The 115,343-nt window shown below is 40.6% G+C and carries 67 protein-coding genes (1 of these 67 running past the window's edge); 40 read left to right on the forward strand and 27 right to left on the reverse strand.

The genetic code is table 11. The features are described 5' to 3' along the window. The first annotated feature begins 1,350 nt into the window (after positions 1–1,350). From HMPREF9455_RS01430 to HMPREF9455_RS01500, 15 genes are all read left to right on the forward strand, one after another. The gene (locus tag HMPREF9455_RS01430; protein ID WP_006797782.1) at positions 1,351–2,454 is read left to right on the forward strand and encodes a DUF4434 domain-containing protein; all 1,104 of its coding nucleotides are present in this window, start codon (positions 1,351–1,353) and stop codon (positions 2,452–2,454) included. A 10-nt stretch (positions 2,455–2,464) separates the two neighbouring features. Next, complete coding sequence (locus HMPREF9455_RS01435) at positions 2,465–3,865, forward strand: sugar porter family MFS transporter (RefSeq protein ID WP_006797783.1); 1,401 nt, start codon at positions 2,465–2,467, stop codon at positions 3,863–3,865. Positions 3,866–3,897: 32 nt separating this feature from the next. Continuing rightward, positions 3,898–5,073, forward strand: coding sequence for a n-acyl-d-glucosamine 2-epimerase (locus HMPREF9455_RS01440; protein ID WP_006797784.1), 1,176 nt, complete (start codon positions 3,898–3,900; stop codon positions 5,071–5,073). Positions 5,074–5,137: 64 nt separating this feature from the next. After that, on the forward strand, positions 5,138–8,284 hold the full coding sequence (locus HMPREF9455_RS01445; protein ID WP_006797785.1) for a SusC/RagA family TonB-linked outer membrane protein: 3,147 nt from the start codon (positions 5,138–5,140) through the stop codon (positions 8,282–8,284). A 19-nt stretch (positions 8,285–8,303) separates the two neighbouring features. Beyond that, positions 8,304–10,019, forward strand: a complete 1,716-nt coding sequence (locus tag HMPREF9455_RS01450; RefSeq protein ID WP_006797786.1) for a RagB/SusD family nutrient uptake outer membrane protein — start codon at positions 8,304–8,306, stop codon at positions 10,017–10,019. A gap of 19 nt (positions 10,020–10,038) precedes the next feature. Continuing rightward, a complete protein-coding gene (locus HMPREF9455_RS01455) occupies positions 10,039–10,479 on the forward strand; it encodes a hypothetical protein (RefSeq protein WP_006797787.1) in 441 nt (146 codons plus the stop codon). 31 nt (positions 10,480–10,510) lie between these two features. Continuing rightward, complete coding sequence (locus HMPREF9455_RS01460) at positions 10,511–11,977, forward strand: DUF5018 domain-containing protein (RefSeq protein WP_006797788.1); 1,467 nt, start codon at positions 10,511–10,513, stop codon at positions 11,975–11,977. 85 nt (positions 11,978–12,062) lie between these two features. Then, complete coding sequence (locus HMPREF9455_RS01465; protein WP_083820934.1) at positions 12,063–13,316, forward strand: family 10 glycosylhydrolase; 1,254 nt, start codon at positions 12,063–12,065, stop codon at positions 13,314–13,316. A gap of 36 nt (positions 13,317–13,352) precedes the next feature. Continuing rightward, entirely contained in the window at positions 13,353–14,651 is a 1,299-nt protein-coding gene (locus tag HMPREF9455_RS01470; protein ID WP_006797790.1) for a family 10 glycosylhydrolase, read from the forward strand. Positions 14,652–14,671: 20 nt separating this feature from the next. Then, positions 14,672–16,645: a glycoside hydrolase family 97 protein gene (locus HMPREF9455_RS01475; RefSeq protein ID WP_006797791.1), complete on the forward strand. Its 1,974-nt coding sequence runs from the start codon at positions 14,672–14,674 to the stop codon at positions 16,643–16,645. Positions 16,646–16,721: 76 nt separating this feature from the next. Further along, complete coding sequence (locus HMPREF9455_RS01480; RefSeq protein ID WP_006797792.1) at positions 16,722–18,191, forward strand: calcineurin-like phosphoesterase C-terminal domain-containing protein; 1,470 nt, start codon at positions 16,722–16,724, stop codon at positions 18,189–18,191. A 9-nt stretch (positions 18,192–18,200) separates the two neighbouring features. Then, entirely contained in the window at positions 18,201–19,676 is a 1,476-nt protein-coding gene (locus HMPREF9455_RS01485) for a calcineurin-like phosphoesterase C-terminal domain-containing protein (RefSeq protein WP_006797793.1), read from the forward strand. Between the two features lie 39 nt (positions 19,677–19,715). Then, entirely contained in the window at positions 19,716–20,381 is a 666-nt protein-coding gene (locus HMPREF9455_RS01490) for a GDSL-type esterase/lipase family protein (protein ID WP_006797794.1), read from the forward strand. Next, positions 20,374–22,194: an FAD-dependent oxidoreductase gene (locus tag HMPREF9455_RS01495; RefSeq protein ID WP_006797795.1), complete on the forward strand. Its 1,821-nt coding sequence runs from the start codon at positions 20,374–20,376 to the stop codon at positions 22,192–22,194. Before HMPREF9455_RS01490 ends, HMPREF9455_RS01495 begins: the two co-directional genes overlap by 8 nt. A 66-nt stretch (positions 22,195–22,260) precedes the next feature. Next, positions 22,261–23,670: a DUF5009 domain-containing protein gene (locus HMPREF9455_RS01500; RefSeq protein ID WP_006797796.1), complete on the forward strand. Its 1,410-nt coding sequence runs from the start codon at positions 22,261–22,263 to the stop codon at positions 23,668–23,670. Positions 23,671–23,764: 94 nt separating this feature from the next. Here HMPREF9455_RS01500 and HMPREF9455_RS01505 read toward each other — a convergent pair whose 3' ends face one another. The 6 genes from HMPREF9455_RS01505 to HMPREF9455_RS01530 form a co-directional block, all read right to left on the reverse strand. Beyond that, entirely contained in the window at positions 23,765–26,266 is a 2,502-nt protein-coding gene (locus HMPREF9455_RS01505; protein WP_006797797.1) for a glycoside hydrolase family 2 TIM barrel-domain containing protein, read from the reverse strand. Between the two features lie 135 nt (positions 26,267–26,401). After that, positions 26,402–27,874 (reverse strand): cellulase family glycosylhydrolase, encoded by a 1,473-nt coding sequence (locus HMPREF9455_RS01510; protein WP_006797798.1) that lies wholly within the window; start codon positions 27,872–27,874, stop codon positions 26,402–26,404. A gap of 87 nt (positions 27,875–27,961) precedes the next feature. Continuing rightward, a complete protein-coding gene (locus HMPREF9455_RS01515; RefSeq protein ID WP_006797799.1) occupies positions 27,962–29,773 on the reverse strand; it encodes a hypothetical protein in 1,812 nt (603 codons plus the stop codon). 56 nt (positions 29,774–29,829) lie between these two features. Then, complete coding sequence (locus HMPREF9455_RS01520) at positions 29,830–31,473, reverse strand: RagB/SusD family nutrient uptake outer membrane protein (RefSeq protein WP_006797800.1); 1,644 nt, start codon at positions 31,471–31,473, stop codon at positions 29,830–29,832. 12 nt (positions 31,474–31,485) lie between these two features. Further along, on the reverse strand, positions 31,486–34,605 hold the full coding sequence (locus HMPREF9455_RS01525; protein WP_006797801.1) for a SusC/RagA family TonB-linked outer membrane protein: 3,120 nt from the start codon (positions 34,603–34,605) through the stop codon (positions 31,486–31,488). Between the two features lie 55 nt (positions 34,606–34,660). Beyond that, positions 34,661–37,495 (reverse strand): TIM-barrel domain-containing protein, encoded by a 2,835-nt coding sequence (locus tag HMPREF9455_RS01530; protein ID WP_006797802.1) that lies wholly within the window; start codon positions 37,493–37,495, stop codon positions 34,661–34,663. A gap of 210 nt (positions 37,496–37,705) precedes the next feature. Here HMPREF9455_RS01530 and HMPREF9455_RS01535 point away from each other — a divergent pair, with 210 nt between their 5' ends. The 4 genes from HMPREF9455_RS01535 to HMPREF9455_RS01550 all read left to right on the forward strand — a co-directional run bounded on the left by HMPREF9455_RS01535 (position 37,706) and on the right by HMPREF9455_RS01550 (position 49,521). Next, positions 37,706–41,821 carry a hybrid sensor histidine kinase/response regulator gene (locus HMPREF9455_RS01535; RefSeq protein WP_006797803.1) on the forward strand — a complete coding sequence of 1,372 codons (4,116 nt, stop codon included), beginning with the start codon at positions 37,706–37,708 and terminating at the stop codon, positions 41,819–41,821. Between the two features lie 148 nt (positions 41,822–41,969). After that, positions 41,970–44,330, forward strand: coding sequence for a glycoside hydrolase family 95 protein (locus HMPREF9455_RS01540; protein ID WP_006797804.1), 2,361 nt, complete (start codon positions 41,970–41,972; stop codon positions 44,328–44,330). A gap of 825 nt (positions 44,331–45,155) precedes the next feature. Then, positions 45,156–47,360, forward strand: coding sequence for a beta-glucosidase family protein (locus HMPREF9455_RS01545; RefSeq protein WP_006797806.1), 2,205 nt, complete (start codon positions 45,156–45,158; stop codon positions 47,358–47,360). Between the two features lie 568 nt (positions 47,361–47,928). Next, a complete protein-coding gene (locus HMPREF9455_RS01550) occupies positions 47,929–49,521 on the forward strand; it encodes a glycoside hydrolase family 43 protein (protein ID WP_006797807.1) in 1,593 nt (530 codons plus the stop codon). A 60-nt stretch (positions 49,522–49,581) separates the two neighbouring features. Here the strand turns inward: HMPREF9455_RS01550 and HMPREF9455_RS01555 are convergent, their stop codons facing one another. Together HMPREF9455_RS01555 and HMPREF9455_RS01560 are read right to left on the reverse strand one after the other, a co-directional pair. Beyond that, positions 49,582–50,343, reverse strand: a complete 762-nt coding sequence (locus tag HMPREF9455_RS01555) for an SGNH/GDSL hydrolase family protein (RefSeq protein ID WP_006797808.1) — start codon at positions 50,341–50,343, stop codon at positions 49,582–49,584. Between the two features lie 166 nt (positions 50,344–50,509). After that, complete coding sequence (locus HMPREF9455_RS01560; RefSeq protein WP_006797809.1) at positions 50,510–50,785, reverse strand: hypothetical protein; 276 nt, start codon at positions 50,783–50,785, stop codon at positions 50,510–50,512. Between the two features lie 543 nt (positions 50,786–51,328). Between HMPREF9455_RS01560 and ilvD the strand changes: the two genes are divergently transcribed. The 6 genes from ilvD to ilvC all read left to right on the forward strand — a co-directional run bounded on the left by ilvD (position 51,329) and on the right by ilvC (position 58,471). Then, the gene (ilvD, locus tag HMPREF9455_RS01565; protein ID WP_006797810.1) at positions 51,329–53,161 is read left to right on the forward strand and encodes a dihydroxy-acid dehydratase; all 1,833 of its coding nucleotides are present in this window, start codon (positions 51,329–51,331) and stop codon (positions 53,159–53,161) included. A gap of 23 nt (positions 53,162–53,184) precedes the next feature. Beyond that, a complete protein-coding gene (locus tag HMPREF9455_RS01570) occupies positions 53,185–54,159 on the forward strand; it encodes a glycosyltransferase family 8 protein (protein WP_006797811.1) in 975 nt (324 codons plus the stop codon). A gap of 50 nt (positions 54,160–54,209) precedes the next feature. Beyond that, positions 54,210–55,916, forward strand: coding sequence for a biosynthetic-type acetolactate synthase large subunit (ilvB, locus tag HMPREF9455_RS01575; RefSeq protein ID WP_395858083.1), 1,707 nt, complete (start codon positions 54,210–54,212; stop codon positions 55,914–55,916). A 95-nt stretch (positions 55,917–56,011) separates the two neighbouring features. Next, entirely contained in the window at positions 56,012–56,563 is a 552-nt protein-coding gene (ilvN, locus tag HMPREF9455_RS01580) for an acetolactate synthase small subunit (protein WP_006797813.1), read from the forward strand. 70 nt (positions 56,564–56,633) lie between these two features. Continuing rightward, positions 56,634–57,368, forward strand: a complete 735-nt coding sequence (locus HMPREF9455_RS01585; protein ID WP_148401818.1) for an acyl-[acyl-carrier-protein] thioesterase — start codon at positions 56,634–56,636, stop codon at positions 57,366–57,368. A 56-nt stretch (positions 57,369–57,424) separates the two neighbouring features. Continuing rightward, positions 57,425–58,471: a ketol-acid reductoisomerase gene (gene ilvC, locus HMPREF9455_RS01590; RefSeq protein ID WP_006797815.1), complete on the forward strand. Its 1,047-nt coding sequence runs from the start codon at positions 57,425–57,427 to the stop codon at positions 58,469–58,471. A gap of 73 nt (positions 58,472–58,544) precedes the next feature. Here ilvC and HMPREF9455_RS01595 read toward each other — a convergent pair whose 3' ends face one another. Then, positions 58,545–59,117, reverse strand: a complete 573-nt coding sequence (locus HMPREF9455_RS01595; protein ID WP_044215319.1) for a hypothetical protein — start codon at positions 59,115–59,117, stop codon at positions 58,545–58,547. Between the two features lie 398 nt (positions 59,118–59,515). Continuing rightward, the gene (mdh, locus tag HMPREF9455_RS01600) at positions 59,516–60,457 is read right to left on the reverse strand and encodes a malate dehydrogenase (RefSeq protein WP_006797817.1); all 942 of its coding nucleotides are present in this window, start codon (positions 60,455–60,457) and stop codon (positions 59,516–59,518) included. Between the two features lie 242 nt (positions 60,458–60,699). Between mdh and HMPREF9455_RS01605 the strand changes: the two genes are divergently transcribed. From HMPREF9455_RS01605 to HMPREF9455_RS01620, 3 genes are all read left to right on the forward strand, one after another. Then, positions 60,700–61,590, forward strand: coding sequence for a hypothetical protein (locus HMPREF9455_RS01605; RefSeq protein WP_006797818.1), 891 nt, complete (start codon positions 60,700–60,702; stop codon positions 61,588–61,590). Further along, positions 61,590–62,084: a GNAT family N-acetyltransferase gene (locus HMPREF9455_RS01610; RefSeq protein ID WP_006797819.1), complete on the forward strand. Its 495-nt coding sequence runs from the start codon at positions 61,590–61,592 to the stop codon at positions 62,082–62,084. Before HMPREF9455_RS01605 ends, HMPREF9455_RS01610 begins: the two co-directional genes overlap by 1 nt. Before the next feature lie 400 nt (positions 62,085–62,484). Then, positions 62,485–64,839, forward strand: coding sequence for a sodium-translocating pyrophosphatase (locus HMPREF9455_RS01620; RefSeq protein WP_006797821.1), 2,355 nt, complete (start codon positions 62,485–62,487; stop codon positions 64,837–64,839). A 58-nt stretch (positions 64,840–64,897) separates the two neighbouring features. On the opposite strand, the gene HMPREF9455_RS01625 is transcribed toward HMPREF9455_RS01620, so the two are convergent. The 12 genes from HMPREF9455_RS01625 to HMPREF9455_RS01680 all read right to left on the reverse strand — a co-directional run bounded on the left by HMPREF9455_RS01625 (position 64,898) and on the right by HMPREF9455_RS01680 (position 87,940). After that, positions 64,898–67,270, reverse strand: a complete 2,373-nt coding sequence (locus HMPREF9455_RS01625) for a glycoside hydrolase family 127 protein (RefSeq protein ID WP_006797822.1) — start codon at positions 67,268–67,270, stop codon at positions 64,898–64,900. 587 nt (positions 67,271–67,857) lie between these two features. After that, positions 67,858–70,440 (reverse strand): alpha-L-arabinofuranosidase C-terminal domain-containing protein, encoded by a 2,583-nt coding sequence (locus tag HMPREF9455_RS01630; RefSeq protein WP_006797824.1) that lies wholly within the window; start codon positions 70,438–70,440, stop codon positions 67,858–67,860. Positions 70,441–70,477: 37 nt separating this feature from the next. Next, entirely contained in the window at positions 70,478–71,866 is a 1,389-nt protein-coding gene (locus HMPREF9455_RS01635) for a family 43 glycosylhydrolase (RefSeq protein WP_006797825.1), read from the reverse strand. Positions 71,867–72,014: 148 nt separating this feature from the next. Beyond that, positions 72,015–74,429 carry a glycoside hydrolase family 31 protein gene (locus HMPREF9455_RS01640; protein ID WP_006797826.1) on the reverse strand — a complete coding sequence of 805 codons (2,415 nt, stop codon included), beginning with the start codon at positions 74,427–74,429 and terminating at the stop codon, positions 72,015–72,017. 38 nt (positions 74,430–74,467) lie between these two features. Then, entirely contained in the window at positions 74,468–75,028 is a 561-nt protein-coding gene (locus HMPREF9455_RS01645) for a hypothetical protein (RefSeq protein WP_006797827.1), read from the reverse strand. Between the two features lie 7 nt (positions 75,029–75,035). Continuing rightward, entirely contained in the window at positions 75,036–76,577 is a 1,542-nt protein-coding gene (locus HMPREF9455_RS01650) for an alpha-N-arabinofuranosidase (protein WP_006797828.1), read from the reverse strand. Between the two features lie 161 nt (positions 76,578–76,738). After that, entirely contained in the window at positions 76,739–78,376 is a 1,638-nt protein-coding gene (locus HMPREF9455_RS01655; RefSeq protein ID WP_006797829.1) for a RagB/SusD family nutrient uptake outer membrane protein, read from the reverse strand. 19 nt (positions 78,377–78,395) lie between these two features. Further along, complete coding sequence (locus HMPREF9455_RS01660) at positions 78,396–81,665, reverse strand: TonB-dependent receptor (protein ID WP_006797831.1); 3,270 nt, start codon at positions 81,663–81,665, stop codon at positions 78,396–78,398. A 191-nt stretch (positions 81,666–81,856) separates the two neighbouring features. After that, complete coding sequence (locus HMPREF9455_RS01665) at positions 81,857–82,870, reverse strand: FecR family protein (protein ID WP_006797832.1); 1,014 nt, start codon at positions 82,868–82,870, stop codon at positions 81,857–81,859. A gap of 84 nt (positions 82,871–82,954) precedes the next feature. Then, positions 82,955–83,536: an RNA polymerase sigma-70 factor gene (locus HMPREF9455_RS01670; protein ID WP_006797834.1), complete on the reverse strand. Its 582-nt coding sequence runs from the start codon at positions 83,534–83,536 to the stop codon at positions 82,955–82,957. A 184-nt stretch (positions 83,537–83,720) separates the two neighbouring features. Then, positions 83,721–84,575, reverse strand: coding sequence for a KPN_02809 family neutral zinc metallopeptidase (gene ypfJ / locus HMPREF9455_RS01675; RefSeq protein ID WP_006797835.1), 855 nt, complete (start codon positions 84,573–84,575; stop codon positions 83,721–83,723). Between the two features lie 179 nt (positions 84,576–84,754). Continuing rightward, positions 84,755–87,940, reverse strand: a complete 3,186-nt coding sequence (locus tag HMPREF9455_RS01680; protein WP_006797836.1) for a GH92 family glycosyl hydrolase — start codon at positions 87,938–87,940, stop codon at positions 84,755–84,757. Positions 87,941–88,838: 898 nt separating this feature from the next. Here HMPREF9455_RS01680 and HMPREF9455_RS01685 point away from each other — a divergent pair. From HMPREF9455_RS01685 to HMPREF9455_RS01705, 5 genes are all read left to right on the forward strand, one after another. Continuing rightward, positions 88,839–92,318 (forward strand): glycoside hydrolase family 38 N-terminal domain-containing protein, encoded by a 3,480-nt coding sequence (locus HMPREF9455_RS01685; RefSeq protein WP_006797837.1) that lies wholly within the window; start codon positions 88,839–88,841, stop codon positions 92,316–92,318. A gap of 21 nt (positions 92,319–92,339) precedes the next feature. Beyond that, positions 92,340–94,688, forward strand: coding sequence for a GH92 family glycosyl hydrolase (locus tag HMPREF9455_RS01690; protein ID WP_006797838.1), 2,349 nt, complete (start codon positions 92,340–92,342; stop codon positions 94,686–94,688). 223 nt (positions 94,689–94,911) lie between these two features. After that, positions 94,912–98,082, forward strand: coding sequence for a SusC/RagA family TonB-linked outer membrane protein (locus HMPREF9455_RS01695; protein WP_006797839.1), 3,171 nt, complete (start codon positions 94,912–94,914; stop codon positions 98,080–98,082). 11 nt (positions 98,083–98,093) lie between these two features. Then, on the forward strand, positions 98,094–100,061 hold the full coding sequence (locus HMPREF9455_RS01700) for a RagB/SusD family nutrient uptake outer membrane protein (protein WP_006797840.1): 1,968 nt from the start codon (positions 98,094–98,096) through the stop codon (positions 100,059–100,061). A 19-nt stretch (positions 100,062–100,080) separates the two neighbouring features. Beyond that, on the forward strand, positions 100,081–100,842 hold the full coding sequence (locus HMPREF9455_RS01705; protein WP_006797841.1) for a DUF3823 domain-containing protein: 762 nt from the start codon (positions 100,081–100,083) through the stop codon (positions 100,840–100,842). A 72-nt stretch (positions 100,843–100,914) separates the two neighbouring features. Here the strand turns inward: HMPREF9455_RS01705 and HMPREF9455_RS01710 are convergent, their stop codons facing one another. Together HMPREF9455_RS01710 and HMPREF9455_RS01715 are read right to left on the reverse strand one after the other, a co-directional pair. Beyond that, positions 100,915–102,486 (reverse strand): sulfatase family protein, encoded by a 1,572-nt coding sequence (locus HMPREF9455_RS01710; RefSeq protein WP_006797842.1) that lies wholly within the window; start codon positions 102,484–102,486, stop codon positions 100,915–100,917. Between the two features lie 149 nt (positions 102,487–102,635). Next, the gene (locus HMPREF9455_RS01715) at positions 102,636–103,364 is read right to left on the reverse strand and encodes a GntR family transcriptional regulator (RefSeq protein ID WP_006797843.1); all 729 of its coding nucleotides are present in this window, start codon (positions 103,362–103,364) and stop codon (positions 102,636–102,638) included. 148 nt (positions 103,365–103,512) lie between these two features. Here HMPREF9455_RS01715 and HMPREF9455_RS01720 point away from each other — a divergent pair, with 148 nt between their 5' ends. The 7 genes from HMPREF9455_RS01720 (at position 103,513) to HMPREF9455_RS01750 (ending at position 112,195) form a co-directional block, all read left to right on the forward strand. After that, positions 103,513–105,243, forward strand: coding sequence for a class I mannose-6-phosphate isomerase (locus HMPREF9455_RS01720; protein ID WP_006797844.1), 1,731 nt, complete (start codon positions 103,513–103,515; stop codon positions 105,241–105,243). Positions 105,244–105,261: 18 nt separating this feature from the next. Continuing rightward, on the forward strand, positions 105,262–106,422 hold the full coding sequence (locus HMPREF9455_RS01725) for an MFS transporter (protein ID WP_006797845.1): 1,161 nt from the start codon (positions 105,262–105,264) through the stop codon (positions 106,420–106,422). A gap of 2 nt (positions 106,423–106,424) precedes the next feature. Further along, positions 106,425–107,522, forward strand: a complete 1,098-nt coding sequence (locus tag HMPREF9455_RS01730) for an ROK family protein (protein WP_006797846.1) — start codon at positions 106,425–106,427, stop codon at positions 107,520–107,522. A gap of 295 nt (positions 107,523–107,817) precedes the next feature. Continuing rightward, positions 107,818–108,186 carry a nuclear transport factor 2 family protein gene (locus HMPREF9455_RS01735; RefSeq protein WP_006797847.1) on the forward strand — a complete coding sequence of 123 codons (369 nt, stop codon included), beginning with the start codon at positions 107,818–107,820 and terminating at the stop codon, positions 108,184–108,186. Between the two features lie 132 nt (positions 108,187–108,318). After that, a complete protein-coding gene (locus HMPREF9455_RS01740) occupies positions 108,319–110,667 on the forward strand; it encodes a TonB-dependent receptor (RefSeq protein WP_006797848.1) in 2,349 nt (782 codons plus the stop codon). 19 nt (positions 110,668–110,686) lie between these two features. Continuing rightward, positions 110,687–111,496, forward strand: coding sequence for a DUF4249 domain-containing protein (locus HMPREF9455_RS01745; RefSeq protein ID WP_006797849.1), 810 nt, complete (start codon positions 110,687–110,689; stop codon positions 111,494–111,496). Between the two features lie 102 nt (positions 111,497–111,598). Beyond that, entirely contained in the window at positions 111,599–112,195 is a 597-nt protein-coding gene (locus tag HMPREF9455_RS01750) for a nitroreductase family protein (RefSeq protein WP_006797850.1), read from the forward strand. Between the two features lie 76 nt (positions 112,196–112,271). Here HMPREF9455_RS01750 and HMPREF9455_RS01755 read toward each other — a convergent pair whose 3' ends face one another. The 3 genes from HMPREF9455_RS01755 to HMPREF9455_RS01765 all read right to left on the reverse strand — a co-directional run. After that, a complete protein-coding gene (locus HMPREF9455_RS01755) occupies positions 112,272–114,563 on the reverse strand; it encodes a tetratricopeptide repeat protein (RefSeq protein WP_006797851.1) in 2,292 nt (763 codons plus the stop codon). Between the two features lie 12 nt (positions 114,564–114,575). Further along, positions 114,576–115,151: a DUF3575 domain-containing protein gene (locus HMPREF9455_RS01760; protein WP_006797852.1), complete on the reverse strand. Its 576-nt coding sequence runs from the start codon at positions 115,149–115,151 to the stop codon at positions 114,576–114,578. A 63-nt stretch (positions 115,152–115,214) separates the two neighbouring features. Then, positions 115,215–115,343, reverse strand: partial view of a clostripain-related cysteine peptidase gene (locus tag HMPREF9455_RS01765; RefSeq protein WP_006797853.1) — the 3' end only. It continues 996 nt past the right edge of the window; the window shows 129 of its 1,125 coding nt (coding positions 997–1,125); the start codon falls outside the window, past its right edge; it ends in the stop codon at positions 115,215–115,217.

Genomic DNA, 115,343 nt, shown 5'->3' on the forward strand with positions numbered 1-115,343 from the left:
ACTCATTTGCTAATATGCTAATATACAAATCTGCTAATTAATTCTTTCAAAGAACTCTTTTTCTTGTAAACCAGTAAACTGATAACTAGTATACTTCAAAATACATAGATAAACTTTCGGAGCAAAAACACATATTTCGCGCGTTTGCCCTGCCAACGGTCAGGAGCGGAGCGTATGTAAAAGTAACACCTTTTCCACTACTTTTTATCTGTCTTTTATTCTTCATGTAAATCCCCTCTAAAGAACGATCTAAGGGGCTGCCAATATTTCAAAGAACTCTTCTTTATTATGCTTGCTGCGATAATCATTGTATAGATAAAATAAATAATAATGCGAATCAGTAGTTGGATTTTAATGTTCAATTTTTTTAACGTGCCTGCCAGCTTGTATTTGGCTCCGCCGATTTCCGCTTCGCTCCAATTCATTTTGCCTTGATGCAAAACGAAACAAAAAATCAAGGCTGCATCCCTCCGGCGACCCAAAACCGCAGCTCCGGTGGGGCAAAATAATACGGAATCATTTTTAGTTGGATTATCAGCCGTGTATAGCAGCTACCCTATTTTGCCCTACACCTCCGCTTTACGGATTGGGTGCCCCGCCTGCGGAATGAGGCCGTTATCGCGATGCGGCGACAGGACAGAGGCTTCTCATGCTTTAGCTCCACGTGCGTCAGCCCTTGCGCATTAGTGACGCAGGCGGGGTACCCAATCCGTTACAGGCGGCGTAGAATCAAACGGGGCGATAGCCCGTGTGTTTGATTCAGCCGACGAAACGGTTTTGGGTCGCCGAGGAACGAAGCGCTAGCCTTTTGGTTCGTTTTGGGCAATGCCAAAATGAACGTTTAAGCGGAACAAAGTGAAGCAGAAAATAATAGAACAATTTTATCCTACAATAATTGCTTTAACTACTGATTGGCATTAATAATATATGTGGATTAATGATTGAGATCCTTTAATCAAATTCTACCCTTATTTGTATAATTCATTAAAAGTTTCGATATATTGTTAAATATATTTCGAACTATTTTTTTTAATGTATCGAATAATCTATATTAATGAATATTTTTTTAATGATATGCTCTTGTATTTAATTATAATGTTAAAAATGACCGTATATAATTAATTATTTTATTAAATGCTTTGCTTATAAAAAATATTTTATCATATTTGTCGTAGAAATGAATACTTGACGTAACTCCTTAATAAGCCTGACGCTCTGATACCCGAATTATATGTTTGATAATTAATGTATTATTATCGAAAGAGAAGCTTGATTGTTTTATTTTATTATCATAATATAGCATATAAGCGGAATAAATTGTAATTGTAAGCAAATAATAACCAATACTATATGGAAACAAATAATCGCAGAGATTTCCTCAAAAAAGCGGCAATAGCCGGAGTTTCAGCTGTAGCAATACCTGCTGTGGCGGCCTGCGGAGGAAAAACTTCGGATAACAGTAAAACCTTAAAAGCGGACGAGTCTATCCAGAGTAGTCTGATAGTACCAAAAGCAAACGGACTCCATATTTCGGGTACGTTTCTGGATGAAATATCACATGATATACCCCATCAGAACTGGGGCGAAAAAGAGTGGGATCTCGATTTTCGTCATATGAAGAATATTGGGATCGATACAGTCATAATGATCCGTTCCGGATACCGCAAGTTTATTACATATCCTTCCCAATATTTATTGAAAAAAGGTTGTTACATGCCTTCGGTCGATTTGGTTGATATGTACTTGCGCCTTGCACAGAAATATAACATGAAGTTTTATTTCGGGCTTTATGATTCGGGTGAATATTGGGATACTGGCGATCTGTCTTCCGAAATAGAGCATAATAAATATGTAATAGATGAAGTATGGAAAAAATACGGTGAAAAATATAAAAGTTTCGGCGGATGGTATATTAGTGGAGAGATCAGCAGAAAAACCAAAGGAGCAATAAATGCTTTTTATTCGATGGGGAAACAATGTAAAGATGTATCGAACGGGCTACCTACATTTATATCACCATGGATCGATGGCAAAAAGGCTGTAATGGCCGCATCGAGCCAGCTGTCGAAAACTGAATCGGTTTCAGTTCAGGAACACGAAAAAGAATGGGGCGAAATATTTGATGGCATAAAAGGAGCGGTAGATGCATGTGCCTTTCAGGATGGGCACATAGATTATGACGAACTGGACGCTTTCTTCGAAGTGAATAAAAAACTAGCAGATAAATATGGCCTTCAATGCTGGACAAATGCAGAGACTTTCGATCGTGACATGCCTATAAAGTTTCTTCCTATCAAGTTTGATAAATTGCGGATGAAGCTTGAAGCCGCTAAGCGGGCGGGATACGATAAGGCCATAACATTTGAATTTTCACACTTTATGAGCCCTCAGTCGGCCTATTTACAAGCAGGGCATTTATACGACAGATATAAAGAATATTTCGAAATAAAATAAAAGTACATATATGAATTCTTCTATAAATATAAGATATATAAGCTTTTTGTCTGTTGTTGCAGCTTTGGGTGGATTTCTTTTCGGATATGATACCGCTGTGATTTCGGGAACTATAGCACAGGTTTCAGCTCAATTCTCTCTCGACGCCTTGTCTCAGGGATGGTATGTGGGATGTGCCCTTATAGGTTCCATATTCGGCGTTATGTGTGCCGGAGTACTAAGCGATAATTTTGGACGGAAAAAGACATTACTGGTAGCAGCCATACTCTTCTCTATATCTGCTGTCGGTTGTGCTATATCCTCTGATTTCAATCACTTGGTGATAGCACGCGTTGTCGGAGGTATTGGTATTGGTGTAGTCTCTATAATATCGCCGCTTTATATTTCAGAGATATCAGTTGCCGAATACCGTGGACGTTTGGTATCTCTTTACCAGCTTGCTGTTACGGTAGGCTTTCTGGGGGCTTACCTTGTAAATTATGCTTTGTTGAATTATTCTGCAAACGGCGCGGAACAATTGTCGAATCCTACATTATATCATATTTTCCATAGCGAAGTATGGCGGAGCATGCTGGGAATGGCAGTGATACCGGCTTTGTTGTTCTTTGTTGTTATATTCTTCATACCCGAAAGCCCTAGATGGTTGATATTGAAGAATCGTGATGCGAAAGCCGGATCAATACTGAAACATATATATGGTTCGGTAGAGTCAGCTGCATATGAGATGAACGAAACTAAAAGAGTAATAGGAAGTGAAACCAGGTCAAACTGGCGTATCCTGCTAAAACCGGGTATAACGAAAGCCGTTATTATCGGGGTGGCAATTGCTATGCTGGGGCAGTTTATGGGAGTGAATGCCGTACTTTATTACGGGCCGTCCATTTTCGAAAGCAGTGGCCTGTCGGGCGACGATTCACTTTTCTATCAGGTGATTGTGGGCTTGGTAAATATGCTGACCACCATTCTGGCAATCTTTATTATCGATAAGATAGGACGAAAGAAACTTGTATACTATGGCGTTTCGGGTATGATAGTTTCACTCCTTCTCATTGCATTCTATTTTGTAAAAGGAAACGATTTGGGCATACCTAATGTGTTATTACTCATATTCTTTCTTGCCTACATCTTTTTCTGTGCGGTATCCATCTGTGCTGTAATCTGGGTTTTGTTGTCGGAGATGTATCCGATCAAAGTGCGTGGGCTGGCTATGTCTATTGCCGGATTCTCCCTTTGGATAGGAACATACCTGATCGGACAGCTTACCCCATGGTTGTTACAGAACCTGCGGCCCGAAGGCACGTTTATTCTCTTTGCGGTTATGTGTATCCCGTATATACTTATTGTGTGGAAATTAGTCCCTGAAACAACAGGTAAATCGTTAGAAGAAATAGAAAAATTCTGGGAAACATAAATCAGAAAAGTACTATATAAAAATACAATCTTATGGATTTTAAAAAATTAGAGAAGCAGTACAAATCGGAGCTGCTAGACAATGTATTGCCTTTTTGGCTCAAAAACTCTCAGGATAAAGAGTATGGCGGATATTTTTCTTGCCTCGACAGGGATGGGACAGTATTCGATACTGATAAGTTTATTTGGCTGCAAGGGCGCGAGGTATGGATGTTTTCCATGTTGTACAATAATGTGGAAAAACGTCAGGATTGGTTGGATTGTGCCGTTCAGGGCGGGGAATTCCTCAAGAAGTACGGACACGATGGTAATTACAACTGGTATTTCTCTCTCGACCGGGAGGGTAACCCTTTGATAGAGCCTTACAATATATTTTCATATACGTTTGCCACGATGGCGTTCGGGCAATTGAACAAGGCTACAGGCAATGAGGAATATGCAGAAATAGCACGTAAGACTTTCGATATTATTTTATCAAAAGTGGATAATCCGAAAGGAAAGTGGAATAAGGCATATCCGGGAACACGGAACCTGAAAAATTTCGCGTTGCCGATGATCCTTTGCAATCTGGCTTTGGAGATAGAGCATCTGTTGCCGGAAGCGTTCCTGAATAAAGTGATGGATGACTGCATCCATGAAGTGATGGAAGTATTTCTACGGCCCGAATTAGGAGGATTGATAGTAGAGAACGTGACTGTGAATGGTGAATTGTCAGATACCTTCGACGGTCGCCTGATGAATCCCGGACATGCAATAGAAGCTATGTGGTTTATCATGGACCTGGGACATCGTCTCAACAGGCCCGAATTGATAAACAAGGCTGTAGAGACAACTTTGAAAATGATTGATTACGGCTGGGATAAGGAATACGGAGGCATTTTCTATTATATGGACCGTTTGGGACGCCCGCCGCAACAATTGGAATGGGATCAGAAACTATGGTGGGTGCATATCGAAACGCTGATAGCATTAATAAAAGGATATTACCTGACAGGAAATCAGGAATGCGCGGAATGGTTTGAATCAATACATAATTATACATGGCAACACTTTAAAGATAACGAATACCCCGAATGGTACGGATACCTTAACAGGCAAGGTGACGTCTTATTGAGCCTTAAAGGAGGAAAATGGAAAGGATGTTTCCACATTCCTCGCGGACTATATCAGATATATAAGACAATATCTGAAAACCAGAATGATCTATGACTATTATAATTATTAAATTCAATGAAAAAACAAAAGAAATTGCTAACATTTTAACATCGACACTATGAAGATTAATTACGATGAAAAAAGAAAGCGCAGATATCCTAAATTTATATGGATATTATTATGTGCTTTTATGTGTCTGTCCAATGCTTATTCCCAAAAAACAATAACAGGGAAAGTTACTGACTCTCATCAGGAAGCGTTGGCTGGTGTTTCTGTCGTGTTGAAAGGCGCGACAGTGGGTACGTTTACGGATATAGACGGTGCGTATAAAATCACGGTGCCTTCCGGTGATGCGTCGCTTGAGTTCTCGTTTCTGGGTTTTAAGCCTCAAACTGTGATAGTAGGAAACCGCTCTGAGATAAATATCACATTGGTCGAAAATCTGAAGGAACTCGACGAAGTGGTGGTTGTGGGATACGGTGTCCAAAAACGCGCGCACCTGACAGGCTCTGTTTCGCAGATTACATCTGAGGATATAGTAAAAGCACCAATGCAGAATGTCTCGAATATGCTTACCGGTAAACTGCCCGGATTGACTAGCCTTCAGCGGTCGGGCAAACCCGGCGATGACGGGGCAACGTTCTATGTACGCGGATTGAATTCGTTTGCCGGCGGTAATGGCCCGATGATAGTTGTTGACGGAGTACCCCGTACAATAGATAATCTGAATCCGAATGATATCGAAAGCGTATCCGTGCTAAAAGATGCGGCGGCATCCGTGTATGGTATTCAGGGTGCAAATGGGGTTATCCTGATTACTACGAAATCGGGAAGCGAAGGTCCTGCCAAAATCTTTTATGATGGTTCTATGACATGGACGGCAAATACGGCGATGCCCGAGTACCTGAACGCGAGGGACTATATGTACTGGCATAACAAAGCCCGCCAGATGGATGGGCTTGATCCTCTGTGGACGGCCGGTATTCAGAATAAAGTGATGAGCGATGACCCGAACAGTATATTTGGTCAGACCGACTGGCTGGATAAAATCTTCAGAACCGGAATAACCCAGCAACATAATATCTCAGCTTCGGGCGCCACCGAAAGAGTAAAATATTATGCGAGCATAGGTTTCATGAATCAGGAAGGAACATTGATTAATACAGATTTAAAGCGTTATAATGTACGCACTAACCTTGATATTCAGGTAGCTAAAAATTTGAAATTCAGCATAGGACTGTCAGGGGACCGTAGGGATCGGCATTGGCCGGGTACGGCTATTGGTAACCAAACCGAATTCAGCCCGATCAGGCAGGCTATAGCAGCCATACCTATCTTCAAGTCCGAATATGACGGTATGAATGTGGCATGGAATAACGGGACGTACAACAATAACGGTTATGCCGCCCTGACAGAATCGGGTTGGAAGAATAATACCCAATGGCAGCTCAACTCCAATTATAAGCTGGAATACGACCTTTCCGGTCTGACGGATGTATTGAAGGGATTGAAAGCATCAGTATTCGCCGCTTATAATTACAGCAATACAACCGATGATAATTACGACCGTTACTATGAGGTATACTCCATTAACGGAAATTTTGATCAGGGAGTTTCCGGAGCCAGTGGATACACAAAAGGTAATTCATATTCCAAATCAGCGTCGTGGGGCGATACATGGATGTTGCGCCCGCAATTTGATTATTCCCGCGAATTTGGTAAACATTCTATAAGCGCTACGCTGTTATTTGAAACTAAAAAGAGTTATTCGAATACGATGACCGGAGCGGCCCGGGGATTTTACAGTGACGTAGCTGTCGATATAAGCATGGGATTACTCTCCCTTCCAAAAGGTTGGCAGGCAGTGACGGGATCTCATAAGTATTCTGATGGAACGGCCTCTTACGTGGGACGGCTCAACTATGTGTTCGATAAAAAATATTTGGCGGAAGTAGTGGTTCGTCGTGATGGATCATATGTATTCGCACCTGAGAACCGTTGGGGTACTTTTCCTATGGCTTCGGCGGGTTGGGTGGTTTCGGAAGAAGAGTTTTTCTCTAATGCATTCCCCAATGTTGACTTTTTCAAAATCAGGGCCAGCGTCGGAACTGCGGGTAATATGGTTAATAATATGCCTTACTTATATCAATCGGAATTTGAGGTTGCAAAAAACAGTATGGTGCTTGGAGATAATCCTATTACCCAGCTTTATACCAAAAACGCATACCTTTACCGCGATGTGACATGGGCTTCCACCATTTTGTATAATCTGGGTTTTGACTATACTATGTGGAAGGGTAAACTAGGTGTGGAACTGGATTTATTCTATAAACGCACTTATGATATTATACAAACTCAGTCTGGAGCTTATCCTCCTTCATTAGGTGGACTTTTCCCTGCGATCAGGAATTCAGGGGAAGTTGAGAATAAAGGCTTTGAACTCACACTGAAACACGATAATCGTATCGACCGCGATTGGAGTTATGGGTTGAAAGGCAATTTCTCATTTGCCCGTAACCGCGTACTGAAGATAATCAATCCGGACGATCATCCCCTCTACCGCAGTCAGCTGGGACAATCCATGAATGCAAGATATGGCTTTAAGGCTCTCGGATTGTTTCAGAGTCAGGAAGAAATAGACAACTATCCGATAGCGCCGTCAGGAAACCTGCGTCCGGGGGACATAAAATATGAAGATGTGAATGGAGACGGGATTATCAGTTCAATGTATGATTATGTAAAAATCGGATACGGAGATGTTCCCGAAATTACTTTCTCGCTTGATATGAACCTGTCATACAAAAACTTTTATGCCACATTATTATGGCAGGGTGTTACGAATACCGACTATACACTGTCCGGTACATATGATACGGGAGTACTCTCGTCCACGAATTATACAGCTTCGTTCGCCGAGAACGGCAATTCGCCTTATTACCGTATCGAAGGAGCATGGACGCCTGAAAATCCGAATGCCAAATATCCGAGATTGACTACCGTAAATAGCGGCAACAATGCATGGCATTCCACATGGTGGCTTGTAAACGGTGAGTACCTGCGCCTGAAAAACGCGAATATCGGATATAATGTTCCTTCTAAAGTATTGAAAAGCACTCCGTTTAGCTCGGTGAATATCTATCTGGCAGGGACCAACCTGCTTACGTTCAGTCATTTCAAATATGTTGATCCCGAAAGCCCGTCGGTAAGTAACGGATATTATCCGCAACAAAAAACCTATAGTTTGGGACTTAAAGTAACATTCTAATAATGTGAGGAGGAAAAAAATGAAAAAGAGAACAATTATAAAATTATTAAGTGCCGTCGCCTTAACTCTGTGTATGCCTTCCTGCCATGACGCTTTGGATTTGGAGAATACGGGGGTATTGTCGAGCGATGCAGTCTGGGGTTCGTCAGATGCGGCCGACTTGTATATCACAGCATCTTATAAAACCTTTACTGATATTTCGCAGGTGAGCAACAGTCGCAGTGTATTCTATGACAGCTATTCCGATCTGATGAAATCTACATCATGGGATTTGTATAACCATTCATATAATAAGGTTTTATTGCAAGCCAGCTCGTTTTCAACCGGCAGTGCGGGTGCATTTGATTGTTGGGGGTTATATAATGACCGTATTCGCCGTGCCAATGTATTGTTGGACGAAATGAGGCGTTACGACGCTGACAACAGGTTTGGAGAAGACTGGTGTAATGTACGCCGCGCGGAGGTACGACTTTGCCGTGCTTTCACATATTATCGCTTGATCCGTGTCTATGGAGGAGTGGTGCTTCGCACAGATGTTTCCGGTATAAACGGCGGCGTAGACGATGGTGCCTATCAGGAAGATGTGCATAGGGCCCGCCTTACTGAAGCCGAAAGTTGGGACTTTGTAATAAGTGAATTGCAATGGGCTGCCGAACGCTTGCCTGATTCATGGCCTGCCGAATGGGAAGGGCGTGCAACAAAGAAAACCGCTTACGGATTCCTTTCAAGAATGGCTTTATATGCAGGTAAATGGCAGATAGCCGTAGACGCCGCTGAAAAAGTGAAGGAGTTAGGTGGAGATCTCGCTCCTGACTATGCGAAAGTGTTTCAGGTAGATGGGAAACAGGATAACTCGAAGGAAATCTTATTCGCATTATATTACAAGCCAAGTGCCTCGGACACAGATCCCGGTGTGCCTCACAGTTTCGACCAGTACAACCGTCCTTTCGGTGACAGGGCCGTTTATAAAACGGACGCTATATATGCAGAACATGTACCGACGGCTGAACTGGCGGATATGTATGAGTTCAGCGACGGAACCGATTTCAGCTGGAGTACTTATACTCTTAATCATACAGATCCTTATACAGATAGGGAACCCCGTTTTCATGCTACTATATTGTTTAACGGCGCTGAATGGGAAGGCCGCCAGATACAGACATGGGAAGGTGGAGCCGATGAATTTAAAGATTTCACCATGTCCGCGAGTACCGGCGGACATACTTGCACTGGCTATTATCTGCGTAAATATTTACAGGAGAATTACACCCGCTTTGTAGAGCAGGGAAGCTACCAGTACGATGCGGTACTCCGTTATGCCGAGGTATTGCTTAATAAAGCTGAGGCGTATGCTGAACTGGATTATATCCGTTACAAGACTCAGGCTTTAGGCGCACTGAATGAAGTACGGGCCAGAGTAGGATTACCTGCGAAAGATGCCGCGACCAAAGAAGCGTTTATGACACTGTTGCGTAAAGAACGCTGCGTAGAGTTGGCTGGCGAAGGTTTCCGCTATTGGGATTTGCGTCGTTGGAAACTGGCTGAAAACGTTATTAATGGACAAAATGCGCATGGAGTGAAAGTAACAAATGATAATGGATCTTACACTTATGCCAGAGTAAATTGTGATGCGGGAGCTCCTCGTATATTCCTCGAAAAATATTACTATTTTTCACTGCCTACGGCAGAACTTGCCAACAATAACAAGTTAGGTGACAATAATCCATATTGGTAAACTATAAAAAATATCGGAAATGAAGAAAATAACTAAAATAGGAGCACTGGCTCTGAGTATCTTATTGACAGTCTTGTTATGGAGGTGTACCGATGCCGATGAAGATCATGTGCATAATACTAATACAATCTCGCAAATGATTTGTAAAGCGCAGCATGGTGCCAGCGAATTTCGTGGAGAGATTATGGAGTATGACAAAAATGGCAACCTTGTAAGCGGTGATTTCACACAGGAAGAAGTTGAGGGCGGTTATGGACTGGTTTTATTTGCAATATCCAAATCACTTGAAAATGACGTGGATCTGACAAATATCTACCTGACGGCGACAGTAACGTATGATGAAATTATCACACCATCTTTATCCGGAAGGCATAACATTACAGGTGATGGTATTATAATGACTGTGAAGTCGGGGGTAGGAACAACACGCCAATACCGTGTGAGAGGTTACTATGAATAACTTTTATTATTTATATAAAAATTATTTCGTTATGAAAAACTTAATCTTTAATATATATTCAATATTAGCTCTTTGCTGCATCGTTTCGCTTGGTGCCTGTAAAGACGACGACCTGAACAGTGAAGCAGAAATAACCCTCTCTTTTTCGGTTGAGGGGACAGTCGGGGATAAGCCTGCTGTCTTTAGAGGAGTAATAAATAGCGACAATACAGTCACCATTAAGGTTTCTCCTTACATCGATGCGGAAGAAGCGCTTAGCGCTGCCGTACCTACCTTTTATTTGTCAAAAGGGGCAACTGTGGTACCTGATCCGGCTATTCCTCAAAACTTTGCACAAGACGGTGGCGTGAAATATACCGTTACCTCGGAAGATGGGAAAAACAAACGTGATTATACTGTAAGTTGGGGTATTTCCGACCAGTTGCCATATGGCGAAGGATTCAGCTATGCGGAAATAGGAACAGCTAAAAAATTCGATCAGATGGGCTATCCGGGTCAACAAGGTAATTTTGATCTACCTGATTCGAAGCAGTATGGCGACCTGAATATGTACCATGCCTATTGCGGCGACTACATCGTGTTGCTTTCACGTGCATACATCGATGCCAACCCTGCTTCTCCGTATTGTATAAAAGTAGTGGATAAAAACACGCTCAACGATGCCGGTTCATTCAATTTGGGTTCCATCTCTGTAGCTAATCTGAAGATGATTACATCCGACTATAAAGGTAGGCTTGTAGGGGCTGTAGTTACCGGAAACGAAACCGAAATATTCTACTGGGTTCAGCCAACAGACGCTCCTAAATCGGTGGGTAAAATAGCCGTGAATATGGCTTCGTCTACTGATGGGTCGGCTAATTTCCAGGTAGCAGGCGATATTACAGGTAATGCTTGGATTACGGCTTTAGCCCCTCGTGGACCAAAAGGCGAACATTACCGCGTCAAGGTTACGGGAGGACAACTCGCGTCGAGCTATTCCACAATAGAAACCGGCTTTTCAAGTGGAGACAGTGCCGGCTTCCAGATGATTTCCCCGCTTGACGACTCCGACTCTCCAAGCTATGTAGTGGGTGACACCGAAGGCACAGCGGGTGCAGCCAATTCGATTCATTGTTATATTAATACGTTTTCCGGGTTGACCACTTCGACTATGCCTCCGCTTTGGCAGAATACGCTCCAGGCATGGTGGGTAGGAACCGGATTCGCCACAGCCCGTACAGGCGGCCGTGCTCCGGTCGTATGTGGAATGGTTGTCAATGGGAAAAGTTATGTGGTGGTAACCAGTGGAACAGCATGGTGGCACGCGGCCGCAGTGTTGACATCCGATTTGCAAACACTGGCCCATCAAAATCTTAATATCGCCGAAAGTGTAAACCGTAACTGGAGCTATGGTTCATATGTGGACTGGTACTGGAGCGAGGAAAACAATGAAGCTTATCTGGCTGTCTGGTTTGGCCGGCTCGGATTGTACACTTATAAATTGACTTGTTTCGAATAATTACCCGATTATAGGGAAGCCTCTTTCAAAAAACAGGGGCTTTCCTTTTTCATCCGGAAACACCGGATATTTATTGTTAATTAATATGAGAAATATTCTAATCTTATTTTTTATAGTGTTTGTATGCACTGCTTGTTCCAACAAGGAGAAAGAGACCGATACCGGAAAACCTAAAATACTCTGGCTCGACGCAGAGGCCAATTTCAAACGTTTTTCGGATCAGGATAGCATACGTTTCTATTTAGATCTTGCCAAAAATACAGGGTTTAATGGGATTGTGGTGGATGTGCGCCCGATGGAGGGAGATGTATTATACAAAAGTAAAATATTGAAGCCTTTGACGACGTTCGGAGACGGCTATGTGTACGAACGGAACTGGGATTACCTGCAATTCTTTATAGACGAGGCCCGTAAGCGAAATATGAAAGTAACTGTTTCGGCCGGGATACTTCCAGCCGGACTGGTCAGGCAAAAAACGGGAACAGCCTATGAAGATACTTCGTGGAACGATAAAGTTTGTATAGCTTATACACCCGACGGATTGAAAAGTATGAAAGAAACCAGCGAATATGCTGTTTTCCTGAATCCCGCATTAACGTCTGTGCAAACACTTGTTTCGGAATATGTCTCAGAAATCGTATCTAATTACGACTTTGACGCTTTTACTTTGGATTATTGCCGTTTTTGCAATGCCAATTACGATTTCTCGGATTCGACACGTGTGGCGTTTGAAAAATTTATTGGGAAAAAAGTGGAACGTTTTCCCGAAGATATTTTCACTTATAATGACAAGGCTGAGCGTGTCCCGGGTAAATATTACAAGCAGTGGTGGGAATTCCGCTCCACTACTATCACAAACCTTATTAGTAGTATCCGTAAAACAATCAAAGGCAAGAAACCCGATATGAAATTGAACTACTGGGCAGCTTCGTGGATACATTCCATTTATGGAAACGGACAAAACTGGGGCAGCAAGAAGCATTACGACCCATCAGAAATGTTTCCTGAATGGGCTTCGGAGACCTATAAAAATACGGGTTTTGCCGATCAGCTGGATGTATTCATGCTGGGTTCATACCTGTACGATGTATATGGGCTGGATAATAACGAATCGATAGAATATGCGATAGACCGCGCGTATAAACTTATTGGAGATGACTGTGAAATATACGGGACAGTCTATGGTGAGAATAATATAAAAAATATGGAAGACGCTGTTTACGTGTGTCTCACCCAGAGTGCCGGCCTGATGGTATTTGATATTGTACAGGTGATAAAATATAATATGTGGGACGATATCAAGCGAGGTATCGGACGCGCAGAGGGAAATAATAACTAAGAAGAAAAAACAATGTATCCTAAAATTTATTTACGCATGATAAGATATGTATTATTACTGCTGGCAGTTCTATGTTCAGTGATAAGTTGTTCCGGCGATGATGGCGGTAATGGTGATAATAATAAACCCGAGATTCCTATAGACGTGGATAAACCGCCTATGGCTGATAAACCGATACAGATGTGGATCGATGCTCATGCGAATTTCAGCCGTTTTTCGACTAAAGAAGCTATTAAATCATCTTTGGAAAAAATGAAAGCGACAGGCTTCAATGAAATCTATGTGGATGTGAAGCCGGGAATTGGCTATGCCTTATACGATAGTGATATTCTGCCCCAACTAACCAAATGGGATACTGAAACGGTGACACGCGATTGGGATTATCTTGGATATTGGATTGAAGAAGCCGAACGCCAGGATATTAAAGTCATCGCAAGTATATCCGCTCTTGGATTCGGTTACACGAGAAAAAAAGAGGGGCTGATCTATTATAACCATACATGGGATGGCAAAACACAAATGAGAATGAATAACAACAATCCGAACGATTTAGTGGATATACGCAATGAGGAGAATGTCGATGCCGCGATGCTAAATCCATGCTTGCCTGAAGTACAATCATTCGTCGTTTCCATTATAGAAGAAATAGCTACAAAATACCCTAAGCTAAAAGGAATATGTCTGGATTATTGCCGTTGGTGGTATGATAATTACGGATTCAGCGACGCTACTATCTCGGCTTTTCAGGCATATAGCGGGGAAACAGTGACCGACAAAAACAATATACTTACGGCTACCGGGGCGCCGGGGCCTCAATATCAGAAGTGGATTGAATTCCGTTCGATGACGATAACGAATCTGATAACGAATATCCGTTCGAAAGTAAAATCCGTTAATCCGAAGATGGAGCTTCATTTGTGGGCGTCTGCCGATTGGGGTTCCCGATATGGTGTAGGGCAGAACTGGGCCAGCAAAAATTACAAACTGGATGGTTGGCAGTTTACAAGTAATTATAGCAAAACAGGTTTTGCCGACCAGTTGGATGTGTTTTCGTTAGGTGCGTATGCCGATGCCATTTGGAAATCTGAGGCCCCTAATTCTGTTTGGTCTGTGGAAAATTTTGTGACTACGTACGACAAATTTACAATGGGTGATTGTAAAGTAAATGGTTCGATAAATACCCCTGCATATGGAAGCAATGCTTCCAAAGTTTCGGATGCTGTATATCTATGCCTCAAAAACACAGACGGGCTGATGGTGTTTGAGATATCGCATGTTATTAATTTCAATCAATGGAACGCGATAAAAGACGGGATAAATCGCGTATATAAATAATAAACAGAAATAAAAACAATATGAACAAAGCAATAGCTTCCATTATACTTTTTTGTTTTTCTATAGGTCTTATATATGGGAAAGACTATATCGTATCTTCTCCTGACCATAAAATACAAGTAAAGGTTTCTGATGGAAAAGAACTTAGCTGGAGTGTGAATTTCAATAACGAAACGATACTGAAGCCGAGCAGAATAGCGATGACGGTTAAAGAAAGCAACGAGGTGTTCGGGATAAATGTTTCGGCGCAAAAAGTAAACAGGCGGTCTGTCGATGAGGCTTTTGAAGTTGTAGTTCCCACTAAATTCCGGAAAATGCAGGACAACTTCAATGAAATGACCCTGACCTTCAAAGGTGGTTATGCCGTAACGTTCCGTGTCTATAATAATGGTGCGGCCTACAGATTTGAAACGTCTGTGTCATCACAGAAAATACATATAGAGAACGAAACTGTAGAATTTAATCTGGGAGGTAATTACAGTACCTATTGGCCGAAAGAGAGCAGCCCGAACTTTATCACACACTGCGAAGGTCATTTCGATTATATATCCGTTTCGGATATTCCGAATCAGAAATATGCTTATCTTCCGATTTATTTATCTCCAGCATCAGGCACAAAGATGGTTATAATGGAAGCCGATTTGTTCGACTATCCGAATCTGTTTTTATCAGGAACAGCCACGCAAAAATTAAATGGAGTATTTCCTCCTGTCATTTTAGAAAAAAAAATAAAAGAAGGATCGGACCGTAATGAAGAGATTGTTCTCAATGCCGATTATATTGCAAAAACAGGAGGAAAGAGAAATTTTCCATGGAGATTGCTGATAATCGGCCCTGACGACAAATCCTTGTTGGAAAATAATCTGGTATATCAGTTATCCACTCCGGGCGTAGCCGGAGATAAGAGTTGGATAAAACCCGGTCGCATCTCCTGGGATTGGTGGAGTACACTGAATATATATGACGTAGATTTTGAGGCGGGAGTCAACACCCGGACGTATAAATATTTTATAGATTTTGCCGCAAAATACGGATTGGAATATATATTATTGGATGAGGGCTGGTCTGCTGGGACATGGAATATCCGCGAGCCAAATAAGGATGTCGATGTGCAGGAATTGGTCAGGTACGGAAAGACAAAAAATGTAGGGCTTGTATTATGGGCTTTATGGAATCCACTGCATGAAGATTTAGAAGGAATCCTCGACTTATATAAGCAGTGGGGGATAAAAGGTGTGAAAATTGATTTTATGCAGCGCAACGATCAGGAAATGGTAAATTTCTATGAAAATGTGGGAAAAGCGGCGTTCGATAGGCAATTGCTGGTTGATTTTCATGGTTCGTTCAAACCCTCGGGATTGCATCGCAAGTATCCGAATGTAATGACCTATGAAGGAGTTTACGGGCTGGAGCATAACAAGTCTTCGCATGATATTTCTCCCAACCACGATCTGATATTGCCTTTCACCCGTATGGTAGCAGGTCCGATGGATTATACGCCGGGGGCGACCGTTAATACGACGGAAAACGACTTCCATATGAATTTTATTCATCCGATGAGCCAGGGAACACGAGCGCATCAGGGAGCCTTATTCATTGCGTTTGAGAGTCCCCTACAGATGTTCGCGGACAGTCCGTCCAACTATTATAAGACATCTGATTTTACCTCTTTCATTGCACAGATTCCGACTGTATGGGACGAAACCAGAGCAATCGAAGCCGAAGCGGGAAAGTATCTCACTATCGCCCGCCGCAGCGGAAGTAAATGGTTTATCGCTTCACTTACCAATTGGGATCAGCGCGAACTCAGTGTTAATCTTAATTTTATAGGGGAGGGTAAATATAAAGCGGAAATACTGAGAGACGGAGTAAATGCAAACAGATACGGTTCCGATTTCAAAATAGAAACCAAACACGTTTCCGGAGGCCAGACTTTAGATATAAATATGGCTAAAGGCGGCGGATGGGCTGCTATACTTACGCCTGTGGAATAAATATTTAAGTTTTGTTTATGGCCTGCCGCTTTTATCTGTGCAGGCCATAGAACCTTTGAAAAGATAAAGTACGGATATGTTGAAAAGAAAACTAATTTATATCTTAATCATATTAACCGCCTTGCCTGTAACCAATGGTAAAGCGCAAGCCGATTTGCGGACACGAGAATTTTACGGCAGAGTCAGCGAAAAGGGTAAAGGTATCGCCGGAGTCCCTGTTACTGACGGTATTAATATCGTGATTACAAATGAGAAGGGGGAATATAAATTATTGAGTAACGGAACTTCCGAATACATATATATCACAGTACCATCGGGATATAAAATTCCGATTGAAAATAAAGTGCCTTGCTTTTTCAAAAAAATAGAAAAGAGTGACAAAAAGAAGCAAAAAATAGATTTTGAATTACAGAAATCCAGTGTTGATGATAATAAACACACTTTTATAGTGTGGGCGGACCCTCAGGTAAACTTCATGGACGAATTGTCTTTCGTGGAAAGAGCTGCTTCAGATGTATCGGAACTAATAAGAGATGATTATTCCGACAGGCCTGTTTATGGCATAATATGTGGAGACATTATCCACGATACAGGCAAAGAGCCAAGACTTTATGAACCGATGAAAGATATTGTCAGGCAAATGAATATCCCTTTCTTCTTTGCCGTGGGAAACCATGATATAAATCTCGATGTAAGATCGGATAATTATGCGAAAGAATTATATAAAAAGCATTTTGGTCCAACGTATTATTCGTTCAACAGAGGCAAAATCCATTATGTGGTCTTGGACGATGTTTTTTATGCCGGAAATAGTTTTTACTATATCGGATATCTTCCTGAGAAACAACTCAACTGGCTGGAACAGGACTTGGCATTTGTGCCTGAAGGGTCTACAGTTGTTGTCTCCATGCATATACCCTCTTATTCGGTGGAAGCCCGTAGAGGCGAATATAGTAAAGAACCTCCGACCAAAGTCTTGCAGAACCGCCAATCCCTATATAAAATACTTAAGCCATACAATGCCCATATATTTTCGGGGCATGAACACCAAAACGAAAATTATATCCTTGCCGGTAATATCTTCGAACATAATCATGCAGCGATTTGCGGTCTTTTCTGGCAGGCGCCGTGGTGCCATGATGGAACAGCTTCGGGATACGGAGTCTATGAATTTGACGGAGATAATGTGAAATGGTACTTTAAGACAATCGGGAAAAATCGGAATTACCAGTTCAATTTATATCCACTGGGAGCTAGTCCGGAAAAACCGGATGCGATAACAGCAAATGTTTGGAATTATGATCCTTCATGGAAAATATATTGGTATGAGGATAATGTGAGGATGGGCGAAATGGAACGGTTTACCGGATACGACCCTAATATTCGCGACTATGTAAAAGATAACGGGAAGAATTTCAGATATAACTGGATCTCTGTTAAGCAGACAGATCATTTGTTTTTTGCTATCCCTAAGGATAAGGAGGCCAGAATAAAGGTAGAGGTTATCGACCGTTTTGGAAACTCTTATATTGAAGAACTTAAATAATAAACAAATATGCCGGCCTGCAAATTTTTTTATCTGGTAGTTATATTTATTTCATCGGTAAATATAAATGCTCAGGTAGATTTACGAAATATAGAATTGTTAGGGAAAGTCCTTGATAGTAAGGGATCTGCCATTTCTGGGGTTGCCGTGACCGATGGCTATAATATTGTTACCACTGATAATAGGGGTGAATATAAGTTGTTGAGCAATGCCACTGCCGACTTTGTGTATATATCTGTACCACCGGGCTATATTATTCCGGTGAAGGATAATGCCCCTCACTATTTCCAGCGGATAACCGACAAATCCGGATTGAAACAAAAATTTAATTTTATACTGGAAAAATCCGGACAAAATGAAGATAAGCATGTCCTGATTGCCTGTGCCGACCCTCAGGTCGGATTCGATGAGGAAATACCCATGCTGGGAGGAGCGTTAAAAGATATGGAATTGCTGGTTAACCAATATTATAAGCATCTGCCCGTGCATGGTATGATTTGCGGTGATATAATAGCGGAGATAAGCAGGGAGCCAAAGTTTTTGGAACCGATAAAACAGATGTTTGCCAAAACAAATATCCCATTCTTCTATGCTGCCGGGAACCATGATATGGATGTGGACGGAAGATCGAACCATTATTCGAAGGAAACTTTCAAAAAAGCGCTAGGGCCGGCATACTATTCATTCAACAGAGGTAAAGTTCACTATATTGTCCTTGATGATGTATTCTTTACGGCCCGGGGATATTCCTCCATCGGCTATCTTGATGAAAAGCAGTTATGCTGGCTCGAACAGGATTTGGCTCTTATTCCCGAAGGTTCCACTGTAGTTGTTGCCTTCCATATACCAACTTATTCACCCGAAGCCCGGAAAGGAGAATATGTAAAGGAAGAAATGAACAAAGTGCTTCAAAACAGGAATAGCCTTTACAAAATGCTAAAACCATACAACGCTTTAATTCTTTCGGGGCATGAACATTATAACGAAAATTATCAGTTGGCAGATAATCTCTTCGAGCATGTTCATGCTGCCCTCTGTGGTATTTTCTGGCAAGCTCCCTATAATAGTGACGGTACCCCTTTAGGATATGCTGTTTATGAGTTTGACGGAAACCGTGTGAAATGGTATTATAAACCGATAGGAAAAGATAAGGATTATCAGTTTGATTCATATCTGCCGGAAGCCGATAAACATAAACCAGACGCCATTATAGCAAACGTATGGAATTATGATCCTCAATGGAAAGTATATTGGTACGAAAACGGAGCTAAAATGGGCGAGATGAAGCAGTACAGGGGCTGGGATCCCGGCGTTGTGGATTATGTAGAGAAAAACCGGGAAAACTTCCGGTATAAATATATCGGGGCGGGACCGACAGAACATTTATTCTATGCCGAACCGATAGATAAAAACGCTGAGATAAAAATAGAGGTGATAGACCGGTTTGATAATGTATATACCGGAATACCGAAGAAAATAAAATAATAAAGAAGAATATTAAGTGTAAATCATAAAATATTAATTATGAAATATTTTGTATATATAATCTTGTACTTGGTTGCAGTAAATACTTTTGCACAGCAAAAGCCTGATTTCAGAAATGATTATTATGACAACAAGCGGGCACAACAGGAAAGCATCCCAAAAGTAAACGGAGCAATTGTAATGCTTGGAAACAGCCTTACCGAGCGAGGTTTGTGGTGGGAATATTTTCCCGGAAAGAAGATATTGAACAGAGGAATCGGTGGCGATATTTTATGCGGTATGATTGACCGGTTACCCGATATATTAAAAAACAAGCCCTCTAAAATGTTTATTACAGCCGGAATTAATGATATTCTGTTTCATAATATAACGAAAGAGGAATTTGAAATCCGGTACGATACAATTATAAATTTAATATCGAGGGAGCAACCCCGTTGCCGTATATATCTTGAAAGCTTATTGCCAGTCAACGATATTGTAAATCCCGGTAGTGTATTCTTAAAAGATAAGAACGGTACAATAAAAGAATTTAATGAACTTATTAAAGAAATAGCAAAAAAGCACCGGCTAAAATACATTGATATTCATTCAGGTTTATTAGACGACGGACATCTCAATGCCGGCTACACTGCTGATGGCATTCATCTGAATGAAAAAGGATACTTGATTTGGGCTACATTGCTAAAACCATACATCAATGAATAAAACATCACTTATTTTATTTTTTACCCTGATATTTTCAGTTTCCCTGATATCGTGTAAAAATATACAAAGCACGAAGGAAATCACTACTGATGTTCTGGTTATCGGTGGTACCACCAGTGGCACGTCTGCAGGGATATCTTCTGCCAGAGAAGGTGTTAAAACACTTATAGTAGAAGAAAGCCCGTGGCTCGGGGGTATGTTTACAGCTCAGGGTGTTGGAGCCTGCGACGGGAACCACAATTTACACTCGGGTATATGGAATGAGTTCAGGGAAAAACTTCGCAACAGATATGGAGGTATTGGCGGTGTATGGACAGGCTGGGTGAGCAGTACGTTATTCGAGCCCCATGTAGGTGACAGTATTTTCAAATCGATGGCTGTGGCCGAAAAAGATTTGACGGTACTTCATGGTTATTTTCTTGATGATATACTGAAAGAAGGGAATACGGTCACTGGCGCTGTTTTCTGCAACGATAAGAACGAGAAATTAATTGTTCATGCTAAAATCACAGTAGATGCCACTGATATCGGCGAAAGCCTGAAAATGGCAAAAGCCGGTTACAGGTTGGGAATGGATTCAAAGAATGAAACCGGAGAAAAGGGCGCTCCTGAACAATCAAACGGTATCGTACAGGATCTGACCTGGGTTGCCATACTGAAAGATTACGGAGAAGGAGCAGATAAAACAATCCCTAAGCCTCAGGGTTATAATCCGGAAATTTTTCATGGTTGCTGCAAAGAAACTGTCGATTCGATACAAATCGACTGCCGGCGGATGCTCGATTATGGAAAAATGCCGAATAACAAGTATATGATCAACTGGCCTAAATCCGGTAACGATATTTATCTTAACGTAATAGAACTGCCTCGCAAAGAACAGGAAAAAGAACTCCAAAAAGCGAAAGAACATACGCTCTGTTTTATATATTATATACAGAATGAGTTAGGGTTCAAACATCTGGGATTAGCAGATGATGAATTTGACACACCGGACAAATTAGCATATAAACCATATCATAGGGAAGGGCGCAGACTTAAAGGATTGTCTTTCCTGACTTTCAACCATGTTGAAAATCCATACGGCCAAAAGGAGTTTTTATACAGGACAGGCATATCGGTAGGTAATTATCCGGTCGATCATCATCATGGGAAAAATCCAGAGGCTCCTAAAATAGGCTTTGATCCCGTTCCGTCTTTTAATGTTCCGCTGGGGTCTCTTATTCCTGAAACTGTAGACGGCCTGATAGTGTCGGATAAAGCTATTTCAGTATCGAATCTCATCAATGGGTCTACCCGCCTGCAACCTGTAGTTCTGCTTACCGGGCAGGCTGCCGGAATTCTGGCGGCATTATCAGTAAAAGAGGATAAACAGCCACGCGGGGTATCAGTAAGGGATGTTCAATCTGTCTTGCTGGAGAGAAAGGCATACATTATGCCTTTATACGACATTCTGCCGTCCGACCCCGACTTTGAAGTGATACAGAAAGTCAGCGCGACCGGGATATTAAAAACAACAGGTGAGCCATTTGGTTGGGCAAACCGTACATGGTTCTATCCGGATACAACAATCACAGTTGCTGAATTTACAAAAGGGCTCAATTCTTTCGATCCTGAATCGGAAATTATAGATGATAATAAACTGCTTACCGAAGATGCAGCCGTTAAATATATTTACCGGATTACGGGACAAAGCAAAACCGATGGGAAAGTATATTCGACCAAACCGGTTACAAAACGCGGACTGGCGGTGATACTGGACAGGTTGCTCAATCCTTTCAGTAAAGAAATCGGATTTGACGGACACTATCAATAAAAATATGTGGAAAGAAGTTGAAACAGGTATGCATAACGGTGGCATAATAAAATAAATTCCTGAAGGATGGATGACAGGTCATGTGCACTGGATGCACTTAGAGGATACGCCATTGTGACAATGGTTTTGTCGGGAGCCGTAGTCTACGGCGTCCTGCCCGGATGGATGTATCATGCACAGGTACCTCCTCCCACCCATGTTTTTAACCCCGCAGCACCGGGAATAACATGGGTCGATTTAGTCTTCCCCTTTTTCTTGTTTGCTATGGGTTCAGCATTTCCTTTTTCTATCAGGAAGAGACTGGAGAGAGGGGAGTCTAAATTGAAGCTTATTTACGATGCACTGAAAAGAAGTATCCAATTGACATTCTTTGCCATCTTTATCCGGCATTTCTATCCTTATGTATTGAGTAATCCGGAGGATGCAAGGGCTTGGGGGCTGTCCCTGCTGTGTTTCGTTCTTCTGTTCCCTATGTTTATGCGGATACCGTTAAAGATGCCCGCTTGGGCGCATACGGCAATCAAACTGTCAGCTTATGGCATTGCCCTTGTATTATTGTTGACGGTAGATTATGCCGATGGGCGCAAGTTTGACCCGCATTTTAGTAATATCATCATTCTTATTCTGGCCAATATGGCTTTATTCGGTTCGCTGATCTACATTTTTACGATAAAAAGTAAAGTGTGGCGCATAGCTGTATTGCCTTTCATAATGGCTGTTTTTCTGGGAAAGGATGCGGAAGGTAGTTTTGTCAGCGAGATATATAATTTTACACCTCTGGCATGGATGTACAAATTCGAATATCTGAAATATCTGTTCATCGTATTGCCGGGCAGTATTGCCGGAGAATATCTGATGGAGTGGATGAATGCAAGAAAGCGGATAGAGCAGAAGCCGGATGTAAAGGAACAGAATGTATCGTATCAGATTTTGTTTATTTCTGTAATACTTATTATAGTCAATCTGTGTTGTTTATATAATCGTTGGCTATTGGTAAACCTATTCATAAATGCCGCGCTGATTGCTTATGGCTATTTCATTCTGAGAAAAAACGCGACAGTGAATGAGCAGCTATGGAAGAACCTGTTTACGACAGGCAGTTATCTCGTACTGTTAGGACTGTTTTTCGAAGCCTATCAGGATGGGATAAAGAAAGATCCTTCTACATACAGCTACTATTTCCTTACTTCGGGGCTGGCCTTTATGGCGATGATAGCATTCCATGTTATCTGTGATTATTGTAAATGCCGTCATAGTACAAGTTTTCTCGTCATGTCGGGGCAGAATCCGATGATAGCCTATGTGGCTACAGGCTTGTTCACTGTGCCATTGCTGAGCCTGACTAGTATATATTCCGTCTTCGATTTTTTTCAGCACAATGCGTGGTTGGGATTCTTGCAAGGGGTAATACTGACAGCTATAGCGGTGCTGGTGACAATGTTCTTTACTAAGATAAAATGGTTTTGGCGAACGTAGTTTCACCATATTTTATATAAAGATTATCCCTGTTTATTTACAGATGTTTATTTCTGTAGATAAACAGGATATCTATTTTTTCAATTTACCGTGTTTATTTAGATGTTTTTATCTCGATAGATACGTCCTCAAATCCATCTGACTTAGCCTTCAATATTATCTTTCCACTATTCTTGTTTGATTGGACAACAACGAGTGCTTTGCCGTTGAATAATTTACGCGAAGGCTTTTTCAGAGAATTAGAATCTGTTGGGTCTCCATTATCCGTTCCGGCTATAAATCCATTGCCCTCAATGCTGAAGTCTATCAGGTTATCAGCTACAGGTATTGCATTCCCTTCTGCATCCAGAATTTCGACTGTTACAAATGACAGGTCTTTGCCATCGGCCTTGATTGTTTGCCTGTCGGCAGTGAGTCTGATGCTGACTGCTTCTCCTGTTGTTTTGACTTCTTTTGTCATAACTTCTCGGCCATTTTTATAGGAGATGGCTTTGAGTGTGCCCTTTTTGTATGGTACTCGCCAGAACACATGAAATTGGTCGTCCGTTTTTGACTTTTTGCCCAATGATTTACCATTCAGGAACAGTTCTACTTCATCTGCATTGTTGTAGTATGCCCATACATCTATATCCTGTCCTTCCTGCCAGTTCCAGTGCGGAAATATATGCAACACATCCTTATCTGTCCACTCGCTCTGGTACATATAGTATATATCCTTCGGGAAACCCGCCAGATCCATAATGCCGAAATAAGAGCTACGGGAGGGCCACCAGAAAGGAGTCGGTTCGCCCAGATAATCGAATCCTGTCCATAAATATACACCCGATATATGATCATACTTTTTCACCAGCCGCCATGTGTCTTCGTGTGTTGTACCCCATGGTACATGGCAATTGTCGTATGACGAGCAGTGGTGTACAGGCCTGTCGAATGGCTTATCCCATCGTTCGGGCCAAATGCTCATGCTGTCGGATGGCATTTGATAGTAACCGCGTGACATCAGAGCCGAAGTTGATTCTGTAATAATTAAACTTTGGTTAGGAAACTTCTCATGAAAATCAATCCAATTGTATTCATGGTAATTGAATCCGATTATATCCATTGCCCCTGAACGAAAAATATGGTTCGACGGTTCAGTTTCATTGTTACCGGTAATTATCGGTCGGGTAGGGTCAATTTTCCTTACTATATCGGCTAACTTAACAGTCAATAATGAGTTTATATGTAATTCTTTCGGCTTTACATTTTTCTTGTCTAATGTGTTTGCGAAGTTTAGTACCATATTTGCTTGCTGCAGATCCAATGTATCCGCATCGATATGGGACCATTGCTCCAGCACCTCGTTACCTATACACCACATGAATATAGAAGGGTGATTTCTATCTCGAAGAATAAGATCGGTCAAATCTTTTTCATGCCATTCGGGAAAGTATTGAGAATAATCGTAGGGCGATTTTTTCTTTCGCCACATATCAAACGTTTCGTCCATTACAATAAATCCCATTTTGTCGCATAGGTCAAGTAACTCGGGGGCGGGGGGATTGTGCGCGGTACGAATACCATTACACCCCATTTCTTTCAGCATCTCCAGTTGCCGTTCTATCGCACGAGTATTTACTGCCGCTCCCAGACAGCCAAGATCGTGATGATTACATACACCTTTTATCTTAACCGACTTTCCATTCAGAAAGAAGCCTTTCTCCGCGTCGAATGAAAAATAGCGTATTCCTAGAGGAGTTTCGTATTCATCTACAATTTTGTCATTTTGTTTTATCTGTGTGATGATTTTATATAAATATGGATTTTCTACAGACCAGAGCACAGGTTTCTCAATGCTAATGGACTGTTCTATTTCACCATTGGCCTGTGCATCTATTTTCAGCTTCCCATTTGTTTGGGTAATTTCTCTTCCTTTGGCATCAACCAGTATAGAATAGATATCTGCATTTTGTGATGTTGACTCTGTGTTGCGGATATTGGAGATAATTTTTATTTCAGCTTTTTGCTCAGAAACTACAGGTGTTGTAACATAAGTACCCCAATGATCAACATGTACAGGATTAACTGTTACCAGCCATACATTACGGTATATGCCCGAACCCGAATACCAACGTGAGTTAGGCTGTTGGGAATTATCTACCCGCACGGCAATCACATTCTTTTCTTCGGGTTTGATGTATGGAGTGAGGTCGTAACGGAACGATATATATCCATTAGGCCGTTCACCTAGAAAGTGGCCGTTTATCCATACTTTGCTGTTCCAGTAGATACCGTCGAAGTCGATATAAAAGTTCTTGTCTTCTTTTGATTTACCGACAGTAAATTCTTTTCTGTACCATCCTATACCTCCGGGCAAAGCGCCGCCACCGGGAGTTGCCGGGTTGTCCGAAGAAAAATCAGCTTCTATACTCCAGTCGTGAGGGAGATTTAATGTTCTCCACTTTGAGTCGTCATATTGGATATTGTATGCCAGGGAATCGTCTCCCAGACAGAACTTCCAGTTGTCTGTAAAATCGGCAGTATCCCTCACTTTATCCTGTGTAGTACATGAAAGTAAGATTGTACTTATAAGAAGGAGTATGTAATATCTTTTCATAATGCGTATAATTCAATCCCGACAATCGGGAGTAGAGAGAATAAAGGCCGGACCATATTCCGGCCTTTACCTTTTGTGAACTCTGTGAATTCAAAAAAGCCCTAAAAACCTTTGCCCTAAAAACCTAAAATGTATTTAATTTCCTGCATCTATAATAGCACTGATAGCATCGGCATGCACTTGTTCCCCGGTAGCCCTGTCGAAGAGGCCTGAAGCTTTATCTCCGGTTACACCATTGTCCCAATAAACTGGTACCATTCCGTTTTTTAGTGCTGCTTTTGTTATATAATTCAAATAATAATTGCGTGCTTTTATGTGATTGGCATAATCTGCTGCCGGAAGAGATGTTCTTAGCGAAGCTGCATATTCACCTAATATTACAGGAAAGCCTTTGTCTACGAAATTTGTTTTCATTCTGGCAAACTGAGTATCGGCCCAGTCTTCCTGTCCCCATGAAGCTGTACCTGCACCAGTGAAATCTTTTCCCCACAAGAATACTGAATTATTTTCTTGCAGACAGAATTCGTAAGGGTCGTAGTAATGTACCTCAGCCATCATACGGTTTGCTGTGGCATCTGTCGACATTTTCAGGGAACTTACAGCCAGGTCTATATTTGTGTTGTATGCCTGTACAATCAGATTACGCCAGGCATTTCGTCCGCCTGTGGCACGTACTGCATCTATAAAGGATTGATTATAAGAAAGCTGTACTTCAATATTTTCGGCAGTAGGGGTGCCGTAGTCTTTATGTACTTCATTGGTGCCTGCAAACAATAAGTGTTCGTCATAGTCGCGGAAATAGATTGCTATTTGTTTCCATAATGCTTTCTGTTTCTTGTTCACTTCCTCCTGTTTGTCGTATGTCGGATTTTCTTCGAGCCATCCGCCGTCCCAGTGTATATTGATGATGGCGTACATATCGTTGTCCACGCAGTAGTCTACTACTTCCTTAACACGTGCCAGCCACGAATCTTTTATTTTATATGTAGTTTGATCCTCAAGATAGGCATTCCATGCACACGGTATACGCACGGTATTGAACCCCGCTGCCTTCACTCCGTCTATCAGCTTTTTCGATGTTTTGGCATTTCCCCAAGATGTTTCTCCGGCAGAAGTACCATCGGTTGCCTCAAGCGAGTTCCCCAGATTCCAACCTATTTTCATTTTTGTAGCCAATGCGGGAGCATCGCTGTCCATACCCGTTTTATCGGGGTCGATATAATCCGGTATTACAGGATCAGGTGTTTTTGCAGCCTGTGTTAGTGTAATGGTGATGTTTTCCGCACCTGTGGCAGATAGGGTAAATGTAGCGGAACGAGATTCCTCCAAATCATTCGGGTCTGCGGTTATTGTTACTGAGGCGTTCCCTTTGGCCGTTTGAATCGAAGGTTTTACCCACGAATCGGAGGGGAAATCTATCCGCCAGGTTGTATTCGATGTTATCTCCATTTTGGAAGTGCCACCATCAGCCTCGAAAGGAAAGGTGGTAGGTGTTGCCGAAATGGAAGCCTCTATGGATGGCTCCGTTATCGGATCATCATCGTCGCCGCAGGCCCAGAAGGGTAGCAGTAAGCATAGTAGGGTTAATGTATATTTGAATATTCTCATGTTGTCAGAAATTTCGTTTTATGTTTAATTGAAAAAGACGGTTATCCCGGAATATCTAAAATAAATATCCCGGGATAGCCATGACTGTTATTTTAGAATATAATGATAAATAGTATATTGATCATCTCCTGAAACAACACCAAGCCAGAATCCATCAGTATCTACATTGGTGAAGGTTCCTCTTACCCATTTGTATGTAGGGCCTGTTACAGGTAGCCATGAGCCGGCTCCTTCGAAGGCAGGCAGACCTGTATCTGATATGGTTACTGTCATTTTTTCGGCATCCAGTACACATGGTGAGGTAGTTGTGATACCACCCTGCGTTTTGGAGAAAGTCACGCTGCCATCAGTGTTTTGTGTAAATGTTATTGAGGCGTTTTGTGCAGAAGCAATTGTCGCAGCATCCCAATACCATCCGTCCTGAGTACCTGCAACAGTCCATCCGTTCTCTCCTTTCAGGTTTGTCCAGTCTACAGGCCAGTTTGTATCTATCTTAAATGTTTTTGAAGCAGTGCCACACAGTGCTTTTTTCATAGCCTTGTTCACATCTACTTCATTACCAGTATTACCTACTATAAAGTGATATACCATATACTGAGGTTCGCTGGCATCTCTGTTACCAAACCAGATACCGCTTACACTACCCATCACGTCATGTTCTATTTTCACTATCTTCCATTGGTTGGCAGCAGTAGTAGAAATATTAACCCAGCCTGCAACAGGGAAATTTGGTATTGCATCTTTGAAGGTAATGGTATTTGTACTTTGCTTGTTGGTATATGTACCTTCTGTTTCTGTTCCGTTATTCTCCCTGATTGTTACCTTCCCGTCTTTTGTAAATGTGATGGCACATCCGGCAATGTTGGCCGCCGCAGCAGCATTGTAACCTGTCCAGTCAGGATAATCTTCGATGCTGTTCCAATCGTTCATCAGGTTGCCGTTAAGGTCAGACCAGTTGAAAGGTGTGTTTGTATCCACAACCCATGTTTTAGAAGATGTAACAGATAGTATCTCCGATTGGTCACCAAAATTGAAATTAGGATCAGGAACATCTTCCGGAACATAATTATCGGCATATGTTTTGGATACATAGTTGAAAATATAATACCACGGACCTTCAGAGTTTGTACGCATAATAGCCAGTCTCATCTGGTTTTCATTCAGGCGAAGTATCTTAATGTTTGAAGTCCAGTTAGATGCATTATCGATGAATGATGCCACGCGGATGACTGATGCATTAGATGTTGTCAGGGTATGGGTAGATGCATTCAGGAAGTAGGTGCCACTTTCGTTTCCACCCGATTCGTTAGGTTTCACTGTAGTGATGTATGGCCCGCCTTTGAGACTGAAAGTCATTGTTGCGGCTAAATCTTCAGCCGTTTGTCCCACATCGCCCGGTTCCCAGTTTGGAGTGAAGTTTTCATATTCCTGAGTAGCAGATGGATCGGCATATCCCATAGGGCCCGAAGCTAAACCATATTTCCCTGTATCCAGTATCCATGTTTTCTCATTATCCACACCTCCGCAAAGTGCTGTCCACAGTGGGTCGTCCACATAACTGAGGTTGGTGGTCGTAATAGTAATATTCATAGCGTCAGCCTCTACGATACCTCCACCACTCAGTACTCCATATTGAAATGTGTATGTTCCCGGAAAAGCAATGTATAGGGTATCCTTTACCCGTATCGACTGTCCGTATGGGGTAGCCCATGTCGGGGTAAATCCCGGATTAAGGCTTTCCATGATAATCATATTCGGATCTTCGGGATTTTGTAGGATTGAGTATTTCAGCTCATCCTTCGAGATGCTTGCACCCATCTCGTATTTGTCAGGAGTACAGTCTGCAAATAAGAATACCAGTCCCAACAATGTATATAATAGTTTCAGATTATTTTTCATAATATACTTATTATTTTTTATGTATTAACAAGGTAATGAGTAGGTCTGTGACCTTATTACCATCCTGCATTTTGTACCAGTACACCATTCGACAGGTCTATTTCACTCTGTGGTATTTGTTGTAATCCCTTAGTGGTTCTGATTTTATCGGCAGCGATACTCTTGGTCGTTTTTACTCCTCCGTTTTGTACTTCGGTTGTAGTTGCTATTGTTTGGGCTGCTACGTCAATGCCTTGACGAAGTAGGTCCCAGTAACGGATACCTTCGCCCACAAATTCCAGACGGCGTTGTTCCAGTATATTTGCTTTTGTTGCATATACCTGTGTAAAAGAATCGCCAAATGCACGCTCCATAATCATATCCATATAATTCTGGGCATTCGGACTGCCTAGTTCGGCTGCCATAAGGAGCACATCGGCATAACGGATGGATACATAGTCCTGATACTGCCCTAGCATGTTATTAACAGCACCATTTATGATAGAAGCATCTTGCAGTTCTCCTTTATCATTGTACATCGACATCGGCATATATTTCTTTATATAGTAGCCGGTGTATTCACGTTGATCTTGTATTTGTTTTGCTGAAAGTTTCAGTCCTTCGTCTTTGATAGAAGCTATCGAAACCGCCTGACGTGTATCGCCCGATTTGAATGCACTCCAGAGTTTTGGGTCTACAGGGCATGCGCCCCAGCCTTGTGCATAAGGATAGACGTCGAATGAGCGGATTCCGGTCATTATCATCCAGTGGTTACCATCGGTATTGCCATTATAGTCGCTTGTCCATGTATATTTGATAGCAAAAACAGTTTCTTTGTTATCTTCTCCTACATAATTGATTTTACCATTTACGTTATCTTCTTCTTCATTTTTTACAACTGAAGATACCGGCCACAAGTTGGCAAAGTTTTCAACCAATCCATAATTTCCGTTTGCAATAACGTCTTCAAGATATGCAAGTACAGTCGATTGTTGAACACCAGCCAAATCTGTTTTTCCATAATAGCCTGTATAATACAGGAATACTCTTGCCATCAACGCTTCGGCAGCATATTTGGTTACACGCCCTCCATTGGTGGCAACATCAGATGCACTCCACGGTTTTGCAGGCATATTTTCGCAGGCATACGTCAGGTCTTCCGCTATCAGTTGGTACACATCATCGGCAGCAGCCTGCGGTATGTTGTCGGTAGTAGGTGTTGTGAGTAAAGGAATATTCCCCCAAAGGCGCACCATATCGAAATAAAGATATGCGCGGATGAAACGGGCTTCGGACATATATGTCTTTCTCAATGTTTCGTTGCTGCCCCATTCTATCTGATCTTCTTTGCTGATGAGCATATTGCATCTCAACATGGCGGCGTAGTATGCTTTCCAGTTGGCATCGAATACTTGGGCTGTAGATGGCGAACGAGACTTGTCGAATTCGTCCAGCATCTGGTATTTCAAATCATCAGAAGAGCCTGTCCCACCGAATGCATTGTCAGAAAACACTTCTGAAGCAACAGGGAAGCTGACCCCGTCGGCCCATACAGTTTGCAATCCATCATAACAGCCAACTAAGGCTTTCCATGCGTCATCGGTTGTTTTATAGAAGTTTTCCTCTGTTTGTTTGTTCGGTTCTACATCGAGGAAGCCATCGCCACAAGCATTAAATAGAATGGCGATTCCGGCTAATAAATATATTTTTACTTTTTTCATTGTTTTCCGGTTTTAGAATTTAACATTTACACCAAACAAATAAGTACGGGGACGAGGGTAATATCCAAGGTCGATACCCGATGAGAAGCTGTCTACGCCATATCCAATTTCCGGATCCATGCCATCATAATGGGTAAATGTATACAAGTTTTGTATTTGTCCGTAGAGCCTCAGGGAACTGATATATTTCGATTTTATCAGTTTGGCAAAATCATATCCTAATGTAATATTGCTTATTCTAAGGAAACTGCCGTCGTGTACATACAGGTCGGAGAAATTCGACCAGTTCTTCCCATCTTCTGTTACACGAGGCATTGAGTTGGATGTACCTTCACCATGCCAGCGGTCGAATACAGATGTTGTATAGTTAGAGAAACGATTTGCTATATTCCTGTATGATTGTACGATATCGTTTCCTGCCATTCCACTTGCATTAAGGGCGAAATCGAAATTCTTATAGGCAAGATTGATATTGAACCCGAATGTAAAATCAGGATTCGGATCTCCTACATTTCCTTTATCGTTGGTGTCGATAACGCCGTCACCGTTAACATCGACATACTTTACGTCTCCGGGCTGAGCATCGGGTTGAAGAACTTTACCGTTCGACTTATAGTTTTGTACGTCGGCTTCATTTTGGAAAATTCCGGCTGTTTTGTATCCCCAGAAGAATCCGATCGGCTCACCGTTTTGTGCGCGATAGAATTCGGTAGCATTGTCATAAAGCATATTTGTAAGACCATTAATAATTCCGCCTTCGGTAGGAATCTGGCCTACAGTATTTTTGTTATAAGCACCATTGGCTCCGATTGTATATTCCAATCCACCGATGTTGTCGCTGAATGATACACCCAATTCCACACCTTTGTTGGTAACATCTCCTCCGTTTATATACTTAGAGCTTACACCTGCGGTTGCTAATACAGGAACGCTGATGATCCAGTCTTTGGTCTTTTTATTGTACCAGTCGAAGTTTACATTCATTTTCCCGCTAATAAAACGTGCATCGAATCCGACATTGAATTGCTCTGAAGTTTCCCAACTCAGATCAGGATTGGAGAGATTGTCAGGATTAGCACCCGGGGTAAGTACCCCCTCAGTATTACCGAAAATATAGTTTACATTCTGCTGATTGATCATAGCCAGATATTGGAATGCCGATACATTCTGATTACCTACCTGTCCCCAGCTGGCTCTTAGTTTAAAATAGTCCATCCAGTTTTTGGCTGGTTCCATGAATGACTCATTACTCATAATCCAGCCTGTGGAGATAGACGGAAAGTATCCGAAACGATTGCCACTGGCAAAGTTTGATGAACCATCGGCGCGAAATGTGGCGTTTATCAGATAAGTCTCTTTATAGTTGTAATTCAAACGTCCAAAATATGAAAGTTTTTTGATGTCAGCATCTTTGTTACCTCCAAGGCTCAACAGATTGCTTAATGTATTGGTCGCATTTGACAAATAGGCATGGTTCAGACTGTTGAAGATCAGATCCACATTGCTGCCGTTTAGCCATGTACCCGAATATTGACTCATCGATGAACCTAACATGGCTCCGAAGTCATGGTCTTCATTCAGTTTGAAATTATAGCTTAATAAGTTATCCCAATTGTAAGTCCGGCCTTTATTCATAGATTGAGTGGCTACTGTGTGATCGTTGAAAGCATATAAAGACAGTCTGTAAATGGGTTTGTATGAATTGCTTTCGGAAGCAAAATAATCGATACCCAATGTTGTCCTGAATTTCAGATTTTTGATAGGTTCCAGTTCAAGGTATACATCCCCTACGAGTTTCTGAGTATTGCTTTTGTTTTGGTTGTTGTATACCATCTGTGCATAAGGATTAGCTTCACCATTATACCAGTCGGAATTACTGTTGTTCCAGAAATTTCCGTCTTCGTCATACATCGGTACGAACGGGCTGGTATTGAAGGCTGCTCTTAGTGTATTGTTGTATTGGTTACCTACCTGTATACCATTTTTCTTGCTGTAAGAGAATGTGAGATGCTGGCCTAGTCTTACCTTATTATCATACAGATTGTGTTCTGTATTGACGCGAAAGTTATAACGTTCATAGTTAGACAGGTCTTTTCCACCTACTATACCTTCCTGTCCGGTATAAGACAGTGACATCGACCAGACAGATGCCGCCGAACCGCCTGATGCTCCAAGTGAATAATTTTGGGTGATGGCATCATCTACCAACATTTCATCTATCCAGTTGGTACCTGTTCCCATATTGGCTATTTCATCATTGGTAAAATATGCGCTTTTACCTGAGTTTATAGCCGCTTCATTCATAATAGTTGCATACTGTTGAGAGTTGAGTAGCTTCGCTTTTCTGGCAGCTTGCTGAACACCATAATATGCATCGAAAGTGATTTGTGCTTTTGCTCCGGTTTTACCGGTCTTGGTTGTTATCAGTACAACACCGTTTGCAGCCTGTGAACCGTAGATAGCAGCCGAAGCGGCATCTTTAAGTACATCGATAGACTCTATGTCGCTGTTGTTCAGGTAAGTAATGTCGTTAGTTAATATCCCGTCAACAACAAATAGCGGTGATGCATCGGCAACAGTTCCCAATCCGCGGATACGTACTTTCAGGCTTTCACCGGGTTGTCCCGATGTGGAGGTGATCTGTACACCCGGGGTTTTTCCCTGTAACGCCTGAAGTGCATTTGTCGTATTCATTTTTGCCAGTTCGTCGCCTTTTACCTGTATGGTGGCTCCGGTGTTCAATTTCTTTTTCTGTACACCATAGCCGATGGCCACTACTTCGTTCAGTAAGTTGATTTCTTCTTCCAGTTCGATATTAAATACTGTTTCAGTACCAACTGTGACTGTTTTGGGTTTGAACCCGATGAAAGATATTTCAATCTTCGCGTTATCTTTAACGGTAAGGGAAAACTTACCATCCAAATCGGTCATTGTACCGTTTGTAGTCCCTGCCTCGATTACCGAAGCCCCGGCAAGGGGTTCGCCAAGAGATGTGACCGTTCCGGTTATTTCATGCGCCGATTGAGCATAAATTCCGGTTACTGAGAATAAGCTGATAATTAGTATCAGGCATATTCTCTGCAAGTTAAGGAGACTTGCGTTTTTAGGAGAGGTTGTCATTCTTAGATTCATTGTATTAGTGGTTTAGTAAACATTGAATATTGTTTTGTTTCTCATATCAGAATATTTATTGTGCCATTTTTATTTCATTTGCTTTTCCTGTATATTTCACTTCCGAAACAGATTTTTTACCATCTTTAGTAATCCATTCCACACGGAATATCCTTTCCTTAGGCATACCTTCATATTCACCTTTTGTATCACCTATAGAAAGTGTTTTGGACGCTTCGTCGTATGTGAATTTGATGGTCGAGTATGCGTCTTTTTCATAGTTATAATTTACGCCTTCATCTTCATATAAAGTAAATTCACCGTTTGCTCCCGTATAAACTTTCAGGGTAAGATCTTTCTGTATTTCCTTGGTGGTTTGTATATCTTTACCCATCGGTAGAATAGCCCCTTCTTTTATATATAGAGGGATGCGTTCGTATGGAGCGGAAACATTCAGGGTTTGTCCTCCTGCGATATACTTGTTTGATTCGAAGTCGTACCAATTAGTATTAGCCGGAAAGTATGCATTACGTGATGTCGCTTTATATGTATATACCGGACATACCATTATATCGGGTCCAAACATATACTGGTCGCTTATATTATGGGTCTTAATATCTTTGCCAAAATCCATAACCAAAGCCCGCATGATTGTGTAGTCGTTGAAGTATGTCATTCCCGCCAATGAATAGATATATGGCATCATTTGATAACGGAGTTTAGTATAGTAAACCATACTCTTGTATGCAGGATGGCTTTCCGGTGCGAGGTTGTATATTTCGCGGGTAGGGAACTGTCCATGGCTGCGGAACAACGGGCAGAATGCACCGAACTGGAACCAACGGGTATTCAGTTCTCTCCATTCTTTGAGGTCTTCGGAACCTTCTTTTGCCACTTCGTAACGTTTCTCAACACAGAATCCGCCTATATCCATTGTCCAGTACGGGATACCCGACATGGCAAAATTAAGTCCTGCTGATATCTGAGCTTTCATATCTTCCCAGCGTGTACCTATGTCGCCGCTCCATGTTGCAGTAGAATAACGTTGTGTGCCTGCAAATCCTGAACGGGTAAGAAGGAATACACGGTCGTTCGGTTTTACTGAACGCTGACCGTCGTATATGGCCATTGCATTTGCCAGTGCGTATGCATTGAAATATTCAGTCGATGAGCCCAATGCAGTAGGTGTCATCAGGTCTTTACGGTATTGCATGCTTGCATTGGACAGAATATCCGGTTCGGAAGCATCCATCCACCAGGCATCGATACCTTTCGAATATAGTTTCTCGTTCATCTGATCCCAGAACATTTTACGTGCACCTTCGCTATAGGCATCATAAAATCCGGCAATATAACCTGAGCCTATCCAGTCGCGGATACTGTCTTTTACTGCACGGTTAAACATCCATCCTTTTTCGTCGAAAGCCTTATAATTATCTGTCGTATAATAGAACTTAGGCCATACCGATATCATAATGCGTGCATCCATAGCATGTACGCTGTCTATCATGCCTTTAGGGTCAGGGAAGCGTTCCGGATCAAAATCGTGGCTACCCCATGCATCTTGCGGCCAGTAAGACCAGTCCAATACAATATTATCCAGTGGTATGTTTCTTTTGCGGTATTCGTTTATAGCAGTCAGTAACTCGTCTGAAGTTTTATAACGTTCGCGGCTCTGCCAGAATCCCATCGCCCACTTAGGCATCACCTGCGACTTGCCTGTAATGGTGCGGTATCCTTTTATAACATCATCAGCATCGTTTCCGCGGATGAAATAATAATCTATCTGATCGCCCATTTCCGACCATAGGGATAATTTGCTCTGTTCTTCCTCCGGTCTTGGGCTTAATGCTTTCAGTCCTATATACGATATACCGCCATCAGGTTTCCAGTCCAGTTTCAATTTGCGTTTTTCACCTGCTTTCATATCCACTGTGAATTTGTAACTATTAGGATTCCATGCTGTACGCCACCTTTCGGGTACGATTACTTCATCGTCCATATATATAGTGGTATAACCTGCATAATAGAGTATAAAATGGTATTTGCCTGCTTCTTTGGCTTCTATTTCGCCTTCCCATGTGATACGGGAGTTATAGAAAGGGAAGTCCTGAGGGAATTTCTTCACTGTTTCCAGATTTTCATAATCTATTTGCGATTCGCTCCTTTCAGTAAATACTTGTTTGGTATCCCCGTTTACCATATATGTGGCTGTAAGCCCGCCTTCTTTCCCTGTTTTATCATATAACTTAAACTGGTCTAAATCTGCATAGTCGCGTGGGTCGCCAAACTTGGTAAGAGAATAATTATCCCACAGTATACCGTAATTTTTGCTTGATAAAACAAAAGGCACCGACACCTTTGTATTATATTGGAAAAGAACTTCATTTTTTCCTTTATAATTGTATTCATCAGCCTGATGTTGTCCAAGTCCGTAGAATGCTTCATCGGCAGGCGATTCAAATATCTGCTGCATGGTATAGGCTTTTTTACCTTCCATTTCTATACCGGAGAATATTTTACCTCCACCTTTATTCTCAGAAAGGATTAAATTGCCATTTATGTCGGAGAATGATACTTCACCTGTCGCCAGTGATACGGACGCAATGGTAGTTGCCGTTTTCAAGATGACATTTCCATCCTGTTCCGAAACATCCCAACCTTCGGTTTTTGTTTTATCATAGATTGTAATAAGGCTCTTATTTTCCGGGAAATTATTAGCCGGTGTTGCCGATACCCGAATGATATCATCATTGATAATTTGTAACCTGACATGTTTTGTAGAGTTAGTGTTTTCCGTCTTTAATGTTACTATTACCCCATCGCTTGTTTTCTTGTAAGGTCCGCTCTGGCAGCTGGTGAGTAAAAACACTGACAAAAGGCTCGCAAGTACGAGTTGAATTTTTTTCATGGTAATTATTTTATGTTTAGATTTCTTGTAAACAAAGTTAGGATAAGTGTCTAAAACCGATTTTCTTAAATGTTCTTAAAGAAAGTGTCTAAAAAGATATGTAGGGGGTTAAATGTTTCCAAAGTGGTATTTAAATGGTAACACAGTACATTGTGTCATATAATTTTATATAAATTTGTAAGAGAAGAACCTACCTGATCTTAATTATTCATGAAGAAATCTATATTATTTTCTATACTTATTTGTTTTATATCTGTATATACTATCTACGCTCAACAATTCGAGTTTTCGCACCTCAACAATACAAATGGCTTATCAAATAACCAGGTCGAATCTTTATTCAGGGATAGCCGCGGATTTATGTGGTTTGGCACCAATATGGGGCTGAACAGGTATGATGGTGTAAATTTTAAAGTATATACAAATATTAAAAATGATGCGAATACCCCGTTATACGATAGGATTATAGATATACAGGAAGATATCGACGGCAATCTGTGGCTTAAAGAAAGTACCTATATCGTTTATAATTGGAAAACAGAATCGTTTATCAATAATGTTGATTCTTTATTACATAGAATGGGGCTGGAGGCAGGGCCTTCTATAATTGAAATAGACGATAAGAAAGATTTTTATATTGTTTATCCTGATAGAGGAATTTTCAAATATGATATTGCTACGCAGGAGGTGACGGCTTTTCCGCAATCATCAGATATTAATGCTCTGGATCAATCGGGAATAGCAGACATTAAAATTAAAGGAAGTTACATCTGGGTACTCCACAGTAACGGGCTTGTAGAACGACTGAATATACAAACAGGTAAAGTGGATATCCGTAATACATTCTTCAAAGAGAATTATCAGAACTCTACAATACTGAAATCCATCTATATAGATTCTGACAACGATCTGTGGATATATCCCAGTATAGATGACAGGGGTGTAGCTTATTTCAGCCTGAAAGAAAAGCAATGGACACTGCTTGATACAAAAAGTAAGGTCGCCCTATCGAGCAGTTTTATCAGATGTGTAGGACAGGATGCCGGCGGTTCTATATGGATAGGTACGGATCATGGAGGGGTTAATATTTATGATAAGAAGAAAAAGGATATAACAGTAGTAAAGAATGATATATACAATAACAACTCCATAAGCCAGAATTCTATAATAAGCATTTTTTGTGAAGCAGATGGTACTGTGTGGGTGGGGACGTACAAAAACGGAATATCATACTATCATCCTAACTTATTCAAATTTAAGAAGTCTCCTTTGTTCTATACTTTTAACAAGAATGCCGAAACCTTCGATTGCAACAGTCTGTATAAGAATAAAAATGGGGATTTATGGATAGGTACAAACGGCCGGGGACTTGTAAAATACAACGATGAGACAGGAACTATACAAACATTTCGCTATAATCCCAATGATGCCGGTAGCATATCGTCTGATATAATTACTTCAGTGTTCGAAGATCATGCTCAGATTCTTTGGATAGGTACATTTCTCGGAGGATTGAACGCCTATAACGGTAGAGAATTTAAGAGATACCAGGTGGACGAAGATAATCCTAATTCATTGTCCAGTAAAAGTGTATTTGGGTTAGCCGAAGATGATGAAAATAATCTATGGATAGCTACTTTAGGTGGTGGAACTGATAAACTTGACGCTGATCGCCTTACTTTCACGCATCATAATTTAAGGAACAGTAAGATGCTTTCAGACTATGTTCTGTCCATGTTTACTGATCCCTTGAAGAATATTTATCTGAGTACTGACAGAGGGCTTAATTTTATCGACAAAGATAAGAAAGAGATTACCGCATATTTTCCTGAAAGCAAGCTGTTGGACTCCCTGACCAATATTACAATCAATTATCAGTTTGTCGATTCAAAAGGTTTGGTTTGGATAGCTACCGATAAAGGTATTAATATTTATGACCCCCACAGGCATCAATTCTATTATATAATGGCGAGTGACGGTTTGCCTAGTGATGAAGTGGTATCGCTTATAGAGGACAATGACGGAAATGTCTGGGCTGGTACACGCAATGGATTAGCATGTATATATCGTGATTTTTCTGGTCAGAGATTCAAGTCTACAATTACTTATTTTGATGTGAAGGATGGCTTGCCTAGTTCTGTTTGTAATCGTAATGCCATATTTAAGGACAAAGACGGTATCATATATATAGGGAGTACCAATGGTTATGTCGCTTTTAACCCCAGGGAAATCGTTTTTAACAAGAATGTACCTAAAGCCCGCTTTACGGATTTATTGATTACCAATCAGGTGATAAGGCCCAATGTAAAATATGCCGGACGGGTGATTATTGAAAAGTCGATCACTGATATTAATGAGATAACCCTGCACTACGGTGAAACGAATTTTACAATCCTGTTTTCAGCGCTTAATTTTATTCATCCCGAAAAAAATAAATATAAATACATGCTCGAGGGGCTTGATAATAAGTGGACAGAAATAACAAACGGTATAGGAGCAGCCTCATATTCCAACCTGAATGCAGGGACTTATAAACTTATAGTATACGCGAGCAATGATGACAATGTATGGTCTGCAGAACCCATTGTATTGAAGATAGAGGTACAGCCTCCATTCTGGCTGTCGTGGTGGGCGTATATCATATACATTATTGCGGCAGCAGCTATAATTCGCTTTTTCCTTAAATATAAGCTGAATAAGCAGAGGGAAGAGTATGAGCAGGCACAGAAGATTCTCGAAGCCAATAAAATACATGAGGTGGATGAACTTAAATTCAAATTCTTTACCAATATAAGCCATGAGTTTAAAACCCCGTTGACACTCATTCTCACCCCACTGGAGAAACTGATGAAATCTCCTGCATCGGATGAGCAAAAAGCCACAATGAACATTATGCACAAAAATGCACAGAATTTACTCGAGATGGTAAATGAAATTCTCGATTTCAGAAAGTTCGACCTGAATAAAATGAACCTCAATATATCGCGTGGTAATATTATTGAATTCACAAAAGATATTTGCCAGTCTTTTTCTTCCCTTGCAGCAGAGAAGTCTATAAAATTGACTTTCACAACTTATTTGCAGGAATTACAAATGGAATTTGACAAAGAAAAGATGAATAAGATAATTACTAACCTCATTTCCAATGCTTTTAAATATACAGAAGAAGGACATATAGATGTCAGTATAGGCGTATCCGAATTGATGCAAAGTAATGAATCCTCTACTGCAAAACAGTTGACAATAAGGGTTTCAGATACAGGGGTTGGAATGGAATCGGAATACCTTGATAAAATATTCGACCGTTTTTTCAGAATTGAAAAAGCCGATAAAAATACCCCGTCGGGAACAGGTGTCGGTCTACATCTGGTGAGTGAATATGTGAAATTGCACGGAGGAGAAATAGAAGTGGAAAGTACAGTGGATAAAGGCTCTGTTTTTACAGTCTTGTTGCCTATCAACAATTCTACTTATAAAGAACTGAGCAGTCAGGATGTTATACATTCGGGTGATTCCGGAGATGCGGAAAAAGGTAAAAATGAAACTAAATCTGTTCAGAGGGCGAATTTACCATTATTGCTGATTGTAGATGATAATGAAGATTTTTGTGAGTTTATAACCAGTTTGTTCATTGATAACTACAATATAGTTACGGCCAATGATGGTGAAGAAGGCCTGCGTATCGTACTCGATCAGCTCCCCGAGATTATACTATGCGATGTAATGATGCCGAAGATGGATGGTTACGAATTTTGCAGGCAGGTAAAGGGGGATATACGCACATCCCATATTCCTATTATATTGCTTACGGCCAAGTCATCGGAAGAGAATCGTTATTCGGGTATAGAAGCCGGAGCTGACGACTATATCGCCAAGCCTTTCAATATAGATATGCTGACACTGAAAATAGCCAAGATAATAGAGAAGCAAAAGAAGTTGCAAAGTAGTTTCAGGAAAAAAATTGATGTAGCGCCGAGTGATATTGAGATAACCTCAATGGATGAGAAATTCGTACAAAAGGCGATAGCCATAGTGGAACAGAATATAGGGAATGCCGATTTCCTGGTCGAGGATTTGTGTAAGGAGATGGGTATGAGCCGTGTGTATTTCTATAAGAAGACTCTTGCTCTGACAGACAAAACTCCGTCCGAATTTATTCGTTTCATCCGCTTGAAACGGGCGGCCGATTTGCTCGAAAAGAGCCAGATGTTTGTGAATGAGATTGCTTTCCAGGTGGGATTCAATGATCCGAAGTATTTCCGTAAATATTTTAAGGAGGAGTTTGGGGTAACACCTAATGAGTATAAGAAGAATGAATCCAAGTGATTTAAATAACCTTGTAAACATTTTACCCCCTTTTAGGAGACATTTTGCCCCCTTCGGGAAATGAAGGTATTCCTATAATAGAAACATTGGGAATGGGATAAGATACAATAAAACAATACATTTGTGATATTGTAAAAACACTGATCCCATGAAAAAAGTATTATTGGCTTTAGCCTGTATTTTCTGTTCCTGCATCACTCTTCTTTCGCAAAATAAATGGCAATATTATTTCAACGAGCCGGCTTCTGCATGGGAGGAGTCTATTCCGTTGGGTAATGGGCGTATAGGGATGATGCCTTGGGGAGGAGTAGACAAGGAACGTATCGTATTGAACGAAATATCTCTTTGGGCTGGAAATAAACAGGATGCCGATAATCCGGATGCTTATAAACATCTGGGTGAAATAAGAAAACTCCTTTTCGAAAAGAAAAACCGTGAGGCGCAGGAGTTAATGTACAAAACCTTTACATGTAAAGGTGAAGGAGGGAGTGGCGCAGATTATGGTAAATTTGAAAATTTTGGTAATCTCTATATAGATATTACTTATCCGGATGCATCTGCCGCAGTTTCGGATTACAGACGGACGCTGGATATGAATAATGCCTTATCGGATGTTACTTATACAAAAGGGGGGATTAAATATACAAGGGAATATTTTACCTCCTTTACGGATGATATTGGAATAGCCAGATATACTGCCGACAAATCAAAAGCTCTGAATATGTGTATATCTCTCGACCGTGACGAAAATTATGAGACATATGCGAGTGGTCCGGTTCTTTACATATTTGGCCAATTGCCGGCAGGCGAAGGCAAAGAGGGTATGAAATATCTGGGAATGGTAAAAGCAGAGCATAAGGGAGGGCAACTCTTTACCAATGCCAGGGATATAGAAATTAAAAATGCAGATGAGGTAACTCTTTTCATTTCTCTGGCAACCAACTACAATGGAGTAGAACACGAAAAACTTGCAGGCTATTTATTAAATAAATTAAAAGGTGACTATAAAACCCGGAAACAAAAACATATCGAAAAATATCAAAACCTGTTTAACCGTGTAGACCTTACATTAGGCAAAAATAAAAATTCAGATTTACCTATCAACAAGAGATTAGAGGCTTTTGTAAACGACCGTAGCGATTATGATTTGGCCGCCTTATACATGCAATATGGCCGCTATCTGCTTATCTCATCTACACGTGAAGGAGGACTGCCTCCAAATTTGCAAGGACTATGGGCACCGCAAATACATACGCCCTGGAATGGAGATTATCACCTGAATATAAATCTGCAAATGAATCTTTGGCCTGCCGAAGTTTGTAATCTCTCCGAATTACATCTTCCCACTATCGAATATGTAAAATCATTAACAGAACCCGGGCATAAAACGGCGAAAGTATATTATAACAGCGATGGATGGGTAACTCATATACTGGGTAATGTCTGGGGCTTCACTTCTCCGGGAGAGAGTCCGTCCTGGGGGGCGACCAATACTTCGGGTGCCTGGATGTGCCAGCATTTGTGGGAGCATTACCTCTATTCGCAGGATGTGGAATATCTGAAATCTGTATATCCTACAATGAAAGGCGCGGCTCTATTTTTCGAAAATATGTTGGTTGAAGACCCGAATAACGGCTATCTGGTAACAGCACCTACCACTTCTCCTGAAAATACTTATATAACAGAATCAGGTGATGTCTTAAGCGTTTGTGCAGGTTCTACAATGGATAATCAGATTGTGCGGGAATTGTTTACGAATGTATCCGAAGCCGCGAAAATTCTGAATACAGACGAGCAATGGATAAGAACCATAGAAACCAAAAAACAAAGACTGGCGCCTACTACTATTGGTAAATACGGGCAGATAATGGAGTGGCTCGAGGACTATGAAGAGGCTGAAATACATCACCGCCATGTATCGCAACTCTATGGCTTGCATCCCGGTTATGAACTGACATACGAAAAAACACCGGAATTGATGGAAGCCGCTAAAAAAACACTTGAACGCCGTGGGGACGAGTCTACCGGCTGGTCGATGGCATGGAAAATAAACTTCTGGGCGCGGCTCAAAGATGGTGATCGAACTTATAAGCTGATTGGTGATCTGCTGAAACCCGCGGGTAAAGGGCATGGTACATATCCAAACCTTTTCAGTGCACATCCGCCAATGCAGATAGATGGCAATTTTGGAGGTTGCGCGGGTATAGCCGAGATGCTGGTACAGAGCCATGCCGGATATATTGAGCTGTTGCCTTCCGTTCCGGATGCCTGGAAAGACGGTAGTGTGAAAGGTTTGAAAGTGAGAGGGGGAGGGGAAGTTTCTTTTGCATGGAAAAATGGAAAAGTTACGGATGTTGATTTCATTGCCCGGACAGCAAATACATTTGTTTTTAAACTTGCTGATGATAAAATGGGTATATCAGGAACAAAGAATTATAAAACAGAGAACGGAAAATTATTTCTTAACCTGAAAAAAGGGGAAATAATCAGAATATCAAGATTTCTATAATGAATGAGAATCAGCAGCTGAAAGGACTGTGACTTTTCTATATAATTTTATCTATACAAGGCAGATAGCAAGCGAGTTATCGGCCTGAAAGGTTACAAAAAAGAAAACTACAGAAAGGTGTTACTTTTGTTACCTTTTAACAAGTTGTTGGTTTTTAGTAGTAAGTAGTAAAAGTTGAATTAAGTAATGATTAAAAAATAATATGGTCTATTTGTTCATATAAAGGAAAACTCCGTGTTACTCCTTTTACTATGTGGTTTAAATATTTCAAGATATGCTTGCATATCAAATAAAAAACTAAAAACTCCAAGTTATTTTTTTATTGTTACTAATATTAATTGGAAACTGTGTTACATGTGTTACCTTTTACAAGTAATAAGTATTAAATATAAAGAGGTATTCATTGTTAACTGTTAACTGAAAAGGTTGTAACCTTTGTTACTTTTTGCATTTTATACAGGATAGTCACCCGTATAGTAGCTAGTGGGAGTTACAAGGACATACCTAACAAGAACGGAAAAGGTAACAAGTGGAAAAAATTGTAAAATGTGTAACTTTTGTAACTTTTTGAAGAAAGTTATGAGTAAACAAGATACAAGATACGAGTTGTTAACTGATGACTACTAATTGTAAAGCCATATATGCGATAGCTAAAGCTAACGGCTATCAGCTAAAAGCTGAAATATGTGTAACCTTTGTTACCTTTTGGAAAAGCTACGACTAAACGAGGTATTATTATTGACTGTTATCTATTGACTGAAAACTGTTTTAATCAGTAACTGGCAGAATTAAAAAACATAATTTAATAAAAACATATTACATAACATGAAAAAAACATTTATTTGCGGTTTGTTCAGCCTTTTCTTAATGAATAACGTGCAGGCACAAACAAACGCTACTCCGGTTTATCTGGACGATAGTAAACCTATAGAGACTCGAATAGAGGATGCCTTATCACGCATGACTCTCGAAGAGAAGATCGCTTTTATCCATGCACAGTCTAAGTTCAGTACACCGGGTGTTCCCCGTCTGGGTATTCCCGAATTGTGGATGAGCGACGGCCCTCATGGCGTACGCATGGAAATAGATTGGGATACATGGGCACATGCCGGATGGACAAACGATTCGTGCACGGCCTTTCCTGCACTGACGTGTCTGGCCGCAACTTTCAATCCGGAATTGTCTTCATTATATGGTAATGCTATAGGCGAAGAAGCCCGCTACAGAAAAAAAGATATACTATTGGGCCCGGGGGTAAATATTTACCGGACTCCGATGAACGGACGCAACTTCGAATACTTGGGTGAAGACCCCTATCTGGCATCTAAAATGGTGGTACCTTATATTAAAGGTGTGCAGCAGAATGGAGTGTCGGCATGTCTGAAACATTTTGCACTCAATAATCAGGAAGTATGGCGCAATGTTATTGATGTAGAAGTAAGTGACAGGGCATTGTATGAAATTTATTTGCCTGCATTTAAAGCCGGAGTGCAGGAAGGTGGAGTCTGGTCTGTAATGGGCTCGTACAACAAGTTTAGAGGACAGTATTGCAGTCACCACGAGATATTGATTAATAAGATACTAAAAGGAGAGTGGGGGTACGATGGCATTGTTGTTACAGACTGGGGTAGTGCCCATGATACTAAGGAAGCTGCTCTTTACGGACTGGATGTGGAAATGGGAACATGGACGAACGGCCTGACTTGGGGCGAGAGCTTCGCATACGATAATTATTATCTGGCCCAGCCTTATCTGAAGATGCTGAAAAACGGCGAATTGCCGATGTCTACTCTCGATGATAAAGTACGCCGTGTGCTTCGCCTGACATTCCGGACTAATATGGAAAGGAAACGTCCGTTTGGTAGCTTTGCCACAAAGGAACACGCCGATGTGAGCCGTAAAGTAGCCGAAGAAGGCATTGTTTTGATGAAAAACACCAATAACTTTTTCCCTATTGCAAAAGGCAGATATAATAAAATTGTGGTGATCGGCGAAAACGCTACACGTTCACTTACCGTGGGAGGTGGTTCGTCGGAACTGAAAGTGAAAAAAGAAGTTTCGCCGCTCGAAGGGTTGATAAATAAATATGGTGCAGATAAAGTATTCTATACAATGGGCTACGGTTCCGGCCCAACGGTATATGATAATTTTGTGCCGTCACCATATAATGCTGATTCATTGAAACGTGAGGCTCTGGCATTAGTAAAGGATGCCGATGTTGTTCTTTTCTTCGGCGGGCTGAACAAAAATTATCAGCAGGATTGTGAAGGGGCCGACCGCATCACTTATGATCTTCCTTTCGGACAAAATGAATTGATAGAAGACTTACTGAAAGTGAATAAGAATACGGGTATCGTGATTGTTAGCGGTAATGCCGTGGCAATGCCATGGCTGGATAAAGTATCCGCATTGATGCAGTCTTGGTATCTTGGTTCGGAGGCAGGTAATGCGACAGCGAATATAATAGCAGGTGATATAAATCCGTCGGGTAAACTACCTTTCAGTATTCCAAGAAAATTGGAAGACAACGGAGCAATGTCATTCGGGACTATTTCTTATCCGGGCGACAGCGTCACACAGATATACAAAGAAGATATACTCGTAGGCTATCGCTGGCATGATACGAAGAAGATACCGGCATTATTCCCGTTTGGATACGGATTGTCATATACTACGTTCGAATATGGGAAAGTATCTGCCGACAAGAAAGAATATGAAAAAGATGATGTCATAAAAGTTTCTTTTACGCTGTCCAATAAAGGAAACTTAGCAGGTTCGGAATCAGTACAGATATATGCCTCGCAGGCAAAACCATCCTTGGAACGTCCTGCCAAAGAACTGAAAGCATTCAAAAAAGTATTTCTTAATGCAGGTGAAAGCAAAACCGTAGAATTATCCGTTCCTGTGAAAGATTTGGCTTTCTTCGATGATAAAGCTCACGGTTGGATCGTAGAATCGGATAAATTTACACTACATTGTGCAGCGTCGTCTGCCGATGTGAAAAGTTCGGTAACTGTTCAGGTAAAATAACAGGTAGAGGTTAATGATGCATTAAAATGTTCTATTTTTTCTAACGCGCCTATCGGCTTGTTTTTCATTTTGCCTTGATGCAAAACGAAACAAAAAATCAAGGCTGCATCCCTCCGGCGCCCCAAAACCGCAGCTCCGGTGGGGCAAAATAATACGGAGTCATCTTTTACCGGATTATCAGCCGTGTATAGCAGCTACCCTATTTTGCCCTACACCTCCGCTTTACGGATTGGGTACCCCGCCTGCGGAATGAGGCCGTTATCGCGATGCGGCGACAGGACTGTGTCTTTTCAGGCTTTAGCCCCACGTGCGTCAGCCCTTGCGCATTAGTGACGCAGGCGGGGTACCCAATCCGTTGCAGACGGCGTAGAATCAAACGGGGCGATAGCCCGTTTGTTTGATTCAGCCGACGAAACGGTTTTGGGTCGCCGAGGAGCGGAGCGCTAGCCTTTTGGTTCGTTTTGGGCAATGCCAAAATGAACGTTTAAGCGCAACGAAGTGGAGCATAAGAAAATAGAACATATAAATAAGCCAATACATATTTTATAAAACTTAAATAATTGATGCCATGAAAAACATGTTGAAAATATTTTTTACTTTATGCTTGCTGACCGTCTGTTCTATGCAGATATTCTCTCAGTCAGGCTATAAAAATCCTATCCTAAGGGGATTTAATCCCGATCCCAGTATTTGCCGGGTGAACGATGATTTTTATATGGTTACCTCTTCTTTCGAGTATTTCCCGGGTTTGCCTATTTATCATAGCAAAGACCTTGTTAACTGGCAGCAGATAGGGCATTGCCTTACCCGTGATTCGCAACTTCCGTTATATAAGGCACCAGCTTCGGGAGGGCTGTTTGCCCCGTCTTTGCGTTATCACGATGGGCTGTTCTATGTAATATGCACAAACGTGTCGGGCGGAGGTAATTTCTTTTGTACGGCGACTGATCCTGCCGGCCCGTGGAGCGAGCCTACATGGGTAGATATAAAAAGTATCGACCCCGATATCTTTTGGGACGAAGATGGTAAAACTTATTTCGTCACACAAGGTGATGAAGGTATCAGAGTGACAGAAGTAGACCTGAAAACAGGAAAAGTGATCGGTTCCGAGCATCTTGTGTGGGGAGGTATCGGAGGACGTTTCCCAGAAGCTCCTCATATTTATAAGAAAGATGGGTTTTACTACCTGCTACTGGGCGAAGGCGGTACGGAATATATGCATAGTGCAACGATAGGACGCAGTAAAAATCTTCTTGGCCCTTACGAATCATGCCCACTAAATCCTATACTTACACATGCAAACAGGATAGGGCAGGGGAATCCGATACAGGGTGTAGGACATGCCGACCTGGTGCAAGCCAATGATGGCTCGTGGTGGATGGTATTCCTCGGATTCAGGGTTACGCAGGTATATTCCTATTATCATATACTCGGGCGGGAAACATTCCTTGCTCCTGTAGACTGGCCGAAAGGCGGGTGGCCACAGGTGAACGGGAATGGGACTGTTTCGCTGGGAATGAACGTACCTACATTGCCGTTGCATCCTTTCAAGAAAGCTCCGGTACGAACCAATTTTGATGAGGAAAAATTAGACTTCGACTGGCAGTATCTACGCAATCCTATAAGGGAAAACTATTCTCTTACCGAAAGGAAAGGTCACTTAAGAGTCAGTGCATCACCATATACATTGAATGAAACCGAGGCTGTATCTTTCGTGGCGCGCAGGCAAACAGAACATGACTTCAGAGCAGAGACGCTTCTTGAATTTGAATCTTCTGCCGAAAATGAGGAAGCAGGAATCACACTTATCCAGAACAATACACACCATTACGATTTGTTCCTTAAAAAAGTAAAAGGACAGCATATCGTTCAATTGCGTGTACAGGTAGGTTCACTTTCTTATATAGCAGCCGAAAAAGTGCTTAAAGGCAATAAAGTGAGATTTATAATTGAAGGTGCTCCGCAGCAATATTCATTCTTTTGTTCCGAAACAGAGAATGGAGATTATAATGAATTGGGAAAACTGGATACCCGCTATCTGAGCACCGAGGTTGCGGGAGGTTTCACCGGTGTAATGATAGGATTGTATGCTTCATCGAATGGTAAAGTCAGTAAGGCAAAAGCGTATTACGACTGGTTCGATTACCGGGTGAAAGAATAGACATATTCAAACGAAAAATAAAAGTGAGATTCTGTAATTGTTGAATCTCACCTTTATTTTTCAAAACAAACCGGCTGTTTTCTCTATCCACATATCAGCCATTCGTTTATGGGCGGCGGCAGTAGGATGTATACCGTCCCAAAGCCAATAAGTTGCCGGAACATTCGGATATCTGACTAATAAGTCGCCGTATAATTTATCGAACGGAACAAGGACTGCATTATAGTCCGATGCAATCTTTTCTATAATCTCGCTGCATTCACCAAGTAGTTGATGGCGTAAATTCCACGCCCCCTGTTTATTCAGATTATCAGTTTCATAAGCAAAAGGTGTACATAATACGATTTTAAGATTCGGATTCTTTTCTAAAGATAAATCCAGAAGGTTACGGTATTTCGTATCCCAACCAGCCAGATCGAAGTCTTTATTTGTCCCATTGCTTAGATATCGGGCTATGTCATTAGTACCGATAAGAATGGATAATATATCCGGATTTATTTCCAGAGCATCGTCTTTCCATCGTTTTTCGAGGTCATCTAATGAGTTTCCGCTAATTCCTCTGTTATAAAATACATATCCCTGTTCCGGAAATGTTCCCATAAAGTAAGCTGCACATAAATACATATAGCCACTGCCGAAAATATGGTTTTGATCCCAATGATTACGTTCAGATGAGGGTTTTGCATCACCTCCGCCCCAGTTGCCATCAGTGATGGAGTCACCTATATATAGGAATTTTTTGTCTTTCCTTGCTATATCTTGGGCAGGAGTAGCATTTATTACTGTAAGGATTATAAGAATGGAAAGTATAGTCTTTTTCATAGCTGAATTTTACGGGTCTTGTATATCTGTTTATTTACTATGTAAATATAGTGATTTGTATAAAAAAGTTTGATAGGGAATGTCTGAAATATACTATGAACTTTGTACAGATATTATTGAGATGGTAAATCAAAAGAGATTACTTTGTGGGTAATCTCTTTATAAATTAAATATTAGATAATGTAGGTATCCCTTTTCTGTTATATCTCAACTCTTTCTCTTTCTTTTTATCCAAATATTTTTTTATCCTTGCTTTTCTGATAAGAATATTGACAGAGATGGCTATCGCACAATATATCAGGAATGGAACAACAATAAAATATGGTATATAACTTGTATATTCTCCAAAGTCAAAATCGCCCACAGCCAGAATCAGTAAATAAGAAAAGAAAACGATGTATGAAATCCTGTGTATTACCTTGTATTTCTCATATTTTTGCATAATAATCAAATTTTAATCTGTTATAAACTATAAGAAATTAGATTCTTAAAATAATTAGCAGTGAAGTCTTTTCATACGCACCCTTTCTTCTAAAAATATTTATATAATCTGTTTGGATAAACATAGACCTTAAAAAGCAGATTTCCAAATATTTTACATAATCTTTACAATTTCTGGGACCTTTATTGGATATTTTGATATAAATTGCAACCTGTTTTCGTCCTATTTAAAACAACTTCTTCTCCAAGAAGTAAAAAAACGATGATAAAATTTGTATTTAAAAAAAAGTTTATAACTTTGTGTTCACTTTTTGATATGAAATTATGACAAATTGCTTTTTACATGTCCTCATTCTTGATATTCTCCTCGTCGGCCAGAATAAATGAGAAAGGTGTGTATATTAGCTTGATAATATAAGGAATAAATAAAATATAGCCTTTCTCATTCTTGGGAAAGGCTTTTTTATAATATTCCGGATAATAAATAAACTAAAAAACAACTATAAGCCTGTGGTGATGAGCTAACGGCTAAATTAAGAAAGTTATGGGATTTGAATTAAGAAGTTCGACAAGTACACAAGGTAGACGCATGGCAGGAGCCAGAGCTCTATGGCGGGCAAACGGTATGAAGGAAGAACAGATGGGAAAACCATTAATTGCCATCGTAAATTCATTTACGCAGTTTGTACCGGGACATGTTCATCTACATGAAATAGGACAAAAGGTTAAAGCTGAAATAGAAGCGTTAGGTTGTTTCGCTGCCGAATTTAATACTATTGCTATCGATGATGGTATTGCGATGGGACATGATGGCATGCTCTATTCCCTCCCTTCGCGCGATCTGATAGCTGATAGCGTAGAATATATGGTAAACGCACATAAGGCCGATGCAATGATTTGTATCAGCAACTGCGACAAGATTACCCCCGGAATGCTGATGGCGGCCATGAGACTGAATATTCCTGCAATTTTTGTTTCAGGCGGACCGATGGAAGCAGGAAAGATGGATGGCCAACAGCTCGACCTGATAGATGCCATGATAAAGTCTGCCGATGATTCAGTTTCCGATAGGGAAGTAAGTTTAATAGAAAAAGCTGCTTGCCCTACTTGTGGTTCTTGTTCGGGTATGTTTACGGCAAATTCGATGAACTGCCTGAACGAAGCTATCGGATTAGCACTGCCCGGCAATGGTACTATCGTAGCCACACATGCCAACCGCATGCAATTGTTCAAAAATGCGGCAAAACAAATCGTTACCAATGCCTATCGTTACTACAGAGATGGAGACGAGTCGGTTCTCCCTCGTAAAATTGCAACAAAAACAGCTTTCCTTAATGCTATGACACTCGACATAGCTATGGGAGGTTCTACAAATACTATTCTTCACCTTTTAGCTATTGCTCAGGAAGCCGAAGTGGATTTCACAATGGATGATATTGATAAATTGTCCCGTAAAACACCTTGCCTCTGCAAAGTTGCTCCCAATACACAGAAATATCATATACAGGACGTAAACCGTGCAGGAGGTATTTTGGGCATAATGAAAGAACTGGATAGAGCTAAGTTGATAGATAGTTCTGTTTCAAGGGCAGATGGACTTACACTTGCCCAAGCAATTAGTAAATATGATATTACAAAAAATACAATTATAACCAGAGAGGCGGAGCTTACATACAAATCGGCTCCCGGTAATCGCTTTAATCTTGTAATGGGGTCTCAGGATAATTATTTTCCTACACTCGATATAGACAGGGAAGCGGGATGTATTCGTAATGTAGAACATGCCTATACCAAAGACGGAGGTCTTGCTATACTGAAGGGGAATATTGCACAGAACGGATGTGTAGTGAAAACAGCGGGGGTGGATGAAAGCATTTTCAAATTTAAGGGGACTGCAAAAGTATTTCATTCGCAGGATGCGGCATGTGAAGGTATTCTGAAAGGTGAAGTTGTTGCCGGAGATGTAGTCATCATTACATATGAAGGACCGAAAGGTGGACCTGGTATGCAGGAAATGTTATACCCGACGTCCTATATTAAATCTAAGCATTTGGGTAAAGAATGTGCTTTGATTACAGATGGACGGTTCTCCGGAGGTACATCCGGCTTGTCTATTGGTCACGTTTCACCCGAAGCTGCATCAGGCGGAGCCATAGGGCTGGTTCGTAGTGGCGATATCATAGAAATAGATATTCCTAAACGTTCCATTAATGTGAAGCTTTCTGATGCAGAACTGGAAGCACGACGACAGGAAGAATTGGCAAAAGGAAAGGATGCTTTTAAGCCAAATCGCGAGCGTTATGTATCCAAAGCACTGAAAGCCTATGCGAGCATGGTAAGTTCGGCTGATTTGGGAGCAATAAGAATTATCGAATAAGAGATCCGTAATAAAATATAGGAATGAATATTGTTCTTTGTATCGATAATAATTATATTATGCCTTGTGGTATAACAATGATTTCTATATTGGAGAATAACGGAGATTTACCTGTTACTTTTTATATAATAGGTATGGATCTTAGTGAAAAATCCAAAGATGAATTGTCTTTAGTGCTTTTTCGGTATCCGAATTCCTCGCTTTTCTTCTATGATATAAAGACAGAATTCCTGGAATCATATAATTTTTCGTTGTATGGTTTCGACCATTTGAGTCTTGCTTCATATTCGAGGCTTTTTATCGCTGATATACTTCCCCGGGATATAAATAAAGTACTATACCTGGATAGTGATATTATCGTATCTCAAAGTTTATCCGCACTATGGAATACTGATATAGATAATTATGCTGTTGCCGGAGTTCCCGATATGTATTGCACGTTTTACGCCAATGTTTTTGAGGTCTTTGGATATAGCGATTCATTTAAGTATGTCAATGCAGGCGTACTGTTGATAAATCTGAAATATTGGAGGGAACAAAACCTGATGGAGCATTTTATCAATTTCTATAATGAGAATCATGAACGGTTACTCTACCATGATCAGGATATTATCAATGGAACTTTGTATGACTCTAAACTGGCATTGCCTATAAAATACAATGCTTTGGATTTTTACTTTTTCCGTATGAGGCACGATTTTTATCAATATCAGAACGAGATTGATGAGGCGATGAAAACTCCGGTGATCATTCATTATACATCTCCTGATAAACCATGGATAATGACATGTGAGCATCCTTTGAAAAAGGAGTTTCTGAAGTATAAGAAATTGTCTCCCTGGAGAAAAGTCCCATTAATATGGAACAATAATGAATCGCTATCAAAAAAAATAAAATGTTATAAGAGGGCAGTTTTGTATGCCTTAGGATTGAAAGAGCCGAAAAAGTATTTAAGGGTGGTGAGGAACACCAAAGATTATGGATATGAATTCAAATAACGGCTTATATAATTTTGGATTAATTCAGTAAATGATAGAGTATAATATATATGATTATGGATACAAAAATAACAGGAAGTGAAGCCCTTATCCGTTCTTTGATAAATGAAGGGGTAGATACTATATTCGGATATCCGGGAGGTGCTATTATGCCCGTATTCGATTGCTTATACGATTTCAAAAAAGAGATAAATCATATTCTTGTTCGTCACGAACAGGGGGCAACGCACGCGGCGCAAGGTTATGCACGCACTTCGGGCAAAGTTGGAGTGGCTCTTGTGACATCCGGGCCCGGAGCCACGAACGCAGTTACAGGTATAGCCGATGCTATGCTCGATAGTACGCCTATGGTTGTAATATCCGGTCAGGTTGTTTCTTCCCTTTTGGGTAGTGACGCTTTTCAGGAAGCAGATGTTGTGGGTATCACCCAGCCTATTTCGAAATGGTCGTATCAGATACGCCGCCCCGAAGATATAGCTTGGGCAGTTGCAAGAGCATTTTATATAGCTTCTACAGGTCGCCCGGGTCCGGTAGTACTCGATATTACCAAAGATGCTCAGGCTGGAAAAGTCGAAAATTATGCATATAATAAGGAAATCTTTATTCGTAGTTATCAGCCAAAACCCGATGTTAAAGATGCTGAAATAGAAGCTGCAGTACAAATAATAAACGAAGCAAAGAAGCCTTTGGCTTTGGTAGGTCAGGGTGTTATTTTGGGAAATGCAGAAAAAGAACTCCTTGCTTTTCTTGAAAAATCAGGTGTTCCTGCTGCATCCACAGTATTGGGACTTTCGGCCATACCATCCGATCATCCGCAACATGTAGGAATGTTGGGTATGCATGGTAATATAGGGCCTAATCGTAAGACGAATGAGTGTGATGTGCTGATTGCCATCGGTATGCGTTTCGACGACCGTGTAACCGGAGATTTGAAGACATATGCCAAACAGGCAAAGATTATACACTTCGATATAGATAAGGCAGAAATAAATAAGAATGTGACTGTAACTGCCCGTGTATTGGGTGATGTAAAAGACTCTCTGCCCAAAGTTACAGAGAAACTTAAAGGGAATCGATTTCCGGAATGGCTGGCTGAGTTCAGGGCTTGCGACGATGAGGAATATAACTTTGTTATCAAAGATGAACTACATCCCGAATCAGGAAAACTGAAAATGGGAGAAGTTATAAATAAAGTATCGGAGGCTACGAATAATGATGCGGTACTTGTTACAGATGTAGGCCAGCACCAGATGATGGGTGTTCGCTATTTCAAATACAATCGTAGCCGTAGCGTGGTTACTTCCGGCGGACTGGGTACAATGGGGTTTGGGCTTCCGGCAGCTATCGGAGCTAAATACGGTGCACCGGACCGTACGGTATGTTTGTTCGTGGGCGATGGAGGTATACAAATGACTATACAGGAGCTAGGCACTATCATGCAAACAGGCATCGACGTTAAAATCGTAATTTTGAATAATCACTTTTTGGGAATGGTACGCCAGTGGCAGGAACTTTTCTTTGACGAACGGTATTCCGAAACAGTAATGAAAAATCCTGATTTTGTAAAAATAGCTGAGGCATATAATATTCCGGCTAAAAAGGTGGATACAAGAGAAGAGCTGGATAAAGCTATAGCGGACATGCTGAGCCACAAAGGTTCTTATTTGCTGGATGTACAGGTTGAGGCTAAGGGTATGGTATATCCGATGGTTCCGGCTGGCACATGTGTGACAAATATATTATTGGGAAATGAATAATCAATTAGCAAATTCGGATATTAGCAAATTCGAAAATGAATAAGAGATATAACATTTGCTAATATGCTAATACGCTAATTTTCAAATTAAAAATTATGCAAGATAAAACATTATATACAGTAACCATTTTTTCGGAAAATACAGTCGGGCTGCTCAGTCAGGTAACCAGCGTATTTACCCGTCGCCAGCTGAATATAGAAACTCTTTCTGTATCGCCGTCAGCATTGAAAGGAATACACAAGTTTACGATCACTGTTTTCTGCGATGAAGAGATGATAAAGAAAGTTGTTCTGCAAGTCGATAAACGTGTCGATGTTCTGAAATCGTATTATAATACTAATGATGAGCTGATACATCAGGAGATTGCCCTCTACAAACTTTCCACTCCCGATTTCTTGAAAATAGAGTCGGTGGAAGGTCTTATCAGGAGATACAATGCGCGTATCCTCGATATCAATGAAAATAGTGTGGTTTTGGAGAAAACCGGACATTATCAGGAAACGCAGGATCTGTTTGAGGAATTGAGTAAAACGATAGGGGTATTACAGTTTATCCGTTCAGGGCGAGTGGCGATCACCAAATCCAAAATAGAGCGGCTTAGTGATATGCTGGCCGAACTGGATAAAAAATACGAAGTGGATAAGTAATGAGTTGTTAACAGATTTGAGTATTTTTACAAATCGTTATTAACTTAATACTAACTCATATACTTATAACATGATGACTCCTATTGGCCGATACGAATTCGGAATTGATGCGTACTTAACAGATTTCAGAGGAAAAGCTACATTGCCGATGATCGGCGGATTTATGCTTCAGGCAGCCACAAAGCATGCAGAAGAACGTGGATTCGGCTATTCAGCAATGACATCCCAGCAACGGGTTTGGGTGCTTTCCCGTATAGCAATTGAAGTATTTGAATATCCGAAAAACGATACGGTAATGGTGCTCAAAACATGGGTGGCCAGTGTTAACAGACTGTTTACCGAACGGCATTTCTCATTTGAGGACGAACAGGGTAGGGAGATCGGCTTTGCAAAATCGCTTTGGGCATCTATTGATCTGGAGACCCGCAAACCGACGAATGTTTTGGAATTGGATGGATTGTCCGATTATATCGCCGAAAAGGAAAATCCGATAGAGGGAATGACTAAAATACCGGCATTGAAAGATGATTATGAGGTTGCCACTGATTTTGTCGTTAAATATAGCGATGTCGATATAAACAAACATCTGAATAGCATGAAATATATTGAACACTTTGTAGATGTATTCGATATTGATATGTTCAGGGAAAAAGAAATTCGCCGTATAGAGATAAACTATATTTCGGAAGGCCGTTATGGAACAAAGCTCGATATTCTTAAGCGAACTGAGAAAGATAATATATTTGTACTTGAAATGAAAGACGGAGATATGACGGTCTGTTCTACGAGAATCATTTGGGATTAATGACATAATAATTATAATAAATAACAAGTTCTTTAATTAATTAAACAAAAACAAAAATGGCAGAAATGAATTTTGGCGGCGTTGTAGAACAAGTAGCCACCCGCGATGAATTTCCATTGGAAAAAGCAAGAGAAGTATTGAAAAATGAAACCATCGCAGTTATCGGTTACGGTGTACAAGGTCCGGGACAAGCATTGAATCTTCGCGATAATGGATTCAATGTAATCATTGGTCAACGCAAAGGTGGTAAAACATGGGAAAAAGCTATCGCTGACGGTTGGGTTCCAGGCGAAACTTTGTTCGATATTGAAGAAGCTGCCGAAAAAGGTACAATTATTCAATATCTGTTGTCAGATGCTGCACAGATAGAAGTATGGCCTCGTCTGAAACCATATCTGACAGCCGGTAAGGCTTTGTATTTCTCTCACGGATTCGGTATCACATATAAAGAGCGCACAGGTATTATCCCTCCGGCCGATGTGGATGTTATTCTTGTTGCTCCTAAAGGTTCGGGAACAAGCCTTCGCCGTATGTTCCTTGAAGGTCGTGGTTTGAACTCAAGTTATGCTATCTTCCAGGATGCGACAGGCCGTGCTAAAGAACGTGTAATCGCTCTTGGTATTGGTGTTGGTTCAGGATATTTGTTTGAGACAGATTTCAAACGTGAAGTATATTCTGACCTCACAGGTGAGCGTGGAACATTGATGGGTGCTATCCAAGGTATTCTGCTTGCTCAATATGAAGTACTACGCGAAAACGGACACTCTCCGTCAGAAGCATTTAACGAAACTGTAGAAGAGCTAACTCAGTCTCTGATGCCTTTATTTGCAGAAAAAGGTATGGACTGGATGTATGCAAACTGTTCTACTACAGCTCAGCGTGGTGCACTAGACTGGATGGGACCATTCCACGATGCGTCAAAACCTGTCTTTGAAAAATTATACAAAGAAGTAGCTTGTGGAAATGAAGCTCAACGCTCAATTGATACTAATTCAAAACCTGATTACCGTGAAAAACTGGAAGAAGAATTGAAAGCTCTTCGCGAAAGTGAAATGTGGAGAACGGGAGCAGTTGTAAGAAAATTGAGACCGGAGAATAATTAAGATAAACTATTCTATAATAAAAGGCTGAATTTATTAAAATTCAGCCTTTTTCTTTTATAGATAGAGTTACAATTTAATTAGAGAACTGGTGTAATGGCACCTGACGATAATATTGCAGCGCTTTTTTCCTTATCACAACTTCTTTTGCAACAATATCTTTATTTATGTAATCAGTCCATAGGGTGCTGATTTCATCACTTTGGATATTTACAGTATAATTTCCGAAACTGTTTAAAGTGTCTACTATTTTTCTAAACCGTTTGCGTTGATCTGTACATTCTATGCTGAATGTTGCTTGCTGATTGTTTGTCGCAAAGAATAGTAAAGTATCTGTATTTTCTTTTCGGACGTATTTAAACATCACGATCTCATTCAAAAGAGTGGAATAGATTACTTTATCTTTATGAATGACAGACAGGCTTGCACTGGAAATGTTAACCGTAAATGTTTTAACGAAAGCTTTTTTCAATAAGAGGACAACCGATAATATCAAGACCGGAATCACAATTATGAGGAGCGAGTCAATTCCATTATCAATCAGAGTATTAGAAAAGTAGATAATGGCTGATAAAAAAACTGAAAGTATCAATAATATACTGATAGTTAAAGCTTTTATATTAAACGTTTTAAGTTTAAATGATTTCATTAAAGTGGTGTTGTATTCCATATGTTACTAAGGATATATTCCTATTCAACATTCTATATTGCACTGCCCCAATATATCACGACCTATATCCATATAGGTTTTCCAATACCATTTTCTAAAACTAGAAAATCCCTCTTTTACCCAAATCTTTCTGTGTTAAAATATAACCTGGGCTTATATTTATTTGTCTCTAAGTAATTCATTTTATTCAAAATAAAAAGATTGTAAGCATATACAATTTCTCTTAAAATGACTAAAAATCGTTTACAAAAGTATGAAAGTTATTTATAAAATAAAAATTTTTCTAATCAAAAAACCTTTATTTGTATCATATATAAAAAGAAAGCATGTATCCGAGCCGGATACATGCCTTCTACAATTTTAATTTATATGATTTGTTAAATCGCATTGATTTCTTTCAAAACAACATTTGTTTTGTGAACAGCGGCAGCTGAAGCTTCGAATTTCTCTTTTTCATCAGCAGTCAGTTTCAGGTCAATAATTTTCTCCCAACCGTTCTTTCCCAAAACTACCGGAACGCCTATACATATATCATTTTGACCATATTCACCTTCTAATGTAACACAACAAGGAATTACTTTCTTCTGGTCATGAATGATAGATTCCACAACATATGCTCCTGCTGCTCCCGGTGCATACCATGCAGAAGTACCCAGTAAGCCGGTTAATGTTGCGCCACCGACCATTGTATCGGCAACTACTTTATCCAGAACTTCTTTTGATAGGAACTCTGAAACCGGAATGCCTTTGTATGTGGCCAGACGTGTAACAGGAATCATTGTAGTGTCACCATGTCCACCGATTACCATACCTTCCACTTCATTAGGATTACAACCCAAGGCTTCGCTCAGATAGAATTTGAAGCGGGAACTGTCTAGTGCTCCACCCATACCTATAACGCGGTTTTTAGGCAGGCCTGTAACTTTAGACGCCAAATATGTCATTGTATCCATTGGGTTGGATATGATGACAAGGATAGCATTAGGTGAATATTTAAGGATGTTTTCAGCAACACTTTTTACGATACCGGCATTTACTCCGATAAGCTCTTCTCTGGTCATACCCGGCTTGCGTGGTATACCCGAAGTTATAACTACAACATCGGAATTAGCTGTAGCAGCATAATCATTAGTTACGCCTTTGATACGTGTGTCGAAACCCAAAAGTTGGGCTGTCTGGTTCATATCTATTGCTTTACCTTCCGAAACGCCTTCTTTTACATCCAGCATTACTACTTCATCTGCCACTTCGTTAAATGCAAGTACATTTGCACATGTAGCACCCACATTTCCGGCACCTACAACTGTTACTTTAGACATAATATTTCTTTTATAATAAATTAATAAATTGATTCCAAGATTTCAAATAGTCAAGCATATCCTATATATTATAGGTCTCATGTCATAAAAGACTAACAAATGTACATGCTTATTCTGATATAAAGAAGATTTTGGTCGTCAAAAATATCAGGAATTATTAAAAAAAGCGAAAGCCTTTTATCCTTTTGCTCAATATGCTGAAAACATCTATATTTGTAGTCGCTTAATATTTTAACATAATTATGAGCACGGAACAAAAGAACAATTCTAAGATATTATTAATTGTAATAATCCTGCTACTTGTAGCAATGGGTATAGCCGGATATTATATATTCAGTCAGAAGACACAGATAAGTGAGTTGCAGGAGGAGAGTAGCTTAAATAAACAGCAACTGGAAGATGAATATGAGAATCTCACCATGCAGTATGAAGGCTTTAAGCTGAATATCAAAAACGATTCTTTGCTGCAAAAGCTGACCAATGAGCAGGCTAAGGTTCAGAGATTGCTGGAAGAGTTGAAAACTGTAAAAGCGGATAATAAGGCTGAAATATCAAGATTGAATAATGAATTGGCCAGTTTGCGCAAAATTCTGAAATCATATATCGTTCAGATCGACTCTTTGAATCAGGCTAACGAACGCTTAAGAAAAGAGAAAAGTGAAATAACTAACAAATATCAGGAAGCTACCCGTACATTGAATGAAGTGTCGCAACAAAAGCAAAATCTGACTGAAAAAGTTACTTTGGCGGCTAAGCTTGATGCTACGGGTATCAGTGTACTGGCTACTAATAGTAAAGGTAAAGTGCAGAAAAAGATTAATAAAGTAGAACAACTGATAATAAACTTTACTGTTACCAAGAATATAACCGCCGAACCAGGAGAACGGACAATTTACCTGCGGATAATGAAACCGGATAATGATGTTCTGACTAAAAGCCGTACTAATGTTTTTCCATACGAAAACAAGGATATTAATTACTCGATAAAGAAGATCATTGAATATGGTGGTGAAGAGGTTGGAGTAACCATGTATTGGAATGTCGAAGAATACCTGATGCCGGGTACCTATCGGGTTGATATATTTGCAGATGGAAGTCGTATCGGAATGAAATCCTTTACTTTGGAAGATTAATGAAAATTATAGAAGTATGGAAGGATCATCTTTTTATTATCCAGTCTCTTGCCGACAGGATATGGCCTCCTACATTCGCAAATATTCTCACATCTGACCAGATCAGATACATGATGGATATGATGTACAGTACATCAGCTCTGGAGGAACAAATAGAGGTGTTAGGGCATCATTATCTTTTGGCAGAAGAGAATGGAGAGTATTTAGGCTATGTTTCTTATGAGTTCGATTATAAGGATGCTGATATAACAAAGATTCATAAGATATATGTACTGCCGTCTTTGCAGGGAAAAGGGGTAGGCCGTCTCTTTATTGATGCTGTCGGGAGGATAGCAAAGGAATATGGCAATGCAGAATTGTCATTGAATGTAAACCGCTTTAATAAAGCCATTGATTTCTACAAACGTTTGGGCTTTGAAGTGATTAAAAGCGAAGATATAGACATTGGTAATGGTTTCCTTATGGAAGATTACGTGATGAATAAAAAGATCTGAGCAGAACAATTTTTCCTCTCTATCTGTTTTTAATTCAACAAATAATATATGCTTGCTGAAGTAAATGCTGGGTTTCTCTCGTCTGGCGGACTACATTGTATTCATATATTTTTTGAACTAATAAAGATCTCATAATAATCATTTTATATCAGTTATTTCATTTTTTTACGAAACCGGCGAATTATGTTTCGAACTATTTCGATAAAAAATATGCCGGGATATAATATTTGTTAATAATTATGCTATATTTGCCATGTTAACTTTAATAACAAGAGCGATAAAATCATAAAACAAAGTAAGTATATCAGCATATATAGTAGATACTATCTGTTTTATCATAATTTTGTTGCATTTGTTAACAATCTGATAATACCGAATATTAATCAAAAAATTAATACGCATGAAGAAACTTTTAGCCCTATCTCTCATTTTATTTCCGTTGAGCCTGATGGCTAGTGAAGCAGACTTAAAAGTCCCTGATTTAGGAAGTGGTTATAACCTCCTGCTTTGGGGCCTTTTAATTCTGTTACTCGGCATTGCATTTGGCTTGGTGCAGTATTTTAATATAAAGAAGCTACCTGCACATCAATCGATGCTCACTGTATCGAAGACTATTTTTGAAACTTGTAAAACCTACCTGTTGCAGCAGGGCAAGTTTCTTTTCTATCTGTTGCTGATTATCTCGGCAGTAATGCTTATCTATTTCGGATTTTTGTCTAATCCGGAAATCGTAGCAAAAGGAGAAGTTGGCAGGGGGACGTTTCTCGCTTTTGTCCTCTTTTGGACAATATTGGGTATTCTCGGTTCATACGGCGTGGCCTGGTATGGCATCCGTATCAATACACTGGCCAATTCGCGAACAGCGTTTGCCTCTTTGCGCAAACGTCCGTGGGATGTAGTGAATATCCCGCTTAAAGCCGGAATGAGTGTCGGTGTGATGCTTATTACTGTAGAGCTCATAATGATGCTTGTTATCCTCTTATTTGTTCCCGGGGATATGGCCGGGGCTTGTTTGCTGGGATTTGCGATTGGTGAATCCCTCGGTGCATCTGCACTACGCATAGCAGGAGGTATCTTTACCAAGATAGCCGATATCGGGGCCGATCTGATGAAGATCGTATTCAATATTAAGGAGGACGATCCCCGTAATCCCGGCGTAATAGCGGACTGTACAGGAGATAATGCCGGCGACAGTGTAGGACCTACAGCCGATGGTTTCGAAACATACGGCGTGACTGGTGTAGCTTTGATCTCATTTATCATACTGGCGGTATTGAATGTGGAATACCAGGCTGCCTTTATAGTTTGGATATTCGTTATGCGCCTGATGATGCTGTTTACCTCCATCCTGTCTTATTATATCAATCAGGGGATTGCTACCGCTAAATATAAGAACTCAACAAAGTTCAACTTCGAAGTGCCTCTTACGGCCCTTATATGGATTACATCTGTCGTGTCTATTGCTGCAACGTATGTTGCCAGTTACTTCCTACTGAAAGAAATGCCGCATGGCTTATGGTGGAAACTGGCGTCTATTATCAGTTGCGGTACATTGGCCGCTGCTGTGATCCCTGAACTGACGAAGGCTTTTACAAGCTCGTCGTCCCGCCATGTAAAAGAGGTCGTTACAGCTTCCCGTGAAGGAGGAGCTTCGCTGAATATCCTTTCGGGTATGGTAGCCGGTAATTTCAGCGCATTCTGGAAAGGGCTTACAATCGCCTTACTGATGGCTGTGGCTTACTTTATCTCTACACAGGACCTGGGAAGTATGATGTCTCACCCTTCTATCTTTGCCTTCGGTCTGGTAGCTTTCGGCTTGCTGGGAATGGGGCCGGTTACTATTGCGGTAGACAGCTATGGGCCTGTAACGGACAACGCGCAATCGGTATTCGAGCTCTCCCGTATAGAACACTTACCCAACATATCGGCAGAAGTGAAGAAAGACTTTGGTTTCGAACCTGACTTCGAGAAGGGGAAAGAGTACCTGGAAGAAAATGATTCGGCCGGTAATACATTTAAGGCTACAGCCAAACCCGTACTTATCGGTACGGCCGTGATCGGGGCTACCACAATGATATTCTCAATTATTCTGGTGCTGGAAAAACTCGGATTGCTGAACATCGACCTTATTGCCGCTCCTGTACTACTGGGTTTCATCTGCGGAGGTTCCGTTGTCTACTGGTTCTCTGGCGCTTCTATGCAGGCTGTTACTACGGGTGCATACCGTGCAGTAGAGTATATAAAGAAGCATATCAATCTTAATAAGGAAGAGGCTGATATAGAGGATTCTAAAGCGGTTGTGAAGATCTGCACCCAGTATGCTCAGGTGGGTATGTGGAATATTTTCCTTGCCTTGTTATTCATCACTATGGCCTTTGCCTTTATCGATCCTAACTTCTTTGTAGCATATCTCATATCCATTGCTGTATTCGGCTTATTCCAGGCCATCTATATGGCAAACGCAGGAGGAGCATGGGATAATGCCAAGAAAATAGTCGAAGTGGAATTGAAGGAGCGTAATACCGACTTGCATGCTGCCACAGTAGTTGGCGACACTGTCGGCGACCCGTATAAAGACACATCGTCGGTTTCGTTGAATCCTATCATAAAATTCTCAACATTATTTGGATTGCTCGCTGTAGAGATTGCGATTGAGATTCCCGACTATTGCAAATGGATTGGATTGGTATTCCTTGCCGTGGCGTTAGTCTTTATTTACCGTTCATTTTATTCAATGAGAATTGTAAAGCAATAAATATAAGTGATGGAGAATGAAGGATAAGGATTTACCCTTCATTCTCCATTGATAATTTTCAGTGCTTATAGTCCTCAGATAATACCCTCACTTCTGCTATTTTGGTTGTCACACTATTTGTTGCAGCCATGATTTTTACTTCGAGTATTTCCTTGCCTTTTTCACTTTCGGGAACAGGATATGTAGAAGTAAAGAGGTTATCTCCTCCATCACCGTTCAGACTCAGTGAAGCCACTTTCCGACCATTTACAAAAACGTCAAAATTACGGTTCTGGTCACGATCAAAATATTTCAGATACAAATAATTAGCATTCTTGCCTGTATTCTTCAACTGATAACTGAACCAGCCCCTTGCTTCACGCCAGTGTATATCCTCTATAAAACCAGTATTCGACTTGTCTGATTGTATAAAGTGATCCGATTCGGGTTGTTGTTCTCCGCATACTACCTTGTCGGCTGTGATACCATCCAGCTTGATTCTTTCCCTTTCCTCGTCTTCTATTTTCTGCTGTATCTCTTTCACTCCTTCGGCTGTTGCCTGTGGCCAGTAGATGATATAACGCGACTCGTGCAGACGGAAGAACGGTATAAGTTCCAGCCCTGACGCATATTTATCAGGATATAGTCCCGAAAGATGGAATGTCAGTGGTTTTCCTTGTACAGGTTTTACTAACGAGGCTATTCTAGCCGGATCACTCACGATAATCGGCATATCTTTCATTGGTATTTGCCTGCCGTGAGCAATGTGTCCGCCCCGGCTGTCGTCGGCAAACAATCCCGTCATATCTTCGGTTCCTGTCTTTGCGGCAAGGGTAACAGGGCCATAGAAAATAGAGTAATAATTCGATTTATCCGGCAATTGCTCTACCGTTATCCGCATAGGCATTTCCACTACTACCTTATCTCCCTTTTTCCATTTACGGTCGATGGATATATAACTGGCCGGGTCTTGCGATACCGGATAATCTTTACCGTTGACGCTCACTTTTAGCCCCCATTTCTTTACCCATACCGGATAACGTAGCTTTAAGGTGAAAGCTGCCGTTTTTTCAGGGTTAATAATCAGTTGGGTTTTAGCCTCGTCGGGAAATGAATTTTCTTGTATAATCTCGGTCTTTTTCTCTTTCCAATTCAAGCGGGAAGGGATGAACAGATTCACATACAATTCATTATCGGTATGGGCATAGATCATCTCTCCGTATTTGGCATGATTTTCTATCCCGGAACCTACACAGCACCAGAAACTTGTCTGAGGTTGGGAATATACACGGTAGTGCCCCGGACGCATCTGGGTAAAATAAACAAATCCACCCTGTTCGGGATTCTGGGTAGAAAGGATATGGTTGTATAATGCCCGTTCATAATAGTCCATATACTTTTCATCCTGAGACGTTTGATAAAGCATTTTCGACAGGCGCAACATATTGTATGTATTACATGTTTCAGGGCCTTCGATACTCTTTATCACTCTCGAAAAATCATTCGTCGGGTTGAAATGTTCTCCCACACTGTTGCCTCCGATACTTACCGAACGATGTTCCACAACCGTTTCCCAGAAGAAGCGTGAAGCTTCCGACCACGATTCGTTACCTTCCACATCGGCTATGCGTTTAAATCCAAGCACCTTTGGTATTTGTGTATTGGCATGCATCCCGGTCAGTTTATCTTCATGGTTGAGCAGGGGATTAAGCACCAATTGATGTGAAAACTGATGCGCCAGTTTCAGGTATTTCTTATCGCCTGTTATCGCGGCTACATCGGCGAATGTCTCATTCAGTCCGCCATGTTCACTGCGAAGCATATCCTGTATCTGTTCTTCCGATAGTTTCGACACCAGATTGATCGCCCAATCGGTCATTTTTATCAGCATCTCCTTTGCCATATCGCTATTTGCATAGAGGTAAGCATCACGCAGTCCGGCATAGGTCTTATGGATATTATATAATGGAACCCATTTGCCATTAAGGTCAAAACCTCCGGCTCTGATATTTCCGTTTGCGACTTCTTCCCAGATAGCTTTTCCTCCCGGAACACCGCCTATATAACCGTTGTCGTTGGCATCCTGACAACGTTTCAGTTCACTAACCATATAGTCGAGACGCTCTTTTATCTGTTTGTCGCCTGTCGAAGCATACATCAGAGACAATGCCGAGAGGTAATGGCCACCGATGTGGCCGTCGAGTCCGGTATTTTCCCAGTTGGTATAGCTCTCGGCTTTAGGTGTCAGCCCGGATTCACGCAGGAAGGGGGACAAGAGCCTATCGGCTTTCAGTTCCAGCAGGTATTGTTTATCTAGGTCTTCCGCGTGCTTAAACGGGCTATCCAGCAATCTTACGTCCTTCAAACTAAAAGTTTCTACTTTTGGTTTCAACTGGGCATTCATACACAATGTGCTGACGATAAGCCCGGTAATGATATAAATTCTTTTCATTTTATGTTTTAACTAAATATTCCAGGAAACCTGTATTGAATTAACCTTTATTTGCGATATATTGTTAAAAAGTAACAGAAGTAACAGATATTTTAGCTATTAGCTGATAGCTTTTAGCCGTTAGCGGCGCGAAGCGACAAAACTCGTAATCTGTAACTTGCAACTTATTATCTTGTTTTCATTTATTAACCATGTTTGGTTAAAATCTGACACATCTGACAGTTTTTTCAGTGTTTTTACCTTGTTGTTTTTGCATTCGTTAACCATATGTAGTTAAAAGGTAACAAAGGTTACACGGACAGCAATTAATAATTAAGAATGAACAATTAATAATTTGATTGTTATACTGAGTGGAGCGAAGTATCTCGTCAGTTAACGATTAACAACTTGTATCCTGTGTCTTGTCTACTCGTATCTCATATAACTTCCAACTTATTACTTAAAACTCATTACTTGTTAAAAGGTAACAAAGGTTACACTTTTTCATTCATTTGCTAATATGCTAATTTACAAATCTGCTAATTATTTTTTCAAAGAACTATAAGCTAACAGCCAAAGGCTAATAGCTCACTATATAGATAAATTTTTTAATTTGTCTTAAACCTTAGCACAGTGAAAGAATAAGCGGGTAATTTACAGTTATCGCCTGCATTGAAACTATCTGATACAGGTTTGGCCGATTTATCGTCAGGTGCGCCTGTCAGCAAAGTTCTTGAAGCCACCGGATTTGTAATATTGATGCCTGTCAGATCTAATTTTGCATTTACTTCTACAGGCAGCATATTCACCAGTTTCACTATCACATCTCCGGTCTTGCTATCACGCACGATTGATTTTGCAATACGTTTCTGCACATCATCCCTATTGTCTGAAAGCTCTATCTTACTCGTCAGGTATTCGTCTCCCGAATGCTGTCCGTACAGTTTCTGTACATAATAGCCCACAGTCGGCTTTACTTCTGTATTATTGAAATATATCAGGTCGGGATTCCATTGGGTATGTCCTTCTTTTGCCAGTAGTGGTGCATAGGAAGTCATTGTTACTATATCTCCGTTACGTTCCACATTGGCAAGATGAAGGGCTTCCGCCAAAGCTGTTTCTACATTATTCGGCCTGCCCGGAAGGTGTGCGGCATATTCTCCCAGATACACTTTTGACTTCGAACGGTCGTATTTGTCGTAAAAATCCTGATTGTGGATATACCATCCCGGTGAATTGTAATAATGCTCGTCCACCATCGGGATATGTAACTTATCGGCGATACCCCAGCCTTCCACATAGTCTGTCCCTTCATAGAAAGGCCCTACTGTGCCTATCACAGTTATTCCGGGATGTTTTTCTTTTACGGCATTGAATATCATAGTGAAACGTTCCTCGAAAATATCGGAGATAATGTCTTCGTTCCCTATTCCGATATATTTCAGGTTGAACGGTTTGGGATGCCCTGCCTCCGCACGTTTCTTACCCCATGTGGTGTTCACATCGCCATTCGCCCATTCTATAAGGTCTAGCACATCCTGTATATAATTTCCCATTTCGCTCATCGATATTCCCCCTTGTTGTCCACCCAAAGAGCAACCGTGATGCGCCGAATTCTGGCACGGTACGCCTGCCGCAACTACGGGAACAGGCTCAGCACCTAAATCCTCACAGAATTGGAAGTATTCGAAATACCCCAATCCGGCTGTCTGATGATACCCCCACAGGTTTCGTTGAGGCTTGCGGCTTTCGAGTGTGCCTATTGTATTCTTCCAATGGTATATATTGCCCAGCCCGTCGCCATGTGCCACACAACCTCCCGGAAAGCGCACAAAACGAGGATGCATATCGGCGATAACCTGAGCGAGGTCTTCCCGCAGTCCGTTTTTGTGTCCTCTGAACGTTTTTTGAGGGAAAAGAGAAATCATATCCAGTTCCACCTTGCCGGTCATTTGCGGTACGACTTCCAGTTTTGCATCTGCTATGGTCTGGCTAACGGTTATTACGGCATCGTATTTTTTCCAATCGCTGGAGATAGCTTTTGTGGTAGCTTCTCCATAAACTTTTCCGTTCTTATCTGTCAGTCTTACAGTTAGTTTTCCTTTTTTTGCTTCCGGCGTGCGTGCAAATACCGAGAAATTATATTTCTCCCCGGCTTTTACAGCGATACCGTCAAATCCTTCATTTGCCAGTCCGGCTCCTATTTGGTTGACCTGAAGCACGGCATAATGCTTGTTATTGGGATGGATAGGAGATACGGAATCAATTGTAAATACAGCCTGATCGCCGGATACACTCCATGCTTTGTAGCTGTTCCAGTCTTTGTCACGACCTTCCTTATCGCTCAGGGCATATTCGAAACCCCTGTTCTGAACAAGTTCCGCATAAAGACCTCCGTCGGCAGCATAGTTTATATCTTCAAAGAACATTCCCAATAGCAGGTCGCTTATCTTTTTCGGCTTGGAAGCATCTACAGTGATGGTTGCATCCACAGATTTAAGTGAAGCGAAACGCTCTTTGTCGGTGCTTGAATTTTCGGCGTTCAATATACTTTTATAGGCGGCTAATTGCTGCGCTTTTATTAGTCCGTCAATCACTTTCCATGATACTTGGTGCAGTGTCCCTGTTTCAGTTTTTCCGGATATAATTGCAGTTTCGCGCAGATTGGCAATGCCCGCAACTTTTTTTGTAGAACCGTAATCTTTGAAGTCTTTCGTGGTAACGGCATAGGCTTGCTTGTCTGAGCTTAACCAAGTGACTGTATAAACCTTACTTGCATTGTCATAAGTGATTTCAGGCGCAAGGCAATTCCCGTTTTCCATGACCAGAGGGTAGGATTGCCGTCCCCAATATACAAGGTCGGGAGAAGAAACGCTGGCAAACGCCCCGTCTCTTTCGTTCATGCTCCATACGCAGTGCCACATGCCATCGGGAGACTGAATGAGGAATGGAGAGAACATCTTTTTCTCAGAGCCCCAGCGTCCGTAGTCACATTTTACATAACTGTGTTCGGGGCCTATCGAAAACCAGTTTTCCTTGTCTACACTCCATGCGAAGTGCAGGCCGTTGTGATTGGAATTCTTATCCGTAGCGTATGCGAACAGATAAGCCGATGTGGGTTCACTGGCAATTGTTTTAAATACAGGAATAAAGAGTAAAATAATTAAGAGGTAGATACTTGATTTTTTCATTCTAAAGTACGTTTATATTTGATTTGGATATATCATATCAATAAAAGAACAGATCCCAGATAGCCGGAACAGGCTCTTTGTCGGAAGTATTGAATACGATCCGGATAAATGAAACCTTTTTGTTAATATCTATATTTACCGGCGAACCTGATATTCCTTTCTCTGTATGGTCGGCGATGGTTTCCCATGTATTTCCGTCTACAGAACTTTCTACATTTATGAAGTAAGTTTTCCAGGGATATTCGAAACGTATCTCCATTGTTTTGATGAAAGTATCTGGTTTAAAATCTGCTTTTATCCATGCATTCTCATCTGTTTCCGAAGCTTTCCACAAGGTGCTGAAATCGTTATCCGTCAAATTCTTTACAGCAGAGTATTCCTCTTTCTCCGAACTTGCAGATATTGATGCGGGTTGGATATAGGTAACTTCCTTCTGCGAAAGTTTAGGGAAAGACTGTACGCTGTATGGCGTGATATTCTTTATCTGTCTGTTCTGTCCGTCAAACTCAAGTTCGTTGATACATATCTGACGGAAGGCTGTTCCCGTATTGAATGGTAGGCTGTGGCGATGATATACGATATAATTCTTTCCTTCGAATGGCATGATGGTGTGATGTCCCGGGCCATATACCTTGAGGCTGTCCGCTGTTTTCAGAACAGGGCTGTTTTCAGCTTCGGTGAAAGGGCCAAGCGGTGTATCGCCCACTGCATACCTTACCTCATAAGTTTCGTCAATGGTTTTTCCTTCCGAATAAGTCAGATAATATTTCGAATCGTGCTTTATCATTAGCGGCCCTTCAAAATAATGGGAAGGGGTAACCTCTTTCTCTTCTGTTTTGAACGTATGCATATCATCATTCAGTTCGGCAGCATAGCAATGCCCGTTTATCCAATCCCAGCCCGAACCCCAGTAAAGATAGGCTTTTCCGTCATCATCGATAAAGGCTTCGGCATCTATTACATGGTAAAAACGGGTGGTGTCGAACGATAGCATCGGCTGGTCACCCATCATATTCTCCCACGGGCCCAGTGGATGTTTCGCTTTACCGCACCATACTTCCGAACCTACCGATACATACATGTAGAAAGTATCTCCTTTTTTTACGACCGATGGCGCCCATACATTGTTGTTATTCGAAGTAGGGGAAGTACATTGTGCTTTGGTAGGCCAGTTTAACTGATGAAATGTCCAGTTCTGAAAATCATCCGATACCCAGCACGAGAGGAATTCCGCTCCCCAAGGGTCAGCCGTGGCATACATATAAAATTTGCCTTCATGTTGAACAATAGAAGGGTCGGCAAAATAGCCGGGAATAACCGGACTGTGAAGTTCCGCCGTTTCCCGGGGATCTGTTGATTTACTTCCTCCGCATGCTGTGAGCAAAGCGGTGAACAATAATGACAGGTAAATAAAATTTTTCTTCATGTAATGTTATATTTAAGGTCTCAGACCTATTTGTTGCTTTCGTGTCTGAAAAAGAGATAGTTCGTTATAAATGTACTTCTTTTTTTATTGAGCTTGTATTGCACCCAGAGGGTCAATACAAGCATTAAGTAGATAAAAAAACGTATGTTTAGAGTTTTATTGAAACTTCTTTTCCTTTATAGGTAACTACTTTATTTATCTTCAGGGAGTTTTCAACTCCGATCCCTTTCAACTGGTCGACAAGTACAATCCGGAATCTGCGATTTTTAAGCATACCCGTAAATTCGCCATTCCTGTTTTTAATGGTTAGAGTCCTGTTCTGGTCATTCCATTTAAATCTGATTGTCGAATAAATCCCTTTTTCGTAATTATAATTGTCATTTTCGTCTTCGTACAGAACAAATTCCCCATTTGCCCCTGTATAAATCCTTATTTCGAGGTTATCCCATTTCTTTTCGATGGCATATTGCACTTTCGGCCCCCAAGGAATAATCGATCCGGCTTTTATATACAAAGGGATAATATCTATCGGCACTTCTTTATTGATGGTCTGCCCTCCGTTTAATTTCTCGCCTGTCCAGAAATCGAACCAGTCCGTACCCTGAGGCAGATAGACAGCCTGAGTCTTTACTTTACTGAAGTTTTCCTGAGGATTCTTCCATTTGTTTTTTTCTTCTGCGGAAACATACATCGGGTCGGTAACAGGCGTAACAAGGAACGATTTTCCGAACATATACTGATTGCTTATATCGTGCACTTTTTTGTCTTCGTTGAAATCCATAAATAAGGCACGCAGGAATGAACCGGAGTTGCTGGTTACATCCCAGGCTGTTGAATACATGTAAGGAATCATGCTATAACGCAGATTGATATACTTTTCTTCCGAGTCATAAGCCCAATCACCTTTCTTCCCGAAGAAATATATTTCCTTTGATACACCACTACCGTGCGAACGTTGCATAGGTGTGAATGTACCGTACTGAAACCAACGTGTATATAATTCGTGGTATGCTTTGTTGCTTACTTCTCCTTCATATTCCCAGAGGAAGAAACCTCCTATATCTGTATTCCAGTACGGAATACCGCTAAGAGAGAAATTGAGTCCGGTAGGTATCTGTCTTTTCAGAACGTCCCATTTGGCAACTACATCTCCCGACCATGTGTTAGCTGCATATCGCTGTTGCCCCGCAAAAGCGCATCGGGTGAGCAAATAGACACGTTTGTCTGATGTGGTAGCCCTCTGATGTTCATACACACCCTTGTTCGATTCCAGAGGGAATGCATTGCGCACGCTGCGGAAAGTGCCTAGATGGGTAGGCACATCGAAGTCTGATTCTTTAACATCCAGATGGTCGGGTTCGGTAGAGTCGAGCCACCATGCATCTATTCCTTTCGAAAACAGGCCTTTGTTCATATAATCCCAATATATGTCGCGCGCTTCGGGATTGTAGGCGTCATATACTCTCACGCCCGAAGGCTTGTTGGGATCGGGTGGCCATGTATCTGCACTGGAAGCAGGCCACGTTTTGAAATTGAGTAGCATATTTTTCTCTTTCATCACCTTGAATGGTTTCGTATCGGGTCCGAATGAAGCCCAAACGGAAATCATGATATGCGCATTTTGTTTGTGTACATAGTCGATCATGCCTTGCGGGTCGGGAAATTCGGGATTGTCAAAGTTCATAGAATTCCAGTTGGTGTTAGGCCCCCAGTATTGCCAGTCCTGTATAATACCATCGAGTGGAATGCCCAGTTGCCTGTATTTGTCTACCACTTCCATAGTCTCTGTTTGGCTCTTATATCTCTCTCGTGATTGCCAGAATCCGAATGTCCACAACGGATACATTGGGGCCTGTCCTGTTAGGTCACGCATCTGGGCGATAACTCCGTCCCCGCTTTTACCATACATAAAATAGTAATCGGAGCATTCGCCTACTTCCGAGTCGAAAGACATCTCCTGCGGATTGTCGTTGAATGTAGTGGGAGAGTAGTTGTCCCAGAATATGCCATATCCCCTCACCGATTGCAGGAACGGAACACTCGCGTACAAGGCGCGCTGGCGCATAAATATTTTCTCTCCGCGCTGGTTCAGCTTATCGGTTTGTTGCTGGCCTAATCCGTAAATGGCTTCACCCTTCTCTAGTAGAAAGGCTTGGCGTACACTGAATGTTTTATTTCCGGCATCATTAAAATTGGAAAATTGTGTGCCATAGTCTTTTTCTGTAAAAAGAGGATTTCCACTTTTGTCGGAGTAAGCTACTTTCCCTGTATTCAGGTTGACGGTAACTTGCAACAATTCACTGTTTAGGGATACTATGCTCCCATTTTGGCTAATGTCTAATGCTGTCGTTTGCGGTGTCTTTATCACCGAAAGGCTTTCTTTTTTGAAACTCCTGCCTTCCGGAGATTTTACTACACGTACGATTGACGGACTGTAGAATTGTATTTCCACATCCATCGACTGTACATTTGTCTTTATTCCTTTGTCCGTCTTTTGGTACGTTTGAGCAAATAATTGCCCGGCTATAATAGATAAAATAAGTAGTATAAATTTTTTTTTCATTTTAAAACAGCGTTTGTTTCAGTTTAAATAGTAGATATTCACTCCTTTAATGTTATGCGATAAACACACTTTTCATTTCCCCGTTGTATCGAAGAAATGACAGTTGCCTTTACCGGACTTCCGTTCACTTTCGAAAACATCATTTCGGCAAAACCTTCGGAACAAAAGCATAACGCAGGATATTTAATACCTTCACTTTTATTGATGAGAGGGCATACGCAGGCTGATTTGTTTTCATCGGCCAGTATGACTTTTCCGTTGTCTTCGTAACTAAATTTCCAGCCCCATTCTTTTTCTATAAATCGAATGAAATCATTCATCTTTCCTATATAAGAGGCTAGCGATATATCCATGTTCAAATTTTGATAATGGGCCAAAGATGCTGATTTTACTAATTTACAGATCTCTGTTTCAGGCAGATTATTATCCAGATTAGTTAGTATTTCCGATATCCACTTTTGAAACATAACAGCACTCCGATCGTCGTCGGGCATTTCAGCATTGTTGCTGGTATTTACACCAGAGATAGTATTGAATCCGCATATACATGCGCTACTCAAACAAGCCTTTTTTATAAAATTTCGTCTGGATAAGGCCATGGTTCTACTATTTTATTTCAAGAACAACAATCGATTTGGCAGGCAGTTTTATATTCAGCTTGCCATTTTCTATTTTAGCACCTGTGAAGGTCTGAGGTTTTACCAAGTCAGGGTTTTCGAAAGTATTGTGGTCTTCAATGTTTTTCGAGGTCAGAATCCGTCCTTTTACACTATTTATCTTCGTGTTTGAGAAATCTATATTTACATTCTGCTCAGCATTCAGGTCTATATTTGCCAGCGTAATATGCGTCAATCCGTCTTTCTGCGAAGCAGACGCATTAACTAAGGCTACATTGCGGCCTCTTATCTCTTTCGTTTCCGAGATAATATCCATCGGCAGATAAGTTGCATCCTGATGCACGCGGTACATATCGAAGACATGGTAGGTCGGTGTCAGTGTCATCTTATCGTCTTTGGTCAATATCATAGATTGAAGTACATTGACCACCTGTGCTATATTAGCCATCTGAATGCGGTCGCCATACTTGTTGAATACGTTCAATGACAGGGCGGCAACAAATGCATCGCGCATGGTATTCTGCTGATACAGGAATCCCGGATTAGTACCCGGTTCCACGTCCCACCATGTACCCCATTCGTCTACCATAAGGCCTACTTTTTTGTCCTTGTCGTATTTATCCATAATGGTCATATGCTTTTGAATTACTTCTTCTATTTCAAGGCATTTTCCCATTGTCCAATAATAGTCGTCTGGCGTGAATTCTGTTGCTGAACCTTTGCTGCCGCTCCATCCTGTAACCGTATAGTAATGAAGTGAAAGTCCGTGCATTTTCTTTCCGGCTTTTTTCATTAACACGTCAGTCCAGTCATAATCATAGTCGCTTGCTCCACTGGCTATTTTGAAGAGTTTATTTTCGTCAAAATTGCGGCAGTAAACGGCATAACGGCGATAGAGATCTGCATAATAGTCGGGCAGCATGTCGCCTCCGCAACCCCAGCTTTCGTTGCCAACTCCCAGATATTTTACTTTCCATGCCTTATCACGTCCGTTTTTGCGGCGCAGATTTGCCATTGGGCTATCACCGTCCGATGTCATGTATTCTACCCATTTGGCGAGTTCTTCTACAGTGCCGCTTCCTACATTTCCGCTAATATATGGCTCGCATTCAAGTAATTCGCAAAGATTGAGGAATTCGTGTGTGCCGAAGCTGTTGTCTTCTACTACTCCGCCCCAGTTGTTATTAACCATCTTCGGACGGTTTGCTTTCGGGCCTATCCCGTCCATCCAGTGATATTCATCGGCAAAGCATCCGCCCGGCCAGCGCAGATTGGGTATCTGAAGTTTTTTCAGAGCATTCAGCACATCGGTACGGTAACCTTTTGTATTGGGTATCTTTGAATCTTCTCCCACCCATAAGCCGCCATAGATACATGTACCGAGATGTTCGGCAAAATGTCCGTATATGTGCTTACTGATAGTTTGCTTACCTCTTTCGGGATAAATGCGGATAGATACGTCCTTTTGCTGTGAGAAAGCTGAAAAGGAACTAACTAAAACTAAAGCGGTAAGTAAAAGTCTTTTTTTCATTGGTTTTATGGTTATAGATTTAATAATTCTAAAGTAGCTATTATTTTACACCTCTTACAACCAGAGATTAGTCATAATGGATGAAAAATCGGTCAAATACATATTGTTCCGGAATTATTACCGGTAGTATATTTTAATACCACCGGTAATGAATTTTATTATTAATAACCCGTATTCTGTTTTAAGTTGCTGTTAGTTAGTAATATGGAATTTGGTATTGGATATAGGTCCCGATTCTTATTTTTTGTCGCATCATGCGAAAACCACGATTTGGTAGAGAAAACACCGAATCTGATCAGGTCCTGACGGCGACGGCCTTCCTGCGCAAACTCCCAGCCTAATTCATCAAGGAAACGGCCATATTGAATATCGCTTCCACCTTCGCTGGTAGTACTGTATACATCGCGGCGGCCATAATCATAAACACTTCCCAGTTTCAATTCTGCATCTGTAACAGCAGCTTTTGCCGGATTGGTATTTCTAAATGCTCTTTCCCTGACTTCTGTAACAAGCGCTCCTGCTCCGGACTGATTTGATCTCATCAATGCTTCTGCTTTCATCATCAGGATATCTGCATACCGGAACTGCGGCCAATCATTACTCAAACGGTTGGTAGAACCTTCTGCATACTCGAATTTTCCCCATCTGAATCCATCGGCCATATCCGAGTTGTCGATGGAAGGAACAGATTTTACATAGATAACCTGTCCTCCGCCATCGCTACGCTCCAATGGTTGTGTACCTGTTAGTGATGTATATTGCGGACCTGAAATGTAATTTTCAGTCAATCTTATGTCATCAGGATCAAAAGAATCGATAAATTGAGGAGTGGCACAAACACCGCCCCAAGGCCTGGCCGTGAACCCATAAGTGGTTTGGTTTTCAGGGGCTAATGTATAGAGGTGAAAGTCAAAAGCATTCCAGTCTGTCACGTAAACTTCGTCGAAAGGAAGGCCGAATATGATTTCTTTAGAGTTTTCGTTTTTGGTTACGAATATATTCTTCTGCTCTCCTTCCAGTCCGTATTCATTTGATTCTTTTGCATAATCAATCACCTTATTGCATGCGTTGATACAGTTTTGCCATTCGGCTGTACCGCTCCATACTTCCGCATTCAGATACATCTTTGCCAATATGGTATAGCCAACCCATTTATTCATACGTCCGTAAAGAGCACCTCTGGGAGTTTCGGAAAGCAAATCGACGTTGTTCGTTATCTCATCTATAATAAAATTATATACCTGCAATCGTGTTGATTGCTGGGGGAGCGATACGTCTTTATAGTCGGTAACGATAGGAACGTTTCCAAACAAATCGACCAAGATATAATAATACGAAGCGCGCAGCACTTTAAGTTCGGCAATAAGCGCATCTTTTGTTTCTCCTGTTACAGAAATTGCTCCGTCATCGATCTGCGATAATAGACGGTTACAGGTATTGATGCCTGTATATGTACGCGACCATCCTTGAAGAGGGCCATCGTCTTCGGATGTCCAGGTGTGCTGATGCCATCTTTTGTAAATGTATCCGTCGACCCAACCAATACCGTCACGTCCCGGTAGAACATCCTGATCGGCACTCAGCTCCTGTGAACGGACAACTCCGTTCCATAATAGCATCGTTTCGCGCCACGATACGTAAGCAGCATTGACTAAGTAACCTATTTCTTCTTCTGATGTAGGTTTATATTCTTCTGATGGAATTGTTCCATAGCTATCACTTTTCAGGTCGGTACATGAAGTAATATTAAGCAATATAAAAATGGCACAAAGTCCGAATGATAATATTCTTGTTTTCATCTTATATTCAATTTATTAGTTAGAATTTAACACCTACACCAAGTGTGAATGAGCGAACTGTCGGATATCTGTCTCTACTGTCATATCCCGGAGTTAATCCATTGATCTCCAGTTCGGGATCGATGCCTTTATATCCTGTTATAGTGAGTGCGTTCAATACAGATCCGTAGACACGTAGCGACTTGATATATTTACCTATATTGTTGAAGGTATAGCCTAATGTAATATTATCTATTTTCCAGTAATCTCCATTTTCGATATAGTAGCTATTGAATTCCGGTTCAACGGATTTGCTCAGTTGAGTTTTGCCGAAAACTTTATCTGTTACAGATTTTAATCTGTTTTCCACTCTACTGTTTTTGGTGTTTTCATAGTTCATGCGAGCGGCATTTATTATCTGAAAACCAAAAGCACCACGCATCGTAATATTCAAGTCGAAGCTTTTGTAACGGAAACTATTGTTCCATCCACCATACCATGTAGGAACACCATTTCCTATCATATGCTTATCTTCCGGAGCATGCGTAAAATCATCATAAGGCACTCTGTTGCCATCTCTGTCCAGATAGATCCACTTGCCTTCATCATCTACATCTACTACTTTGAATCCATAAAAATTTCCTATTTTTTCCCCTACCTGTACCCGGTGTGATCCGGTCACTTGTCCGGAATATTCGGCAGTTCCTGTATCGAAATAGTCATATTCCGTTTTGAATACGCTACCCGAAAGGCTTTTCAATTTATTAGAGTTAGTAGAAAACGTTACTGTTGTATTCCATTCAAAATCCTTACTCATAAGAGGGATTCCCGATAAAAGAAGTTCCATACCTCTATTTTGCAGTTTACCTCCGTTAGCCCAGGTTTTCGGATATAAATTTGGTGGAGTAGGCACTGCGTATTCGAATAATAAACCATCCACTTCGCGGTTATAAACATCGATTGCTCCTGAGAAACGTCCTTTGAGAGCCGTGAAATCAATCCCTATATTGGTTTCTTTCTTCTCTTCCCATTTCAGATCAGGATTGGCATTCGATGCCGGAACAACAGTTTTCACCCATTTTCCGTTCACATATGCGTAGCCACCATATTTAACCATTGCTGTTCCCATGAATCCGTTACTAGGTTGAGATCCAGTAACACCATATCCTATACGAAGTTTTAGATCATCTAATATATTCTGGTCTTTCATAAAGGCTTCTTGTGTAATTCTCCATCCTAATGAAACGGAAGGAAATGCACCCCATTCATTATCTGTTCCCCATAACTGGCTAGCACCTTCGTAACGCAAGCTCGCCATGAGCAGGTATTTATCCATATAAGAATAAGTAGCACGACCAAAAAAACCGATGAGATTGCTTGTTTTTTTTGTAGACGAGGCATCTGCTAATCCGTTTTTAAGAGCAGATCCGGCTCCTATATTATGCCATCCGCCCATATAATCGTCCTGAAATCCATAATTGGAAAAATACATGTCTTCAAAATCGGTTTCATTGTAGCTATAACCACCTAATACGCTGAATTTGTGAACATTTATTTGTTTGTTATATTGAGCAGTCAGTTCAACTAGTTTCTCCATTTGAGTATAGGCTCCTACCGAAGACCAACCGGCAAGACCATCGCGAAGTGCTGAAATATGGTTTCTGGTCTCAGAATATCCATGGTTTCTGTTTTGGCGGTTATAAGACATAACGGCACTTAATGTCAAATCCTTGATAGGATTGTAAATAATACTTCCATTGAAGCGTATATCTGTATTTTTCACATTCCCATAGCACTCATACAGCCTTGCCAAAGGATTTTCATACTCGAATTTATTTACATTTTCATACCAGCTTCCATCAGCATTCCTTACGGGGTCTGTTGGGTTGTGAAGCGTTGCCTGGCGGTATGTATAGCCGTTCCAGCTTCCTGCATTATTGGTAGATGCAAATTGATTTTTCTTACCCAAGATTCCGAATCTTAATTGCAATTTGTCATCGAACATGCGGTGGGAAACCTGAATCCGTCCCTGAAAAGTTTCAGAATCCGACTTCTTCATAATACCTTCTTGCGAAGTATAGTTTATATTAGCAATATAGTTTGTGCTTGCAGTTCCACCCTGAAGGGAAAGGTTATGAACATGGGTTAGCGGAGTGCGTGTAATCTCATCGAGCCAATCGGTATCTCCGCCATGATCTTCAGTAGGATATAATTCGCGGAACTCGCTTGCGCTAAGCATATCCAGTTTATTGGCTATTTTGGATGTACTGATATAACCATTGTATTCTACTGTATTTATCTGTGCACCTTGTGCTCTTTTGGTCGTTATCAAAATTACCCCGTTTGTACCCCGTGTACCGTAAATAGCGGCAGCAGATCCGTCTTTCAACACATCAATAGACTCTACATCTTCCGGGGCAACAGTGCTAAGACTACCCGGTATACCATCGATCAGGATAAGTGGATTGGTGTTCGCTCCGCCGATAGAGTTGTTTCCGCGTAATTGTATCTGGGTACCACCTGTAGGGTCACCATTCGGATTGGAGATCGCTAATCCGGCCACTTTACCCTGAATCAGTTGCCCTACATCTTTCACCGCGCCTTTTGTAAAGTTTTCGGATTTTACACTGGCTACAGAACTTGTAATATCTCCTTTGCGCTGTGTACCGTAGCCGATAACCACAACTTCGTTGAGGTCGTTGAGGTTTTCGATCAATGTGAGATTGATCGCAGATTTACCTTTTACGGATACTTCTTGTGTTTCGTATCCGATATATGAAAATACAAGGATGTCATTTTCAGGTACCTCTAAGTGAAATTTACCATCTTCGTCCGTAATTGTTCCTTTGGTAGTCCCTTTTATTGTGACTGATACACCAATAAGGGGTTCATTGCTGATATCCAGTATTGTTCCTGATATTTTCCCTGTTTGTCGACTGGCTACTTGAACCGTTTGCTGTTGTATTGTACCCATGCTTACAGCAATGGTATTGTCGTTTTGTCTGAATACTAATCCGGTTTGTTTGGATATCTCATCTAAAACGCCGTTCAATGTACCGTTTTTAATATCTATAGATATGTTTTTTACTTTTTCCAGTACAGATTCTTCAAATATAAATTTAAGGCCGGTTTGACTGGTTATTGACGCGAAAATACTTTTGATAGGAGTATTTGCGTGTTTCAATGTGATTCTTTTATCCTGATATTTTTCATAAATAATATTATTCGCATACGCTGGACTAGAGAATAACGGAAACAGCATAATTGCTGATATTACAATTATTATCTGTTTTTTTGAAATTAAATTCATAATTTTGTGATGTTTAAGAGTTAACTTTTCTTTTAAACTAAACTTTTCCAGGTAATCATTTTTGGTAGACTTGATGTTCCCTAGGAGAAAGTGTGAGCAGTGATGTAATAGTTGCTGCTCATTCATTTTTTTTGAGGTATTTTTCATTCTTTCATAGGCTGTAATATATTTGTTAGAATTTATGGTGGTTATTAATAAAGAATTATATCATTTCCATTCTTTTTTTGTTTTAGTTTGGTTATAAAACAGATGGATTCCAATACTGATTGCAGGCTCTTATTATCGTGTTCACCAGTTATAGTATATTCCTCTCCGGGTCTTTCCAGTACAATATTTACTGCATACTTTCTGTTGAGTGTATTGATTACATCTTTGATAGGAGCTCTGTCAAAGTATAGGTATCCGTCTCTCCACGAAGAGGCATGCAATACATCTTTTTTGCTTTTCTGAAAATAATGGTTTTTCTTATTTATCCATAATTCTTCGCTTGGAGTCAATTGTATAGAGCTATTCTCATCAAAAATACTGACTGATACGATTCCTGTAGATACTGTAACGCCTATCCATTCGTCTTCATCGTAGCTTCTTACGTTGAAGGATGTCCCAAGAACTTTTATTGAAATCTGGCCTGTATTTATGATAAAAGGCCTCTCTTTATCCGGTGTAACTTTAAAAAAAGCTTCACCGGCTAGCTCCACAAGACGTTTCTCCTCCCCAAAAGTTTCGGGATATTTAAGAGTGCTGGCAGAATTAATGTATATATCAGACTCATCAGGTAATTTTATCTCTTTTTTTTCTCCGGCCGGTATGGAGATATTGCACATTTTGGTGTCTGCCTGTTCTCTGTCTTTATTTATAAAAAGGTACATTGAAACCGAAACTGCAATGATTGCCGCAAGTGACGCTGCATAGCGAATAGTTTGGCGCACTTTTACACTGGATCGGGAGGGAATGGGACTTTCAAGTTTTTTTGAGTTTGTAATAATATTCGATGCTTCGTTGTGCAGTTTTAATCTTTCCTGTATATCAGCTTCTTCATTTTGTTCCATACTCTTCTCCCATTCTTCGCTGAGTTTATTTTGAAATTCAGCTATTCCTTCCTCATGGGATATACTTTCCATTAAATCGATAAAGTCTTGTCTCGAAAACTTATTCGTCAGGTAGCGATCTATAATTTTTTCTGTATCCAGGCTTTTTTCGCGCATTTTTAATGGTATTTATATATGTAATACAATTAAGTTTCACACAACTGGGGGTGTAAACCGAAATTTTTTATAAAAACTTGTTTTTTATTTGTAAAGAAAAAAAAGAAATAAGGGAAGGCAGAAATTAATGTCTGTATGTGTTGATAGATATCCCTTAATACACTTCAGCGATTCTGAAATATGTTCTTGAACTGTATAAACCGAAATATTCAGTGTCGCAGCAATTTCTTTATGCGACATATGTTCTATTCTACTCAATACAAATACTTTTTTTCTGGCGGGTGGTAGCTTGTTTATTGCAGCTTTAAAAAGGTTTTTATATTCGGAATCTATAATCTCATTGTCGGTTGGTGTCTGTTCGAGCAGACTCTTACTCATGATAAGATTTATTACATTCTCCTCTGTATTATATTGCTTCAATGTGTTCAATATCCTGTTTTTTGTGATGGTGAAAAGATAGGAAGAGAAATTATAATTAGAGTCGATGAATAGACGGCTTTCCCACAAATGTGTAAATATATCTTGTATAGTATCTTCTGTAAGGTCTCTATCTTTCAAAAATTTTAGAGTAAACAGAAATAAGCGCTTTTTATAACGTGTATATAGTTCACAAAAAGCACTCTCGTCGCCTTTTGAAAGTAATTCCGCAAGATGTTTATCTGTCATTTCTTTATAAAGCATCTATATTAGATTCAAAGTTATATGACAAAAATATATATATTAAGTGTAAAATAAACATTTAATAGTATGTTCTAAAACATATCTGTGTACTGTCGTAAAATACTAAAGGCTACTCTAAAAAGAGTAGCCTTTATATATGAGCTGAGAATAAATACTTGCAAATTATTTTTTATAGTTGAGAATAGGGGATGGAGAATGTGTCACCATCAGCTATATTTCCTCTTTGAAGTCCTTTCTTCAACCAACGGGAACGCTGAGCAGAGGTTCCGTGATTGAAAGCGTCAGGTACGGTATAACCCTGCGATTGCATTTGCAGGCGGTCGTCTCCGATTTGGGACGCAGCGTTGAGGCCTTCTTCGATATCACCATCTTCTATCGAACTAAAGTTCTTATTATCATGATATGCCCACACTCCCGCATAGAAATCCGCTTGCAGTTCCAGCCTGACATTAAGTTGATTACTTTCTTTTTGGTTCATACGTTGTTGTTGCTGGTGTACTTTGTCAAGTGTTCCCAACAGATATTGTACATGATGTCCTACTTCATGCGCAATTACATATGCGTATGCAAAATCGCCTCCGGCATTCAGTTGATTCTGCATTTCATTGAAGAATGACAGGTCAATATAGACAGTCTGATCGGTCGGACAATAAAATGGACCGGTCGATGAAGACGCGTTTCCGCATCCCGAATTGGTAGCTCCGCTAAATAATACCATCTTTGGAGGTATGTATTTCATCCCGTTTTGAATAAAAACTTCTGTCCACACATCTTCTGTTCCTGCCAGAATTGTTTCTGCAAATGCGGCAGCTCGTTCTTCTTCCGCGGTTGGAGTATAATCTTGTCCTGCCGACATGTTTCCGGCTGCTTGTTGCGAAACAAAATTCATCGGGTTTCCGCCCAATAGCCATACTATTAACGCAACGACAATAGTACCCCCTATGCCCAGGGATATTTTGCCGGATGATCCTTTTCCTCGGCGATCATCTACATTGTCGCTTCTTCTTCTACCGTCAAGTTTCATGTTATTTATTGTAAAGTCAATGAATATCTTTTGATTTTAAACATCTGTCGACACTATTTGTTTTGTTTTTATAGAAAAAGAATAATCACTTAACAGAAAAACTGATGAGGGATTATTCTTAAAATTTGAAAGTTGTGTTATACCAAAATACTTTCTTATTTGTATTAACCAAAGAATATTTATTCTCCTATACCCCAGTTCATATTTGGAGTATTACCCATTTCAAGGACAAGACTGCCGCCTTTCAGTAACTCCGATGCAGGGAAATGGAATGTGTTCAACTCCTTGCCATTCAATGTTGCCTTCTGTACGTACATATTCTTTTTCGATGCATTCTTCGCTTCAATTGTGAATTTTTGTCCCCTTCCGTATTTCCCATCCAGATTGATCTCTACTTTTTCGAAGAGAGGACTGGCTATTTCATAGATAGGATTTACACGTGTCCCTCCATCGACCTGGAAAAGCCCGATAGTCGTCATTACAGCCCATGCGCTCATTTGCCCTTGGTCTTCATCTCCCAAGTATGCATTTGCCGGTTCATAACCGTAATAACGGTCGAGTATGGAGCGGCTCCACTTTTGAGTCAGCCATGGCTTCCCTGCCCAACTGAACAGGAATGCAAAATGCATTGATTGCTGATTGCCTTGTACGATAGGGTGATCCCAATATTGGTCGTTAGGGGCATTGTAGCGCCATGCTTCATCCTGATTGAAGCCCCATTCGAGGCGGTCAAGGAAGCGTTCCTTACCAATTTTTTCTACCAATGCCGGAACATCCTGCGGAACGAAGAATGTTAGCTGCCAGGCATTTCCTTCCACATAGTGATGATTGGCCCCGCTACGGAACGGATCGAAATTTTCCATCCATTTACCGGTACTGTCTTTCATATGGCAGTATCCTTCGTCGCTTATTACATTTTTCCACCAGTAGCCACGGTCATTGAAAGTATTATATACCTCTGTATTGCCCAAGGCTTTGGCAAATTGGCCTACAGTCCAGTCATCGTATGAATACTCCATCGTATTGGAGAAGCGTCCCAGATTCGACGGTACGTATTTATATTTCATATAATGGACAAGGTCACGGTTTCCGGCAAATCCTTTAAATACTTTCTGAGCCGGAGTAGTCTGCATCTTTATAGCTGCTTCCAGGGCCTTATCTGCGTCGAAGTCACGGATTCCCATTTGGTAAGCTCCTACAATCAATGGAATCTCATGCTCGCCCACCATAACCGGTATATAGTTTAATCCGGCCGGGCCTTTGGCTAGCCATCCGTTAGCATCGTACATAGCCAATTGAGAATTAACCCATTTGTTGCTCCATTCGGGAGTGACAAGGTTCCAGAACTGGTTGAGGTTCCAGAATGTATTCCAAAATGCGTCGCAACCCAGCATAGCATTTTTAGACGGATCAGCTACTTTTTGTAGTTTCCCATCAGTAGATATCCATTCTCCGTTTATGTCGCTCCACGTATTGCGGCTACATGCCCGGTACATATTATTATAGAAGCGCACTTTTTCCAGTCTGTCGTTGGTCGTGATTTGCACCCGGTTGAAGATATCATTCCATGTGTCTACCTGATTTTGACGGATTGCATCAAAATCCCATTCGAATTTAGAGCTAACTTCAGTTCTAAGGTTTTCGTCCGCATTAGCGATGCTAACGAATGAAATACCTGAACGCACCTGTACCACCGGGTGTTTTGTCTGGTCGAATTCGACAAACACGCCAGCATCCTTACATGCTCCGGTGATTAATTCATTTATGTTGTGCGATACACTTTTGTCAATCCAGCGCCCCATGTTTTTGATCGGTTGATCAAACTCTATAACGAAATGTACTGTATAGTCCTGGTCTGCATCGTAACTCCACACATTTGGCGAAAATTGATGACTTGAGCCTTCGATACGATAATCGTTGACTTTACGGAGTTTTATTTCTTTAAGCTGGAAATTCTGCTCTGTAGGCGGATGCATGTCTATCATAATCCGCGCTCCGTCACGGTCGGTTGGAAATGTAAAGCGTTCGAATCCGCAACGTGTAGTTGCTGTAACTTCCGCTTTAATATTATAATCTGTAAGGTCTACAGCATAGTAGCCTATATCGGCAACTTCGGTGCGTTTGTTTATGCGGGAACGGTAGCCCTCATCCGGCTTTTGTTCGTCTCCTATCTGGGTTTTCAGTTCTCCGTTTGCAGCCATCACGCCAAGTCCGCCCAATGTCCACTCGTGTATATGACTAAAGCAGCCCACACTCTCAAAAGAAGGCTGATAGCCTGCCTGCCAGCCATTATTTTGGTTATCAGGACTCATTTTTACCATACTGAACGGCATCCATGGGCCGGGTGCTATCATCCAGCGCGAATGGGCTGTACCTATGCGGGTATCTACATAGTTGGCAGGGGTTTGTAGTTTTTGTGGAGAACGTTCTATTGTGCCACGCTCTATTTCAACACCGTCTCTTAAGATACGGTAGTTACTTTTTCTTGCTTTTTTCACTTGAGGCATGGGTGCTTCCAGTTGATACCTTCCGGCTTCAATCACCTGGCTTAGGATTTCTTTTCCATCAAGTTGAACACTGATTTTAGATAAGCCATCGAGCCATTGAGTATCTACAATGAGCGGCTGATACCTGTTTTTTCCGGTATTCAGTTCATAAGCTGCCGGATATACATCCCGGATGAAGAACTTATCGGCGTTCGTAACTTTTACATTTTTGGGACCTTCAAGGTGCACCTCATCAAAGAGTATCCAGGAACCTTCTAATACTGTTATCGATACAAGGTTACCTCCTTTTTTGAGGGTGTTGGTATTAATAGGTATTTCGATTGTTTTCTTTGTTGCATTCTGTAACTTGCCTGTGATGGATAATGTATCCGTTATTGCTTCCTGAGTATGTGCTTTACGCTGTTTAGCAAGAGCATCTTTGTCTCCCAGCTGGAATTTTTCGTCTTGTGTGTTTATACTTACTTTAACCAGTGGTAGAAATGTTTTGGCATAGTCGAGGAGGTTGATAACAAGCTTCCATTCTCCGTTTGGCGGAATATTATCAAGGCCAAACAATATGTTCACCTGATGAGTACGCCAGCCGGAGGTTGGCCATGTGCCGCCCCATGTATCAGTAGGGCCGGGAAGTACATATGGAAAATCTCTTTTTATATCAGAATGGCCTACCAAATAGAATTTGTCTTCGTATCCGAAATCATTGGCCAGGAATTGTTTGAAATTGTCCGGCCCTAAGGCAAATTCAGCCGAAGAGCTATCTAAAGTCCCTATCGACCAAACTTTATTTTCCGGTATATGCTCCGCAAAGGTCATGATTGCGAACGTACACATCGCGATTGTCAATAAAATGCTTTTTTTCATATTAATATTATGTGTTTATTGGGTTAGATCTTTATCGGGTTGGCTTGTTAATAGCTTTTTGTTATATATGTTCATACATTATTGAGGTGTAAAGTAAATTAGTTTTTTCTAATATTCAAAATATTAAGCTCTCTTTTTACATCTTATATTCATGAACTCATTATTGTTTTACTCTTTTTCTTTATTTATGTTCATACATTTATGGGGTGCGGGTGAAGAGTTATAAATGTTATTTTGGATTTTTTTGTTTATGATCTTATTATTGATGTGTATAAACGGATAGTAATAAGATGGTGTTTAAGATTGCTGATCGAATAATTAAAGATCTTGATTTGTTCTTAAGGTCTGGTTGTGTTAGGGTTTGATTGGATTCTTTTGATCTTAGATGAAAAAAAATAAAGGATTGTAATTATTGAGGGTTGAGTTGTTTAAGTAGAATTATCATATTCTTCTTGGCTTTGCATATTATTGTATGAACAATTTATTATTATGTATTTACAGAATTTTAGGATTCAATTAATATTTAACATAGTTAATAATATTCATGTTTCCATTTATAATGTACTTATTATAAGTCGTTTGTGTGTAATATGTTATTTTGATAAATTCTATTTATTGAAAAAAATAATCAAAAATAATGCTTAAGATAAAAACATTTTATATATTAGCGACCTGAAAGTATGTTCATACATACAATAAAAGCTGAGCAAAAAGTAAAATAGGATATGCTAACTTGGGAAATAGGGGTGTTTTTCAATTTTGAAAACAATCTAAAATACTAGAAAATACTCATTTTATCATAATTCAAATCAGAGAGAAATTTCTTTTTTATAAAATGAGCTATCTATAACTAACGTGATTAACCATTAATACTAACAAATAATCTAAAAATATGAGGATGATAAGAAAAGGTTTCTTTTCCCTCCTGATCTTAGTGAATACCATTGGAATATATGCACAAAGCACCAAAGTATATACTCAGATTCCATCCGATCAGATTCAGGCAACTGCCAGCAGCGAATTGCAGGGCGCGACAGCTATAATGGCTGTTAATAGTGAAGGAATGAATGGAGATATGCATATAGCGCATAATCTTGGACACAAGATGTGGACATCACAGGCTTCTACAAAAAAGGTACGGGCGAATGAATTTACCAGAGAAGGTATTGTCTGGTTTATGTGCGAAATCGGCAGCAATTCAGCTCCCGCACATATTGATTTAATCAGAATATGGAATGACAACCAAAGCCAGCATACACGCCGCGGGTTGAGGAAAGTATATATAGAATACTCCATTGACGGGAAGACATGGAAACTCTTGAGAAACAATGGACTGGACTACCATGTTATAAATGAATCGAAAGGGCAGAATCCCGAGCCTGCAAATTTCACATTTGATACAGGAGGGATTAAGGCGAAATATATATGTTTTACAGCCGATGCTGATGGAAACGGTAATTATTATGACCCTAAAGATAAATATATCATAAGGGAAGCTGCTGATATGCAGCAGAATGTAAATTATTACGGACTGAGTGAGATAAGATTCTACAAGAAAGAAGACAGGCAGATTTCGAAACTTACTCCATTAAATAAAATGTCTTTCGTTGCTTCACAAGGATATTTGAAAACGGATAAGGGGCCGACCCGTGAATATACACTGAAATTTGACGCACCCCTGTTTTGTGGAGGTCAACTCGATTTCGATATAAACGGACGGAAATGGACGGAGAACATCAAGCCATCCGCAATAGGAATATCTGTAATGGAAGGGCGGTTTCCGGCAGGTTATATGGAAGAGAGCGCCGAAGTATCGGTGAAACTTCGTAGTAAACAAGGTAATTTATCTGATAGTTATACTGTTTTGGGGGCTCGTAGGTGGAACCTCTATTTCTTACCCCATTCACATTTGGACATAGGTTATACACATGCGCAGGATGATGTAATGAAACTGCAATGGCGCAATTTTGAGCGGGCGCTTGAACTGGCGGAACGTACGGCGAATAATCCCGAGGGCTCACGGTTCAAATGGAATTCGGAGGCCACATGGGCTTTGATGGGATATCTCGATCATTACAAAGGAACGGAGAAAGGCGATAAAATGATTCAGGCTATCAAAGACGGTATTATTGGTGTCGATGCATCTTTGGGCAGCATACTCACCGGAATTTGCAAGCAGGAGGAACTGACGCATATGTTCGATGATGCGCATCGTATTTCCGGGTTGACGGGAGTGGAGTTCAACACGGCTATGATGAGTGATGTTCCCGGGCAATCGTGGGGTATGGTTACGGCAATGGCTCAGAATGGTGTGAAATATTATTCATCAGGGCCCAACTATGTGCCTTTCTATGGGAAGGTTGGTAACGACAGGGCTGCGCACCTGCATGTGAAGTGGGGCGATAAACCGTTTTACTGGCTGTCTCAGTCGGGTAAGGAAAAAGTATTGTTCTGGCAGACAGGTAGGGGATATTCATGGTTTCACGGCTGGTTGATAAACAGGCTTTCGGCTTGTGGTGTAACTCCTATATGGGAATACCTTACCGATTTGGAATCGAAGGAATATCCGTATGCTACTACTTATTTGCGCTATACGGTAAACGGAGATAACGGGCCGCCCGATCAGTGGATGCCGGATGTAATAAAGGAGTGGAATGAAAAATACGAATCACCCAAGTTCTATATAGGTACTACCAAAGAACTTTTCACAGAATTTGAAAAACAATATGGTGATGATATTCCGGTTTATGGCGGCGATATAACCCCTACGTGGGAAGACGGGGCTGCTTCTACTGCCCGCGAACTGGCTATGAATCGTGAAAGTTCGGAACGCCTGAACCAGACGGAAATACTATGGAGCATGCTTAATCCGGGGCAGTATCCTGCAAACGATTTTCTGCAAGCATGGAAGAATGTCGTCTTGTTTTCGGAACATACCTGGGGGGCTTCGGCCAGTGGACCTGAACCTGAATCGGAGTTTACAAAGAAACTGTGGGCAGGAAAGAAATTATATGCGGATAATGCAGATATGCAGTCGAGGAGACTCTATACTGACGTTTTTTCAGAAATAAAAACAGCTAAAGGCGGCTATATACATATATTCAATACAAATCTGTGGAAAAGAACTGATGTAGTGACGATTGATAACGATAATGACCTGATCGGTAAAGTGTTGGAAAGCCCATCAGGAGAGATCGTTCCTTTACAGAAATTGCATGACGGCAGGTGGATATTTATGGCAAAAGACATTCCGGCCCTTTCCTCCGTCGCTTATAAGATTACTGATGATAAGAGAAAGAAGTTGAATGTTTCTACAATGATAAATGATAATATACTGGATAACGGCATTATAAGAGTTGAAATAGATAAAATAAAAGGTACAATTTCTTCTTTCACAAAGACAGGTGAGGAATATAATTATGCATCCGAGGGCGGTTTGAATGATTATATCTATACAGAACGCTATGCTGAAAATCCGCAATGGGTGGAGAACATAAAACGTATTATTGTACTGGATGATGGCGAAGTTGCGGCGACCTTACGTGTAGAATCGGATGCGCCGGGCTGCCGCTCGCTATGGAGGGATATTATGGTTTATAAAGAGTTGGGACGCATTGATATCCTGAATACGATAGATAAAGAAAATATTTATAAGCCGGAAAACGTTCGCTTTATTTTCCCTTTCAATATAGACCATGCAGATATCAAAATGGATCTGGCGATGGGGGATATGCATCCCGAGCGGGACCAGTTGGCAGGAGTGAATAAAAATTATTATTCGATACAGAACGGTATCAGTGCAAGCAATCTTAGCCACGGCATCTACCTGACAACAATAGATGCTCCTTTCGTAGAACTGGGAGAGATGACCAGTGATGTATGGCGCAAAGAAGGGGGCGGGCTTGGCTGGTGGTCTTCGGCTTTGATTTCTCCGAAGATATATTCGTGGGTGATGAATAATTCATGGAGGACGAACTACAAGGCCTCTCAGGAAGGTATCGCGACATTCCGCTATTCACTGGAACTTTTCGATCCGTTCGATCAGCAACTGAAAAAGCAAGGTACGGAACAGGCGCAAAAAATGATTGCGGTTGTTTCTGATAAACCTGTCGGAATAGATAATCTTTTCAGGCTTAAAGGTAAGAATCAGATTTCAGTTTCTACAATAAAACCTTCGGATGATGGCAAAGGCTACATTATCCGTTTACTGAACCTCAATGACCAGAGTGTACATTCTTCGTTTATCTGGGGCAGTATGCAGGCAGATGAAGTATATTTCTGCGACCATAACCAGCAAAAAACGGGTGAGTTCGAAGATTCTTCTTTTTGGCTTAAACCTTATGAATGCATAACCTTGAAAGTTATCAGTAAAAAATAAACCGAAAAACAATTTTATAATATGATAAAACGAATTATTCCAATCACAGTACTTGCATTTTCTTGTATAATAGCATCTTGCGAGAAAAAGCCCCTCTTGTCGGATTATGTAGATCCGGGCATCGGGACTGCGCACTCACGCTGGTTCTTTTATACACCGGCAGCGGTTCCATTTGGTATGGCTAAACTTGCTCCGTCTACAGACGGACATTTGGGGAATACAGGGGGATGGCAGGCTGTCGGCTACGATGCGCGGCATACATCTATCGAGGGTTTTGCTAATTTCCATGAATTTCAGGTTGGCGGTGTAGTCATTGCACCTACAGTGGGTAAACTACAGACAGTTCCGGGAGCATTGGACAGCGTTCAGAACGGCTATCGTTCATCATTCGACAAAAAAGATGAATTCGCTTCTCCGGGATACTATTCCGTATTGCTCAAAGACTACAATGTGAAAGCTGAGCTGACGGCAACAAAGCGTGTAGGTTTTCACCGTTATACGTTCCCTGCATCAGAAGAAGCCAATCTGATATTCGATATCGGCAACCGTCAGGGCGAAAGCGGATATGTGAAAGAAGCTTCGGTGGCATATACCGACGACGGACGTATAGAAGGATGGGTTACAACTACGCCGGTATATGTGGATATATATCAAAAAGGAGCTACTGTGTCTATGTATTTCAGTGCCGAGTTGGATAAGAAACCGATTGCGTTCGGCTCGTTTGTGAAAGATACCGTATATCCCGATTCGAAGACTCAGACAGGTGTCGGAGCCGGACTTTATTTCAAATTCAAGACCAAAGAGCAGGAGGCTGTAAATGTAAAGATAGGATTGTCTTATACATCTGTTGAAAATGCACGCCTGAATATGGAAAACGAAGCTAAAAATATGAGTTTCGACAAAGCTCATAAAAATGCGACGGACACATGGGAAGAATATCTTGGCCGCATAAAAGTGGAAGGCGGAGAATACAACGACCGTGTGAAATTTTATACAGGCTTGTATCATGCGCTGCTTGGTCGTGGATTGGCAAGTGATGTCAACGGAGCTTATCCGAAAAATGACGGTGGAGTAGGACATATAGCTCTGAATGAAAAAGGAAAACCAATTCATAATCATTATAATACGGATGCTATTTGGGGCGGGTTCTGGAATCTTACCCAATTGTGGGCAGTCGCCTATCCCGAATATTATTCGGACTGGATACAGAGCCAGCTCCTGGTCTACAAAGATGCCGGATGGTTAGGCGATGGTATCGCTAGCAGCAAGTATGTGTCGGGTGTGGGGACTAATTTTACCAGTCTTGCTATAGCGGCAGCATATAATTGTGGTATTCGCGACTTCGATGTGAATACTGCATACGAGGCTGCCCTGAAAAATGAGGTAGATGGAAAAGACCGTTTGGCAGGAGCCGGTAAGCTGGATGTAGAGCAGTTTGTAAACAGGGGATACTCGCCTTATACAACCGGCCTGTCTATGCGTACGACTCCCGAAGGTTCCGGTTTCGGAGCATCACATACAATGGAATATTCATTCAGTAGTTTTGCTGTGGCTCAGATGGCGAAGCATTTGAACAAGGAGGATGATTATAAACTTTTATCGAAGCTATCGAAGGGCTGGAAGACTCTCTTTGATCCTGAGACAAAACTGATACGTCCGCGTGACGACAAGGGCGAATTTATAAAAGACTTCGACCCTTTTGCCCCGTGGATAGGATTTCAGGAGGGTAATGCAATCCAGTACACATACTATGTACCTCATCAAATAGATGAACTTATAAGCCTGATAGGCGCAGATGATTTCAATGTGCGTCTCGACAGCACATTCCAGATTTCACAGAAGAATATATTTGGAGGTGGACAAACGATTGATGCATTTGCAGGTTTGCATACATACTATAATCATGGCAATCAGCCGAATCTGCATATCTCATGGTTGTTCAACTTTTCAGGGAAACCGTATCTGTCTCAAAAATGGGTGAGGGCTATCTGTAACGAATTCTACGGAGTAGAAGGCATACACGGCTATGGTTACGGGCAAGATGAAGATCAGGGGCAACTGGGCGCATGGTATGTGATGGCGGCAATAGGACTTTTCGATGTAAAAGGTTTGACCGAGATAGATCCTACATTCCAGATTGGCAGTCCGTTATTCGATAAGATCACAATAAGGCTCAACAAGGATTATTATCCGGGTAAGGAGTTTGTGATAGAAACACTGAATAATACCAAAGATAATATTTACATACGGTCTATAGATGTGAATGGAAAACCGCACAATACGGTTCAACTGCCTTTCTCGGATGTGATCAAAGGCGGCCGCATGTCTATCAGGCTATCAGATAAACCTAACACAGAACTAAATAAATGATTCTGAAATATTAACTAAAAACTCAATCTATGAAAATGAAAGATTCGTTTGATGCTGCTACCTAGCAATGTTTAAGTGAAAATGAAATTTAAACAAAGGTTACCAACCTGTTTATTATTTGAGTAAGTAAAATAACAAGGATAAATTATGATTCGAAAGTATATCATCAGATTCTATCTCTTACTTATTATTGATTTATCAAACACATTAAAAACTATGAAGTATGAAATTTAAAGTTAACTTCTTAAATCTATTTAGCCTGCTTAAAATTTGTATGTGTGCCATATTATTGCTGGCCTCTGCAAATCTTTATTCGCAGCAAAGCAAAACAGAGGTTTCAGGTGTTGTAAAAGATGCAATGAATGAGGCCATTATAGGAGCAAGCGTGGTAGAGAAAGGTACTACCAATGGCATAGCGACTGATGTAGACGGGAGTTTCTCGATAAAAGTAAACCCTAATTCTACATTGGTAATATCTTCTATCGGGTATGTAACGCAAGAAATAAAAGTAGGGAATCAAACCTCATTTAATGCCCTTAATATAGTATTGGTAGACGACAGCAAACTTATGGACGAAGTAGTGGTTGTGGGATATGGTGTACAAAAGAAAGCAACACTGACAGGTGCTGTTTCTGCCATTAAGAATGAAGAGATTATCACTACTAAAAATGAGAGTGTACAGAATATGCTTACCGGAAAAGTGGCAGGTTTGCGTGTCGTTCAAAACTCATCCGAACCCGGACAATTTAGCGGATCGATGGATATACGTGGTTTAGGTAGTCCGCTTATTGTTATAGATGGAGTGCCACGTGGTAATATGGCGCGTTTGGATGCAGAAGATATCGAGAGTATTTCGGTACTTAAAGACGCGTCGGCAGCTATCTATGGTGTCAACTCGGCAAATGGTGTCATTTTGGTTACCACCAAAAGAGGTGAGAAAGGAAAAGTTAGCCTTAGTTATTCGGGAAATGTATCCTGGCAGATGCCTACAAACTTCCCCGATCTGGCAAATGCTGTAGATTGGATGACCCTATTCAACGAACGTACGATGCACAATGTAGACGGCCCTAATCGTCCTTACACAGATGAGCAGATCGAAGCTTACCGCAATGGCACAATGCAAAGTACCGATTGGAAAAAAGAGGTTCTTCGCAGCAGTGCACCCCAGACTATGCACACACTAAGCGCTACCGGGGGTACTGAGGCGTTGAGTTATTATGCGAGTATCGGTTACCAGACTCAGGAGAGTTTCTTGAAGACAAATGCTATTAACTATGAGAAATACACTATTCGTAGTAATATTTCTTCTCAGATAACTAAAAATCTCCGGTTCGATTTAAATCTGGCCGGATTACTCGACGAGCGGCAATCATCAGTGTATAGTTCCAATGATATTATACGAGGTATGTGGCTTATGCAACCGATGGATAAAGTTTACTATAACGAAACAGAAGGGCAATACTGGCAACCGACTAATGGCGGATTGCAAAATCCTGTCACTATGATGAACAAGGGGGTAACCGGTGCTAACTCATATAAAAGTAAATGGTTTCAATCGAATGCTTCATTGAGATATGATATGCCATTCGTTAAAGGCTTGTATGCGAAAGGCATGTATAGTTACGACTATACGTTGAACGACAATAAAGAGTTTATGAAAGCTTATAAACTTTACGACTCGGGTGGTGCAGCCAAAACATGGAATGGTCAGAGTGATGCCCCGAATAAGGTATCCCGGTATTTTTACGGAAAGGATGCAACCTTATGGAATATTCAGATTGGTTTCGACCGGCAATTCGGCAAACATAATGTGTCGGCAATGGCCCTCTATGAGAATACACATAAAGAAGGTGATAACTTTTATGGTAATAGACAGTTGTTATTGCCTTTAGATCAGTTGTTTACAGGTATAACAGATAAAATGCAGATCAATCAGTCTACTGCAGCATCTTCCCTTTACGATTATGCATATAATGCTTATGTAGGACGTATTAAATATGACTTCGCAGGTAAATATCTGGCTGAGTTTACGTTAAGGCATGAGTCTTCATCAAGATTCCCGGATAATTCCCGTTGGGCAACAACGCCCGGAGTTATGGCGGCCTGGCGTGTATCGGAAGAGGGATTCTTTAAGAAATCACCACTTAAGTTCATAGATAATCTGAAACTACGCGGATCTTACGGGCGAATGCTTGATGATGCATCAACAAACGACTATAACTTTCTTACAGGATATTATTATCCGGCTTCGGGCGGTAATAGCGCAGGACTGCCTTCAGGTTATATTTTTGATGGGTCATTCGTCAATAGTTCCAGCAATAAGGGGCTGGCAAATACAGCTATTACCTGGTATAAATCCGATATGCTGAACATAGGGTTGGATATGGATGCATGGAATGGATTTTTGGGTGTAACTGCCGAGTATTTTCAGAGAAAACGTACTGGCTTATTAGCGACTCGTGCGCAATCGATTCCGGGGATAGTAGGTGCTGCCCAACCACAGGAAAACCTTAATAGCGATTTGACCAGAGGTTTCGAACTGGAACTTAGTCATCGTAACAGAATAGGTGATTTTGATTATCAGGTGAAAGGTAATATGTCATTTACCCGTGTAAAAACAATATATTACGAACAATCGAAGAGAGGTAATTCATACCTGAACTGGAGGGAGAATAACAACGACCGCTATAATAATATATGGTGGGGATATGGAGGAGACGGACGCATAACCAACTGGGATCAGATATATCATAACCCTGTTTATATTGGACGAGGTAGCACTCTTGGAGATTATCAATATCAAGACTGGAACGGTGACGGACAGATAAATGATCTGGATGTGCATCCGCTTGCAATGAACGGTATGACACCGCTGATTTATTATGGAATCACTATATCTGCATCGTGGAAAGGAATAGACCTTACTATGCTATGGCAAGGCGGAGGTAAACGCTATGTTGCTCCAAGACAATTCTTATACCAGCCTTTGTGGGCAGATACGAATGCTCTTACACAATTCTTGGATCGCTGGCGTCCGTCGGACCCTACAGCAAGCCCTTACGATCCCGCGACAGAATGGATAAGCGGACATTATGCTTATACAGGAACCAGTGCCAATTATAATTCTGAATTTAATATTCAAAATGGCGCATACTTAAGACTCAAGAATATAGAATTGGGATATACGCTTCCTAAGAAATGGCTTTCGGTTTTGAATATACAGAATGTTAGGGTATATGTAAGTTCGTATAATTTGTTGACATTTACTAAATTAAAATATATGGATCCTGAATTTTTTACAAATCCTGACGATAGTAAAGGTGGATTAGGTGATTACGGATATAGTTACCCGCTCAATAAAACTGTTACAGTAGGAATGAATATAAAATTCTAAATATTAATATTATGAAACATATAAAATATATATTATTACTTTGTCTGGGTTTGTTCATGGCATGTACAGATTTGGATATTCCGCCAAAGAATATAATCGGTGACCCCGAAATATTCGGTACTACAGAAGGTACTATGAGTTATATAGCGCGGATGTACAGCAGGCTCCCAATGGAAGATTTCCGCTACAATTATGAAAAAAGCGGCTTGTTCAATAATGCAGATACAAAATATAAGCAACAATCCGGTTTGACAGGAGAAGCCTTGGGTCGTGATACCAAAGGAGCTGAAGCTGAAAGTGCAAGTTATTGGGATGCAGCTTATTCTGCGATCCGCGATGCCAATTTATTTATAGAAACTCTTCCGAAATATGCATCGGCTCATAGTCAGGCCAACTATAATACTTATCTGGCTGAGGCTTACTTTATAAGGGCATTCCTTTACTATTCACTGGTTAAACGTTATGGTGGTGTGCCAAAGGTGGATTTCGTAATCGATTATCCGGCAAGTGTCGATGTCGAAGGTACGAAGCTTTTTCGCGATTCGGAAGAGGCTATATGGGATCTCATCGCTTCTGATTTGGATTATGCAATAACTAACCTGCCCAAAACGAATCAGAAAGGACGTGCAAACAGGTATGTTGCTGCTGCATTTAAGTCACGTACCATGCTTCATGCAGGATCGATCGCTAAGTACAATACAATCAGTGAGGAGTACAACGGAATAAGGATATGCGGAATTCCGTCTACCCGTGCAAACGACTATTTCAAAGCGGCTTATGAAGCCAGTAAAATTTTAGATGAAACTACAGCATACGGCCTTTATGAAGCTGAATGGGCTGATGGGGATAAGACCGCTCAAACAACTAATTTTGTTAATATCTTCCTTAAGGATACGAAGGAGAATATATTTGTGAGGTATTTTAAGAATCCGGAGTCAGTGCATAATTTTGATGATTCGGCACAACCAATGCAGACATCTACAGGGGGTAATAACTCGGAAATCTGCCCGACTTTGGATTTTGTTGAAATGTTTGACGGTATAGATAAAGATTCTAATGGAAAATTTAAAAATCTGGATTCCAATGGAAAATATCTGTTGTATAATTCACCGCTCGATGCTTTTGCAAACAGTGAACCTCGTTTAAGAGCAACAGTAATACTTCCTATGGATCAGTTTAAGGGTAAAACTATAGACCTGCGCCGCGGAATATGGACAGGGACCGTGGGTACGGGTATTAGCCCGCTGATGCCTGAAGGAAGTGTCACCGATTATAATGTAGTATATGGAGAATCAAGTAATTTGAAACTTTCAAGCGATTTTTCTTTCAATAATCAGGCTGCTAATGCTATCTTATTGAAGGATGGTGTTAGTAAGATGAAAAGAGCCGGAGAAAGTGGTGTCGTTTCGGGATGGGATTTTGGAAATATCAGTGGCTTCTATCTTCGCAAATATTTGGACCCTAATCTGGCGGATAATAATGGTAATAAATCAAGTCAGAGTTGGATTGAAATCCGCTATGCAGAAGTATTGCTCAATCGTGCCGAAGCTGCAAATGAGCTATTCCTTGCTGGTGTAAGTACGGCGTCTACAGGGGAAAGCTATCGTGAGGAGGCGTTTCGTTGTATCAATCTTATAAGAAAGCGGGCAGGAGCTACATTATTGGCAAGCTCGGCTCCTTTGAGTGACATTAATGTGGTAAGGACAGAAAGAAGAAAAGAGCTTGCTTTCGAACATAAGACTTATTGGGATTTGAAACGTTGGAGAGTTATATATGATGAGCAAACCAATAGGCGTTACAGAGTTTTATATGCTTTTTATTCTACCGACGCAGAGAAGTATTTTCTGGATTCAAGATTTATGGAATCAAAAGCCGGAAATAATTATATTTTTAATTTTGACACCAAGAATTATTATCAGCAAATACCAACGAGTGAGATAACTAAGAATCCGAACTGTAAGCAAAATCCGGGGTATTAATAATAAAAATATTGATGATATGAGAAATACTATATTATATATTGCTTTGTCTCTATTGATGATCTTGGGAATGGCATCGTGTGCTGATGACAATTATCCCGAGCCTAAAGAGACATTCAGAGGTAAGTTTGTTGAAAAAGGAACAAATAAGCCTTTCCAAACAGCTATTGGAAATACAGGTGTACGCATCCGTATGATGGAGTATAGCTGGAGTGATACGCCTCAACCATACGATTTTAATTGTAAGATGGATGGTACATTCAATAATACTAAGGTATTCAAAGGTGAATATGGGGTTATACCTTCAGGAGCTTTCGTTCCGTTAACTGAAGAAAAGATGACCATCAGCGGTACGGTGGAAAAAACGTATGAGGTAGAACCTATCCTCAAGATAGAATGGGATGGCGAACCGGTTGTAAATGCAGACAGAACCGTAACAGTTAAGGTAAAGGTTGCATATGGATCTGATAATACGACATATCAGAAACCTTTGGTCGAAGGTTGGTTATTTATAAGTGAAACCGATTATGTAGGTGATTTTAGCTATAGCCCTAATTATTCGGTTAAATGCGATCCCGCCAAAATGGGGGTGGGAGCATCTGAGATTTTAGGACCTAACGGAACTACTTTTACAATAAATACTTCATCGGCATCAAAGTCTTTCCCTGACTATGCCCGAAAGTATTTCATCAGGTTTGGAGTACGCACCTCTGTTACCTTTGATGCAACAAACCGTTATAATTATACCGAGGTAAAAGAAGTATCTATTCCAGCTAGTTAAAACAGCAAATGAGGGTATAAAAAAGAAACGGCAAGGTCAATCTTGCGTTTTCTTTTTATATTACCTCTGATACTATTCTGTAACTTTCAATTCTTTTCTTTTCTCTTCGAGAAGTATATGAAGCCGTTCTTTAACTTTTACATATTTTTCATCATTATATATGTTGTTGATTTCAGTCGGATCTTTTTTCAGGTCGTATAATTCCCAACTATCAATATCCTTGTCGTTGATTTCCCCTTTGCCGTACCAATGTATAAGTTTATACCTTTTATCCCGTATTCCGTAATGCTTGCGTGCCATTCCCACAGCGGGATAATCATAGAATTGATAATAGAGATTATCTCTCCAGTTATCAGAAGTTCCGGTCAATAATGGTATCAGTGATTCTCCGGCCATATCACCGGGTTTATTAACTCCGGCGGCATCCAGAAGGGTTGGCGCATAATCTATATTTTGAACAAGTTCCGTACATTTTGCCCCTTTTTTTGCTCCCGGTAAAGCGATGATAAGCGGTGTCCTAAAAGCTTCCTCATACATGAAGCGCTTATCATAGAGTCCATGTTCTCCCAGATAGAAGCCCTGATCGGAAGTATATACAATAATCGTGTTTTCCATAAGGTTGTTATTTTCCAGATAGTCGAGTAACCTGCCAACCTGAACATCCACACTTTTTATGGTGCGGCAATAGTCTTTGATATATCGTTGGTATTTCCATTGGGTGAGTTTCTTTCCTTCCGGCCTGTTGGCAAGGAAGTCCTTATTTTTTTTATCATACGATTCATTCCATACTCTGAGTTGTTCAGGTGTTAATGTACTTATAGCCATATCAAAGCTCGCTTTAATATAATCCAGAGTCGGTTCGTTTTGCAGTTGGGATACTTTCAGATCGAAGGCATATCCAAGATGGTTGGCTACAGATAGTTCGTGTGTTTTCATCTGTTCGCCTCTTGTACTATAATCATCGAATAAAGTTGCCGGTTCGGGGAATTCAACGTCTTCATACAAATCGAGGTATTGAAGGTCGGGCATCCAGTTTCGATGAGGAGCTTTGTGATGGACCAATACACAGAACGGTTTGTCTTTGTCGCGGAATATAAGCCAGTTCAAGGCATGATCAGTTACAAGATCGGTTGCATAACCCTCTTCCTGTATATATTTTCCGTCCGATTCCGAAGTCCTGAACCTTGGATTGTAATATTCGCCCTGATCATCAAATATCTTATATGTATCAAATCCTTTGGGTTGAGCGCTCAGGTGCCATTTACCGAACAATGCTGTCTGATAGCCTGCATCCTGTAGATATTCTACAAAGAATTTTTTGTCAGGCTTTAATCCGTAACCAAGATGAGTTTGCCCATGTTGGTGGCTATACATTCCTGTCAGCAGTGTTGCTCTGCTGGGGGTAGAAATAGAATTTTCTACAAATGCATTACTAAAGAGCATTCCGTTTTGCGCTATCCGGTCCAGATTGGGGGTAGGAGCAAGTTTCGAAATAGGATGGCCATATGCGCTTAATGCCTGAAAGGCATGATCATCGGTCATGATGAACAAGATATTCATCGGTTTTTTAATGTCTTGGGCTATGATTCCATTACTGATGCATGCGGAGATGCCAAGGAAAGCGTATAAAGGTGAATTTTTCATGATATATTAAATAAAATCGGAGTATATCCTATATGTATATACATATGCAAATATATTAAATAAATATCTAATAGATGAAGAAAAATAAAAGAAACTATATAGAAAAAGCCTTCTGAGGAGAAGGCTTTTATTTTGTATTGAAAAGGCTTTTATCTTTGAGCTTCCAGTGTATATGTGAAGCTGTCGGCCCTGTAATAGCCAATGTTGTATTCTATTGGCACATCGTTAATGTCATAGACAAAGCGTTTTCGGATTAGTATAGGGTCGTTGGGAGATATTTCCAGTTTATCGGCTATAAAATCTCCGGCTAGTCTGGCGCATATTTCTTCTTTCGATGTTTTAACCACTATATCATAATTATGTTCTAACAATTCATACAAAGGTATATTAAAGTTTTCTTCTCCCGTAAGAGGTATACTGGGATTAAAATAAGATATGAAATATACAAAGGGGTATTCTTCGCTTCCGCGAACCCGTTCAAGTTTCAGGCAACGTGTATCCACTTCTACATTAAAGAAATCAGCTACCTCCTTATATACTTTTTGTGTTCCGATAAAAAGCTCAAAGTTCTTAATCTTTATCCCCAGCATTTTCATCTCCTGCGAGAAGCTCAGCCAATTTTTTACGCCACCCACAAAGCCTTTACGGGCGACTTTGGTTCCATATCCTTTTCTGCGTACAAGAAGTCCTTCGAATACAAGTTTGTTAATCGCTTGTCTTAATGTATTCCGGGATATATTAAATTGTTTGGACAATTCAATCTCTTTGGGCAACAGCTTCCCGTTTTTATATTCTTCTTCGTCTATCAACCTCCGAAGAAATTCCTCTGCTTGTAGATGAAGAGGTTTTGAGCTTTCACGATTAACTTCTATTTTCATAGCTTATTGTTTATATGAATTGTTCAACTGTTTTACAAAATAACGTAAAAAAATATTGGTAAACAAAAAAAGATACATATATTTGCACAATGATATATATGTATGAACATATGTTGTTTTTTGAATAATGTTTAATAAATGATATACTATGAGGAAGTCCAATTATGACAGATATCCCGCAACGAAGATCAAAGGTGCTATAATAGAGGGATGGAGCGATATTTTACAGTCATTAAAAGGTACGTTGAGTACATGTTCTGTTATTGGTATAGATATGTATGTAGGTGTTCATGAAGATGAAGTAATATCACATATTAATAATATAGAACCTGACCTGATATTTAAGACAAGGGATTTGTTTAAACCGGAAAATGAAATTCGGAAAATGACAGAGCGGTTTATGACAGATGATGTCTTGTTCGGTTATGTGACTAACCTGTCGATGATAGACTATTTCGATACGGAGAAATTAGCAGAAGCTCGAAATCAGATTAAAAACAGCAAAAGTACTGCCATTGTCATCGGTAGCGGGGCATCACTTGTTGTACCCGATTCAGCCTGTATTGTATATATTGATATGGCGCGATGGGAGATTCAGCAGCGATTCCGTTCACGCAGTATCATGGCTCTGGGGCTGGACGACAGAAATGAAGCCATTTCTTTACAGCACAAGCGAGGATACTTTAACGATTGGAAAATATGTGATGCACATAAGAACACCTTATATGACAAGGTTTCGTATTGGATGGACACTCATGTGAAGGAACAACCAAAAATGATAGACAAGGAAACTTTCTTCAGTGGTATTGAAACAACGATAAAGAAGCCTTTCCGGGTAGTTCCGTTTTTTGATCCGGCGCCATGGGGCGGCCAGTGGATGAGAGAGACATTCGATTTGGATAAAGAGAATGTGAATTATGGGTGGTGTTTTGATTGCGTCCCTGAAGAAAATAGTCTATTCTTGAATGTCAATGGAGCCCTCTTTGAAATGCCTGCAGTAAATCTGGTGTTACTGAAAAGCCGTGAGTTATTGGGAGAGCCTGTTGAATCCCGCTTTGGAAAGGAATTCCCTATTCGTTTCGATTTTCTGGATACTGTACAAGGGGGAAGCCTAAGTCTTCAGGTACATCCGACAACACAGTTTGTACACGAATCTTTTGGTATACATTATACACAGGACGAGAGTTACTATATGGTTGATGCCAAAGAGGATGCTGTTGTATATCTTGGATTGAAAACAGGTATAAACAAAGACGAAATGATTAGTGATCTGGAAAAGGCAGAAAGAGGTGAAATCGTATTCGACGCAGACAAGTACGCAAATAAGATTCCTGCCAAGAAACACGACCACTTCCTGATACCGGCTGGAACCGTACATTGTTCCGGACCACAGGGGGTTGTACTCGAAATCAGTTCTACACCCAACCTGTTTACATTTAAACTTTGGGATTGGGAGCGATTGGGCCTTGATGGAAAACCTCGCCCTATAAATGTAGAAAGAGGTAAAAAAGTAATTGACTGGACAAGGGATACGGAATACACACATAAGAATCTGGTGAACGTATGTTCTACTGTATCTGAAGGCGATGGATGGCTGGAAGAAAAAACCGGATTGCACCCGAACGAATTTATTGAGACGAGAAGATTCCGTTTTTCGAAAAAGACATCTCATAAAACCAGCAATAGTGTAAATGTATTGAACCTGGTAGAAGGTGAGGAAGTTATAATAGAAGACCCTAAGGGACTGTTTGAACCTTTTGTTGTACATTATGCAGAGACATTTATAATACCGGCGGCTTTGGAAGAATATACAATTACCCCGACAGGAAAATCCGTGGGTCAGGAGTGTATTGTAATAAAAGCGTATGTACGGTTTTAATAATATCGAACCAATGTTATGACTGAAAATAAATCAAATAGCATCAAAATACTTATACCTATCCTATTCAGTTTCTTTGTAATGGGAATGGTGGATATAGTAGGCCTTTCTACGAATTATCTGAAAAAGGACTTTTCTCTCGATGAACTGACTTCCAGTATTATACCGATGATGGTATTTTTCTGGTTTGCGATATTTTCTATACCTACCGGATTATTGATGAACCGCATAGGACGGAAGAAAACCGTATTACTGGCTATCCTAATCGAATGTATTTCATTGATATTACCTTTTTTCTTCTACGATTTCTATGTGGTGATTTTCTCATTTGCCCTGTTAGGCATTGGAAATACTATATTGCAGGTTTCCCTTAATCCTTTGGTCGCAAGCATAGTACATGATAGTAAACTCGCCGGTACTCTGACTTTCGGGCAGTTCATCAAGGCTGTATCTTCTTTCGTAGGACCTATTATAGCCAGCATGGCTGTGAAGACCTACGGGGATTGGAAACTTATTCTGCTTGTGTTTGCTATTACATCTCTTATATCATTTGTCTGGTTATATTTGGTGCCCATCAAGAGGGAAGAAAACGTGGATACTAAGCAAGCTTCTTTTGGCAATACATTAGGATTACTGAAAGATAGCCTTATATTACAGATGTTTCTTGGTATTTTATTAATAGTGGGTATCGACGTCTGCATGAATGTAAATACACCCCAATTATTGGAGCAAAGATTAGGCTTTACTACTGACGATGCGACATTAGGTTCCAGCCTTTATTTCGGGGCAAGAACGTTTGGTGCTTTTTTAGGATCGATTCTTCTTCTGAAGATTAATCCATCGAAGTTTATGAAAATCAATATGCTGATTGCGGTTCCTGCTTTTCTTATGCTAATGTTTTTATCAGATAAATGGTTATTGTTTGCTGCCGTATTTATAATCGGTCTGACATGTGCTAATGTGTTTTCTATTATATTTTCTGTTGCTATGCAATACCGTCCGCAAAAAGCTAATGAAATATCATCATTGATGATAATGGGGGTTGCCGGAGGTGCTATAGTAACACCATTGGTAGGTATTGTGGCGAAACATTTCGGCCTCGGCATCAGTTTCGGCGTTTTATTGCTAAGTGCAGCTTATATCTATATATTATCACTTAAATTTGAGAAAAAATCATAGTTATGTATATTAACGATCAACGGATAGTATTGACACTCGATGCAGGAGGAACAAACTTTGTATTCTCAGCTGTTCAGGCATATAAAGAAGTTGGTGAGCATCTGGTTTTGCCTGCTGTTTCTGACGATTTGGATAAATGTTTGGAAGTGCTGGTGCATGGCTTTGAAACTATAAAGGCTGGACTGGAAGCCGAACCTGTGGCTATAAGTTTTGCATTTCCGGGGCCTGCCGACTATAAGAATGGAATAATAGGAGACTTACCCAACTTTAACGCTTTTCGCAATGGGGTCGCGTTAGGTCCGTATCTTCACAATAAATTTAAAATCCCGGTATATATCAACAACGATGGAAATTTGTTTGCGTATGGTGAAGCCTTGCACGGAGCATTACCGATGGTTAACTACTGGCTGGGGAATGCCGGGAATCCGAAACGTTATTCAAACTTATTAGGTGTAACATTAGGAACAGGTTTTGGCGCGGGAGTAGTTATAAATAAAGCGCTCCTTACCGGAGATAACGGGTGTGGCGGCGATGTCTGGATAATGAAAAACAAAAAATACCCGGAATATATCGTTGAAGAAAGTGTAAGTATACGCGCCGTCAAAAGGGTTTATCAGGAATTATCGGGGCAGGATAGTACGGGTCTTACACCTAAAGATATATATGACATAGCAGAAGGGAATATCTCCGGCGATCGCGAAGTGGCTATCAGAAGTTTCGAGGAGATGGGTGAAATGATAGGTGATGTGATGACATATGCACTCACTATTGTAGACGGTATCCTTGTTATCGGCGGTGGACTTACAGGGGCTTCAAAATATATACTTAATGGTATAATGAAAGAATTGCAGGGAAACGTAAGGATGTTTGGTGGAGCTTCTTTCTCAAAAACTCAGATGGATATATATAATCTGATGGATGAAGAGGATAGAAGTCGATTTTTACAAAACGAAGACGTACGGATAAAAGTTCCCGGAAGTAACGAACTGGTTCATTATAATAAATCGAAAAAAACAGGTATAGTTATATCACATATAGGGACCAGTGAAGCGGTTATGTATGGCGCTTATGCGTATGCGTTGCAACAATTAGATAATTAATATTTAAGTAAAAAGAGATAGGTTTAGGTTTCCGTTTCCGTTTTTTTAAGTATACCATGATATGTTTATAGTCATGGTATATTTTATTTTGACAGTATGTGTTAAATTTTTATTAAGATTTACTACGGGTAGCTTATATGCAGTAGCGTCAGGATATATCAACCCGGGTTTCTTATATTCAGGTAATATTAGTTTATTTCTTTCATCGGATTAATTATTCATACCTTTGACTCCGTAAAAACAAGTGACGATAAATAATTTTACATCATAAGCAAACTAACACGGTATAATAAAGATGAATTATGAAGAGGAAGTTGTAGTCTGTGAATCCAGACTATTACAGGCAATGAGAGATTGCAACCTGCAAGTATTAGGCGAATTGTTACATGACGATTTATTGTTCAATGGCCCTACTGGTGAAATCGTAACTAAAGCAATGGATTTAGCTGTTTACCAATCAGGAAATATGATTGTAAACGAAAATATTCCAAGTGGTCAAAAGATTCGTTTATTTGGTGATACCGCTATTGTGTCGGTGGTGATTAGTCTGAAAGGCGAGTTTATGAAACAGCCGGTATCCGGTAAGTTCAGCTATCTTCGTACATGGAAAAAAATAGATAGCCAATGGAAAATGATTGGCGGTGGTTGTACTCCTTCTCTCTAAATTTAACAGATAATTCTAAATTGTTCGTCGGGAAATAAAATTAATTCATCGATTTATCGTTGTGTATAGGTGATTGAAGAAGTAATTTTAACCTATGAGTAATTTAGGTACTAATATTAAACTAATTAACGTATGACATTACATTTTAACTCAATCCAAAGAGAGCGATTTGTTTTTTTCTTTGGACTGATTTTCTTCTTTTTATTTTCAAGTTCTATAAATGCCCAGACTTATAAAATAAAAGGAGTAGTTTACGATTCGCAGACAAAAGAATCGTTGATCGGAGTTCCCATAATAGTGAAGGATAATCAGGGTAGGGGTGTTGCTTCCGACGAGAAAGGCGACTATGTATTGACGCTTCCCAAAGGTAACTATACTCTGCAGATAGAGTACATAGGCTACGAAAGAAAGGAAATTGAGATTTCCCTTACTAAAGACATACGTCAGGAGATAGAACTCAAGCAATCTGCTATCGGGTTGAAAGAGATAGTTGTTTCCGGAGAACGTGCCGACGCCAACGTTTCATCACCTCAGACAGGTGTGGAGCGGCTCGAAATAGAGAAAATAAATAAATTGCCTGTATTATTGGGGGAACGCGACATTATTAAAACGATCCAGCTTACACCCGGAGTGCAGGGAGCAGGAGAAGGAAGTTCCGGCTTTTATGTACGGGGAGGTAGCGCCGACCAGAATATGATACTGTTGGATAATGTACCTTTATATAATGCATCGCATTTGATGGGGTTCTTTTCTACCTTCAATTCAGATGTGCTTCGTGATATAACCTTATACAAAGGTTCTATGCCATCTCCTTATGGGGAACGTCTGGCTTCGGTACTCGATGTGCAGCAACGTAACGGGGACAATCAGGATTATCATGTATCGGGAGGTATCGGGCTTATTTCGTCCAAGCTGAATGTTGAAGGCCCCATCCAAAAAGGTAAGTCATCATTCCTCATTGGTGCCAGACGCACCTACGCCGATGCTATGGCCCGTTTGTCGGGTGCTAAAGACGCTCAGAATGCTTATCTCTATTTTTATGACCTGAATGCCAAAGTGCATTTTAGTTTATCGGACAAAGACCAACTCACTTTTTCCGGGTATCTGGGGAGGGATAAAATGGTGTTGAAAGATGCTGCTGAAATCAATTGGGGCAATATGTTCGGTAATCTGAAATGGAACAGGGTTATCAATAACAAATGGAACTCCAGTACATCAGTGTTTTACAACCAGTATAATTACTATTTCGGAATGGAAATTGGAATGGATATGAATGGTAAAGCTAAGATAAAAGATTATGGTGTAAGGCAAGAGTTTATTTTTCAGCCAAATAAAAATAGTCTGTGGAAAATGGGGCTAAGTTCGACTTATCATGATATAGGCCCCGGTGATTATGAGATGAATGCCGAGCAAGATAATTCATTGAACCTGCTTCACCGTTATTCTTCCGAAAATGCAATATATGCATCTAATGAAATTAAATTGTCTGATAAACTCGAAGTTATATATGGCTTACGCTTGTCAGCATTTATGGCATTGGGTAAAGGTGAATTTTATAATCTGGACGAAGAGAATAATGTGACCGACAGTGTGTGGTATAAAGGAGGCAAAGTAGTGAAGACTTACGTGAATCTCGAACCCCGCTTATCAGCTGCCTATAAACTAAACAAAGTATCTTCTGTAAAGGCTGCTTATGCACGTACAGTGCAGAATATGCATTTGCTGACATATGCTGCACAGGGCACACCGTTCGACCGTTGGACATCGAGTTCGAATAATATTAAACCTCAGATTGCCGATCAGGTTTCTATTGGTTATTTCCGAAATTTTTCCAATAATATGTTTGAATTCAGCGTGGAGACCTATTATAAGGATATGCGGAATCAGATAGATTATAAGGATAATGCTAACTTTCAGACATACAATGCAGTGGAAACGGAGTTGCTATATGGGAAAGGCCGTGCCTATGGTCTCGAACTGATGTTTAAGAAAAGGTTGGGACGACTTACCGGATGGGTTGGTTATACGCTATCCAAATCGGAAAAAAAGATTGACGGAATAAATGATGGTGAATGGTATAATGCTTATCAGGACAGAACGCATGACCTCTCTATTGTGGGAGTTTACGAGCTGAACCGCAAGTGGACGTTGTCTGCCGCGTGGGTATATTATACAGGTAATGCTATTACTTACCCGAGCGGTAAATATCAGATAAACGGGAAAGATGTAATGTATTACGCCGAGCGAAACGGTTACCGTATGCCGGATTATCACCGTCTGGATCTGGGCGCTACCTGCCTGCTGAAAAAGACTTCGAAATTCGAATCCGAGCTGGCGTTCAGCCTTTATAACGCTTATGGTAGAGAAAATGCTTATATGATTCGTTTCCGTACTAATAATGATGATACAAGCAAGACATCGGCTTATCAGTATTCATTATTCAGGTTCGTACCTTCAGTTACGTGGAATTTTAAGTTTTAACTCTAATTAATAAGATATTATGACCAATATATTAAAAATATGCAAGTTGATTGCTGTAACTGTATTATTTATCTTTACAGCCTATTCCTGCGAAAAAGAAATTGATGTAGATCTCCGTACGGTTCCTCCGCGTATAGTAATTGAAGGGATGGTTCCGCAAAACACACTGGCGATGGTACGTGTAAGTCAAACATTGGATTTTAGCGATAATAGTGGTTATCCGTTTCTGAAAGGCGCCATTGTCAAAATATCGGACGATGCCGGGAATTCCGAAATACTGGAGCAGGATAATACCGGATGGTATGTAGCTCAAGAACTGAAAGGAGAAGAGGGTCGGACATACAGCTTATCTGTAAACTATGAAGGTAAGGAATATACAGCTACATCGAGGATGCCGAAGCAAGTAAAAATCGATTCGCTTACGATAACTAAGATTTTAGCTATGGACTATGGCTTACCGGTGGTGCATTTCACAGACCCTGTTGGCAAAGAGAACGAGTATTACCGTTGCTTGGTTTACATAAATGGTAAACAGCGGGCAGATGTAGGGGAGATTGTGATAAACACTGAAAATTCCGATGGTAGTGATATGCACATGCCGCTTACAGTATTTTCGTCGAATGATGATGTTGATCCTATCCAACAGAATGACGAGTTGTTGATCGAATTTCAGAGTGTAGATAAGCCGTCTTATACATTCTTCGAAAATCTGAGTCAGGCTGAGAACTCTCTGAACAATCCTACAACAAATATCAAGGGAGGGGCTTTGGGTATCTTCAGCGCATACTCTTATGACCGGATGTCTATCATTGCGAAATGGGAAGAATAATAAATCAGACATGATCTGATAAGAGAGCAGTTTAAAAAATAATTTATATATTGCCGGTGGTTTTAGAGGATCACCGGCTTTATTAATTCAATAAAAATAAATATGAAAAGTAAATTTATATTACTCGGTACATTTATTACAATTACGCTATTTTCAGGTTGTAACGGATCGGATAATGGCACAATATCAAAGAAGGAAACGGTGCTTTCGGTTATACATGGAAGAAAGAGTGTCCGAAGCTTTATAAAGGACAGACCTGTTTCTGATGAAGATGCTAAAACTCTGGTGAAAGCCGGAATGGCTGCTCCTTCGGGTAAAGATACTCGTCCGTGGGAGTTTATCATTATAAACAACAGGGATATTCTGGATAAGTTGGCAGAGGAGCTACCTACAGCTAAAATGCTTTCTCAGGCTCCTATGGCTATTGTAGTTTGTGGCGATACTACAAAGTCCTCTTACTGGTACTTGGATTGTTCTGCAGCTACTCAAAATATCTTATTAACGGCCGAAGCATTAGACTTAGGTGCAGTGTGGACTGCTGCTTATCCTTATCCGGACCGCATGGGTACAGTAAGCAAAAATGTAAACTTGCCTTCTCATATATTACCATTAGTGGTCATCCCGGTAGGTTATCCGATGGGACCACAAAGCGTAAAGGACAAATATGACGAGAAAAAGGTACATATGGATAAATGGTAATTATACAAAAAACTCTCTAAGTATTTATTTAGAGAGTTTTTATTTTTGGATTTTCTGTCGTCTTCAACAACCAGACCTAAATAGCAGCGTCAGCTTCTATCTTATCCAACTTAGGTTTTAATTTATATATATTTATCAGGCTTTTAGTTTCCATATCCCGTGGTGCTCTGTATATTTTAGAATTATCCAGTTCACAGGCTTTTAATAAGTATTCTACAGCCAGTTCTTTTTTATTCAATCGGTAACAAACGATAGCTAAAAGATAGTTTACATTGGCAGTCTGTTCCAACTGTACCAGCAGGTTGTAGGCTCTGTCGTTATATCCCATGCTGGTAAAACACAATGCTGTATTGTAATCCGGATAGTTGGCTAATATTTCCAGAGCTTCCCAGTATTGACGGTTTTTCAATAAGCGTAACCCTTCATAATATTCGCTTCGGAATTCACTTTGTATAGAATCAGTTGTAACCATTCCCGGACGGCTCATATTGAATGCCAGTTCTATTTTATGCAACTTCGGATAAATGGAATCGCGTATGATTCTATAATCTTCTTTATACAGTTTTTTGATTTCTTCTTCACAGGCATCCGGAAATGTCGCATTCGAAATCATATGCAATATTTCGCCTTTGTGTTCAATATCATCTCTTTTCTGGAGCAGTCTTACCAGCCCGTTCCAATCTTCACCCGTATATCGTATTTTGAATATATTCTCTACATCTATACCTCCTCCATACGTTTTGATAAGATGGTCTTTGATTGCTTCCACACGTTGTTTACTCAGGTATGCATTGTTGTCGAAAGATCCGTCAAGAGCAGTAGAGGCGGTCATTACCACACTATCCATGTCCAATCCTTTCTCCTTAGTGAAAACATTATAAGTACTCATAAGTGTATCGATTTGCATCCTGTTATTTTCATGGCGTACATTGAATACAGCTTTGCCTGTTGCGAATTTTGGATAAATAGTCAAAAGACTATACATATTACGATACAATTTGGTCTTCTTTATTGTTAGTGTCGTATCTATTAGTTGATCTATAGATGATATCAGGTATGTGAGCGTATCCATTCTCGGGAAAGTATATCCACTCTCGTCTATTGCCCTGGCATATCCTTTCATTGTAATACGGATCTTCTTCAATCCCGCAGTGACAGGATATTCGTGATTGTAGAGATATATAAAATCTGAACCGGTATCAGCTATACTATCCAATTTGACATCCTTACGGATTTCATATGGTACCAGTTCTCTGAATTTATAGTTCTTGAGACTGTCTTTCATTTCGTTCTCTATAATTTTGTTATAGAAATAACGGTGCTTCGATATATCTACAGAATCTCTTTCACTCACCGAATGACTTTTGATATCTTCCACTGTATGACCTTCTGCATGCACTTCTTTAAATTTCCGTGGTACTGATTTCTCTTTGATTTCCCGCTTCAATCTGTATTGAGGCAATAATCCGGCCCGTTTTTCAAATTTTTTATTGTAGCTCGCACTTATACCTGTCGTATCTTTATCGGTAGCCAGATTTTTTACTTTAAGGAATTCTGCTTCTCTCTGATATTTGTGCCATAGGGCAAGACGGTTAGCTTCTTGCTTGACATTGAATGTCATATAACGGCTTTCCAGCATCTTTTTCCATTTCTGATAATCCATCATGTCGTTCCATTCAGATTTATATAGGCCGAGATAGAGGCTCTGGCGGTCATACATATCTTTGGCTATGCCTTGTTTGTCAAGAAATACACTGTCATAATCTTTTTTGTCGACTATAGATGCCAGATATTCGTCATAGGCATCATAACCACTCTGTTGTTTATTATAAAAATCCTCTCCTTTTATTATTAAATCTTTTAATGGTACTACAGAATCGTTATGTAATAGTTGGGGACTGAGTGTTATGCTCCAGTTCGATGAAATTAATTCTTTAGGTACCCGTACAAGGAAATTGACCGATACCCGTCCGTCCCGTTCGGGTGTAAAACTTGAACGGGAAGTTACCACCACTTCATTTAACCGGTAAACCGTATTTGCATCTAACTTGTTGGTGGTGCTATACGTTGTTTCATTATTTGCACCATCTTCTTTATTTGTATAATTAACTACTTCGGAGAGCATCCCTCCCGAGGAGAAAGAGTCTCCTATTTCGTCTCCCGGCGGTAGCTCCAACTTCACATTTTTATATTGCATGTAAAGTGCTTCTGTCATTATTTTATCCGAACGGCACGACATTACAGCCAGCGAAATAGAACTTACAGTCAATATGCTGTAAACTAAAGATTTTAGCGGTTTGATAACATTTGCCGCGTTCCTCTTTCTTTCAATATTACTCTCTGTCCTTTTACAATCTTCTCTTTTCATAAATCCTTTATATCAGAATAAATAAACCAAACTTATCGCAGCCTTATTCGGAGACAGAAATAATCCTGACCCTTCGTCTATTTTCTCCCCGCATTTTATGCAAGGATATTTATCGTAATTCGAATATACCCCACCTATACCTAGTTCGAACTCCAGGTTCCACTGCCTTCGTATGGGTTTTGAAAATCCGAATGATACACCTCCTCCGTAGCCCATTCCGTCGTAACGGTAGTCACTGCCGAATAATCCACCGACATTGTATCTGCTGATAATCGCATTGAAGCCTATAAAATAACTATAACTGTAGGTTTCATTGAACCAGTAACGTGCACCTGGTAGGAATGTCAGATTCTTCATCTTTTTATTGTCCGGAAATGTCCAGGGATTATATTGCACATGTAGATGTAGAGTCCATTGGTTACTCACAACGGCCGAACCTTCAACATTCAGTGTCGTGGTAGCTAAACCCAGCATATCTGTTTTAACGGAATAAAATTGGGCACTTGCTTTGTTTATTGTGCCGAGTAGCAATATCGTCCCAAACAACACGATCTTTAAACTTCGTGTATTTAACAACCTCTTAATCATTTTTATCTCTTATATTTTTGGTTTTCCTTTTCCTTACGTTTTCGGATATTTACCTTTAGTTAATCAATTGTCCGCGATCTTCTGATACCATTTCAATTTCTGATATTCAGTATTTAGATACGGAAATTGTTCTTGTTCGATATATGTGGTTAATCCCGAGTGTCTTTTTATTTCAAAACCATTATATCCATC

Source organism: Dysgonomonas gadei ATCC BAA-286, assembly GCF_000213555.1.
GTDB lineage: Bacteria > Bacteroidota > Bacteroidia > Bacteroidales > Dysgonomonadaceae > Dysgonomonas > Dysgonomonas gadei.

Bases quoted from the DNA above. Each gene is read 5' to 3' on its own strand.
- HMPREF9455_RS01430 (WP_006797782.1), top strand. From the start codon at position 1,351: ATGGAAACAAATAATCGCAGAGATTTCCTCAAAAAAGCGGCAATAGCC.
- HMPREF9455_RS01435 (WP_006797783.1), top strand. From the start codon at position 2,465: ATGAATTCTTCTATAAATATAAGATATATAAGCTTTTTGTCTGTTGTT.
- HMPREF9455_RS01440 (WP_006797784.1), top strand. From the start codon at position 3,898: ATGGATTTTAAAAAATTAGAGAAGCAGTACAAATCGGAGCTGCTAGAC.
- HMPREF9455_RS01445 (WP_006797785.1), top strand. From the start codon at position 5,138: ATGAAGATTAATTACGATGAAAAAAGAAAGCGCAGATATCCTAAATTT.
- HMPREF9455_RS01450 (WP_006797786.1), top strand. From the start codon at position 8,304: ATGAAAAAGAGAACAATTATAAAATTATTAAGTGCCGTCGCCTTAACT.
- HMPREF9455_RS01455 (WP_006797787.1), top strand. From the start codon at position 10,039: ATGAAGAAAATAACTAAAATAGGAGCACTGGCTCTGAGTATCTTATTG.
- HMPREF9455_RS01460 (WP_006797788.1), top strand. From the start codon at position 10,511: ATGAAAAACTTAATCTTTAATATATATTCAATATTAGCTCTTTGCTGC.
- HMPREF9455_RS01465 (WP_083820934.1), top strand. From the start codon at position 12,063: ATGAGAAATATTCTAATCTTATTTTTTATAGTGTTTGTATGCACTGCT.
- HMPREF9455_RS01470 (WP_006797790.1), top strand. From the start codon at position 13,353: ATGATAAGATATGTATTATTACTGCTGGCAGTTCTATGTTCAGTGATA.
- HMPREF9455_RS01475 (WP_006797791.1), top strand. From the start codon at position 14,672: ATGAACAAAGCAATAGCTTCCATTATACTTTTTTGTTTTTCTATAGGT.
- HMPREF9455_RS01480 (WP_006797792.1), top strand. From the start codon at position 16,722: ATGTTGAAAAGAAAACTAATTTATATCTTAATCATATTAACCGCCTTG.
- HMPREF9455_RS01485 (WP_006797793.1), top strand. From the start codon at position 18,201: ATGCCGGCCTGCAAATTTTTTTATCTGGTAGTTATATTTATTTCATCG.
- HMPREF9455_RS01490 (WP_006797794.1), top strand. From the start codon at position 19,716: ATGAAATATTTTGTATATATAATCTTGTACTTGGTTGCAGTAAATACT.
- HMPREF9455_RS01495 (WP_006797795.1), top strand. From the start codon at position 20,374: ATGAATAAAACATCACTTATTTTATTTTTTACCCTGATATTTTCAGTT.
- HMPREF9455_RS01500 (WP_006797796.1), top strand. From the start codon at position 22,261: ATGGATGACAGGTCATGTGCACTGGATGCACTTAGAGGATACGCCATT.
- HMPREF9455_RS01505 (WP_006797797.1), bottom strand. From the start codon at position 26,266: ATGAAAAGATATTACATACTCCTTCTTATAAGTACAATCTTACTTTCA.
- HMPREF9455_RS01510 (WP_006797798.1), bottom strand. From the start codon at position 27,874: ATGAGAATATTCAAATATACATTAACCCTACTATGCTTACTGCTACCC.
- HMPREF9455_RS01515 (WP_006797799.1), bottom strand. From the start codon at position 29,773: ATGAAAAATAATCTGAAACTATTATATACATTGTTGGGACTGGTATTC.
- HMPREF9455_RS01520 (WP_006797800.1), bottom strand. From the start codon at position 31,473: ATGAAAAAAGTAAAAATATATTTATTAGCCGGAATCGCCATTCTATTT.
- HMPREF9455_RS01525 (WP_006797801.1), bottom strand. From the start codon at position 34,605: ATGAATCTAAGAATGACAACCTCTCCTAAAAACGCAAGTCTCCTTAAC.
- HMPREF9455_RS01530 (WP_006797802.1), bottom strand. From the start codon at position 37,495: ATGAAAAAAATTCAACTCGTACTTGCGAGCCTTTTGTCAGTGTTTTTA.
- HMPREF9455_RS01535 (WP_006797803.1), top strand. From the start codon at position 37,706: ATGAAGAAATCTATATTATTTTCTATACTTATTTGTTTTATATCTGTA.
- HMPREF9455_RS01540 (WP_006797804.1), top strand. From the start codon at position 41,970: ATGAAAAAAGTATTATTGGCTTTAGCCTGTATTTTCTGTTCCTGCATC.
- HMPREF9455_RS01545 (WP_006797806.1), top strand. From the start codon at position 45,156: ATGAAAAAAACATTTATTTGCGGTTTGTTCAGCCTTTTCTTAATGAAT.
- HMPREF9455_RS01550 (WP_006797807.1), top strand. From the start codon at position 47,929: ATGAAAAACATGTTGAAAATATTTTTTACTTTATGCTTGCTGACCGTC.
- HMPREF9455_RS01555 (WP_006797808.1), bottom strand. From the start codon at position 50,343: ATGAAAAAGACTATACTTTCCATTCTTATAATCCTTACAGTAATAAAT.
- HMPREF9455_RS01560 (WP_006797809.1), bottom strand. From the start codon at position 50,785: ATGCAAAAATATGAGAAATACAAGGTAATACACAGGATTTCATACATC.
- ilvD (WP_006797810.1), top strand. From the start codon at position 51,329: ATGGGATTTGAATTAAGAAGTTCGACAAGTACACAAGGTAGACGCATG.
- HMPREF9455_RS01570 (WP_006797811.1), top strand. From the start codon at position 53,185: ATGAATATTGTTCTTTGTATCGATAATAATTATATTATGCCTTGTGGT.
- ilvB (WP_395858083.1), top strand. From the start codon at position 54,210: ATGATTATGGATACAAAAATAACAGGAAGTGAAGCCCTTATCCGTTCT.
- ilvN (WP_006797813.1), top strand. From the start codon at position 56,012: ATGCAAGATAAAACATTATATACAGTAACCATTTTTTCGGAAAATACA.
- HMPREF9455_RS01585 (WP_148401818.1), top strand. From the start codon at position 56,634: ATGATGACTCCTATTGGCCGATACGAATTCGGAATTGATGCGTACTTA.
- ilvC (WP_006797815.1), top strand. From the start codon at position 57,425: ATGGCAGAAATGAATTTTGGCGGCGTTGTAGAACAAGTAGCCACCCGC.
- HMPREF9455_RS01595 (WP_044215319.1), bottom strand. From the start codon at position 59,117: ATGAAATCATTTAAACTTAAAACGTTTAATATAAAAGCTTTAACTATC.
- mdh (WP_006797817.1), bottom strand. From the start codon at position 60,457: ATGTCTAAAGTAACAGTTGTAGGTGCCGGAAATGTGGGTGCTACATGT.
- HMPREF9455_RS01605 (WP_006797818.1), top strand. From the start codon at position 60,700: ATGAGCACGGAACAAAAGAACAATTCTAAGATATTATTAATTGTAATA.
- HMPREF9455_RS01610 (WP_006797819.1), top strand. From the start codon at position 61,590: ATGAAAATTATAGAAGTATGGAAGGATCATCTTTTTATTATCCAGTCT.
- HMPREF9455_RS01620 (WP_006797821.1), top strand. From the start codon at position 62,485: ATGAAGAAACTTTTAGCCCTATCTCTCATTTTATTTCCGTTGAGCCTG.
- HMPREF9455_RS01625 (WP_006797822.1), bottom strand. From the start codon at position 67,270: ATGAAAAGAATTTATATCATTACCGGGCTTATCGTCAGCACATTGTGT.
- HMPREF9455_RS01630 (WP_006797824.1), bottom strand. From the start codon at position 70,440: ATGAAAAAATCAAGTATCTACCTCTTAATTATTTTACTCTTTATTCCT.
- HMPREF9455_RS01635 (WP_006797825.1), bottom strand. From the start codon at position 71,866: ATGAAGAAAAATTTTATTTACCTGTCATTATTGTTCACCGCTTTGCTC.
- HMPREF9455_RS01640 (WP_006797826.1), bottom strand. From the start codon at position 74,429: ATGAAAAAAAAATTTATACTACTTATTTTATCTATTATAGCCGGGCAA.
- HMPREF9455_RS01645 (WP_006797827.1), bottom strand. From the start codon at position 75,028: ATGGCCTTATCCAGACGAAATTTTATAAAAAAGGCTTGTTTGAGTAGC.
- HMPREF9455_RS01650 (WP_006797828.1), bottom strand. From the start codon at position 76,577: ATGAAAAAAAGACTTTTACTTACCGCTTTAGTTTTAGTTAGTTCCTTT.
- HMPREF9455_RS01655 (WP_006797829.1), bottom strand. From the start codon at position 78,376: ATGAAAACAAGAATATTATCATTCGGACTTTGTGCCATTTTTATATTG.
- HMPREF9455_RS01660 (WP_006797831.1), bottom strand. From the start codon at position 81,665: ATGAATTTAATTTCAAAAAAACAGATAATAATTGTAATATCAGCAATT.
- HMPREF9455_RS01665 (WP_006797832.1), bottom strand. From the start codon at position 82,870: ATGCGCGAAAAAAGCCTGGATACAGAAAAAATTATAGATCGCTACCTG.
- HMPREF9455_RS01670 (WP_006797834.1), bottom strand. From the start codon at position 83,536: ATGACAGATAAACATCTTGCGGAATTACTTTCAAAAGGCGACGAGAGT.
- ypfJ (WP_006797835.1), bottom strand. From the start codon at position 84,575: ATGAAACTTGACGGTAGAAGAAGAAGCGACAATGTAGATGATCGCCGA.
- HMPREF9455_RS01680 (WP_006797836.1), bottom strand. From the start codon at position 87,940: ATGAAAAAAAGCATTTTATTGACAATCGCGATGTGTACGTTCGCAATC.
- HMPREF9455_RS01685 (WP_006797837.1), top strand. From the start codon at position 88,839: ATGATAAGAAAAGGTTTCTTTTCCCTCCTGATCTTAGTGAATACCATT.
- HMPREF9455_RS01690 (WP_006797838.1), top strand. From the start codon at position 92,340: ATGATAAAACGAATTATTCCAATCACAGTACTTGCATTTTCTTGTATA.
- HMPREF9455_RS01695 (WP_006797839.1), top strand. From the start codon at position 94,912: ATGAAATTTAAAGTTAACTTCTTAAATCTATTTAGCCTGCTTAAAATT.
- HMPREF9455_RS01700 (WP_006797840.1), top strand. From the start codon at position 98,094: ATGAAACATATAAAATATATATTATTACTTTGTCTGGGTTTGTTCATG.
- HMPREF9455_RS01705 (WP_006797841.1), top strand. From the start codon at position 100,081: ATGAGAAATACTATATTATATATTGCTTTGTCTCTATTGATGATCTTG.
- HMPREF9455_RS01710 (WP_006797842.1), bottom strand. From the start codon at position 102,486: ATGAAAAATTCACCTTTATACGCTTTCCTTGGCATCTCCGCATGCATC.
- HMPREF9455_RS01715 (WP_006797843.1), bottom strand. From the start codon at position 103,364: ATGAAAATAGAAGTTAATCGTGAAAGCTCAAAACCTCTTCATCTACAA.
- HMPREF9455_RS01720 (WP_006797844.1), top strand. From the start codon at position 103,513: ATGAGGAAGTCCAATTATGACAGATATCCCGCAACGAAGATCAAAGGT.
- HMPREF9455_RS01725 (WP_006797845.1), top strand. From the start codon at position 105,262: ATGACTGAAAATAAATCAAATAGCATCAAAATACTTATACCTATCCTA.
- HMPREF9455_RS01730 (WP_006797846.1), top strand. From the start codon at position 106,425: ATGTATATTAACGATCAACGGATAGTATTGACACTCGATGCAGGAGGA.
- HMPREF9455_RS01735 (WP_006797847.1), top strand. From the start codon at position 107,818: ATGAATTATGAAGAGGAAGTTGTAGTCTGTGAATCCAGACTATTACAG.
- HMPREF9455_RS01740 (WP_006797848.1), top strand. From the start codon at position 108,319: ATGACATTACATTTTAACTCAATCCAAAGAGAGCGATTTGTTTTTTTC.
- HMPREF9455_RS01745 (WP_006797849.1), top strand. From the start codon at position 110,687: ATGACCAATATATTAAAAATATGCAAGTTGATTGCTGTAACTGTATTA.
- HMPREF9455_RS01750 (WP_006797850.1), top strand. From the start codon at position 111,599: ATGAAAAGTAAATTTATATTACTCGGTACATTTATTACAATTACGCTA.
- HMPREF9455_RS01755 (WP_006797851.1), bottom strand. From the start codon at position 114,563: ATGAAAAGAGAAGATTGTAAAAGGACAGAGAGTAATATTGAAAGAAAG.
- HMPREF9455_RS01760 (WP_006797852.1), bottom strand. From the start codon at position 115,151: ATGATTAAGAGGTTGTTAAATACACGAAGTTTAAAGATCGTGTTGTTT.